We start from the raw sequence: 114,175 nt of genomic DNA on the forward strand, positions 1-114,175 counted from the left end.
GGCCTGCTGCCCGTCGCCCGCCTCACCGACGACGGAGTAGCCCTCCTCCTCCAGCATCTCCTTGAGGTCGAGGCGGATGAGGGCCTCGTCCTCGGCGATGACGACGCGGGTCGTCAGCGGCGGGACGTGCGACTTGTCGTCGTCGACGGCGTCTACGGGCTGGGGCGACTCGGGGGTGGTCACGGGGCTCCTTGTTTCAGGGCAGGCGCTGCTGCGAAGCAGCCTACCTACCTGCTGCTGCCTTCTGTCACCAGGTACACTGCTGATCGGTCACCACGCCGGGTTGGCGCAATTGGTTGACGCGGAGGTCTCAAACACCTCTGTCCGAAAGGACATGTGGGTTCGAATCCCATACCCGGCACATCCTGCGGAGCGGATGTTCACTTTCGCGTGAACATCCGCTTTTTGCTGCTCGGAGTCGCTCCTCTCCACCAAGAGTGGGCGAATGAACGTACACAGCACAGGAGTGCGCCAGAAGTCACACGCACCGTCCTGCCACCGGTGCGACGCCACGGCACTCGACGAGCCCGCCTATGCCTATCTGCTCGGTGTCTACCTGGGCGACGGCCACATCAGCCAGCACTCGGCCCACCGGGCACCCAACCTCATGATCACGCTGGACGACGCCTGGCCCGGCATCCAGAACGAAGCGGAGGAAGCGTTACGCAGGACCTTCCCGGACAACGCCACCTGCCGGGTCCGCAGGACCGGCTGCCACAACATCAAGGTGTACTCGAAGCACCTCGTCTGCTACTTCCCGCAGCACGGTCCGGGCAGAAAGCACGAGCGCGCGATCGTCCTGGAGCCCTGGCAGCAGAAGATCGTCGACGCCCATCCCTGGCAGCTCGTCCGAGGTCTCATCCACTCCGACGGCTGTCGGCTCACCAACTGGACGACCCGCGTGGTCGGCGGTGAACGCAAGCGCTACGAATATCCCCGCTACTGGTTCACCAACGTCTCCGACGACATCCGCCGCCTCTACACCGACACCCTCGACGCGCTCGGCATCACCTGGACGCACTGCACGCGCGCGGGCAAGCCCTACAACATCTCCGTAGCCCGACGGGCATCCGTAACCCTCATGGATGCGCACGTCGGGCCGAAATACTGAGCCGCCCTACTTCGGGCTGTCGTCCTCACCGATGTGGTGCACGCGGACCAGGTTCGTCGAGCCCGCGACGCCGGGCGGGGAGCCGGCCGTGATCACGACCACGTCGCCCTTCGCGCAGCGGCCGATGCGCAGGAGCTGTTCGTCGACCTGGGCGACCATCGCGTCCGTGGAGTCGACCTTCGGGCCGAGGAAGGTCTCGACGCCCCAGGTGAGGTTGAGCTGGGCGCGGGTCGCTTCGTCGGGGGTGAAGGCGAGGAGCGGGATGGGTGAGCGGTAGCGGGAGAGGCGCTTGACGGTGTCGCCGCTCTGGGTGAAGGCGACGAGGAACTTCGCGCCGAGGAAGTCGCCCATCTCGGCGGCGGCCCTCGCGACGGCTCCGCCCTGGGTGCGGGGCTTGTTGCGTTCGGTGAGGGGCGGGAGGCCCTTGGCGAGGAGGTCTTCCTCGGCGGCCTCGACGATGCGGGACATGGTGCGCACGGTCTCGATGGGGTACTTGCCGACGCTGGTCTCGCCGGAGAGCATCACCGCGTCGGTGCCGTCGATGATCGCGTTGGCGACGTCGGAGGCTTCGGCGCGGGTGGGGCGGGAGTTGTCGATCATCGAGTCGAGCATCTGGGTGGCGACGATGACCGGTTTGGCGTTGCGCTTGGCGAGTTTGATGGCGCGCTTCTGGACGATCGGGACCTGTTCCAGGGGCATTTCGACGCCGAGGTCGCCGCGGGCGACCATGATGCCGTCGAAGGCGGCGACGATGTCGTCGATGTTGTCGACGGCCTGGGGTTTCTCGACCTTGGCGATGACGGGGAGGCGGCCGCCTTCTTCGTCCATGATGCGGTGGACGTCGTCGATGTCGCGTCCGGTGCGGACGAAGGAGAGGGCGATGATGTCGGCGCCGGTGCGCAGGGCCCAGCGGAGGTCGTCGATGTCCTTCTCGGAGAGGGCGGGGACGGAGACGGCGACGCCGGGGAGGTTGAGTCCCTTGTTGTCGGAGACCATGCCGCCTTCGATGACGGTGGTGTGGACGCGGGGTCCGTCGACGCCGGTGACTTCGAGGGTGACGCGGCCGTCGTCGACGAGGATGCGTTCGCCGGTGGTGACGTCGGCGGCGAGTCCGTCGTAGGTGGTGCCGCAGATGTCGCCGGTGCCCTGGCCTTCGAGGGGTTCGACGGTGATGGTGAAGGTGTCGCCGCGTTCAAGGAGTACGGGGCCTTCGCGGAAGCGTCCGAGGCGGATCTTCGGGCCTTGAAGGTCGGCGAGGATGCCGACGCTGCGGCCGACTTCCTCGGACGCCTTGCGCACGTGGTGGTAGCGCTCTTCGTGTTCGGCGTAGCTGCCGTGGCTGAGGTTGAAGCGGGCGATGTCCATTCCCGCTTCGACCAGGGCCTTGATCTGGTCGTACGAGTCGGTGGCGGGTCCCAGGGTACAAACGATTTTCGCTCGGCGCATAGGTCGAGCCTAAACCTTACCTACGGGTAGGTATTTGGCTCCGTATGACACCTCAACAACCTTTGAGTGAAGGGTTATTGACAAGTGTTGAATTGTGCGGCGGCCCGCTCTGATGAGCGTTTATCCGAGGTTCGGGGGGATGAGGGTGAAGGCCGCTTCGACCTGGGCGTCGACGTTCTGGCGTACGGGTTCGAGGTCGATGGGGGCCGCGTCGGCTGCGCTTTCCGCGCGGGCCGATCGGAAGGCTCCGGCGCCGCCGTAGGTCGCGGTGGCGAAGGTGGCTCCGCCGACGCTTCCGGTGTCGCTGAGTTCGAGGAGGGCGCCGATGCGGGTGTCCAGGGCTTCGGCGTACTCGCGGGCGCGCTGGAGGGCTTCCTGGACGGCTTGGCGGCGGGCGGCGGCGTGGTGGGGGGAGGTGGGGCGCAGGGCCCACCAGGGGCCGTCGACGCGGATGAGTTCCTGGTCGGCGAGGCGGGCGACGAGTTCGCCGAGGACGGTGAAGTCGCTGAGGGCGGCGGTGAGTTGGATGCTGCCGTGGTAGGCGCGGATGCGTTCGCCGCGGCCGTGGCGGGCGAGTTCGGGGCGGATGGTGATGGTGCCGGTTTCGAGTTTTTCGACGGCGTCGCCGTAGCCCTTGATGAGGTCGAGGGTGGCGGTGTTGCGGCGGGTGAGGTCGTCGAGGGTGGTGCGGCGGTCGGTGTTGCGGGCGGTGAGGGTGACGGCGATGCGGGCGATCTCGGGGTCGACTTCGAGGTGGGCTTCGCCGCGGACGGTGACGCGGGGGGCGGTGGGGGTGCCGTGGGAGGGGTGGGGTGCGGGGGTGGCGGTTTCGGTCATGTGTTCACTGTGGCACGGCGGGTGGCGCCTCGGGGTGTGTGTCGGGTGGTCATCAGATCGAAACCTGCGCGGGGTGTTGCGGGTGTGGGGTGCTGGGCCAGAATCTACGCGCGTTGCCGTACTGAACGAGGAGTGAAGAGATGCCGTTGAACCGTAGGACGTTTCTGGGCCGTTCGGCCGCCGCGGGCGCGGGTGTGGCGATGGCGGGCGGTGCGGTCGTCGGCTCGGCCGGTGCGGCGCAGGCCACGGGGCAGGGCCACGGGCATGGCCATGGACGGCCTGCGAAGCGGTACTCGTTCACGGTGATGGGCACGACGGACCTGCACGGGAACGTCTTCAACTGGGACTACTTCACGGACAAGGAGTACGACGACTCCGCCCACAACGACGTGGGTCTGGCGAAGATCTCGACGCTGGTGGATCAGGTGCGCCGGGAGAAGGGGCGCCGGAACACGCTGCTGATCGACGCGGGTGACACGATCCAGGGCACGCAGTTGTCGTACTACTACGCGAAGGTCGATCCGATCACGGCGCGGCGCGGTCCGGTGCATCCGATGGCGCGGGCGATGAACGCGATCGGTTACGACGCGGCGGCGCTCGGGAACCACGAGTTCAATTACGGCATTCCGGTGCTGCGGAAATTCGAGGAGCAGTGCGATTTCCCGCTGCTGGGGGCGAATGCGCTGGATGCGAAGACGTTGCGGCCGGCGTTCGCCCCGTATGTCATCAAGCGGATGCACACGCCGTGCGGGCGTGATGTGCGGGTGGCGGTGCTGGGGCTGACGAATCCTGGTATCGCGATCTGGGACAAGGCGAATGTGGGCGGGAAGATGGTGTTCCCGGGTCTGGAGGAGCAGGCGGCGAAGTGGGTGCCGAAGCTGCGGTCGATGGGTGCGGACGTGGTGATCGTCTCCGCGCATTCGGGTTCGTCGGGGACGTCGTCGTGGGGTGATCAGTTGCCGTACGTGGAGAACGCGGCGGCTCTGGTGGCGGAGCAGGTGCCGGGGATCGACGCGATTCTGGTGGGTCACGCGCATGTGGAGATCGCCGAGCACTTCGTGACGAACAAGGAGACCGGCAAGCAGGTGGTGCTGTCGGAGCCGGCGAAGTGGGGGCAGCGGCTGACGCTGTTCGACTTCGACCTGGTGTGGGAGAAGGGCCGCTGGTCGGTGGAGAAGGCCGGTTCGCGGGTGCTGAACTCCAACACGGTGCCGGAGGACCCGGAGGTGACGTCGCTGCTGCGCCGTGAGCACCGCAAGGTGGTGGAGTACGTCAACCAGGTGATCGGTACGTCGGTGGTGGCGATGTCGACGGCGGACGCGCCGTGGAAGGACGAGCCGATCATCGATCTGATCAACCAGGTGCAGACGGAGACGGTGAAGGCGGCGCTGGCGGGCGGGGAGTTCGCGGCGCTGCCGGTGCTGTCGCAGGCGTCGTGTTTCTCGCGTACGGCGGGGATTCCGGCCGGTGAGGTGACGATCAAGGACGCGGCGGGGCTGTATCCGTTCGAGAACACGCTGGAGGCGCGGCTGATCACGGGCGCCCAGTTGAAGGACTACCTGGAGTATTCGGCGCGGTATTACGTGCGGACGGCTGCGGGTGGTCCGGTGGACACGGCGAAGCTGACGAACGCGGACGGGATTCCGGACTACAACTACGACGCGGTGTCGGGTGTGACGTACGACGTCGACATCGCGCAGCCGGCGGGTTCGCGGATCGTGGGGTTGTCGTTCGAGGGGAAGGCGATCGATCCGGCGGCGCGGTTCGTCTTCGCGGTGAACAACTACCGGGCGAGCGGTGGGGGGAACTTCCCGCATGTGCCGGGTGCGCAGCAGTTGTGGGCGAATTCGGACGAGATCCGGAACACGATCATCGGGTGGGTGCGGGAGAAGGGTTCGGTGGACCCGGCGGCGTTCGCTTCGGTGGGGTGGCGGCTGACGCGTGGGGGGACGCCGGTCTTCCCGTAGCGCTGGTGGGTTCGTTCGGCCCGGGTCTCCCTGTGTGGGGGCCCGGGCCGTTCGCTGTCTCGGGGCCCTAGATGTGTAGTCCCGGGACGTTGGTGACACGCGTGCTGGGTTCTTGATATGGGTGAGGGCCTCCGGGTTCGGTGTGGATTGCGACATCTCCACCGAGATCAGGAGGCCCTCGTGGTCCACCGTAATGCCCCGCTGACCGAGACCGGGAGACTCCGCCTGGCCCGCTGCGTCGTCGAGGACGGATGGCCCGTACGGCGGGCGGCCGAGCGTTTCCAGGTCAGCCACACCACCGCCGCCCGCTGGGCGAGCCGCTACCGGCAGCTCGGCGTCACCGGAATGAGCGACCGCTCCAGCCGCCCGCACCACCAGCCCCGCAGGACCACGGTCACCGTCGAGGAACAGGTACTCCGGCTGCGACGCGAGCACCGGATCGGGCCGCTACGACTGGCCGCCCGATGCAACATCGCCGCCTCGACCGCCCACCGCATCCTGGTCCGGCACGGCCTGCCGCCACTGGCCGCCCTGGACCGGGCCACCGGCGAGCCCGTCCGCCGCTACGAACGCGCCCGACCCGGCGAACTGGTCCACATCGACGTCAAGAAGCTCGGCCGGATCCCCGACGGCGGCGGCCACAGGACTCTCGGCCGGGCCGACGGCCACCGCAGCCGGACCAACGGCGCCGGCTGGGCCTACCTGCACACCGCCCTCGACGACCACACCCGCATCGCCTATACCGAGGACCTGCCCGACGAGACCGCCCCGACCTGCGCAGGCTTCCTCGTCCGGGCCACGGCCCACTTCGCGTCCCTGGGCATCCGGATCGAACGGGTCCTGACCGACAACGCCTGGGCCTACAGCAAGAACACCTGGCGAAACACCTGCCGCGACCTGGACATCAGCCCCCGCTGGACCAGGCCCTGGCGACCCCAGACCAACGGCAAGGTCGAACGCTTCCACCGCACCCTGCTCGACGAATGGGCCTACCAGAAGCCCTACACCTCAGACCACGAACGCAGGGAAGCGTTCACCCACTGGCTGCACTGGTACAACTACCACCGACCCCACACCGGCATCGGCGGCCAAACACCCGCCAGCCGCGGCACCAACCTCTCCGAACAGCACACCTAGAGGGTCTGGCTCAGGGGTACGAGTGCGGGGCTCTGGGCGGGGATGGCCGGGGGGTGGGGGGTGAGGCCGAAGGTGGTGAAGGCGGTGCGTTCGGGGAGGGGGTAGGGGTTGGCGCCGGTGAGGTTGTTGAGGATGGTGGCGCTGCGCCAGGCGGCGAGGCCGAGGTCGGGGGCGCCGACTCCGTGGGTGTGGCGTTCGGCGTTCTGTACGTAGACGTGGCCGGTGACGGTGGGGTCGAGGACGAGTCGGTACTGGTCGTCGATGCGGGGGCGGTGCGAGGCGTCGCGGCGGAGGTAGGGGTCGAGGCCGCCGAGGACGGCGTCGAGGGGGCGTTCGCGGTAGCCGGTGGCGAGGATGACGGCGTCGGTGGTGAGGCGGGAGCGGGTGCCTTGCTGGGTGTGTTCGAGGTGGAGTTCGACGCGGGTGTTGGCGAGGCGTCCGGCGGTGCGGACGTGGACGCCGGGGGTGAGGGTGGCGTCGGGCCAGCCGCCGTGGAGGGTGCGGCGGTAGAGCTCGTCGTGGATGGCGGCGATGGTGTCGGCGTCGATGCCTTTGTGGAGCTGCCATTGGCGGGGGACGAGTTCGTCGCGGGCGGATTCGGGGAGCGCGTGGAAGTAGCGGCTGTAGTCGGGGGTGAAGTGCTCCAGGCCGAGCTTCGAATATTCCATGGGGGCGAAGGCCTGGGTGCGGGCGAGCCAGTGGATCTTCTCGGCGCCTTCGGGGCGGGCGCGCAGGAGGTCGAGGAAGATCTCGGCGCCGGACTGGCCGGAGCCGATGACGGTGATGTGGTCGGCGGTGAGGAGCCGTTCGCGGTGGCGGAGGTAGTCGGCGGAGTGGAGTACGGGGACGGCTTCGGCTTCGGCGAGGGGTTTGAGGGGTTCGGGGACGAAGGGTTCGGTGCCGATGCCGAGGGCGATGTGGCGGGTGTAGGCGCGGCCGAGTGCTTCGGCTTCGCCGTCGCGGTCGAGTTGGGTGAAGTCGACTTCGAAGAGGGCGCGGTCGGTGTTCCAGCGGACGGCGTCGACCTGGTGGCCGAAGTGGAGGCCGGGGAGTTGTTCGGTGACCCAGCGGCAGTAGGCGTCGTATTCGGCTCGTTGGATGTGGAAGCGCTCGGCGAAGTAGAAGGGGAAGAGGCGGTCGCGGGTGCGGAGGTAGTTGAGGAAGGTCCAGGGGCTGGTGGGGTCGGCGAGGGTGACGAGGTCGGCGAGGAAGGGGACTTGGAGGCTGGCGCCGTCGAGGAGGAGGCCGGGGTGCCAGTGGAAGGCGGGGCGTTGTTCGTAGAAGGTCGCGGCGAGGGGGCGGGGGTCGCCGGGGGTGGCGGGGATGGTGTGGGCGAGGGCGGCGAGGGAGAGGTTGAAGGGGCCGATGCCGATGCCGACGAGGTCGTGTGGCTGGTCGGGTTCGTGGGCGGGCCGGGCGGTCATCGCGGGGTGTCGCCTTCCGTGGGGTGGGGGGTGGGGTGGGTGGTGGCGGGGGTGGGAGTCGGTGCGGTCTCCGGGGCCTTGGGTGCGGGTGGGCCGGTGCGGAGGTGGGCCTGTGAGCCGGTGAGGGGGGCGGCCGGGGGGCCGGTGAGGAGGTCGGTCGTGGTGCCGGTGACCAGGTCCAGGAGGGTCTGGAGGTCCTGGGGTGTGGTGTGGGGGTTGAGGAGGGTCGCCTTGAGCCAGAGGCGGCCTTCGGCGTGGGCGCGGCCGAGGACGGCGTGGCCGCGTTGGAGGAGGGTGCGGCGGACGGTGGCGACGGTGTGGTCGTCGGCGCCGGTGGGGCGGAAGAGGACGGTGCTGATGGTGGGGCGGTCGTAGAGGTCGAGGGCGGGGGTTTGGGTGATGAGGTCGGCGAGGTGGTGGGCGGTGGCGATGGTGCGGTCGATGAGGTCGGCGAGTCCGCTGCGGCCGAGGGCCTGGAGGGTGACGGCGATCTTGAGGGCGTCGGGGCGGCGGGTGGTGCGCAGGGAGCGGCCGAGGAGGTCGGGGAGGCCGGCTTCGGTGTCGTCGTCGGCGTTGAGGTAGGGGGCGTGGTGGTGGAGGGGGGTGAGGTGGTGGTGTTCGGGTACGGCGAGGAGGCCGGCGGATGCGGGCTGCCAGCCGAGTTTGTGGAGGTCGAGGGTGACGCTGTGGGCGCGGTCGAGGCCGTGGAGGAGGGGGCGGTGGGTGGGGCTGAGGAGGAGTGGTCCTCCGTAGGCGGCGTCGATGTGGAGTTCGGCGTCGTGGGTGGCGCAGAGGCCGGCGATGGCGTCGAGGGGGTCGATCTCGCCGGTGTCGGTGGTGCCGGCGGTGGCGACGACGAGGAGGGGGCGGTGGAGTTCGGTGAGGGCGTCGTCGAGGGCGGCGAGGTCGAGGGTGCCGGTGGGGGCGGGTACGACGACGGGTTCGGGGAGTCCGAGGAGCCAGGCGGCGCGGGCGATGCTGTGGTGGGCGTTGGCGCCGCAGACGGTCTGGACGGGGCCGTGGCGTTCGCGGGCGAGGAGCAGGGCGAGTTGGTTGGCTTCGGTGCCGCCGGTGGTGATGACGGCGTCGGGTGAGGGGGCGTGGGGGTAGATCTCGGTGGCGAGTGCGCTGGTGAGGTCGGCTTCGAGGGCGGAGGCGGCGGGGGCCTGGTCCCAGGAGTCCATGGAGGGGTTGAGGGCGCTGGCGGCGAGGTCGGCGGCGGCTGCCAGGGCGAGGGGCGGGGTGTGCAGGTGGGCGGCGCAGTGGGGGTGGGCGGGGTCGGCGGCGCCTTGGGCGAGGGCGGTGACGAGGGCGCGGAGGGCGTGGTGGGGGCCGGTGCCGTGGTCGGGGATGAGGGGGTGGGTGGCGGTGCGGGTGCGGGGGGTGACGGTGTCGGGTCCGCCGGCGGGGAGGGGGCCGCCGCGGAGGGCCGCGCCGTCGTGGAGTGCGGCGAGGACGGTGTCGAGGAGGGGGCGCAGCGCGGCGGGGCCTGCGGTGCCTCCGGCGAGGGGCGGGGTGGGCATGGGTGGGGTGGTCCTTCGGGTGCGCGGGGGTGGACATGCCAGCTTGTCCGTGGTTCGGGTGGCGCGGCCGAAGAGCCCAACGATTCGAACTCGAAAGGGGTACTGGCGGCCGGAGCGGCCTGATGGGGGCGGGCGGGGGTGGTATGGGTGTGCGATTTCTGGACCGGCGTACGGGGGGCTGCCCTGTCTGCCTGATGAGTGAATTGCAGATTTATGCAATTCACTACATGCTGTACGGGTCGTTCCGCCCTGACAGGGAGCCAGCACGATGCTCACGCCGCCCGATCCGTTGCCGTACCGGCATGTGCTGACCCTGCCCACGACGGGGCGGGCCGTGCGCGTCGCCCGGGAGGCCACCGAGCAGGTGCTGGAGCAGTGGGGGGTGGCGGCGTGGGAGCCGTGCCGGGATGCGGCGCTGCTGATCCTCAGTGAGCTGGTGGCCAACAGCGTGCGCCATGCGGCGGCGCTCTCGCCTCAGGTGACGGTGGTGTTCGCGGGCGGCCCGGACACGTTCGCGTTCGGCGTGCACGACCGTCATCCGTACCGTCCGGCGCTGTTCGCATCGGCCGGGACAGCGCCGGGGCGGGGGCTGGCGACCGTGATGGAGCTGACCCATGGTCTGGGCGGCAGCGCGGTGGTGCGGGGCGATGCCGACGAAGGCGGCAAGAGCATCTGGGTCACTCTGCCGCTGCGGCGCGGCCTCCGGTGACCCTCGGGTGCACGCCCGGGGTGCGGAGGCGCGAGGATGACCCCATGGAGACGAGTTCAGGTCAGCAGTGGTGCGGCGGACTCCCGTCGTACGGAACGGGGTGCCGCAGGTGAGCACGCCGCTGTACCGGTTGAAGGCGGAGTTCTTCAAGACGCTGGGGCACCCGGTCCGGATCCGGGTGCTCGAACTGCTCAGTGAACGCGATCACGCGGTCTCGGAGATGCTGAACGAGGTGGGGGTCGAGGCCGCCCATCTCTCGCAGCAGTTGGCGGTGTTGCGCCGGGCCGGTCTGGTGACGGCCCGGCGGGAGGGGTCGGCCGTCCACTACTCGCTGGCCGATCCGGGGGTGGCGGAGCTGCTGCGGGTGGCGCGGACGATCCTGACCGGGGTGCTGGCGGGTCAGGCGGAGCTGCTGGCCGATCTGCGGTCGGCGAACGACGGCCCGGACGATGCTCGCCCGGGCCGTCAGGACACCCCGTAGAGGTCAGGAGAGGTCAGCCGGTGGCCGATGTGCGTACGGCGAGGGCGCGGCGGAGGTCGTCGAGCTGGTCGACGAGCTTGCGGCGCAGGGCGGGGATGAGCTGGGGGTCCTCCAGGGCCCGGGTGCCGGTGGCGAGGCTGCCGGCGTCGATGGCGTACGCGGGGAAGGCGTACCGCCCGGCGGCCTCGGCGATGGCGGGGCCCCGGCGGGCGGCGAGCGCGATGGCGTCCGGGTAGAAGCGGGGCACGTAGTCGCCGGTCAGCTCTTCCTGCCCGGGCTGCCAGAAGCCCTGGGCGGTGGCCGTGAAGAGGTAGTTGGACAGGGTGTCGTCGGTGAACAGGGCGTCCCAGGCGGCGGCCTTGGCCTCGGGGGTGGGCAGCGCGGCGCGGCAGCGGGCGGCGCCTTCGCGGCCGGTGGCGCTCGGGTCCGCCGCCAGTTCGGTGGCGATGGCGGCCTCGTCGGTGGCGCCGAGGACGGCGAGCCGGGTGAGGATGCGCCAGCGCAGCTCGGGGTCGAGCTCGGGTCCGCCGTGGACGGTGCCTTCGTCGAGCCAGGTCCGGAGTGTGTCGGGCTGGGTGGCGGCGTCGATGAAGTGGCGTACGGCGATGAGCCGGAGGCCGGGCTGTGAGCCGTCCTCGGTGCGGCGGATCAGGTCGCGGCAGAGGTCGGTGAGGGTGGCGCGGGCGGCGGGCAGGTCCTCGGGGACGGTGTAGCGGTCGACGACCTGGCCCGCGGCGAAGGACAGGACGCCCTGGACGAGCGCGAGATCCGTCTCGTACGGGAGGTGCGTGCGGGCGGCCGTGAGGTAGGTGGCCGGGGGGAGTTCGGCGTCGCGGACCATGTCGCGGGCGGTGTTCCACAGGACGGCCCGGGTGAGGGCGTCGGGGATGCCGGAGAGGCCGGCCAGGACGGTGTCCCAGGAGGCGGTGTCCAGGCGGATCTTGGCGTAGGTGAGGTCGCCGTCGTTGAGGACGACGAGGGCGGGGCGGCGGCCGGGGCGGACGACGGGCGTCCCGTCGCCGGGCACGTCGGTCTCGAAGCGGTCGCGCAGGGCGAGGTGGCCGGGGCCCGCCTGGGTGTTCAGGGCGTGGTCGTAGGCGCCGACGGTGATGCGGTGGGGGCGGGAGCCGTCGCGGGTGACGGTGAGGGCCCAGGACTGGCCGTTGCCGTTCGCCGGGGTTCCGGCCGGTTCGGTGGGCGCGGGGGTGCCGACCTCGGCGGTGAGGGTGTCGATGCCCGTGGTGCGCAGCCACTGTCCGGCCCACGCGTGGACGTCGCGCTCGGTGGCGGAGGCCAGGTTGTCGATGAAGTCGGCGAGGGTGGCGTTGCCGAACTTGTGCCGGGCGAAGTGGGTGTTGATCCCGGCCAGGAAGTCCTTCTCGCCGAGCCAGGCGACGAGTTGGCGAAGCGCGGAGGCGCCCTTGGCGTAGCTGATGCCGTCGAAGTTGAGGAGGGCGGACGCCGTGTCGGGGACGGCGTCGGGGTCGGGGGCGACGGGGTGGGTGGAGGGGCGCTGGTCGGCGTCGTAGCCCCAGCCCTTGCGGGCGACGCCGAAGTCGACCCAGGTGTCGGTGAACCGGGTGGCTTCGGTGAGGGTCTGGTAGCCCATGTACTCGGCGAAGGACTCGTTCAGCCAGATGTCGTCCCACCAGGTCAGGGTGACGAGGTCGCCGAACCACATGTGGGCCATCTCGTGGGCGATGACCATGGCGCGGGTCTGGCGCTCGGTGTCGGTGACGGCGGAGCGGTAGACGAACTCGTCGCGGAAGGTGACGAGTCCGGGGTTCTCCATGGCGCCGGCGTTGAACTCGGGGACGAAGGCCTGGTCGTAGGAGTCGAACGGGTAGGGCTCGTCGAACTTCTCGTGGTAGCGGTCGTAGCAGGCGCGGGTGATGTCGAGGATCTCGTCGGCGTCGGCGTCCAGGTACGGGGCGAGGGAGCGGCGGCAGTGGATGCCGAAGGGCAGTCCGGCGTGCTCGGTGGTGACCGAGTGCCAGGGTCCCGCGGCGATCGCGACGAGGTAGGTGGAGATGAGCGGGGTGGGGGCGATGGTCCAGCGCCCCTCCCCCGTGCGTTCGGCGACGCCGTTGCCGAGGACGGTCCAGCCTTCGGGGGCGGTGACGTCGATGGCGAAGACGGACTTGAGGTCGGGCTGGTCGAAGGCGGCGAAGACGCGCTGGACGTCCTCCATGAACAGCTGGGTGTAGAGGTAGGTCTCGCCGTCGGTGGGGTCGGTGAAGCGGTGCATGCCCTCGCCGGTGCGGGAGTAGTGCATGGCGGCGTCGATGCGCAGTTCGTGGGGGCCGGCGGTGAGTCCGGTGAGGGGGTAGCGGTTGCCGTCGAGGAGGGCGGGGTCCAGGGGCTGTCCGTCGAGACTGATCGAGCGCAGGGTGGCGGGCTTGACCTCGACGAAGGTGTCTCCGGCCGCGCGGGCGGTGAACCGGATGGCGGTGGCGGAGTCGAAGGTCTCCTCGCCGGTGGTGAGGTCGAGGGCGATCGTGTACCGCTCCACGTCGAGGATCTGGGCTCGGGTCTGCGCTTCGTCGCGCGTCAGTACGGACATGGCCCCATGCTGCCGTACGGGGGACGGCGGGCGCAGCGGGGTTCTCCCTGGGCGGACGGGCGGGCAGGTGGCGTGATCGTGCCGGGTGGATACCCCCCGGGGGCTGTTGCCGCTTACCATCTCCTCGGCGCGGCACACCGAGTACCGAGGACGTCCCTCATGACGCTCACGCCTGCGCCCGAACCTGTCGTCCCGAGACCCGGGCCGGAGATCCGGCCCACCGCGGTCGGCCCCCGGTCGCCGGAGTCGCCGCACGGGCCTGATGCCGGTCCCGCTCCCCTGCTGCCGCGGGCCGTCTGCGAGGCGGCGCTGACCGGGCTGCTGCTGTTCCTGATCGTGACGGCCGTGCGGTGGCTCGTCGGGCCGGACCCGGGGGCGGCGGCCGCCCGTCCGGCGCTGCTGGGCGCGGTCGTCGGGACCCTGCTCGCCCTGTTCATGATGTCCCCGCCCGGCCGCTGCTCGGGCGGCCATCTGAACCCGGCCGTCACCCTCGCCCTGTGGCGGCTCCGGGCCTTCCCCGGCCGCGAGGTCGTGCCGTACGCCGTGGCCCAGCTGACCGGGTCGGTGTTCGGGGTGTGGTGCGCGGCGCTGGTGTGGGGCCCGGTCACCGCGCGCCCGCCGGTCCGCCACGCCTCGGTGCGGGCCGATCCGGCGTGGGGCGACACGGCGGTCCTGGCGGCCGAGGCGGGGATCCTGGCCGGGTCGACGCTGATGCTCGCCGTACTGCTCGCGTCGCCGGGTGGGCGCCGGGTGCTGCCGTACGCGGTGGGGCTGACGACGGCCCTGGTCATCGGGGTGCTCGGCCCGCTGAGCGGCGGATCGGCGAACCCGGCGCGGCAGTTCGGCCCGGCGCTGCTGGCCGGGGACACCGGGCGGCTGTGGGTGTACGTGCTCGGGCCCGCCGTGGGGGCATTGCTCGGCGCGTGGCTCGCGGGGCGCACGGGGCTGCGGCGACCGGCCCGGTAGCCGCTCAGGCGTTCCGCGCCTGGCCGTTCTCCGCCTGGCCGCTCTACATCTGGCCGTTGTTCGCCTGGCCGTTCTGTACCTGGCCGGTCTCCGCCTGGCCGTTCTCCGCTTCCTCGGCGATGCGCTCGTGGTGGCGGATCACCTCGGCGATGATGAAGTTCAGCAGCTTCTCGGCGAAGGCCGGGTCCAGGTTGGCGCTCTGTGCCAGTTCCCTGAGCCGGGCGATCTGGCGGGTCTCGCGGGCGGGATCGGCGGGCGGCAGCTTGTGGTCGGCCTTGAGGCGGCCGACCTGCTGGGTGGCCTTGAAACGTTCGGCCAGCATGTGGACGACGGCGGCGTCGATGTTGTCGATGCTCTCGCGCAGCCGGTTCAGCTCGGCCCGGACGGTCGCGTCGATCTCGCTCGTACTCATGGTCAGCGAGCTTAGACGGCCGCCCTCACGGCCCGATCGTCGGCGGGTCGTCGGGGTCGGGCACCCGGTCGCTCCAGCCGCCGGGCACGCTGCGGCCCTGCTGTTCGCGGAAGCGGACGGGGGCGGTGCCGACCCGGCGGGCGAAGAGCCGGGAGAAGTAGGCGGGGTCGTCGTAGCCGACGCGGCGGGCCACGGCGGCGACTGGAAGGTCGGTGGCGGCGAGGAGTTCCTTGGCCCGGCCGAGGCGGATGCCGAGCAGATAGTCCTTGGGGCTGCAGCCCGCGCCGCGCCGTACGGCGGTGCGCAGTTCGGCGGGGGTCATGCCGTGCCGGGAGGCGTGCTGGGCGACGGTGAGCGGCTGGTAGGCGTCGCGGGCGAGCGCCTGGAGCACCGGGTCGCCGTCGGGGCCGATGTCGGCGCGGGCGCGGCGCAGGGAGACGAGGAGTTCGTGGACGGCGGCCCCGGTCTCGACCTCCAGGAGGGGGTTGCCGCGGCGGGCGGCGCGCACGATGCGTCCGACGGCGGCGCGCGGGGCGGCGGTGTCGGCGAGCGGGACGAGGGGGCGTTCGGGCTCGATGTAGCCGAGTTCGGTGTACGTGGCGGTGGCGGGGCCGGTGAAGTCGACGAAGCTCTCGTCCCAGCCGGTGCCGGGGTCGGCGCCGTAGTGGTGGGGGGTGCCGGGGGTGAGCCAGATGAGGCTGGGGCCGGTGACGGGGGTGCGGCGGCCGTCGGGGCCCTTGAACCAGCCGGTGCCGGAGTTGACGATCACGGCGACGTGGTGGTCGAGGGTGCGGGGTCCGACGGTGGGCAGCGCCCCGTGCTGGAGGCCGACGCCGAGGCAGACGAGGCCCAGGCGGTGGTGGAGCGGGCTCGGGGTGAAGAAGCGCATCCAGGTGTGGTAGGTCACGGTCTTCCCCTCCCAGGTGGTCCACCGGTTCCGGATCCGGCGGGTCCCGGCCAGTCCGTTGCGTCCAATCAACAGCGATCTTTGTCCATGGACCCGGTGCGCGCCAGAGGTGACAGTGGTCGGACCAATCGACCCGGGGGCCGCCGGGCGGCCGAGCACAGGAGCGTAACTGCACCATGACCGACTTCACCGTGGGGGACGACGGCTTCCGGTCCGACGGGAAGCCCGTACGGCTGCTGTCGGGCGCCCTGCACTACTTCCGGGTGCACGAGGAGCAGTGGGAGCACCGGCTCGCGATGCTCGCCGCGATGGGCCTGAACTGCGTCGAGACGTACGTACCGTGGAATCTGCACGAGCCCCGGGAGGGCGAGGTACGGGACGTGGGGGCGCTCGGCCGGTTCCTGGACGCGGTGGAGCGGGCGGGGCTGTGGGCGATCGTGCGGCCGGGTCCGTACATCTGCGCCGAGTGGGAGAACGGCGGTCTCCCGGTGTGGGTGACGGGCCGGTTCGGGCGGCGGGTGCGGACCCGGGACGCGGAGTACCGGGCGGTGGTGGAGCGGTGGTTCCGGGAGCTGCTGCCGCAGGTGGTGCAACGGCAGGTGGTGCGGGGCGGTCCGGTGATCCTCGTCCAGGCGGAGAACGAGTACGGGAGTTTCGGCAGCGACGCGGTGTATCTGGAGTGGCTGGCGGGACTGTTGCGGGAGTGCGGGGTGACGGTCCCGCTGTTCACGTCGGACGGCCCGGAGGACCACATGCTGACCGGGGGTTCGGTGCCGGGGCTGCTCGCGACGGCGAACTTCGGTTCGGGGGCCCGGGAGGGCTTCGAGGTGCTGCGCCGGCATCAGCCGAAGGGCCCGTTGATGTGTATGGAGTTCTGGTGCGGCTGGTTCGACCACTGGGGGGCCGAACCGGTGCTGCGGGACGCGGAGGAGGCGGCGGGGGCGCTGCGGGAGATCCTGGAGTGCGGGGCGTCGGTGAACGTCTACATGGCGCACGGCGGGACGAACTTCGCGGGCTGGGCCGGGGCGAATCGCGGTGGCCCCCTGCAGGACGGGGAGTTCCAGCCGACGGTGACGTCGTACGACTACGACGCGCCGGTCGACGAGTACGGGCGGGCCACGGAGAAGTTCCACCTGTTCCGGAAGGTTCTCCGGGAGTACGCGGAGGGGCCGTTGCCCGAGCTGCCGCCGGAGCCGAAGGGTCTGGCGGTGCCGGTGCGGGCGGAGTTGACCGGGTGGACGGGGCTCGGGGACGTACTGGAGGCGCTGGGCGATCCGGAGACGGAGTCGGGGGTGCCGCCGGCCTTCGAGGAGCTGGGCGTGGACCGGGGTCTGGTGCGCTATCGGGTGGCGGTGCCGGGGCCGCGCCAGGCGTATCCGCTGGGCGCCTCGGGGCTGCGGGACCGGGCGGTGGTGTACGTGGACGGGGTGCGGGCCGGGGTGCTGACCGAGGAGTCCGGCACGCTGCCGGAGCCGGTGGCGGGGCCCGCGGAGGTCGAGCTGTGGGTGGAGTCGCTGGGCCGGGTCAACTACGGGCCGCGGCTCGGCGAGCCGAAGGGGATCACGGGCGGGGTGCTGCACGAGCGGCAGTATCTGCACGGGGTACGGGCCCGGGGGCTGCGGCTGGAGGCCTTCGAGGCGCCGGGCGCGGTGGCGGCGCTCCCGTTCGGACCGGTGGAGGCCGCCGTGGGAGCGGGTGACGCGGGGCGGACGGGGCTGTTCCGGGGGGAGTTCACGGTCGAGGGCGCAGCGGGTCTCGGCCACGCGGGGATCGAACTGCCGGGCTGGACGCGGGGGTTCGTCTGGGTGAACGGCTTCTGCCTGGGCCGGTACTGGTCGGCGGGCCCGCAGCGGATCCTGTACGTGCCGGGTCCGGTGCTCCGCGAGGGCGCCAACGAGGTGTGGGTGCTGGAGCTGGAGGACGCGGGCGGGCCGTGGGTGGAACTGGGTCCGGGGGTGCCCGTTCGAGCGGGCACCCCCGGGGTGGTTCAGCGATGATCACCGGGCTGACGTCCGACGACCGGGTGGCTCAGGTCTGAGCCGGTGGGCCGCTCCGCGTGGGGTCGGAGCCGCTCCGCGTGGTTCAGAGCGAGTCGGCGGCGGAGGCGATGTCGGCCGCGAAGTGCGAGACCTGGGTGTAGACGCCCGGGTAGTTCGGGCGGGCGCAGCCCTGGCCCCAGCTCACGATGCCGACCTGGACCCACTCGTCGGAGTCGTCCTTGCGGAACATCGGGCCACCGGAGTCGCCCTGGCAGCTGTCGACGCCGCCGGTGTCGAGGAGGCCGGCGCACAGCTCCTCGTCGGCGACGAGGTTGCTGTAGGCGCCCTGGCAGTCGGAGTCGGAGACGAACGGGACGTCGGCCTTGAGCAGGTGGCGCTGCTGGCTGCCGCCTTCCTTGTCGGCACCCCAGCCGGCGACGGTGAAGGTGCCCTCGTCGTAGGTGGCGTCGGTGGCGATCTTCAGGGTGGGCTGGTCGATCGGCTTGTCGAGCTTGATCAGCGCCCAGTCCTTGCCGGTGCCGTTGTAGCCCGGGGCCTGGAGGACCTTGGTGGAGTTGACCGTGATCGCGTCGGGCGACTCGAGGTCGGCGACGCCGCCGGTCACGGAGATCGAGGTGTTGTCGCCCGAACCGTCCACGCAGTGGGCGGCGGTGAGGACGATGTCCTGGGTGTAGAGCGAACCGCCGCAGCCCATGGAGAGCCGGACCATGAACGGGAATTCGCCCTGCTCGGCGCGTTCCCCGCCGACGATCGGCTGGGGGGCGGCGGAGGCCGGCTGGAGGCTGACGGTCGCGAGGGCGACGGCGGCTATGGCGACGGAACACCTTTTCAGCGCGCTCATAAGCTTCACAGATGCCTGCTTTCGTGGGGGGATTTCGTGTGGGGGGTTGCTGTGGGAGGTTGCCGTACCGCGTCGCCGTGCAGGAGTCCCTGTAGGGGGTGCTGACGTACGGGGCGTACCGGCACGGAAACTGAACTTGCCATGTACGCGACAAGAACTCTCCGATTATCGGTACCGAGTGACCGCTGACACAAGGTGCAGTTTTCGGCCAAGATCACCCGGCGGCTTTCCGGCCCCTCTCCCCGCCCGGCTCACCGTCTTTCCGGCCCCTCTCCCCCGCCCGGCATACAGTGGAGGTCCGTCGACCGTCGCGGATGGGGGATTCCGGCGTGACGAACAGTCCTCCGGGCGCACCCGTCGCCCACGGTTTCCCGCATCTGGACACGGTCCGCTCCGCGATCACGGCGCTCTACCGGCGGCTCTCGGCGGACGGCGTCCGCACCTACGCCACCAGCCTCGCGCCCGTCGACGCCGCGTTCGCGGACGAGGACGATCTGCATCTGGGAGCCCAGCGGGTGGCGCGCTCCCTGGTCCAGCACCTGCGCCTCCCCGACGCCCGGATGATCGTCGGCTTCCGTGCGATGGAGCACGCGGCGAGCGTGGAACTGACGGCGGGCCCCGAGTACTTCATCGAGCTGAACGACCGCTTCCGCACCCACCGCAGGGACATCGGCGCGGCCCTCGCGCACGAGATCACCCATGTGCTGCTGCACCGGCTCGGTCTGGAGTTCCCCGGCACCCGCGCCAACGAGATCCTGACCGACACGACGACGGCCTACCTCGGCACGGGCTGGCTGCTGCTGGACGCGTTCCGGGAGGACGCGACCTCCCGCCAGAAGCTCGGCTATCTGACCCCGGAGGAGTTCGGATACGTCCTGGCCAAGCGGGCGTTCGCCTTCGACGAGGACCCCTCCCCGTGGTTCACCAGCCCCCAGGCGTACACCGCGTACACGAAGGGGCGTCAGCGGGCGCTGGACGATCTGCGCCGACCGCCGCTGACCGCCGCCGGCTGGGCGGGCCGCCGCCGCTACGCCAAGGACCGGCGGTACGCCCAGGACCACCCCGGCACCGCCCCGGACCCGAGCGTCCCGTACGCCTTCGAGACCGGCACCGAAGGGCTGCGCGTCTCCTTCCCCTGCCCCATCTGCCACCAGCGCATCCGGCTCCCCGTCCGGGGCCGGGTCAGCGCACGCTGCGGGCTGTGCCGTACGCGCCTGGAGTGCGACACCTGACCTCGGGCGTTGTCCGTGTCCGGCCGTAGGGTCGAAGGATGACGAACGAGCCGATCAGGGACGAACCAAGCCTGTTCGACGCGCTGTACGAGGACGAGAACACGGTCGTACGGGCGCTGCGCGCGGGTGCGCGGGCCGAGGCGAGCGACGAGGAGGGCACGACCGCGCTCTACACGGCGGCGGTCCAGGACCGCCCCGAGATGGTCCGGCTGCTGCTCGCGGCCGGGGCCGACCCCGACCGGGCGAGCGGGCCCGAGGCCGGTGATCTGCCGCTGTGCGGGGCGGCGTGCGGCGGGCACACCGAGGTGGTGGAGGCGCTGCTCGCCGCCGGGGCCCGGCCGGATCTGCGCGAGGAGTTCGGCTTCACCGCACTGCGCTGGGCGGTCGGCCTGGGCCACGCCGCGACGGTCGAGACGCTGCTCGCCGGGGGCGCGGACCCGCTGCTGCCGGGCCTGCGGGGCGAGGCGATGCTGGTGCTGGCGGGGCAGCGCGGCTCGGTGCGTACGGTACGGGCGCTGCTCGCGCACGGCGCGGCGGCGGAGGGACAGGAATCCGCGGTCGCGGTCGCCCTGGCCGAGGCGCGGCGCATCGCCGGACTCGATCCGGAGCGGGAGCTGCTGCGACGACTGGAGGAGACGTACGGCTCCGGGCTGGACACGGTGGTGCTCCGCGAGCGGCGGGACGGCGAGGAGACCGTGGCGGTGGAGCTGCTCCGGGACGGGGTGCCTTCGGCGGGGGTGGACCAGCACACGGGGCACGCGGAGATCGTGGCGCTGCTGGAGGGGCGGGCCTGAGCGGGGCAGGAGCCCGGCTGCCGGGCGTGAGCCGGGCGGGCCCAGTGAGCCGGGCGGCCCCGGTGGGCCTGAGCCGGGAGAGGAGCCGGGCGGGCCCCGGTGGGCCTGAGCGGGGCGTGAGCCGGGCGCGGGCCGGACGTGAGCCGGGCGGGCTCCGGTGGGCGTGAGCCGGGCGGCCCCGGTGAGCCGGGCGGCCCCCTCCCTCACCGTCCGCGCGTCCACGCCTCCCGCGTCAGCTCGTATTCCACCTCGCCGTGTTCGGAGCCCTCGATGGCCTCCGGCCAGTCCTCGGTGTAGGCCCGCAGAAAGGTCAGCCCCGCCTTCTCCATCACGCGCCGGGACCCCGTGTTGACCGCCATGGTGTTGGCGGTGACCCGATGGACCCCGAGGTCCGTGAACCCCTTGTCGACCAGGGCCCGGGCGCCTTCGGTGGCGTACCCGTGGCCCCACGCGGCCCGGTTCAGCCGGTAGCCGAGCTCGACCACGGCGGGGTCGTGGTCGGCCAGCGGCCGGAGTTCGAACCAGCCGAGGAACGCCCCCGTGTCCTTCTCCCGTGCGATCCAGTAGCCGCGGGTTCCGGTGCACGCGTGGTCGTGGAGGAGCCTCGGCAGGGTCCGGTCCCGGATGTGCTCGGGGCTGGTGGGCCGGCCGCCGTTGATGTACCGCATGACGGCCGGGTCGTTGTCGAGGGCGAGCAGGTCGGGGGCATCGGCGGCCGTGGCGGGCCGCAGGACGAGCCGGTCGGTCTCCAGGAACGCCGGAGCGGCCTGCGGCGTGGTGGTGAGGCGGACGGTCAGGCCCTCCGGGCTCGACAGCCGTGCGGCGCCCCCGGGCACGGTGACCAGCTCACCGCCGAGCTCGCGGGCCCGGGCGGCGACGCGGTCCGGATCGCCCACGGCCACGGACACCTCCCAGTGCGGCGCGGCCCCGGGGGCGGCTTCCAGGAACGTGACCCGGGCGAGCGGGGCGCCGGTCATCCCGGTGTAGAAGTGCCGGGCCCGCTCGGGGTCCGCGCAGACCAGGACCATGTGGTGAGGGATCGCCACACCCTCGTCCGGAGGCGATACCGGCCACCCCGCGAACCCCCGCGGCCGCCAGAGGGAGACGGCCGCGCCCACGGGGTCGATCAGGGTGGCGATCCGGCCCTGGTCCCCCGCGTCGAAGGGCGGGAGGAGGACCCGTGCGCCGCTCTCCGCCGCCACGGCCGTGCGGTGGTCCACGTCGTCGACCGCCAGGTAGTAGGCGACATGGGCGGGCAGGCCGGGCGGGTAGACGGGCTGCGCAAGGTCGCTCAGGCCGCCGATCCGGTGGTCACCTGCCCAGAACACGACGGCCCGGCGCCAGTCCGCCTCGTCCACGGCGAAGTTCCAGCCCAGCACCGCGGAGAAGAAGGCGGCGGTGCCGGAGGGGTCGCGGGTCTTGAGGTCCATCCAGCAGAACTCGTTCAGGGGGCCGTGCCGCGTCATCGTGCGCTCCTCGGGTGTCCTGTGCTGGATACCGGGCGCCCGGACGTCCGCGCAAACGAGTTTCCCCCCGAAGCCCCTGAGACTGCGGCTGCGGAACCGCCTACGACGCCCCGTACACCTGCCCCGGTTTCTCCGCGTCCGCCAGCAGCCGGCGCACCGTCTCGCCCGCCTCGGCCGGGGATCTGCGCGCGCCCCGGTCGTCGGTGGGGCCGGGGCGCCACCCCTCCATGACGGTGATGCGGCCCGCCTCGGCCTCGAAGACGCGGCCCGTCACCCCGTCGCTCGCGGCGGAGCCGAGCCAGACGACGAGGGGCGAGACGTTGGCGGGGGCCATGGCGTCGAACTCCCCCTCCCCCGGGGCGGCCATCGCCTCGGCGAAGGTCTGCTCGGTCATCCGGGTCCGGGCGGCGGGGGCGAGGGCGTTGACGTGGACCCCGTACCGGCCCAGCTCGGCCGCCGCGACCAGGGTCAGGGCGACGATCGCGGCCTTGGCGGCCGCGTAGTTGCCCTGGCCGACGCTGCCGAGGAGTCCGGCGCCGGAGCTGGTGTTGATCACCCGGGCGACCGGTGTGCGGCCCGCTTTCGCCTCGGCGCGCCAGTGGGCGGCGGCGTGCTTGAGGGGCAGGAAGTGGCCCCTGAGGTGGACCCGTACGACCGCGTCCCAGTCGTCCTCGTCCAGGTTGACCAGCATCCGGTCGCGCAGGAAGCCCGCGTTGTTGACCAGGGTGTCGAGGCGGCCGAAGGCGTCCAGGGCGGTGGCGACGAGGGAGGCCGCGCCCTCTGCGGTGGCGATGTCGCCGCCGTGGACGACGGCTTCGCCGCCCGCCGCCACGATCTCCTCGACGACCCCGCGGGCAGGTCCGCCGGAGCGCTGACCCCCACTCCCGTCCGGACCGACACCGAGGTCGTTGACGACGACCCGGGCCCCTTCGGCGGCGAAGGCCAGCGCATGGGCCCGGCCGAGCCCGCGCCCGGCGCCGGTGACGGCGACGACCCGGTCCGCGCAGATTCCGGCGCGGTGTGCGGTGGGTGCGGTCATCTGATCTCCCGTGGAAGTGAGCCTGGTTGGCGGGCGGGGTGCCTGCTACCGTCCACCTAACAAATGTTTGGTGGAAAGGTAGCTGATCCTCCGATGACTGTCTCCACCTCCTCCCCCTCCGGGACCGACGGCGTCCGCGTCGTCACCGTCGACCATCCGCCCGTCAACGCGCTGCCCGTGCGGGGCTGGTACGACCTGGCCGATGCCGTGCGGGCGGCGGGCCGCGACCCGGAGGTGCGCTGCGTCGTCCTGGCCGCCGAGGGGCGCGGCTTCAACGCGGGCGTGGACATCAAGGAGTTGCAGCGCGACCCGGGGCACGCGTCCCTGATCGGCGCCAACCGGGGCTGCGCGGAGGCGTTCGCGGCGGTGTACGCGTGCGAGGTACCGGTCGTCGCGGCGGTGCGGGGGTTCTGCCTGGGCGGCGGCATCGGGCTCGTGGGGAACGCCGACGCGATCGTGGCGAGCGAGGACGCGGTCTTCGGCCTGCCGGAGTTGGACCGGGGCGCGCTGGGCGCCGCGACCCACCTCGCCCGGCTGGTCCCGCAGCATCTGATGCGCACGCTGTACTACACCTCGCGGACCGTCACGGCCGCCGAACTGCACGCTCACGGCTCGGTCTGGCAGGTGGTGCCGTCCACCGGACTCCAGGACGCGGCACTGGCGTTGGCGGCGGAGATCGCCGCCAAGGACGGCCATCTGCTGCGGCTGGCCAAGGCCGCGCTCAACGGCATCGACCCCGTCGACGTACAGCGCAGCTACCGCTTCGAGCAGGGGTTCACCTTCGAGGCGAACCTCGCCGGGACCGCCGCCCGGGTCCGCGACACCTTCGGCAAGGAGGCCTGATCCGTGACCACCGCCCCGTACGCGCGCGACAAGACGATGACACCCGAGGAGGTCGTCGACCGGCTGAGCAGCGGGATGACGGTCGGGATCGGCGGCTGGGGGTCGCGCCGCAAGCCGATGGCCCTGGTCAGGGCGCTGCTCCGGTCATCGGTCACCGATCTCACCGTGATCTCCTACGGCGGCCCGGACGTCGGTCTGCTCGCCGCGGCGGGGCGGATCCGTCGTCTGGTCACGCCGTTCGTGACGCTCGACTCCATCCCGCTGGAGCCGCACTACCGGGCGGCCCGGCAGCGCGGGGCGTTCGCGCTGACGGAGATCGACGAGGCGATGTTCATGTGGGGGCTGCACGCGGCGGCGAACCGGCTGCCGTTCCTGCCGGTGCGGGCCGGGCTCGGCTCGGACGTCATGCGGGTCAACCCGGATCTCCGGACGGTGACTTCACCGTACGAGGACGGGGAGGAGTTCGTCGCGATGCCCGCCCTGCGGATGGACGCGGCGCTGGTCCACCTCAACCGGGCGGACCGGCTCGGCAACGGGCAGTACCTGGGCCCCGACCCGTACTTCGACGATCTGTTCTGCGAGGCGGCGGACGCGGCGTACGTCTCCTGCGAACGCCTGGTGGAGACCCGTGAGTTGACGGAGGGCGCGGGGGCGCTGCCGACCCTTCTCGTGCAACGGCACTCCGTCACCGGGGTGGTGGAGACGCCCGGCGGGGCGCACTTCACGTCCTGCGTACCCGACCATCCGCGCGACGAGCCGTTCCAGAAGGCGTACGCGGCCGCGGCGGCGGACCCCGTGGCCTGGGCGGATTTCGCCGCGCGCTTCCTGCCGCCGGACGGCGACGAGAAGAGCTACCGGGAAGCCGTCCGCCTCTGGCACGAGGAGCAGAAATGAACGCGTCCGCCGTGGAGAGCGTCACCCGTGCCGAGTACTGCGTGATCGCCTGCGCGGAGGCCTGGCGGGGCGACGGGGAGATCCTGGCCAGTCCGATGGGCGCGGTGCCGGCGGTGGGGGCCCGGCTGGCCCGGCTGACCTTCGCCCCCGATCTGCTGCTCACGGACGGCGAGGCGACGCTCGTCGGCCCGGACGGCGAGCCGGAGGGCTGGCTCCCCTACCGCAGGCATCTGGCCCTGGTGACGGGCGGACGGCGGCACGTGATGATGGGCGCGAGCCAGATCGACCGCTTCGGCAACCAGAACATCTCCTGCATCGGCGCCTGGGAGCAGCCGGCGCGCCAGCTCCTCGGGGTGCGCGGCGCACCCGTCAACACCCTGAACAACCCTGTGAGTTACTGGATCCCCCGGCACTCTCCCCGGGTCTTCGTCGAACGCGTCGACATGATCTGCGGGGTCGGGCACGACAGCGCGCGGGCGGCAGGCCCGTCGGCCACCCGCTTCCACCGCATCCCCCGGGTCGTGAGCGATCTCGGGGTCTTCGACTTCGCGACGCCGGACCGTTCGATGCGGCTGGCCTCCCTCCACCCCGGCGTCACGGTCGACCGGGTCCGCGAGGCGACGGGCTTCGCGCTCACGGTTCCCGCCGACGTCCCGTACACCCGCGACCCCTCCCCCGCCGAACTCGCCCTGATCCGCGAGGTCATCGACCCGGCGCGCGCCCGGGACCGGGAGGTCAGGGCCTGATGCGCACCGCCCTGACCGACCTCGTCGGCGTCCGGCACCCGATCGTGCAGACCGGGATGGGCTGGGTGGCGGGCCCCCGCCTGGTCACCGCGACCGCACGGGCCGGGGCGCTCGGCATCCTGGCCTCGGCGACCATGACTCCGGAGCAACTGCGGTCCGCCGTAAGGGAGGTGAGGTCCCGGACCGAGGCGCCGTTCGGGGTGAACCTGCGGGCGGACGCGGGGGACGCCCGGGAGCGGGTGCGGATCATCGTCGAGGAGGGCGTCCGGGTGGCGTCGTTCGCGCTCGCCCCGTCGCGGGAGCTGATCGCGGAGCTGAAGGACGCGGGCGTTCTCGTCGTCCCGTCGGTGGGGGCCCGGCGGCACGCGGAGAAGGTCGCGGCCTGGGGTGCGGACGCGGTGATCGTGCAGGGCGGGGAGGGCGGCGGCCACACGGGGGACGTGGCGACGACGGTCCTGCTGCCGCAGGTGGTGGACGCGGTGGACATCCCGGTGGTCGCTGCGGGCGGCTTCCACGACGGGCGGGGGCTGGTGGCGGCGCTGGCGTACGGGGCGGCGGGGGTGGCGATGGGCACCCGTTTCCTCCTCACGTCGGACTCGACGGTCCCGGACGCGGTGAAGGCCCGCTATCTGGCGGCGACCGCGAAGGACATCACGCTGACGCGTGCGGTGGACGGGCTGCCGCACCGGATGCTCCGTACGGAGATGGTGGCGGAACTGGAGGGCGGGGCGGGCCGGCTGCGTGCCCTGTACGGGGCGGTGCGCCGGGCTTCCCGCTTCCGCCGGCTGTCCGGCCTGAGCTGGCCGGGCATGGTCCGGGACGGCCTCGCGATGCGGCACGGCAAGGAGCTGAGCTGGAGCCAGGTGCTGCTGGCGGCGAACACGCCGATGCTGCTGAGGGCGGCGATGGTGGAGGGCCGGACGGACCTCGGGATCATGGCCTCGGGCCAGGTGGCGGCCCTGATCGAGGACCTGCCGAGTGTGGCGGGGCTGGTGGAGCGGGTGATGGCGGACGCGGAGGGGGCTTGTGCGGCCCTGGATGCGATGTCGAGCCCGCCGCTTGAGGACCGGGCCGGCCCCTCAAGCCCGCCCGCCGCTTGAGGACCAGGCGCCCTATGAAGCCCGTCCCACACTTGAGGACCAGGCGCCCCATCAAGCCCCTCCGGCACTTGAGGACCAGGCCACCCCCCTCAAGCCCGGGCCCGGGCTTGAGGACGGCTCCGGCCACATCAAGCCCGTCCGGCGATTGGGGACGTCTTTTGCCCGAGGCCGAGGACCGGGGCACATCAAGCCCGTCCCGCGCTTGAGGACGTCTGTAGCCGAGCCGAGAACCGGGCGGCACATTCCAGCCCGTCCGGCGCTTGAGGACAAGCCCCGTCCCGGGGCTTTCGGGGCTCCTCCCCGGACCCCGGTCCTCAATCGCCGGACGGCTTGAAACGCCCCCGGTCCGCACCCCTCGGGCGGCCGGAAGTGTCCCGGTCCGCACCCCTCGGGCGGCCGGACGTATGCCCGTCCTCAACCGCCAAACGGCTTAAAGTGCGCGGGCGGCCGGATGCGGGCCTACGCCGCCCGGCGGCGCCGCGAAGGGGCGCCGGAGCGGGCAGGGGCGCCGGAGCGCGGCGCACCGCCCTGCGCGCCGGTAGCGGCACCGGCACCCGACCCCCGCCGCCCCCGCCCACGGCTCCCGGAGCGCACCGCTCCACCGCTGGAGCCGGAGCCGGACCGGGTCCGCTGCTTCGGCGGGGTCGGCTGCGGGACCTCGATCACGATCGCGACGCCCGACGGCTCACGGGCACCCGTGATCCGGCTCAGCTCCTCGTCGCTGGACGTGACCCGCGTGGTGCGCGGCGCGATGCCCGCGTCCTGCATCAGCCGGGTCATCTCGCGCTTCTCGTCGGGCAGCACCAGCGTGACGACGCTGCCGGACTCCCCGGCGCGGGCCGTGCGCCCACCCCGGTGGAGGTAGTCCTTGTGGTCGGTCGGCGGGTCCACGTTGACGACCAGGTCGAGGTCGTCGACGTGGATGCCGCGGGCCGCGACGTTCGTCGCGACGAGCGCGGTGACCTGACCGTTCTTGAACTGGTCCAGCGTCCGGTTGCGCTGCGGCTGGGAGCGCCCGCCGTGCAGCGCGGCCGCCCGGACACCGCTGGCGAGCAGCCGCTTGGCGAAGCGGTCGGCGGCGCGCTTGGTGTCGACGAACATGATCACGCGGCCGTCCCGGGCGGCGATCTTCGTGGCGACGGCCTTCTTGTCGGTCTCGTCCAGGACGTGGAGCACGTGGTGCTCCATCGTGGTGACCGCACCGGCGGACGGGTCGACGGAGTGCACGACCGGGTCGGTGAGGAACATCTTGACGAGCCGGTCGATGTTCTTGTCGAGGGTCGCGGAGAACAGCATGCGCTGGCCGTCCGCCTCGACCTGCTTGAGCAGGGCGACGACCTGCGGCATGAAGCCCATGTCGGCCATCTGGTCGGCCTCGTCGAGGACGGTGATGGCGACCTGGTCCAGGCGGCAGTCGCCGCGCTCGATGAGGTCCTTGAGCCGGCCGGGGGTGGCGACGAGCACTTCGGCGCCGCGCCGCAGGGTGGCGGACTGCTTGGTGATCGACATGCCGCCGACGACGGTGGCGAGCCGCAGGTTCACGGCGGTCGCGTACGGGGTCAGTGCGTCGGTGACCTGCTGGGCCAGCTCGCGGGTGGGGACGAGGACCATGGCGAGCGGGGCGCGCGGCTCGCTGCGGCGGCCGGCGGTGCGGGCCAGCATCGCCAGGCCGAAGGCGAGGGTCTTGCCGGAGCCGGTGCGGCCCCGGCCGAGGATGTCGCGGCCGGCCAGCGAGTTCGGCAGGGTCGCGCCCTGGATCGGGAACGGCTCGGTGACGCCCTGCGCGGCGAGGGTCTTCAGCAGCGCGGCGGGCATGTCCAGGTCGGCGAAGGCGTCGACGGACGGCAGCGCGGGGGTCACGGTCTCCGGCAGGGCGAACTCTGCGGGCGGCGCGACGGCGGGCTTGCGGCGGGCCGCGGGCTTGGAGCCGCCCTGGGTCCGGGAGCGGGGTGCGCCGCCCCGGCCGTTCGCGGGTGCCGGGGAGCCGGCGCCCTGGCCGCGGCCCCGGCCACGGGCCGGTCGGGAGCGGGGCGTGCGGTCCTGGCGTTCGGATCGCTCGGAGCGGTCGGAGCTGGTCATACGGAATTGCCCTCCTGGGGGATTCCTGGGCAACTGCCGAATGGGTTACTGCGATGTGCCGGCCCGGCCGTTCCCCGTGCGCCCCCAGGATGTGCGCACAGAACGGTTGGTTTGCTCGGACAGCACAAACCGGGGCCCGCACCTTCACGGTGCGGGCCCCGGTCAGCGAGGTACGCGTCCGACGATTAGGCCGGGACGATGTTCTCGGCCTGCGGGCCCTTCTGGCCCTGCGTGACGTCGAAGGAGACCTTCTGGCCCTCCTGCAGCTCACGGAAGCCGGAGGCGTTGATGTTGGAGTAGTGGGCGAAGACGTCGGCGCCGCCGCCGTCCTGCTCGATGAAGCCGAAGCCCTTTTCCGAGTTGAACCACTTCACGGTACCGGTGGCCATGTCATTCTCCTAAAACAGGTGCAGTGCCGGAAATCCGCACTTTACGAATTCCAAGTCGCCGCATTGAGCCCCATCCGGAGAAAGCCGGAAAACAATAAAGCGCCTGACGAAGCATTCCCGTCAGGCGCACATAATGTCTATGGGTACCAAAACTGCAACGCGGACCACCTTAGCACGCCCTCCCCCGCGGCGGTGGATCATGACACGCCGCCGCGGGTCGGGGCGGCGCTCAGAGCCGCTCGATGATCGTGACGTTGGCCTGTCCGCCGCCCTCGCACATGGTCTGGAGGCCGTAGCGGCCGCCGGTGCGTTCCAGCTCGTGGAGCAGGGTCGTCATCAGCCGGGCGCCGGTGGCGCCGAGCGGGTGGCCCAGGGCGATGGCCCCGCCGTTGACGTTGACCCGCCCGGGGTCGGCGCCGGTCTCTTTCAGCCAGGCGAGGACGACCGGGGCGAACGCCTCGTTGATCTCGACGAGGTCGATGGCGTCGAGGGTGAGGCCGGTCTTCTTCAGGGCGTGGGCGGTGGCGGGGATCGGGGCCGAGAGCATCCGGATGGGGTCCTCGCCCCGTACGGACAGGTGGTGGACGCGGGCCCGGGGGGTGAGGCCGTGTTCGGCGACGGCCCGTTCCGAGGCGATGAGCAGGGCGGCGGCCCCGTCGGAGACCTGGGAGGAGCAGGCCGCGGTGATGGTGCCGCCCTCGACGACGGGGCGGAGTCCGGCCATTTTCTCCAGGGTGGTGTCGCGGCGCGGCCCCTCGTCGGCGGTGACGTTCCCGTACGCGACGGTCTCGCGGGCGAAGCGGCCCTCGTCGAGGGCGCGGACGGCCCGCCGGTGGGAGGTGAGGGCGTACTCCTCCATGTCGCGGCGGCTGATGCCCCATTTCTCGGCGATGAGCTGGGCGCCGTGGAACTGGTTGACGGGCGCGTCACCGTAGCGGGCGCGCCAGCCCTCGCTGCCCGCGTACGGCCCCTGGGTGAGGCCGAGGGGTTCTGCGGCCCGGCGGGAGGCGAAGGCGATGGGGATCTGGGTCATGTTCTGGGTGCCGCCCGCGACGACGAGGTCCTGGGTGCCGGAGAGGACGCCCTGGGCGGCGAAGTGGAGGGCCTGCTGGGAGGAGCCGCACTGCCGGTCGACGGTGACGCCGGGGACCTCCTCGGGCAGTCCTGCGGCGAGCCATGCCGTACGGGCGATGTCGCCGGCCTGCGGTCCGACGGTGTCGAGGCAGCCGAAGACGACGTCCTCGACGGCCGCCGGGTCGACGCCCGAGCGGGCGATCAGTTCGCGCAGCACATGGGCGCCGAGGTCGGCGGGGTGGACGGCGCCGAGGCCTCCTCCGCGCCGTCCGACGGGGGTGCGTACCGCTTCGACGATGTAGGCCTCGGTCATGGCTGCTGCTCCTCGGGGCGCTCGGGGTTACGTACGCAGGGCGATGCCGTCCAGGACCATCGAGAGGTACTGGCGGGCGATCTCCTCGGGGCTGTGGTGTCCGCCGGGCCGGTACCAGGAGGCGGCGACCCAGACGGTGTCGCGGACGAAGCGGTAGGTGAGGCGGACGTCGAGGTCGTCGCGGAAGACGCCTTCGGTGACGCCGCGTTCCAGGGTGCCGAGCCAGGCCTTCTCGAACTTGGTCTGCGAGTCGGCGAGATAGGCGAAGCGCGGCTGGGTGGCGAGGTGCCTGGACTCCTTCTGGTAGATCGCGACGGCGGGGCGGTGCCGGTCGATCTCCCGGAAGGACTCGGTGACCAGGGCCTCGATGGTCGCGCGGGGGCCGAGGCCGGCCGCCAGGACCTCGTCGTAGCCCTGCCAGAGCTCGTCGAGGAAGGTGGAGAGGATCTCGTCGAGCATCGATTCCTTGGAATCGAAGTGGTAGTAGAGGCTGCCCGCGAGCATCCCGGCCTCGTCGGCGATGCGGCGCACGGTGGTGGCGTTGTAGCCCTGGGCGGCGAAGACCTCGGCGGCGGTGGCGAGCAGTTCCCGGCGTCGCTCCGGCGTGGGGGTCACCTGGGGCTTCTTCTTGGTAGACACCCGGCCATTGTCCGTCCACGGCCTGGGTGTTCACGCATGCTGGCTGCTGACCGGGACGACCTCGCCGGTCATGTACGAGGAGTAGCCGCTGGCGAGGAAGACGATGACGTTGGCGACCTCCCAGGGTTCGGCGTACCGGCCGAAGGCCTCCTTCCCGGTGAGTTCGGCGAGGAGTTCGGCGGAGGTGACCTTGGCGAGGTGGGGGTGCATGGCGAGGCTGGGGGCGACGGCGTTGACGCGTACGCCGTAGTCGGCGGCCTCGACGGCGGCGCAGCGGGTGAGGGCCATGACGCCGGCCTTGGCGGCGGCGTAGTGGGCCTGGCCGCGCTGGGCGCGCCAGCCGACGACGGAGGCGTTGTTGACGACGACGCCGCCCCGCCCGGCTGCCTTGAGGGAGCGGAGGGCGGCGCGGGTGCAGCGGAAGGTGCCGTTCAGGGTGACGTCGAGGATCTTCGTCCACTGGTCGTCGGTCATCTCGGTGAGTTCGGCGGTGCCGCCGAGTCCGGCGTTGTTGACGACGATGTCGAGGCCGCCGTGGGTGCGCTCTGCGTGGGCGAAGAGAGTGGCCACCTGGTTCTCGTCGGTGACGTCGCAGGTCAGGGCGGTGACGCGGTCGGGGCCGAACACGTCGGCGAGGGCGTGGGCGCTCTCCTTGAGCCTCCGGGCGTGGGCGTCGCTGACGAGGACGCGGGCGCCCTCCTCCAGGAAGCGGCGGGCGGTGGCGCCGCCGATCCCGGCTCCGGCGGCGGCGGTGACGACGGCGGTGCGGCCGGTCAGCAGTCCGTGTCCCGGCAGGTACGGCGGTGCGCTCATCGGCCCATCCCCCTGACGTCTCATGACTCCTCGACGGTCCGTGAGCCGTACGTTAACCTACCAAACACTTGTTAGGGAACGGCCTCACGGAAGGCGGACCCGATGGATCTGGAGCAGACAGCACGGACCGAGGCGCTGCGGACCGAGGCCCGGGCCTGGCTCCGGGAGCACGTACCGGACCGCCCGCTGCCCTCCCTGGAGGCCGAGGAGGGGTTCGCCGCGCACCGGGAGTGGGAGGCGCTGCTGCACTCCGGGCGCTGGTCGGCGGTCTCCTGGCCCGAGGAGTACGGCGGCCGGGGCGCGGATCTCTTCGGCTGGCTGGCGTTCGAGGAGGAGTACTGGGCGGCGGGCGCGCCGGGCCGGGTCTCGCAGAACGGGGTCAGCCTCCTCGCCCCTACCCTCCTCGCCCACGGCACGGCCGCCCAGCGGGCCCGGGTGCTGGGGCCGATGGCGAGCGGCGAGGTGATCTGGGCGCAGGCGTGGTCGGAGCCGGAGGCCGGGTCGGACCTGGCGGCGCTGCGGTCGCGGGCGGTGCGGACGGAGGGCGGCTGGCTGCTGTCGGGGCAGAAGACGTGGTCGTCCCGGGCCGCGTTCGCGGACCGGGCGTTCGGGATCTTCCGTACGGACCCGGGGGCCGCGAAACCGCACCAGGGGCTGACGTATCTGATGTTCGGGCTGCGGGACCCCGGGGTGACGGTCCGTCCGATCGGGCGGCTGGACGGGAAGCCGGCCTTCGCCGAGATCTTCCTCGACGAGGTCTTCGTACCGGACGAGGACGTCATCGGGGAGCCGGGGCAGGGCTGGCGCATCGCCATGTCGGCGACCGGCGACGAGCGGGGCCTCACGCTCCGCTCCCCCGGCCGTTTCCTGGCCGCCGCCGGCCGGCTGCGCGAGCTGTGGCGCCGGGCGGGCGACCCGGCGGACACGGCGTTGCGGAACCGGGTGGCGGACGCGGTGATCGGGGCACGGGCGTACCAGCTGTTCACGGCCGCCTCGGCGTCGCGGTTCGCGACGGGCGCGGCGCTCGGGCCGGAGTCCAGCCTGAACAAGGTGTTCTGGTCGCGTTACGACATCGCGCTGCACGAGACGGCGCTCGACCTGCTGGGCCCGGACGCCGAGGTGGCGGACACCGCGTGGGCGGAGGGGTACGTCTTCGCGCTCGCCGGGCCGGTCTACGCCGGGACGAACGAGATCCAGCGCGACATCATCGCCGAGCGGCTGCTCGGCCTGCCGAAGGGGCGGCGCTGATGCGTTTTCTGCTCACCGACGAGCAGCGGGAGTTCGGGCGGTCCCTGGACGCGCTGCTGAGGGCGGCGGACACCCCGGCGGCCCTGCGGGCGTGGGCGGCCGGGGACCACGGTCCGGGGCGGGCCCTGTGGGGGCGGCTCGCGGACGCGGGGGTGTTCGCGCTGGGGGTCCCGGAGGCGTACGGGGGTGTCGGGCCGCTGCCCGTGGAGGCGGCCGTCGCCTGCGTCGAGCTGGGTCGGCACGCGGTGCCGGGACCGGTGGCGGAGACCCTGGCGGCCGGGGTGCTGCTGGCCGGGGCGGGCGGGCCGGTGGCCGAGAAGTGGCTGCCGGCGATCGCGTCGGGCGCCGCGGTGGTGTCGCTGACCCTGGAGGGGTACGGGCCGTACGCCCCGGACGCGGACGCGGCGGACGCGGTGTTCACGGTGACCGGCGACGAACTGCGGCTCGCCCCGGGCCCCGGAGAGCTCTCGGCGTCGGCGGACCCGGCGCGCCGCCTGTTCCGTCCCGAGCCGGGCGGCGCCCCGGTCGCCAAGGGCCCGGCGATACGGGCAGTGGCACGGGCGGCGGGCGACACGGCCGCCTTCGCCACGGCGGCCCTGGCTCTCGGCTGCGGGGAGGAACTGCTGCGGGCGACCGTGGCGTACGTGAAGCAGCGCACCCAGTTCGGTGTGCCCGTCGGCTCCTTCCAGGCGGTCAAGCACCGCCTCGCGGACACCCTGATCGGCCTGGAGTTCGCGCGCCCGCTGCTGTACGGGGCGGCGGTGGAACTGGCCTCGGAGGTCTCCCGGCCCGGGGCAGGAACGGGATCGGCCGAGGGGTCGCCCGGGGCCGGGGCGGCGGTCGCGGCGGCGAAGGTGACGGCGGGCGAGGCGGGGTACGCGGCGGCCCTTACCGCCCTGCAACTGCACGGCGCGATCGGCTACACCGAGGAGCTGGACCTGGCGTGGTGGCTGCGCCGGGCCCGGCCGCTGCGGGACGCCTGGGGGACGCCGTCCGTGTGCCGGGCCCGGGTGCTGGCGGGGTGAACGGCCCTGCGGCCGGGTCCGCCCGGCCGCAGGGCACGTGGTCACGTCCGGCGCACGGTGCGCAGGTCCTGCCCCGGCCGCCACGACTGGATGACCAGCTCGTCGTTGTCGAGCCCGATACGGACCACCTCGGTCAGTTCCGCACGGAAGAGGTGGAAGGGCTCGGGCGGGGTGGCCTCCTCGATGAAGCGGGCGATCACCTCCGGGTCGGTGATCTCCACGGCCCGGCCGCTGACCCGGACATCGCCGTCGTTCATCTCGGCGTCCGGGCCCGGGTTGGCGTGGAGCGCGAAGCGCGGGTCGCGGCGCAGGTCCAGGGCCTTCAGCGAGTCCGGCATCATGCCGAGGAGCAGCTCACCGAAGCGGAAGTCGGCCTCCAGGCCGGTGACCCGGGGCGAGCCGTCCTTCCGCAGGGTGGCGAGGACATGGTGCTTGTAGAGGCGGAAGCGGCGCTGGACGGTGTCGGCGAAGTCGGGTTCGGCGGTGGCGAAGCCGCCCCAGGAGAGGGGTGCAGAAGACGTCATGGGCGCCATGGAACACCGGATACCCGACACCTACTGTCCGATTTCCCCGGCTCTTCGCGGACGCTCACCCGCCCGAGAAAGTGATCAGCACCGCCTGGCCCATCGTCCGCAGCACCCCGGGTGACTCCTCGGCCGCCAGCACCGCGTCGTAGCGATCCAGCCGGACACCGTCGCCCCCGCCGCCCTCCAGCTCCGCTCCGTCGTCGAGGGAGACGGCGAGCACCGTGCCGCCCTCCGGCGCCAGCAGGCGGACCGTGCCGCAGACGACGGCGGTCTCCGCCCGCGTACGGGCCCGGCGGTACATGACGTTGAGGTTGACGACCGGGCCGCCCAGCAGGAAGCCCTCGGTGGGCAGGTCGCCGGGGAAGCCGTGCGGCCACAGGGGCTCGTCCACGATGTGGTGCTCGCCGCCGACGACGAGGTCCATGCCCGCGCCCTCGACCACGGTGAGGATGCGGTCCACCCCGGGGAAGGCGGAGAACGGACCGTCGGCGGTGACGTCCGCGAGGCTGACGCGCCAGTCGAAGGCGTCGGCCCCCGTGCCCTCGGGGCCGGTGGCGATCTCCCGGGTGAGGCCGCCGCCGTTCTTCCAGGAGGTGGGGGCCAGCTCGGCGGCGCGCAGGATCCGTACGGTCAACGGACGATCCCCTGCTCACGGGCGGCGGCCAGCCAGAGAGGGAATTCTGCGACGAGCCGGTCGTACAGCTCGGAGTCCGGGACCTTCCGGGGGTCGAGGCCCGCGTGGAAGTACCCGGCGTTGTCGACGGGCCGCTTGGCGGGGACAGCGAGGTCGTCGAGCTTGCGCAGGAAGTCGAACTGGCTGCTGCGGGTGTTGCCGAAGCCGACGAACTGCCAGAACAGGGGCAGCTTCGCGGCCTTGCAGAGGTAGCGCTCGGCGGCGAGCTTGCTGGTGGGGCCCCCGTCCGTCTGGAAGACGACCAGAGCGGGTTCGATGGAGCCGCTGTCGAGGTAGTGGTCGATGACTGCGTCCATAGCGACGTGGTAGTTGGTTCTGCCCATGTGCCCGAGGTTCGCCACGACCTTGTCGATGATCCCGTGGTGCCTGCTCAGCCCGACCTCCGCGTGCCCGTCCACGTCGGTGGAGAAGAACACCACCGGAACGCGCCCGTCGTCGTCGAGGTGCGCCGACAGGCCCAGGACCCGATCGGCCAACGCCTGGACGCTGCCGTCCTTGTAGTACGGGTTCATCGAACCGGAGTAGTCGAGGACGAGGTAGACGGCCGCGCGGTGACCGTTCAGCCCGTGCTTCTCCAGCGAGACCCCGGCGCTCTTGTACAGGCTGACCAGGGCCGGAGCCGTCTCCTGGACCTTGGTCAGGCTGATGGCCGGGCCGCTCCTGCCCAGGGCCGTGTCCACACCGTGCATGACGGCTCCCCCCACTCGGCGTTCCGCGTTCCGCGGAGTGACGAGCCTAGGCCACCGCCGGGCCCCGGGCACACGGCCCGTCACCCCGGTTCGCTATCTTGATCGCCGCCGCCCCCACCGGCCCCGTTGCCCACCCCCAGTGAAGGAGCCGGCCATGGAGGCCGCCGCCACCACGTGTTACCGCCATCCGTCCACCGAGGCGTATGTCCGCTGCACCCGTTGCGACCGCTACATCTGCCCGGACTGCATGCGGGAGGCCTCCGTCGGCCACCAGTGCGTGGTGTGCGTGAAGGAGGGGCAGCGGTCGTCGCGGCAGCCCCGTACCGTCTTCGGCGGTGCGGTGTCCCGGGCGACGGCGCCGGTGGTGACGTACGTCCTGATCGCGCTCAACGTGCTGGCCTACCTCGGCGAGGTGGTCCGGCCGGAGATCGTGGACCGGTTCGCGGTGCTGGGGGCGGCGCTCACCGGGCCGGACGGTGAGCAGTACTACTACCGGGGCGATACCTTCCCGGGGTACGAGCTGACGGGCATCGCGGACGGCGAGTGGTACCGGCTGGTGACCGGGGCGTTCCTGCACCTGCCGCCGGACGCCTCGTTCGGGGTGATGCACCTGCTGTTCAACATGTTCGCGCTGTGGAACATCGGCCGGGCGGTGGAGGGGCAGCTCGGCCGGGCCCGCTATCTGGCGCTGTATCTGCTGTCGGCGGTGGGCGGTTCGGTGCTGGTGTACCTGCTGGCCCCGGACACCTCCACCGTCGGTGCCTCCGGTGCGGTCTTCGGCCTGGCCGCCGCGTACTGGGTCATCCACCGGCGGCTCGGCCATGACATGGCGGCCGTCAACCGGTTCATGGCCGGGTTCCTGATCTGGATGGTGCTCTCGGCGCTGTTCACCTCGTGGCAGGGGCACCTGGGCGGGCTGCTGACCGGGGCGCTGGTGACGTACGGGCTGGCCTACGCACCGGCGAGGCTGCGGACCGGGGCCCTCCAGCTCGCGGGCGGGGCGGTGCTGCTGGGGCTGTTCGCGGTGGCGGTGGTGGTGAGGACGTCGGCGCTGACGGGCTGACCATCCGGCTGAGGCGTCCGGGGCGGTTGAAGGAGCCGACCCCGGACGCGCCACGGCGCCCACTGAGTCCGGTCGGGGACAGGCGGGCGCCGCGTTCAGTTCCGTACGCCGTTGTACGGGACGTATCAAGGGGGTGCCCCCGGGCCGCGTGGCCCAGGGGGAACCCGGGTGGTGCTCAGACCAGCAGGGACCGGTCCGTCGGGCGGATGGGGGCCGGCAGGGCGCTGGTCCCGGTCAGGAAGCGGTCGACTCCGCGGGCGGCGGAGCGGCCCTCGGCGATCGCCCAGACGATCAGCGACTGGCCGCGGCCCGCGTCTCCGGCGACGTAGACGCCGTCGACGTTGGTCGCGTAGCTCTCGTCGCGGGCGACGTTGCCGCGCTGGTCGAGCTCCAGGCCGAACTGCTGGACCAGACCGTTGGACTGGTCGGTTCCGGTGAAGCCCATGGCGAGGGTGACGAGCTGCGCGGGGATGCGCCGCTCCGTGCCGGGCTTCTGCTCCAGCTTACCGTCCTTGAACTCCACCTCGATCAGGTGGAGGGCCTGGACGTTGCCGTCCTCGTCGCCCTCGAAGTGGGTGGTGGAGACGGAGTAGACCCGCTCGCCGCCCTCCTCGTGCGCGGAGGTGACCTTGTAGAGCATCGGGAAGGTCGGCCACGGCTGACCCGGATTCCGCTCCTCGCCCGGCTTCGGCATGATCTCCAGCTGGGTGACGGAGGCCGCGCCCTGGCGGTGGGCGGTGCCCACGCAGTCGGCACCGGTGTCGCCGCCGCCGATGACGACGACGTGCTTGCCCTCGGCGGTGATCGGGGGAACGGTGAGGTCGCCCTCCTGCACCTTGTTGGCGAGCGGCAGGTACTCCATGGCGAAGTGGACGCCGTTCAGCTCACGGCCGGGGACCGGCAGGTCGCGGGAGACGGTGGCACCGGCCGCGATGACGACCGCGTCGTAGCGGCGGCGGAGCTTGGCGGCGTCGATGTCCTGGCCGATCTCCACCCCCGTACGGAACTTGGTGCCCTCCAGGCGCATCTGCTCGATGCGGCGGTTGATGTGCGACTTCTCCATCTTGAACTCGGGGATGCCGTAGCGCAGCAGGCCCCCGATGCGGTCCGCGCGCTCGTAGACGACGACGGTGTGGCCGGCCCGGGTCAGCTGCTGGGCGGCGGCGAGTCCCGCCGGTCCCGAGCCGATGACCGCGACGGTCTTGCCGGAGAGGCGCTCGGGCGGCTGCGGGGTGACGTCGCCGCTGTCCCACGCCTTGTCGATGATGGAGACCTCGACGTTCTTGATGGTCACGGCGGGCTGGTTGATGCCGAGCACGCACGCCGACTCGCAGGGGGCCGGGCACAGCCGCCCGGTGAACTCCGGGAAGTTGTTCGTGGCGTGCAGCCGTTCGGAGGCGGCGGTCCAGTCCTCGCGGTAGGCGTAGTCGTTCCACTCGGGGATGAGGTTTCCGAGCGGACAGCCGTTGTGGCAGAACGGGATACCGCAGTCCATGCAGCGGCCGGCCTGCTTGCTGATGATCGGGAGCAGCGAGCCCGGAACGTAGACCTCGTTCCAGTCCTTGACGCGCTCTGCCACGGGGCGGGTCTGGGCGACCTCGCGTCCGGTGGTCAGGAAGCCCTTGGGGTCAGCCATGGGTCGCCGCCTCCATCATCTTCTCGGTGGTCTCCTGCTCGGAGAGACCGGCGAGCTCAGCGGCGTCCTTGGCGGCGAGCACTGCCTTGTACGTGGACGGGATGATCTTGCTGAAGCGGGTCACGGCGGTGTCCCACTCGGCAAGAAGCTTTTCTGCGACGGTGGAGCCGGTCTCCTCCTGGTGGCGGCGCACGACGTCGTGCAGCCACTGCCTGTCGGTGTCGTCCAGCTCCTCGACCGCGCCGAGGTTGCCGACGTTGACGTTGTCGCGGTTCAGGTCGATGACGTACGCGACACCGCCCGACATACCGGCGGCGAAGTTGCGGCCGGTCTCGCCGAGGACGACGGCATGGCCGCCGGTCATGTACTCGCAGCCGTGGTCGCCGACGCCTTCGGAGACGACGAGGGCCCCGGAGTTGCGGACGCAGAAGCGTTCGCCGGTGCGGCCGCGGAGGAAGATCTCGCCGCCGGTCGCGCCGTAGCCGATGGTGTTGCCGGCGATGGTGGAGTACTCGGCGAGGTGGTCGGCGCCCCGGTCCGGGCGGACGATGACGCGGCCGCCGGAGAGGCCCTTGCCGACGTAGTCGTTGGCGTCGCCCTCCAGGCGCAGGGTGATGCCGCGCGGAACGAACGCGCCGAAGGACTGGCCGGCCGAGCCGGTGAACGTGATGTCGATGGTGTCCTCGGGCAGGCCCGGGCCGCCGAACTTCTTGGTCACCTCGTGGCCGAGCATCGTGCCGACGGTCCGGTTGATGTTGCGGATCGCGACCTGGGCGCGGACCGGCCGGGCGGCCTCGGGGCTTGTCGCGCCCAGCGCGTCGGCGGCCAGCTTGATGAGCTGGTTGTCGAGCGCCTTCGTCAGACCGTGGTCCTGCTCGACGATGCGGTGGCGGACCGCGCCCTCGGGCAGCTCGGGGACGTAGAAGAGCGGAGCCAGGTCCAGGCCCTGCGCCTTCCAGTGGGAGACGGCCCGGTCGGTGTCGAGGAGTTCGGCGTGGCCGACGGCCTCCTCGATGGAGCGGAAGCCCAGCTCGGCGAGGAGTTCGCGGACCTCTTCGGCGATGAACTCGAAGAAGTTGACGACGTACTCGGCCTTGCCGGAGAACCGGTCGCGGAGCACCGGGTTCTGGGTGGCGATGCCGACCGGGCAGGTGTCCAGGTGGCAGACGCGCATCATGACGCAGCCGGAGACGACGAGCGGCGCGGTCGCGAAACCGAACTCCTCGGCGCCGAGCAGCGCGGCGATGACGACGTCGCGGCCGGTCTTGAGCTGGCCGTCGGTCTGCACGACGATGCGGTCGCGCAGGCCGTTGAGCAGCAGGGTCTGCTGGGTCTCGGCGAGGCCGAGCTCCCAGGGGCCGCCCGCGTGCTTGAGCGAGGTGAGCGGCGAGGCGCCCGTTCCGCCGTCGTGGCCGGAGATGAGGACGACGTCCGCGTGGGCCTTGGAGACACCGGCGGCGACCGTGCCGACGCCGACCTCGGAGACCAGCTTCACGTGGATGCGTGCCACGGGGTTGGCGTTCTTGAGGTCGTGGATCAGCTGCGCGAGGTCTTCGATGGAGTAGATGTCGTGATGCGGCGGCGGCGAGATGAGGCCGACGCCGGGCGTCGAGTGACGCGTCTTGGCGACCCACGGGTAGACCTTGTGGCCGGGCAGCTGGCCGCCCTCGCCGGGCTTGGCGCCCTGGGCCATCTTGATCTGGATGTCGTCCGCGTTGACCAGGTATTCGCTGGTCACACCGAAGCGGCCGGAGGCGACCTGCTTGATGGAGGAGCGGCGCTCCGGGTCGTACAGGCGGTCCGGGTCCTCGCCGCCCTCGCCGGTGTTGGACTTGCCGCCGAGCTGGTTCATCGCGATGGCGAGGGTCTCGTGGGCCTCGCGGGAGATGGAGCCGTACGACATGGCGCCGGTGGAGAAGCGCTTGACGATCTCGGAGGCGGGCTCGACCTCGTCGATGGAGATCGGGGCCCGGCCGGAGGTGAAGCCGAAGAGGCCGCGGAGCGTCATGAGGCGCTCGGACTGCTCGTTCACCCGGTCCGTGTACTGCTTGAAGATGTCGTAGCGCCGGTTGCGGGTGGCGTGCTGGAGGCGGAAGACCGTCTCCGGGTCGAACAGGTGCGGTTCACCCTCGCGCCGCCACTGGTACTCGCCGCCGATCTCCAGCGCGCGGTGGGAGGCCGCGATGCCGGAGGCGGGGTACGCCTTGGTGTGCCGGGCGGCGACCTCCTTGGCGATGACGTTCAGGCCGGCGCCGCCGATCTTGGTGGCGGTGCCGTTGAAGTACGTGGCGACGAACTCCTCGTCGAGGCCGACGGCCTCGAAGACCTGGGCTCCGCGGTAGGAGGCGACGGTGGAGATGCCCATCTTGGACATGACCTTCAGGACGCCCTTGCCGAGCGCGTAGATCAGGTTCCGGATGGCCTGCTCGGCCTCGATGTTCTCGATGAACGTCCCGGCGCGGACCAGGTCCTCGACGGACTCCATGGCGAGGTACGGGTTGACCGCGGCGGCGCCGTAGCCGATGAGCAGCGCGACGTGGTGGACCTCGCGGACGTCCCCGGCCTCCACCAGCAGGCCCACCTGGGTGCGCTGCTTGGTGCGGATGAGGTGGTGGTGGACGGCGGAGGTGAGCAGCAGCGAGGGGATCGGCGCGTGCTCGGCGTCGGAGTGCCGGTCGGAGAGGACGATGAGGCGGGCGCCGTCCTCTATGGCGGCGTCGACCTCGGTGCAGATCTGCTCCAGCCGCGCGGCGAGCGCGTCGCCGCCGCCGCTGACCCGGTAGAGACCGGAGAGGGTGGCGGCCCGCATGCCCGGCATGTCGCCGTCGGCGTTGATGTGTATCAGCTTGGCGAGCTCGTCGTTGTCGATCACCGGGAAGGGCAGCGTGACGCTGCGGGCCGCGGCGGCGGTCGGCTCCAGGATGTTGCCCTGGGGGCCGAGCGAGGAGCGCAGCGAGGTGACGAGCTCCTCGCGGATGGCGTCCAGCGGCGGGTTGGTGACCTGGGCGAAGAGCTGGGTGAAGTAGTCGAAGAGCAGCCGGGGGCGCTCGGAGAGCGCGGCGATCGGCGAGTCGGTGCCCATGGAGCCGAGCGGCTCACCGGCGGTGCGGGCCATCGGCGCGAGGATGACGCGCAGCTCTTCCTCGGTGTAGCCGAAGGTCTGCTGGCGGCGGGTGACCGAGGCGTGGGTGTGCACGATGTGCTCACGCTCGGGCAGGTCGCTCAGCTCGATCTCGCCGGTCTCCAGCCACTCCTGGTAGGGCTGCTCGGCGGCGAGGGACGCCTTGATCTCGTCGTCCTCGATGATGCGGTGCTCGGCGGTGTCGACGAGGAACATCCGGCCGGGCTGGAGGCGGCCCTTGCGGACGACCTTGGCCGGGTCGATGTCGAGGACGCCGACCTCGGAGGAGAGGACGACGAGGCCGTCGTCGGTGACCCAGTAGCGGCCGGGGCGCAGACCGTTGCGGTCGAGGACCGCGCCGACCTGGACGCCGTCGGTGAAGGTGACGCAGGCCGGGCCGTCCCAGGGCTCCATCATCGCGGAGTGGTACTGGTAGAAGGCGCGCCGGGCCGGGTCCATCGAGTCGTGGTTCTCCCACGCCTCGGGGACCATCATCAGCACGGCGTGCGGCAGCGAGCGGCCGCCGAGGTGGAGCAGCTCCAGGACCTCGTCGAAGGAGGCGGAGTCGGAGGCGTCCGGGGTGCAGACGGGGAAGATCCGGTCGAGCTGCGCCTGGCCGAAGAGGCTGGAGGCGAGCTGGGACTCGCGGGCCTTCATCCAGTTGCGGTTGCCCTTGACCGTGTTGATCTCGCCGTTGTGCGCGACGAAGCGGTACGGGTGGGCCAGCGGCCAGCTCGGGAAGGTGTTCGTGGAGAACCGGGAGTGGACCAGGGCGACCGTGGAGGCGAAGCGGCGGTCGGAGAGGTCCGGGAAGAACGGCTCCAGCTGGCCGGTGGTGAGCATGCCCTTGTAGACGAGGGTGCGGGCGGAGAGCGAGGGGAAGTACACCCCGGCCTCACGCTCGGCACGCTTGCGCAGGACGAACGCCTTGCGGTCCAGGACGATGCCGGTGGACTCGCCGTCGGCGACGAAGACCTGGCGGAAGGTGGGCATGGTGGCGCGGGCGCCGTTGCCGAGAAGTTCGGGGGTGACCGGGACGTCGCGCCAGCCGAGGACCTTCAGGCCCTCCTGGGTCGCGATCTTCTCGATCGTGCGGACGGCCTCGGTGGAGTCGTCGGCGGGGAGGAAGGCGATGCCCACGGCATACGAGCCGGCCTCGGGAAGCTCAAAGGGGGTCTCGGCGCGCAGGAAGGCGTCCGGGACCTGACAGAGAATGCCGGCGCCGTCGCCGGAGTCGGGCTCGGAGCCGGTGGCGCCGCGGTGTTCGAGGTTGCGCAGTACGGTCAGCGCCTGCTCGACCAGCTCATGGCTGGCCACACCGGTCAGAGTGGCCACGAACCCGACGCCACAGGCGTCGTGCTCGTTACGGGGGTCGTACATCCCCTGCTGGGCGGGGCGACCGTCCATGGGCGACCAGGCGTCGATACGCATCGGCTCTCCCGTCGTCGTCGTGGCATTTGCGGTGCCGAGGGACGACGTTGGCCCTCTGCGAAATTTCGTGCAGGTTACATGATGGGGCGCTTCTCAAGAAGCGGAAGGCTTGTTCCAGCATACGGACACCGTGGTGACCGGAAGTGACTGGGTGACCAGAGGTGACCGGTTGACCAGGAGGTGGGCCGCTGTCGGAACGATCGGCGCCCGGGGAGTCGCAGAGAGCAGGCGTCGTTGCCTGCGGTGCCTACGGCTCATGCCCGGCGGCACGGGAAACGAAACCACCGAGTAACGGCTACTTATGTGTAGCCCTGCATAGCGTCTCATTTTACGACTGTGGAGCCCATCACGCCCAGTGGGCGGCGCCAAGACGTACGTCACACGCGTTGCGGGGCGGTTGCGCCGTTCGGGCGGCCCGGTTACGCCGTTCACCGGGCCGTGTGCGGCGTGCGGGGGTCACCCCGCCGGGCCGCCAGCCCGCACGGATCACCCGACGGCGACGCCGAACAGGGTGCCGAGCCCGTACGTCATCGCGGCCGCCGCACCACCGAGGGCCAGCTGGCGCAGACCGCTGAACCACCAGCTGCGGGCCGTCACCCGGGCCACGACCGCGCCGCAGGCGAAGAGGCCGATGAGCGCGAGCAGCACGGCGGGCCACAGCGCGCTCGCGCCGAGGAGGTAGGGCAGGACGGGCAGCAGGGCGCCCAGCGCGAACGCGCCGAACGACGAGACGGCGGCCACCAGCGGCGAGGGCAGGTCGCCGGGGTCGATACCGAGCTCCTCGCGGGCGTGGATCTCCAGCGCCTGCTCCGGGTCGCGCGACAGCTGCCGGGCGACCTCGCGGGCCAGTGGGGCGTCCACACCCCGGGACTCGTAGAGCGCGGCCAGCTCGGCCATCTCGTCCTTGGGGTGCTTACGGAGTTCGCGGCGCTCGACGTCCAGCTCGGCCTCGACCAGTTCGCGCTGGGAGGCGACGGAGGTGTATTCGCCGGCCGCCATGGAGAAGGCCCCGGCGGCCAGACCCGCGAGCCCGGTGATCACGATGGTCTGCTGGGAGACGGCGCCGCCGGCGACACCGGTCATCAGGGCGAGATTGGAGACCAGGCCGTCCATCGCACCGAAGACGGCGGGACGCAGCCAGCCACCGTTGACATCCCGGTGGGTGTGGTTGTCCCGGTGCGCCTCGTGCAGAACGGCGTCCGTCTCGATGATGGCCACGACGTGCTTCTCCCCTACTGTGTACAACTTTCGATAAAGTCCAAGGTACGCCGTCCGGGGGTTCGCCGCCAGCAAGGAAAGGCTGCCCTACACCCGCTCTGACCTGCGAAGAAAGGCCAGCCTCAGCTTCCTCGGCCGTCATCCGCCTGGCTCCTTTCCCGGCGATTTCCGCCTCCCTTCGCGCTCCACGGGGGACAGATGCGGACAGGGCCCGGAAACGGACCCGGTCCGACTCGGGCTCGGACCCGCCGGAGATACGGAAGGGCGACGCGATGAACACGGCCATCGGCCATGACCGGGCCAGGGGCGCACTGCTGGGACTGGCGGTCGGGGACGCGCTCGGCGCCCCGGCGGAGAACCTGCGGCCCTCCGAGATCCGCCGCCGCTGGGGGCGGATCGAGGGGTTCGTGAGCGACGACCCGGCGGGCACCGACGACACGGAGTACGCGATCTTCTCCGGGCTGCTGCTGGCCCGGCACGGCTCCGCGCTCGACGTCACCCATGTGGAGCGGGCCTGGCACCACTGGATCGCCGATCTCGACGAGGGCCCGTTCCGGGGGGCCGGGTTCAGCGAGCGCGGCACGCTGGAGAACCTGCGCCGGGGCCTGGCGGCACCGATCTCGGCCCAGCACCGGCACGCCTGGAGCGACGGGCTCGCGATGCGGGCGGCGCCCTTCGGGGTGTTCGCGGCGGGCCGCCCGGCCGAGGCGGCCCGGCTGGTCGCGGTGGACGGCCGGGTCAGCCACGAGGGCGAGGGGATCTACGGAGGCCAGGCCGTGGCGGCCGGGGTCGCGGCGGCCATGGTCGGCTCGGGCCTCGCCTCGGTGATCGCGGCCGCGCTCTCGGTGGTCCCGATGGACTCCTGGACGGCCCGCTCGCTGCGCCGGGCGGTGACGGCGGCCCAGCGCCCCTACCCCGACCGCCTCACGATGGAACGGGCGGTGCGCTCGGCGGTGGTGATCGCCGGCTACCCGTGGACGGACCTCGCGCCGGAGGCGGTGGGCCTGGCCTTCGGGGCGTTCACGGCGGCGCGCGGGGACTTCCCGGCGGCGGTGCTGACGGCGGTCAACATGGGCCGGGACGCCGATACGACGGCGGCGGTGGCGGGGGCGCTGGCCGGGGCGCTGCACGGGGAGAGCGCCATCCCGCCGGACTGGGCGAGCGCGATCGGCCCGGTCCGGGGCAGCTGCCTGCCCTCGATGCGCGGCTACCACGTGCTGGACATCGCGGAGCTCCTGACCCCGGACGACCCGGAGGCGGGGGCGACGCGGGAGCGGGGCGGCGGCCGCGAACCTTCGGCCGTACGGGACATGGCGTCGGTGGCGGCGTCCTTCGAGCCGGGGCGGGAGGAGCGGCGATGACGACGACGGGCGAGACGACGGCAGGGCCCACCGGAAGCCCGGGGGTCACCCGACCGGGTACGGAAACCTCCCACTCCCCCGCCCCCTCCCGGCGTGCCCGGATCGAAGGGCTGTTGCTCGGGCTGGCCGCCGGGGACGCCGCCGGGTGGCCCGCCGCGCGGCATCGGGCGGCCCGGATGCCCGAGTGGACCCGGCGGCTCACCCGGGAGCTGGACACCTTCGCCGAGCAGAACGCCACCACCACGCTCCCCGTGCCCATCGCCCTCAACCAGCCGCCCGAGCCGCTGCGGCGCGGCCCGTCCGACGACGCCGAGTGGGCCGCGTTCGCCGCCCGTACGGTGCTCGCGGCAGCCGCCGACGAGGCGGACGGCCTCCCGCCCGGCCGCCGGATGCGGGACGCGGTCGACCGGGCCTGGAACGCGCTCGCCGCCACCGTCGCCGCCGCCAGCGCCCGGGCCCCCGAGGTCGAGGCGGCCGTCCTTCCGCTGCGGGCCCGGATCTCGGTACGGGCCGGGCTCGGCAACCTCGCCGCCGGGCTGCGGCCGCCCGCCACCGGGCACGACAACCCGCACTACTTCGACGACGCCGCCTGCGTCCGGGCGGCCGTGCTCGCCGTGGTCCACCCGGGCGATCCGGCGGAGGCCGCGGCGCTCGCGGAGTTCGACGCCCGGTACACCCAGGACGGCGACGGGGTGCACGGGGCCCGGGCCGTGGCCGCCGCGATCGCCGTGGCGCTGGCCGGGGCGGACGTCGACGCCGTGGTGAACGCCGCTCTCGACCGGCTCCCCGACGGCACCGAGATCGCCCGCAACGCCGTGCACGCGGTCCGCCTGGCCCGGGAGTTCGCGGACGAGCCGGCCGGGGCGTTCGCCCTGGTCCCGGTCCTGGAGCACCAGATCGTCGACCACGTCTACAGCTACGGGATCGCGGCGGCCGAGACCGTCCCCGTAGCCCTCGCCCTCACCACCGCCGCCCGGGGCGAGATCGCCCAGGCCATCCCGGCCGCCGCCTGCCTCTCCCGGGTCGCCGACTCCGCGCCCGCCCTGGCCGGGGCGCTGACCGGGGCGATCGGCTCGGTCACCGCCGTACCGGCGGGCTGGCGCGAGGCCTGCCGGACGCTCGCGGGCTGCGCGCTGCCCCGGCTCGCGGGCACCGACCTGATCGAACTCGCCGGGCTGCTGGCAGCCACGGAACCAGCCCTCCCGGGTGGACAATTCCGACATGACGCCCACAACGGCCACAGCTCCGGCCGCCTCGACCCCGCAGACCTCTCCCTCCGCCCCCGGACTCGATGACCGCTTCACCCGGGCCCTCGTCGGCGCGGCCGTCGGAGACGCGCTCGGCGGTCCGGTCGAGGGCTGGACCCCCGAGCAGATCTCCGAGCGCCACGGCGGCCGGGTGACCGGGATCGTCGGACCCTGGTACGGCGAGGACTGGCGCACCGCCCGCCCCATCGCGCCGTACCACAAGGGCGACGGCCACGTCACCGACGACACCTTGATGACCCACGCCCTGATCCGGGTCTACGAGCAGGTCCGCGACCACCTCGACGCGTACGCCGTCGCCGACCATCTGGTACCGGATCTGCTCTCGCCCCGCTGGATCCCGGAGCTGGAGGCCGAGGCGCTCCCCCTCCAGCGGATCTTCCTGGCCGAGAAGTGGATCGTGGCCCGGCTGCACTACGGGCACATGGACCCGCGCGAGGCCGGGGCGGGCAACATCGTCAACTGCGGTGCGGCGATGTACATGGCCCCGGTCGGCCTGGTCAACGCCGGGCACCCGGAGGCCGCTTACACCGAGGCGCTGGAGGTGGCGGCCCCGCACCAGTCCTCGTACGGGCGGGAGGCCGCCGGGGTCTTCGCGGCCGCCGTCGCCGCCGCCTGCCACCCGGACGCGACCCCCGCCACGGTGGTCGACGCCGCCCTCGCGCTCGCCAAGGACGGCACCCGCTCCGCGATCGAGGCGGTCTGCGAAGCCGCCCTGCAGCACGACGACTTCGAGTCCGCGCTCACCCCGCTGCGGGCGGCCGTGGAGCCCTTCGACACGGTCGGCCCCGACTACCGTTCCCCCGCACTCGGCGCCCGCCGCCCCTCCCGGCTGCACGCCATCGAGGAACTGCCCGTCGCCCTGGGGATGTTGCTGGTCGGGGGCGGCGACTACCGGCGTACAGTGCTGGGTTCGGTGAACTACGGCCGGGACTGCGACTCCATCGCCACGATGAGCGGGGCGATCGTGGGCGCGCTGGGCGGTGAGGTCCCGGCCGACTGGGCGGAGAGGGTGGCGGAGGCGAGCCGTCTGGATCTGCACACCCCGGCCCGGGCGCTGGCGCAGGTGGCCCGGGAAGTCTTCGCCCGCGACCTGGAGCGGCGCGCGGCCCACGAGGAGGCGTTCACCGCGCTGGCCGGTGAGAGGTGAGCGCCGCCCCGCCCCGGGACCCACGCGTCCGCCTCACCTGGGTGCAGCCCGAGGATCTGGTCGGGCACGAGCTGCGGCAGGCCGCGCAGGACGGCCGGGACGCCCGGGAGATCGAGGAGCGGTGGTACGCGGCCGGGGGCTCCCCCGCCCCGGACCGCGCGGGCACGTCCGAGCCGCCCGCACCGGCCCGGCTGCGGACGCTGGCCGGTGAGCTGCTGGATGAACTCGCCGCGCTGGATGCGCCGTTGGCCTCCGATGAGCCGACCGACCTGGACGCGATCGTGGCCGCCTGCCCGCACTGGCCGGGGCCGCCCGGGGCCGCGCTCGCCGTCGGAGACCGAACGCCCAGCCAGGACAGACAGCCCGCCGGCCGGGGCCGGACGCCCGCCGTCACCCCCTCCCCACTGCACGCCGCCTGGCTCGGCCGGGCGGCAGGCTGCCTGCTGGGCAAGCCGGTGGAGAAGCTGCCGCTGACCGGCATCCGCGCCCTGGCCCGCGCAGCCGGCAACTGGCCGCTCTCCACCTGGTTCACGGCCCGCGGCGTGCCCGCCGAGCTGCTCGCCGCCCACCCCTGGAACCGCCGCTCGGCCCCCACATCCCTCGCCGAGAACATCGACGGCATGCCGGAGGACGACGACCTCAACTACCCGCTGCTCACCCTGCTGTTGCTGCAGCGTCACGGGCGCTCCTTCACCACCGCCGACCTGGCCCGGCTCTGGCTGGACGAGCTTCCGGCCGGGCGCACCTTCACCGCCGAGCGCATCGCGTACGGCAACCTCCTGGCGGGCGTCGAACCCCCGGAGACCGCCCGCCGCCGCAACCCGTTCCGGGAGTGGATCGGCGCGCAGATCCGGGCCGACGTGCACGGCTGGACCCACCCCGGCGACCCGGCCGGGGCCGCCGCCCAGGCGCACCGGGACGCGGTCCTCACCCATACCGGCAACGGGGTGTACGGCGCGATGTTCACCGCCGCCGCGCTCGCCGTCGCGGCCGGGGGCGAGAGCGATGTGCACGGCTGCCTGGCGGCCGGTCTGCGGGTGGTGCCGCCGCATTCGCGGTACGCCCGCGCGGTCCGGCTCGGCATCGAAACCGCGCGCACGGAAGGGGAGTTCGACGTCGTCGTGGACCGGCTGCACGCCGTCTACGCCGACACCCACCACTGGGTGCACGTGCTGCCCAACGCCGCGCTGCTGGCCGCCGCCCTCACCCACGCCGACGGCGACTTCACCCGGTCGATCGGCAACGCGGTCTCCGGCGGCTGGGACACCGACTCCAACGGGGCCACCGCCGGATCGCTGGCCGGACTGCTGGCGGGCGGGCCGGACGCCCTGCCCCACCACTGGACCGCCCCCCTGAAGAACCGGCTCGCCACCTCCGTACCCGGCTTCGACCGGGCCGGTTTCGACACCCTCGCCGCACTGACCCACCAGGAGGCTCTGCGCCCATGACCCGCATCGCGGTGCTCGGCAGCACCAACATGGACCTCGTCGCCTACACGGCCCGCGCCCCCGGGCGCGGTGAGACCGTCACCGGACGGGAGTTCCGGACGATCCCCGGCGGCAAGGGCGCCAACCAGGCCGTCGCCGCCGCCCGCGCGGGGGGCGAGGTGATGATGATCGGCGCGGTCGGTGACGACGCGTACGGGGCGCAGCTGCGCGAGGGCCTCGAACACGCAGGCGTCGACACCGACCTCCTGCACACCGCCGAGGGCCCCAGCGGCACCGCGCACATCGTCGTCGACGACACCGGCTCCAACGCGATCGTGGTGGTCCCGGGGGCGAACGGCGTCGTCACCACGCTCGGCCCCGGGGAGATCGCGGCGATCGCCGCGTCCGAGATCCTCCTCATGCAGCTCGAACTCCCCCTGTCCGCCGTCGTCGAGGGCGCCCGCGCGGCCCGGGCCCAGGGCGTGCGGACCATCCTCACCCCCGCTCCCGTGCAGCCCCTGCCCGACGAACTCCTCGACCACATCGACCTGTTGGTGCCGAACGAGCACGAGGCCGCCGAGCTGTCCGGGCAGGACGAACCGCACGCCGCCGCCCAGATCCTGCTGCGCCGGGTGCCCGAGGTCATCGTCACGCTCGGCGCGAAGGGCTGTCTGTACGCCGCCCGGGGCGGCGAGCCGGTGCTCTTCGAGGCCCCTTCGGTGACCGCCGTCGACACCACCGGGGCCGGGGACACCTTCGTCGGGGCGCTGGCCGTGGCGCTCGGCGAGGGGCGGCCGGTGGCCGGGGCCGTGGCGTTCGCGTCCGCCGCCGCCGCGCTCTGCGTCCAGAAACCCGGCGCGTCCACCTCCATGCCCTACCGCAGCGAGATCGAGGCCGATGCCGTATGAGCACGACAGCGGGACCCCTGACCGGGCTGAAGGTCATCGACCTGGCCACCCTCTTCGCCGGCCCCCTCGCCGCCACCATGCTCGGGGACTTCGGCGCCGATGTGATCAAGGTCGAGCACCCCCGTAAGCCGGACCCCTCGCGCGGGCACGGGCCCGCCAAGGACGGGGTCGGCCTGTGGTGGAAGCTGCTCGGCCGCAACAAGCGCACCCTGACGCTCGACCTGTCGGCGCCCGGAGGCCGGGACGTGCTCCTGCAACTGGCTGCCGAGACCGACGTCATCGTCGAGAACTTCCGGCCCGGGACGCTGGAGCGATGGGGGCTCGGCCCCGAGGAGCTGCACGCCGTCAACCCGCGTCTTGTCCTGGCCCGGGTCACCGGCTTCGGCCAGTCGGGGCCGTACGCGCACCGACCCGGCTTCGGGACGCTGGCCGAGGCGATGAGCGGGTTCGCGGCGATCACCGGGGAGCCGGACGGGCCGCCGACGCTGCCGCCGTTCGGGCTCGCGGACTCCATCGCGGCGCTGGCGACGGCGTACGCGGTGATGGCGGCGCTCGCCGGGCGGGAGAAGACCGGCGAGGGGCAGGTGGTGGACCTGGCGATCATCGAGCCGATCCTGACCGTGCTGGGCCCGCAGCCGCTCTGGTACGACCAGCTCGGCTACGTCCAGCCGCGCACCGGCAACCGCTCCCGCAACAACGCCCCGCGCAACACCTACCGCACCGCCGACGGCCACTGGGTCGCGGTCTCCACCTCCGCCCAGTCCGTCGCGGAGCGGGTGATGCGCCTGGTGGGCCGGCCGGACCTGATCGACGAGCCCTGGTTCGGCGCGGGCACCACCCGGGCCGAGCACACCGAGGAGCTGGACGGGGCGGTCGGCCACTGGATCTCCCGGCACAGCCGCGAGGAGGTGCTGAACGGCTTCGAGAAGGCGGAGGCGGCGGTCGCGCCGATCCATGACGTACGGGAGGTGATGGAGGACCCGCAGTACCGGGCGCTGGGCACGATCGCCGAGGTCGACGACCCGGAGCTGGGGCCGCTGCGGATGCAGAACGTGCTCTTCCGGCTCTCGGAGACCCCCGGCGGTATCCGGTGGGCGGGCCGCCCGCACGGCGCGGACACCGAGGAGATCCTGGCCGGGCTCGGCCTCTCGGAGACCCGGATCGCGGCGCTGCGGGACCAGGGGGCGCTGTGACCGGCTGCGCCACGCCCTTCCCGCCGCTGCCGGAGGACCACCCGCAAAACGACCCGTGCCGGCCGCCGCTGACCTGGCTGTACGTGCCCGGGGACCGGCCGGAGGTGGTGGCAAAGGCGCTCGGCTCCGGGGCGGACGTGGTGATCGTCGACCTGGAGGACGCCGTCGCCCCGGACCGTAAGGAGTACGCGCGCTCCGCCACCGCCGAACTCCTCGGCGACCAGGTGACCGCCGCCCCCGACGCCGTACCGGTCCATGTCCGGGTGCACGGCGAGGACGACATCCGGGCGCTCGCGGGGCTGCCGGGCCTGGCGGCGTTCCGGCTGCCGAAGATCACCCATGCGGTCTCGGTGCACCATGTGGCGGCCGTGGCCCCCGGCGTACCGCTGTATCCGCTGCTGGAGTCGGCGCTCGCGATCGAGCACGCGTACTCGATCGCCTCGGCGCATCACGCGGTACGGGGCATCGCCCTGGGCGAGGCGGACCTCCGGGCCGATCTGGGCGTACGGGAGGACGCCGGTCTTGACTGGCCGCGCAGCCGGGTCGTGGTGGCGGCCCGGGCGGCGGCGCTGCCTCCGCCGGTGCAGTCGGTGTTCCCGGACGTCCAGGACCTGGACGGGCTGTGGGCCTCGTGCGGGCGGGGGCGGGCGCTCGGGATGCTGGGGCGGGCGGCGATCCATCCGCGCCAGCTGGAGGTGATCGAGCGGGCGTTCCGGCCGACGGCCGAGGAGATCGAGGCGGCCGAGCAGATCGTCGCGGCCTCGGCGGTGGAGGCGGGGGCGCTGGCGCTGCCGGACGGGCGGTTCGTGGACGCGGCGGTGGTGGCGTCCGCCCGCCGTACGATCGCGCTCGCCGGGCGGGCCTGAGACTGCGGGCCCGCCCGGCGAGGGGGAGGTGTGCGGGGAGGGCGCGGGGGGTCAGCCCTTCTCGGCCGCCGCTTCGGTGCTCTCGGCGGTACGGCCCTTGCCCGGCTCGTCCTTGCTGAGCGGGTCCTTCTGCGCGTCGGCGTCTGCGGCGTCCTTCGCGTCGGCGTCCGCCTTCGCTGAGCCGTCCTGGTCGGAGTCCTTCCCGGGAGTGGTGTCCCGGTCGGGCTCGACGATCTCCTCGCGGCCCGGACGCAGCTTCGCGGAGACCACGATGTAGACGACGGCGAGGACGAAGACGATGATCGCGGTCCACACGTTCAGGCGGAGACCCAGGATGTGGTGGGCCTCGTCGACGCGCATGTACTCGATCCAGGCACGACCGGCGCAGTAGGCGGCGACGTACAGCGCGAACGCCCGTCCGTGGCCGAGCGTGAAGCGGCGGTCGGCCCAGATGACCAGCAGCGCCACACCGATGCACCACAGCGACTCGTACAGGAAGGTCGGGTGGTAGGTCCCGGCGACCCGGTTCGCGCCCTCGCTGATCTCCACCGCCCAGGGGAGGTCGGTGGGCTTGCCGTACAGCTCCTGGTTGAACCAGTTGCCCCAGCGGCCGATGGCCTGCGCGAAGGCGATGCCCGGGGCCAGCGCGTCGGCCCAGGCGGGCAGCGGGATGCCCCGGCGGCGGCAGCCGATCCACGCGCCGACGGCACCGAAGGCGATGGCGCCCCAGATACCGAGGCCGCCCTCCCAGATCTTGAAGGCGTCGACCCAGTTCTCACCCTCGCTGAAATACAGCTGGTAGTCGGTGATCACGTGGTAGAGCCGTCCGCCGACGAGGCCGAAGGGCACCGCCCAGACGGCGATGTCGGCCACCGTGCCGGCTTTGCCGCCCCGGGCGATCCAGCGCTTGTTGCCGAACCAGACGGCGACGAAGACACCGATGATGATGCAGAACGCGTAGCCGCGGAGCGGGATCGGGCCGAGCTCGATCACGCCGGTCGACGGACTGGGAATGGAGGCAAGATTCATGGCGAGGTCGACGCTACCTTGCCGGGCGGTGGGTACGGCAAGCCACCCGGCAACGTCTGGGTAACAGGGACCGCGTCACGCGGGGCCGGACACCGCCGGGGGCTCCGGTCAGGAACCGGCGGCGGACGAGGGCGCGACCGGGGTGGAGGCCCCTTCGGCCGGGCCGGACGGGGCGGCGGAACCGTCGGCCGGGGCGGACGGTGTCGTGGACCCTTCGGCCGGGGCGGACGGTGTCGTGGACCCTTCGGCCGGGGAGGCGCTGCCCGGCTTCTTGCCCTTGTTGGCCTCGGCGACCCACTTCTTCAGGTTCTCCGGGGAGATCTGCTCGTCGCCCTTGCCCGGGAAGACGGACTCCCCGTTGAGCAGCACCGTCGGCGTGCCCTGGAAGCCGCCCTCGCGGAACGCCGTGTCGGACTTCTTCACCCAGCTGTCGTGCTCGCCGTCCTCCACACAGCTGCGGAAGCCCGGTGTGTCGAGCCCCTCGACCTCGCCGGCCAGCTCGATCAGCCGGCTGTTCTTCGCGAAGGCGTCGTCCGGCTCGGGAGGCTGGTTGCTGAAGAGGACGTCGTGGTACGGGGCGAACTTGCCGACGTCCTGGGCGCAGGCGGCGGCGTTGGCGGCGCGCAGCGATCCGGTGCCGCCGAGATTGCCGTCGATGATGGTGGCCAGGTGATACTCCACCCGGATCTGGCCGTCGTCGGCCAGCTCGGTGATCGTGTCCCGGAAGGCCGTCTCGAACTGGGCGCAGACCGGGCAGCGGAAGTCCTCCCAGATCGTGAGGGTGGACGGGGCGTCGGCCGCGCCGACCGGCAGGGTCAGGGCGGCCTCGCCGATCGCGCCGGACGGGGCGACCGCCGGTCCTGAGGCGGAGTCGCCGCCGTCGTCCTTGCCCGCGTTGGCCGCGATCAGGCCGACCACGGCGGCCAGGCCGAGCACCCCGACCACCGCCGAGGCGACGATCAGCGTCCGGCGGCGCTTCTCGCGCCCCTTCTCCCGCTCGCGCTGCTGGGCCAGGCGCTCGCGCGCGCTTCTGTTTCCCTCAGGGATCTTGTCGCTCACACCCGGGGAACGAACCGGGGAGGCACCTCCGCGCCTCCCCGGTCCACAATCCACCCATTCGGGTGGTTCACGGGCTCAGCGCTTTCGAACACCTTCGGCCAGTTCGCCCGCCAGGGAGCGGACGGCGGCGAGGCCGGCGGCCTCGTCGGGGGCGTCCAGCATCGCCTTGACGAAAGCCGAGCCGACGATCACGCCGTCGGCGAATCCGGCGACCTCGGCGGCCTGCGCCGCGTTGGAGACGCCGAGGCCGACGCAGACCGGCAGGTCGGTGGTGGCGCGGGTGCGTCCCACCAGGTCCTGGGCCTGGGCGCCGACGGAGGCGCGGGTTCCGGTGACGCCCATCAGGGACGCGGCGTAGACGAAGCCGCTGCCGGCCGCCGTGATGGTGGCGAGGCGGGCGTCCTGGCTGCTGGGGGCGACGACGAACACGGTGGCCAGGCCGTGCTTGTCGGCGTGCTCGCGCCACAGCGCGGACTCCTGGACCGGCAGGTCGGGCAGGATGCACCCGGCGCCGCCCGCCTCGGCCAGCTCGGCGGTGAAGCGCTCGACGCCGTAGCGGTCGATGGGGTTCCAGTACGTCATGACGAGGATCGGGACGCCGGTGGCCTCGTACGCCTCGCGGACCGTGCGCATCACGTCGGCGATCCGGACGCCGCCGCGCAGGGCGATGTCGTCGGCGGTCTGGATGACCGGCCCGTCCAGGACCGGGTCGCTGTGCGGGAGGCCGACCTCGACGACGTCCGCGCCGCCCGCGACGACGGCCTTGACCGCTTCGATGCCGCCGTCGACGGTCGGGAAGCCCGCCGGGAGGTAGGCGATGAGCGCCGCCCGGTCCGCGGCCTTCGCGGCGGCCAGGGTGGTGTTCAACAGCTCGATGTTGCCGCTCACTTGGCGTCCCCCTCGATCTCGGCGCGGTCGCTGTCGGCGTCCGCCTCGACGACGGCGTCGGTGTCGTAGAGCCCGAAGTAGCGGGCGGCGGTGTCCATGTCCTTGTCACCGCGGCCGGACAGGTTGACGAGGATCAGCCCGTCCCTGCCCAGCTCCTTGCCGAGGTCCAGGGCCCCGGCGAGCGCGTGGGCGCTCTCGATGGCCGGGATGATGCCCTCGGTGCGGGACAGCAGGCGCAGGGCCTGCATGGCCGCGTCGTCGGTGACCGCGCGGTACTCGCCGCGCCCGACGTCCTTGAGGTAGGAGTGCTCGGGGCCGATGCCCGGGTAGTCGAGCCCGGCCGAGATGGAGTACGGCTCGGTGATCTGACCCTCGTCGTCCTGGAGGACGTAGGAGCGCGAACCGTGCAGGATGCCCGGCTCCCCCGCGGTCAGGGTCGCCGCGTGCTCGCCGGTCTCCACGCCGTGCCCGGCGGGCTCGCAGCCGACCAGGCGGACGCCCTCGTCGGGGATGAAGGCGTGGAAGAGGCCGATGGCGTTGGAGCCGCCGCCGACACAGGCGACCGCCGCGTCGGGGAGGCGGCCCGCGCGCTCCAGGAGCTGGCGGCGGGCCTCGACGCCGATGACCCGGTGGAAGTCGCGGACCATCGCGGGGAAGGGGTGCGGGCCCGCGACCGTGCCGAAGAGGTAGTGCGTACGGTCCACGTTGGCGACCCAGTCGCGGAACGCCTCGTTGATGGCGTCCTTCAGGGTCCGCGAGCCGGACTTCACGGCGACGACCTCGGCGCCGAGCATACGCATCCGGGCCACGTTCAGGGCCTGGCGCTCGGTGTCGATCTCGCCCATGTAGATGGTGCACTCGAGGCCGAAGAGGGCGCAGGCGGTCGCGGTGGCGACGCCGTGCTGGCCGGCTCCGGTCTCGGCGATGACACGGGTCTTGCCCATGCGCTTGGTGAGGAGCGCCTGGCCCAGCACGTTGTTGATCTTGTGCGAGCCGGTGTGGTTGAGGTCCTCGCGCTTGAGGAAGATCCGGGCGCCGCCCGCGTGCTCGGCGAAGCGCGGGACCTCGGTCAGGGCGCTGGGGCGGCCGGTGTAGTTCACCATCAGCTCGTTGAGCTCGGCGGCGAACGCCGGGTCGGCCTTGGCCTTGTCGTACTCGACGGCGACCTCGTCCACGGCGGCGACGAGCGCCTCCGGGATGAACTTGCCGCCGTACGCGCCGAAATAGCCTTCGGCGCTGGGGATCAGACCCTCGGGGTCCGGAATGAAGAACTCGGACGTCATGCGACGTGCTCCTTGGCATGGCAACGGGTGGGTTCACCGTATGCGCGGAGCGGCGGGCGCCACCGGAACCGGCGTGCGGTCACGGTGACGCGGTCGTACGTACGGAGGTACTGCGGGTACTGCGGTACGTCGGCCGGGGCTCGCCTACTGCGCGGACCCCGGGCGCCATCGCATGCCGTTGACCTGACCGGGCTCGTCCCCGATGACGTACCGCACACGCCGTCCGTGCACACGCCGGGCGGGGGCACGGCAGCCACGAGGGCGGCAGCCGCGCGCCAGCGGGGCGTGCGGGTCCCGCGCCGGAGCCCCGGCCGGGGCGAGGCCCGGTCGGGTGCGGGGCACGGGACGTCCGGTCATGGTCGCTGTCGTCCCCGGGTCAGCCGCGGCCGTGGCGGAGCGCCGGGTGGGCGCCCGCGGCGACGAGGTCGGCGACGGCGGCGCGCGGGTCGCGGCCGGTGACCAGGGACTCGCCGACCAGGACGGCGTCGGCGCCGGCGTTGGCGTACGCGATCAGGTCGTGCGGGCCGCGGACGCCGGACTCGGCGACCTTGACGATGTGGTCGGGGATCTCGGGGGCGACCCGCTCGAAGGTGGAGCGGTCGACCTTGAGGTCCTTCAGGTTGCGCGCGTTGACACCGATGATCTTGGCTCCGGCGTCCACGGCGCGCTCCGCCTCCTCCTCGTCGTGCGCCTCGACGAGCGGGGTGAGCCCGATCGACTCGGCGCGCTCGATCAGGGAGACCAGGGCCTCCTGGTCGAGGGCGGCGACGATCAGCAGGGCGAGGTCGGCGCCGTAGGCGCGGGCCTCCCACAGCTGGTACGAGGTGACGATGAAGTCCTTGCGGAGGATCGGCGTGTCGACCTTGGCGCGGACGGCCTCCAGGTCGGCGAGCGAGCCGCCGAAGCGGCGCTCCTCGGTGAGGACCGAGATGACGGACGCGCCGCCGGCCTCGTAGTCCGCGGCGAGCGCGGCCGGGTCGGCGATGGCGGCCAGGGCCCCCTTGGAGGGCGACGAGCGCTTGACCTCGCAGATGACGGTGACGCCCTCGCCGCGCAGGGCGGCGACTCCGTCCTTGGCCTGGGGGGCGCGGGCGGCGCGCTCCTTCAGCTCGTCGAGGCTGACGCGCGCCTGTCGCTCCGCGAGGTCGGCGCGAACGCCGTCGATGATCTCGTCGAGCACACTCACGCGAGCGGCCCCCTTCCGGAACGGTGAATAGGGAACAGGATCAGCCGTACCGATGGTATCCGCAGGAGCGCCCAGGGCTCGCATCCGGCCACGCCGCGTCCCACTACCTGGGCATTTCAGGGGGCCAGCGCCGAGCCGAACGGCAGATTCCGGACGACGGTGAAGATCAGCAGGACGGCGCCCACGCCCCACCACCAGGCGGGTGCCAGGGCGATCCGCAGGGGCTTTCCGCGCCAGGCGCGGACCAGCCAGAGGACCCAGACGGCGGCGAAGAGGAAGTAGCCGGCCGTGGCGATCGCGTTGGCTGAGAAGGCCGCGCCGAGGTCGCCGGTGATGAAGGCGTGAGCGCTGCGGAGGCCGCCGCAGCCGGGGCAGAAGACGCCGGTCAGCTGGAGCAGCGGGCAGACGGGGTAGTGGCCGGGCTCGTTGGGGTCGACGGTGCCGACGTAGGCGAAGGCGCCGGTGACGGCGGCGAGGATGCCCAGGGGCGTGCCGAGCCTTTTCCAGCCTGTCCGGCGTTTGAGGACGGAACCGGGGCCGTGGGGTGCGGGCACCTGCTGGGCTCCTTCGCCCAAGGGCCCTGTGAGCTGCGGGCTCTCCCCGCCGAGGGTTCCGTCCTCAATCGCCGGACGGGCTGGAATGTCCGGGGTCCCCGTGGCAATGGTTCCGTCCTCAAACGCCGGACGGGCTGGAATGTCCGCCGGACGGGCTGGGGCGTCCGGCGTCGGGCAGACCGTCAGGGGCATGTTCCAGGGGCCGACGCCCTGGGGGTCGGGGTCCGGGGGCTGGGCTGCGGCGGGGGTAGGCGAGGCGTCCACCCGCCGATTGTCCCCCGACGACGCGAAAAGGCGCAGCCCCACCGGGGCTGCGCCTGTCTGCGTGTCGGTCGCCGGGACGGTCCGGCGGCCGGATCAGTGGGAGATCTGCGCCCGCCCGGCGCGCGCCCGGGCCTCGACCATCTCGGCCGACTCCTTCTGCGCGCCGAGACCGGCGGCCCGCATGGCGAGGCCCACGAGTCCGCCGGCGAAGATCACGGCGACGCCGACCCAGAAACCGAGCGGGTTGGCCGCGACCATGAAGACGCCTGCGACGCAGAAGCCGATCAACGTGATGATGGCACCGGTCCAGGCGGCCGGGGTGTGTCCGTGGCTCGTGCCCGCCATGAGTTGCTCCTCGTTGGTGTTGCGCTGTGGGTGACGCGGTAGATGGGCCGCCGCCCGGGGGACGGCTCGGTTCCATTGTCCCGTACGGGGCCGCCGGGGGTGAGCGTGGGGGTCACGCCTCGCGCGTCGGGTCCTCGCCTCGGTCCAGGGCCTTCCACAGGTCCTCGGGCCGGTCCGGGTCGGGGGCGGTGCGGGGCGCCTTGCCGGGGCGGGGGGTGCCGTCGCGCTCGTACTTTCCGGACATGGCGGGCCAGCGGCTGCCATAGCGCAGGGCGAGGAGCCCGGCGAGCAGGATCAGCAGACCGCCGACGGCGGTGACGTAGGGCCAGGCGGTATGGCTGAGGGCGTGGATGGTGGCCGCCGCGTCACCGGTGGTCCTGGCCGCCTCCTCGTCGAGGGCCGTGCTGTCGGAGGCGCCGGCCCAGGCGCTGAGGGTGGCGCCGAGGCCGCTGAGGGCCAGCAGCGCGGCGACGATCCGGCGGCCCGCGCCGCGTACGGCGAAGACGGCGACGAGGGCGGCGAGCCCGACGATGGCGAGGGCGGCGGGGGCGCCCGTGACGTCCCGGCCGTCGGCGGTCAGCGGCAGCGCGCCGCCGCCGGTGGCCGCCTGGCCCTCGGCCCAGGTCTGCCCGGAGGCGAGGAGGACGACGGTCGCGCCCACCGCGCCCAGGAGCAGACCGGCCGCGAGGGAGCGGCGACTCCCCGCGGAGTCGGGCGCGGCGCCGGACGCGGAGTCGGCGGTGCGGGCACGGGGCTGGGGTACGGGAACAGCACTCACGCCCTCCACTATCCCCTACCGCCCCGACGCCCGCGGAGCCGGTCGGCCGTCAGCGGTTCAGCGGGCGTTCAGCGGCCGTGGAGCCGGTTGGCCGTATGGACGGCGCGGAGCACGGCCGCCGCCTTGTTGCGGCATTCGGTGTCCTCGGCGACCGGGTCGGAGTCGGCGACGACCCCCGCTCCGGCCTGGACGTACGCGGTGCCGTCGCGGAGGAGGGCGGTCCGGATGGCGATGGCGGTGTCGGAGTCCCCGGCGAAGTCGAGGTAGCCGACGCAGCCCCCGTACAGTCCGCGGCGGCTCGGCTCCAGCTCCTCGATGATCTGCATGGCGCGGGGCTTGGGCGCGCCGGAGAGGGTGCCCGCGGGGAAGCAGGCGGTGAGGACGTCGAAGGCGGTGCGGTCCTCGGTGACGCGGCCGGTGACGGTGGAGACGATGTGCATCACGTGGGAGTAGCGCTCGATGGACATGAAGTCGACGACCTCGACGCTGCCCGGTTCGCAGACCCGGCCCAGGTCGTTGCGGCCGAGGTCGACGAGCATCAGGTGCTCGGCGCGCTCCTTGGGGTCGGCGAGCAGTTCCTCGGCGAGCGCCTGGTCCTCCTGCGGGGTGGTGCCGCGGTGCCGGGTCCCGGCGATCGGGTGGACCATGGCCCGGCCGTCCTCGACCTTGACGAGGGCCTCGGGGCTGGAGCCGACGACGTCGAACCCGTCGAAGCGGAAGAGGTACATGTACGGGGACGGGTTGGTGGCCCGCAGGACCCGGTAGACGTCCAGGGCGCTCGCGGTGCAGGGCGTCTCGAAGCGCTGGGAGGGGACGACCTGGAAGGCCTCGCCCGCCCGGATGCGCTCCTTGATGTCGTCCACGGCGTCCTGGTAGGCCTCGCCGCCCCAGAGCGCGGTGTACGGGGGCAGCTCGGACGGGGGCAGGACGGCGGGGGCGTTCTCGACCGGGCGGCGAAGGTCGCGCTCCATCGCGTCGAGGCGGGCGACGGCGTCCGCGTGGGCCTCGTCGACGCCGGTGGCGAGGTCGTTGTGGTTGATCGCGTTGGCGATCAGCAGGACGGTGCCGTTCTGGTGGTCGAGGACGGCGAGGTCCGAGGTGAGGAGCATGGTCAGCTCGGGCAGCTTCAGGTCGTCACCGCCGTGCTCGCCGATCTTCTCCAGGCGGCGCACGATGTCGTAGCCGAGGTAGCCGACCATGCCTCCGGTGAACGGCGGGAGGCCCTCGTCCACGACCAGGTCGCGCGGGGTGTGCAGGGTCTCGACGGTGGCCCGCAGCGCGTCCAGCGGGTCGCCTGCCACGGGGACGCCGACGGGCGGGGTGCCCAGCCAGTGGGCTTCGCCGTCGCGGGTGGTGAGGGTGGCGTCGCTGCGGACGCCGATGAAGGAGTAGCGCGACCAGGTGCGGCCGTTCTCGGCGGACTCCAGCAGGAAGGTGCCGGGGCGCTCGGCGGCGAGCTTGCGGTACAGGCCGACCGGGGTGTCGCCGTCCGCGAGGAGGCGGCGGCTGACGGGGACGACGCGCCGGTCGACGGCCAGTTTGCGGAAGGTGTCGAGATCCATGGCCGGACCTTAGCTGTCGAGGAGGAGGACGTCGGCGTCGAAGCAGGTGCGGTCGCCCGTGTGGCAGGCGGCGCCGGTCTGGTCGACCTTGACGAGGACGGTGTCGGCGTCGCAGTCCAGGGCGACGGACTTCACCCGCTGGATGTGGCCCGAGGTGTCGCCCTTGACCCAGTACTCCTGGCGGCTGCGCGACCAGTAGGTGGCACGGCCCGTGGTGAGCGTGCGGTGCAGCGCCTCCTCGTCCATCCAGCCGAGCATCAGCACCTCGCCGGTGTCGTACTGTTGGGCAACGGCCGGGACCAGACCGTCGGCGCCGCGCTTGAGGCGGGCGGCGATGGCGGGGTCGAGGCTGCTGGCGGGCGGCGTGGGGCCGGGCGTGCTGGTCATGGGCCCATTGTGCCGCGTCGGCGGGGGCTTTCCGGGCGGACGTCCACTGGGCGGACCACGGGTGACGGTCGTACGCTGGCGGGCATGTCGACCCATGCGAAGCGTGAACGTCTTCTGCTCGCCGATCTGTTGGAAGCGGCCGGCCCCGAGGCCCTGACCCTGTGCGACGGCTGGAAGACCCGCGACCTGGCCGCCCATGTGGTGGTCCGCGAACGCCGCGCCGACGCGGCGGGCGGGCTGCTGGTGAGTGCGCTGAAGGCCCGGCTGGAGCGGGTGCAGGCGGAGTTCGCGGCGAAGCCGTACGAGGAACTGATCCAGCTGATCCGTACCGGCCCGCCCCGGTTCTCCCCGATGGCCCTGAAGCAGATCGACGAGGCGGCCAACACGGTCGAGTTCTTCGTCCACGCGGAGGATGTGCGGCGGGCCCAGCCCGACTGGTCGCGCCGCGAGCTGAACCCGGTCTTCGCCGATGTGCTCTGGTCGAACGTGGAGAAGACCGCCCGGCTGGTGGGCCGCCGCTCCCCCGTCGGCCTGGTGCTGCGCCGCCCGGACGGCCGCACGGCGGTGGCCCACAAGGGCACCCCGGTGGTGACGGTGACCGGCGAGCCGGCCGAGCTGCTGCTGTTCGCGTACGGGCGGCAGAGCGCGGCGGACGTGCAGGTGGAGGGCGACCAGGCGGCGGTGGAGCGGGTACGGAAGGCCGAACTGGGGATGTGACGCGGGGCGCGTGACGAGGCCGGGCGTCCGGCGGGCTTCCGGCCGGGGGTGGCGGCCCCGGTCGGGCGGTCGCCGGGTCAGCGGGGCAGTTCGGCGCGGCGGAGTGCGGTGAGGGCGAGGCCCATCGCGCCGCCGGACGCGCACACGGCCGCGCTCACCGCGTACACCGGTCCGGTCCCCCAGAGTGCGATGGCCGCCCCGGTGACGGGATAGCTCAGCGGGATCAGCGCGTAGGTGGAGAACGTCGACACGGACGTGACCCGGCCCAGGTACGCCGGGTCGGCGGCGGTCTGGACGAGGGCTCCGCACAGCGCGCCGGCCAGACCGGCCGTGAGCCCGACGAACGCGGCGACCGCGGCGGCGAGGGCGACCGTGGGGACCTGGGCCAGGGCGGCGATGCCGACGGCACCGACGAGCGCCGTCAGGCTCATCACGAGTCCGGCGCGGGGCACTCGGCCCCGGACGGCGAGCAGCAGGGCGGACCCGGCTGCCCCGCCGGCGAATCCGGCGACGATCCAGCCCATGCCGGAGGCGCCCCAGCCGCGCTGCTCGGAGAGCAGGATCAGCCCGAGGTTGAGCGGTCCGACGAAGCCGAGCTCGCTGAGGGCGATGACGAGCATGAGCGGGCCGAGGAGGTGGTGGCGGCGGATGTACCGGAGCCCGCCGACGAGGTCGTGCCAGGCGTTGGGGGCCTTCGCGGCGGCCGCTGCGCCACCGGAGGTCTCCGGCTCGGCCAGGGGGCTGATCCGCAGGCTCAGGAGCAGCGGCAGGGAGAGGGCGAAGAGCACACCGGCGGCGGCGAAGGCGAGTGAGGGGCCGCCGGTCGCCACCGCGACCCCGCCCGTCGGCGCGCCGATGATCGAGGAGCCGCGCGCGGCCAGTGCGCGCAGGCCCTGGATCCGGGCGAGCTGCCCGGGGGTGCTGATCCGGGGCGGCAGCGCCCCGACGGCGGGCAGGAACAGGGCGTCGACCGCGCCGAAGAGCAGGGCGACGACCAGCAGGACGCCCACGGTGGGCGCGGTGAGAACCAGGATCGCGGCGAGGGCAAGAACCAGGACGGCGCGGGCGGCGTCGCTGCCGATGACGACGCGGCGGGGCCCGAGCCGGTCGGCGAGCACTCCCCCGCCGAGCATGAGGAGCGCCCGGGGTATCGACCCTGCGGCGAGGACGAGGCCGGTGCCGGAGGCGCTGCCGGTACGGGCGGCGGCCCAGGCGAGGGCCATGAAGTAGACGCTGTCGCCGATCATCGACGCGGTGTACGCGCCGAGCCAGCGCAGGACGTTCGGGTCGCGGTGCGCGGGGCGTTCGGCGGCCTCCACAGCGATGGCGGTCACGGGTGCGGCCTTTCCGGGAGAGCCGGGTGGGTTCACGGGCGGAAGGGGAAGCCGTACGTGTGCAGGGCGACGCTCTCCCGGCCCTCCGTGTCGCCCGCGTCGTCGCGGGCGCGGCCCGCTTCCTCGTATCGGTCGATCAGCGCGCCCATCTCCCGGCTGAGGGCGGCCAGTTCGGCGGCGGTGAGCCTGAGGAGGTTCTCCGAGCTCCAGGAGGCGCTGCGCCACTCCGCGTCCCAGGTGTGCCGTGCGCTCTGGTGGGCGCGGTAGAGCTCGACGTGCTGGTCGAAGGACATCCGGCTGGCGGCGGCGTAGACGGCCGCCCTGTCCGGTGCGTCGTCGAAGTCCGCATCGTTGTAGGTCAGCCCTCGGGAGGACGGCTGCCACCAGCGTTCCCGGCCGTCGGTGCCCTGCCCCTCGGCCGGTTCGATCAGTCCGTGGTCGGCGAGCTTGCGCAGGTGGTAGCTGACGAGGGAGACCGCCTCGTCGACCTGGTCGGCGAGCTGGGAGGCGGTGGCGGTGCGCTTGATGTGCAGGGCGCGGTAGAGCTTCAGGCGCAGGGGGTGGCCGATCGCCTTGAGGGTGTCGAGCTCGGAGATGCGGCGTCGTTCGTCACTGGGCATGACACGACCGTAGATGCGCAGGAAAAGTTGCGCAAGAATAATTGCGCAATGTCTGTTGCGGAGTTTTCGGGCGTCAGAAGGTGACGGACAGGCGGGGGCTTCAGGTGCCGGGCAACCGTCGTGCGGGCCGGGTCCTCAGGTGCCCCGCAGCCGCCGCGCCGCCAGTGCGAGCGAGACCTCGACCGCGTCCCGGGGGCGGGTGAGGCAGCGGCCGGTGAGCTGTTCGAAGCGGCGGAGTCGGTTGAGGACGGTGTTGCGGTGGCAGTAGAGCCGGGCGCCCGCCCGCTGCGCCGAGCCGTCCGCGTCCAGCCAGGCGGTGAGGGTCTCCACGATGACATCGCGGTCGGCGGGGTCCAGCCGGTCCAGCGGGCCCAGCACCCGGTCGGCGAGGGCTCCGGCGAGCGCCGGGGAGGACACGACCAGGGCGTCCGGGAGGTGCTCGTCGAGCAGGACGGTCCCCCCGGTGGCCGGACAGGCGCGCAGCGCGGTCTCCGCCAGCCGCCGGGCGTCGCCGAGGGCGGCCAGTCCCTCGACGGCGGAGCCGATCCCGGCCCGGGTCCCGGCCGGCACGTCCAGCGCGGCGGCCAGTTCGCTCAGCTCGCCGGGCGGGCCCGTCAGCGGCAGGATCGCGAACTCGGCGTCCGGGCCCGGGTGCCAGAGCGCAGCGGCTCCCGGATGGGCGGCGGGCAGCACCACCGGCGTACGGGCCACGGCCCCCGGCCCGTGCCGGGCGACTGCCGCGTCGGCGGGCCCTGACCCGCGCCCGTCACTCCCCGCCCCGTCCGCGACACCGGCTCCCGGCCCGCCCGGGCCGACCGCCACCGCGAGCACCGCGTACCGCCCCTGCTCCGGCAGTCCCAGCATCTCCGCCGCCTCGGCCAGGTCCGCGATCCGGGCGGTCCCGTCGAGCAGGGCGGCGACCATCAGCCGCTGGCGGTTCTCGCGGCGCCAGGACAGCCGCCGCTCGGCCTGCCGGTAGGCGTCCGCGACGACCCCGCAGTGCTCGTCGACGAAGTTCCACACATCGGCGGCGACATGGACGAGCAGCCGGATGTCGTCGGGGTCGCGCCGGGCGGTCTCGTCCACAAGGTCCTGCCAGACCATCGCGCCGCCCATCCGGAAGGCGTGCAGGACGGCGTCGAGCGGGACGCCCTGCTCGGCGCGGATCTCGCCGATCCAGCGGGAGGTGCGATGGGCCGACTCCCGGAACTCGCGGGGCTGGATCAGGGAGCCGACGTTGTGCCGCAGCGAGTGGTGGACCTCCTGCCAGACCTCGGCCCGGTCGGAGTCGATCGCCGCCCGGTAGGCGGGCTCCTGGGCGTACAGGGCCTCGACGAGCCGGTCGGTGAGGGCGGGCAGCGAGGCGACGAGGACCCGGGCGGCCCGGTGCAGCGCCTCGACGGACTCGCGGTCGGCCAGGGACCGGAAGCGGTGCGGCAACGGCGGTACCGGGGAGGGGCCGTGCAGCGCCCCGTTCCGCGAACGTACGACCTGTGGCATGGCGGCCTCCACCGGGAATCGGCCGGCCGCGCGAGCGGCGGGCCCGGCGCACCGGCCCGGGCGGGGCGCGAGCGCGGCGAGACGATCCTGACGCCCGCAGAATGACATACCGCCCAGTCGGTACCTAGGGGTCTGCGCGGAACTCGTCATCACGGTCTCGCAACCCCCGGGAGCGTGCGGCCCGGTGCCGTCGGAGGCACCGGGCCGCACGGTCAGCGGACCGGGTGCCCCGCGTCCCGCAGCGCGCCCTTGACCTCGGAGATCCGCAGGTCGCCGAAGTGGAAGACGGACGCGGCGAGCACCGCGTCGGCGCCCGCCTCGATCGCCGGGGCGAAGTCGGCGAGCCGGCCCGCGCCGCCGGAGGCGATGACGGGCACGGTGACGTGCTTGCGGACCGCCTCGATCATCTCGGTGTCGTAGCCGTCCTTGGTGCCGTCGGCGTCCATCGAGTTGAGCAGGATCTCGCCCGCGCCCAGCTCGGCGGCCCGGTGGGCCCACTCGACGGCGTCGATGCCGGTACCCTTGCGCCCGCCGTGCGTGGTGACCTCGAACGTGCCCTCCGGAGTGCGGCGGGCGTCGACCGAGAGCACCAGGACCTGGCGTCCGAAGCGTTCGGCGATCTCGCGGATGAGGTCGGGGCGGGCGATGGCGGCGGTGTTGACGCCGACCTTGTCCGCCCCGGCGCGCAGCAGCTTGTCGACGTCCTCCGGGGTGCGGACGCCGCCGCCGACGGTGAGCGGGATGAAGACCTGCTCGGCGGTGCGGCGGACCACGTCGTACGTCGTCTCGCGGTCGCCGCTGGAGGCGGTGATGTCGAGGAAGGTCAGCTCGTCGGCGCCCTCGGCGTCGTACAGCTTGGCCATCTCGACGGGGTCGCCCGCGTCGCGCAGGTTCTGGAAGTTGACACCCTTGACGACCCGGCCGTTGTCGACGTCGAGGCAGGGGATGACCCGTACGGCGAGCGTCACTTCGCGCCTCCTCGGTAGGCCTCGACCTCGACCTCGACGACCAGGCTCGGGTCCACGAGACCGGACACGATGATCATCGAGGCGGCGGGGCGTACGGCGTCGAACAGCTCCTTGTGGGCGCGGCCGACCTCGTCCACGTCCCGGGCGTGCGTGAGGTACATCCGGGTGCGGACGACGTCCTCGCGTCCCAGACCCACCTGCTCCAGCGCCGCGAACGCGACGTCGAAGGAGGTGACGGCCTGCTCGTACGGGGAGCCCGCGGCGATCTGGCCGTTGACCACGGAGGTGCAGCCGGCCACCAGGACGAGCCCGTTGGGGAGTTCGACCGCCCGGGAGTAGCCGAACTTCTCCTCCCAGGGGGCGCCGGTGGAGATCCGGCGTACAGCGGAAGCGGAATCGGTCACGCGGCGACCGCCTTGAGCGCCTCTTCCAGCGTGAACGCCTTGGCGTACAGCGCCTTGCCGACGATCGCGCCCTCGACGCCTTCGGGGACGAGGAGGGAGATCGCGCGGAGGTCGTCCAGGGACGAGACGCCGCCGGAGGCGACGACGGGGCGGTCGGTGACGGCGCAGACGTCGCGCAGGAGGCCCAGGTTGGGGCCTTCCAGGGTGCCGTCCTTGGCGATGTCGGTGACGACGTAGCGGGCGCAGCCCTCGGCGTCGAGGCGGGCGAGGGTCTCGTAGAGGTCGCCGCCGTCGCGGGTCCAGCCGCGGCCGCGCAGGGTGGTGCCGCGGACGTCGAGGCCGACGGCGATCTTGTCGCCGTGCTCGGCGATGACCTTGGCGACCCACTCGGGGGTCTCCAGGGCGGCGGTGCCGAGGTTGACGCGGCGGCAGCCGGTGGCGAGCGCGGCCTCCAGCGAGGCGTCGTCGCGGATGCCGCCGGACAGCTCGACCTTGATGTCCATGGCCCCGGCGACCTCGGCGATCAGGGCGCGGTTGTCGCCGGTGCCGAAGGCGGCGTCCAGGTCGACGAGGTGCAGCCACTCGGCGCCGGCGGACTGCCAGGCGAGGGCGGCCTCCAGCGGGGAGCCGTAGGAGGTCTCGGAGCCGGACTCGCCGTGGACGAGGCGGACGGCCTGGCCGTCGCGGACGTCGACGGCGGGGAGCAGTTCAAGCTTCGGCATTACAGCGTCTCGATCCAGTTGGTCAGCAGCTGGGCGCCGGCATCGCCGGACTTCTCGGGGTGGAACTGGGTGGCCCACAGCGCGCCGTTCTCCACGGCGGCCACGAACCGTTCGCCGTGCGTGGACCAGGTGACCTTGGGCGCACGGATCTTGGCGTTGGTGACTTCGAGGGTCCAGTCGTGCGCCGCGTAGGAGTGCACGAAGTAGTACCGGGCCTCGGGGTCAAGTCCGGCGAAGAGCCGGGAGTCCTCGGGGGCGTCCACGGTGTTCCAGCCCATGTGCGGGACGACGTCGGCCTTCAGGGGGCCGACCGTGCCGGGCCATTCGTCCAGGCCCTCGGTCTCCACGCCGTGCTCGATGCCGCGCTCGAAGAGGATCTGCATGCCGACGCAGATGCCCATGACGGGGCGGCCGCCGGAGAGCCTGCGGCCGACGATCCAGTCGCCGCGGGCCCGCTTCAGCCCGTCCATGCAGGCGGAGAACGCGCCGACGCCGGGGACGAGCAGCCCGTCGGCGTTCATCGCGCGGTCGAAGTCGCGGGTGATCTCGACGTCGGCGCCGACGCGGGCGAGGGCCCGCTCGGCGGACCGGACGTTGCCGAAGCCGTAGTCGAAGACGACGACCTTTTTCGAGTCAGTCACAGGGTGCTCCTCAGTCCCACAGGCCCTGGATCCGCAGGATGCCCGCCACCAGGCACATCACGGAGCCGATCGACAGCAGCACGATGACGCCCTTGGGCATCCCCTGCTTGGCGAAGGAGTAGACGCCGCCGGCCAGGAAGAGGCCGACGACGATCAGGATGGTGTTGAGGCCGGTCACAGGGCGCCCTTCGTGGAGGGCAGGATGCCGGCGGCGCGCGGGTCGTGCTCGGAGGCGTAGCGCAGGGCGCGCGCGAGCGCCTTGAACTGGCACTCGACGATGTGGTGCGCGTTGCGCCCGTACGGGACGTGGATGTGCAGGGCGATCTGCGCCTGGGCGACGAAGGACTCGAAGATGTGGCGGGTCATCGTCGTGTCGTAGGTCCCGATCATCGGGGCCATGTTCTCCGGCTCGGTGTGCACCAGGTAGGGGCGGCCGGAGAGGTCGACGGTGACCTGGGCGAGCGACTCGTCCAGCGGGACGGTGCAGTTGCCGAAGCGGTAGATGCCGACCTTGTCACCGAGGGCCTGCTTGAAGGCGGCGCCGAGCGCGAGCGCGGTGTCCTCGATGGTGTGGTGGGTGTCGATGTGCAGGTCGCCCTCGGTCTTGACCGTGAGGTCGAAGAGGCCGTGGCGGCCGAGCTGGTCGAGCATGTGGTCGTAGAAGCCGACCCCGGTGGCGACATCGACCTTTCCGGTGCCGTCGAGGTTGATCTCGACGAGCACGGACGTTTCCTTCGTGGTGCGTTCCACGCGGCCTACGCGGGGGCTCATGCGTCGTGCTCCTTCTTGAGTTCGCGTACCGCATCGAGGAACGCGTCGTTCTCTGCCGGGGTGCCCGCGGTGACCCGCAGCCAGCCCGGTACGCCGTTGTCCCGGACCAGGACGCCCTTGTCGAGGATCCGCTGCCAGACGGCGTGGCTGTCGTCGAAGCGGCCGAACTGGACGAAGTTGGCGTCCGAGTCGGTGACCTCGTAGCCGGTGGCGCGCAGCTCGGCCACCAGCCGGTCGCGCTCGCTCTTGAGCTGCGCGACGTACCCCAGCAGCGTATCGGTGTGCTCCAGGGCGGCGAGCGCGGTGGCCTGGGTGACGGAGGAGAGGTGGTACGGGAGCCGGACCAGCTGGACGGCGTCGACCACGGCCGGGTCGGCGGCGAGGTAGCCCAGGCGCAGCCCTGCCGCGCCGAACGCCTTGGACATGGTCCGGGAGACGATCAGGTTGCGGCGGCCCTCGATCAGCGGGAGCAGCGAGGGCTGGTGGCTGAACTCGCCGTACGCCTCGTCGACGACGACGATCGAGGGTCCTGCGGCCTGGGCGGCGTCGTACAGGGCGAGGACGGTGTCGGCCTCGACGGCGGTGCCGGTGGGGTTGTTGGGCGAGGTGATGAAGACGACCTCGGGCCGGTGCCCGGCGATGGCGGCGCGGGCGGCGTCCACGTCGATGGTGAAGTCTTCGTTGCGCGGCCCGGAGATCCAGCCGGTGCCGGTGCCCCGGGAGATCAGGGCGTGCATCGAGTACGAGGGTTCGAAGCCGATCGCGGTGCGGCCGGGCCCGCCGAAGGTCTGCAGGAGCTGCTGGAGGACCTCGTTGGAGCCGTTGGCGGCCCAGACGTGGGCCGCGGTCACCTCGTGCCCGGCGGTGCGCGTCAGGTAGCGGGCCAGCTCGGTGCGGAGCTCGACGGCGTCCCGGTCGGGGTAGCGGTTGAGGCCGCGGGCGGCCTCGCGGACCCGCTCGGCGATCCGCTCGACCAGGGCTTCGGGGAGCGGGTAGGGGTTCTCGTTGGTGTTGAGGCGTACGGGGACGTCCAGCTGGGGCGCTCCGTACGGGGACTGGCCGCGCAGTTCGTCGCGGATGGGGAGCTCGTCCCAGGGGTTACGGGAGGTGGTGCTGCCGTTCGTCACTGCTGCGGGACCTTCCAGCCGAACCTTGCCTTGAGGGCGGCGCCGTGGGCGGGGAGGTCCTCCGCCTCGGCGAGGGTCACCACATGGTGGGTGACCTCGGCGAGCGCGTCGCGGGTGTAGTCGACGATGTGGATGCCGCGCAGGAAGGACTGCACGGAGAGGCCCGAGGAGTGGCAGGCGCAGCCGCCGGTGGGCAGGACGTGGTTGGAACCGGCGCAGTAGTCGCCGAGCGAGACCGGGGCCCAGGGGCCGACGAAGATCGCTCCGGCGTTGCGGACCCGGTCGGCGACGGCGGCGGCGTCGGCGGTCTGGATCTCCAGGTGCTCGGCGCCGTACGCGTCGACGACCTTGAGTCCGTCCTCGATCGAGGAGACCAGGACGATCGCGGACTGGCGGCCGGCGAGCGCGGGCTCGACGCGGTCGGTGATGTGCTTGGTGGCGGCGACCTGCGGGACCAGCTCCGCCTCGGTGGCGGCGGCCAGCTCCTCGGAGTCGGTGACCAGGACGGCGGCGGCCATCGGGTCGTGCTCGGCCTGGCTGATCAGGTCGGCGGCGACGTGCACCGGGTCGGCGGTGGCGTCGGCGAGGATCGCGATCTCGGTGGGCCCGGCCTCGGCGTCGATGCCGATGCGGCCCTTGAGGAGGCGCTTGGCGGCGGCGACGTAGATGTTGCCGGGGCCGGTGACCAGGTTGACCGGGGAGCAGTCCTCGGTGCCGTACGCGAACATCGCGACGGCCTGGGCGCCCCCGGCCGCGTACACCTCGTCGACGCCGAGCAGGGCGCAGGCGGCGAGGATCGTGGGGTGCGGGAGGCCGCCGAAGTCCTTCTGCGGCGGGGAGGCGACGGCGACGCCCTCGACGCCCGCCTCCTGGGCCGGGACGACGTTCATCACGACGGAAGAGGGGTAGACCGAGCGGCCGCCGGGGACGTAGAGCCCGACGCGCGCGACGGGGATCCACTTCTCGGTGACGGTGCCGCCCGGGACGACCTGGGTGGTGTGCGTGGTGCGGCGCTGCTCGCGGTGGACGAGGCGGGCGCGGCGGATCGACTCCTCCAGCGCGGCGCGGACGGCCGGGTCCAGCTCCTGGAGAGCCTTCGTCAGGACCTCGGCGGGCACCCGTACCGACTCGATCCGGACACCGTCGAGCTTCTCTCCCCAGTCGATCACTGCCGCGGAGCCACGATGGCGTACGTCCTCGCAGATGGGCCGCACCGTCTCCAGGGCGGCTTCCACGTCGAACTCGGCACGGGGCAGCAGGTCGCGCAGGGCTCCACCCTCGGGGAGGGCGTCGCCGCGCAGGTCGATTCGAGAGATCACACGGCAATTCTCTCAGACCGTCCGGGACGGCCGGTCGCGCGTATCACTGGCTGATACCGGTCGTCCGCACCACTGACTCCTACGTGTCTCGGCCATGTCCGGCCGTCACTGCTGACCGCTGGCTTTCACGGCGTCACACAGGGGCATAACGGCTCTACGGCATGTGTGCCCACCACGAGGGCATGGCGGCAGCGCCAGAGCATGTGTGCACGGAGGGAGCGGCCGTGACCGAGCCGCACGAAGGCGACATCCCGGACGGCCTCAGCGCAGCGGAGCTGGGCATGTGGCAGTCCTTCCGCAACGGGACCACCTACGACTTACGCAGTTACGACACGACCCGCAACGACCCGTTCGCCCCGCAGACGTGGGGGCCCGAGCGGAGCGTCGGCGCGCGCACGGTGGCGCGGCTGCTGCTGGACGGCCCGCCCGCCCGGCCCGGCCGGGTGGCGGCGCTGAAGCTCCGGGGGGTGCGGATCACCGGGAAGCTGGATCTGGCGGGCGGCCGGGTCTCTCCGTACGTGGAGCTGACCGGCTGCCGTTTCGAGCAGGAGGTGGTGCTCCCGGAGTGCCATTTCACGACGCTGCGGCTGGTGGGCTGCGCGCTGCCCCGGCTGGAGGCCGCGCGCCTGCAGACCGAGGGCGATCTGCATCTGCCGCGCTGCCGGATCGACCGGGGCATCCGGCTGACCGACGCCCAGATCGGCACGGATCTGCTGATCAACCAGCTCAGTGTGGGCCCGGACCGGCACGGACGGGCCATCGTCGGGGACGGCATGGCGGTCGCGCAGGACCTCCAGGCCGAGATGATCGAGACGCTGGGCGAGCTGAGCCTGCGGGGCACGAAGGTGGGCGGTTCGCTGAGCCTGCGCGGCAGCCGGCTGCGCGCCGCGGAGGACCGGCGCGCGCTGAACGCCCCGCAGCTGACGGTGGAGCGCACGCTCTACATGACCGAGGCGTGGGTGAGCGTCGACACGGGGAACCAGGGCACCACTCCCCCGTACGGCGTGGTCTACGCCCCGACCCCGGCGCGCGGCACCCGCTCGCAGGTCTTCGAGAGCAGGGGCGGGGTGCGGCTGGACGACGGGCGGTTCGGGGACGCGGTGGACCTGCACAAGGCCCGGTTCACGATGACCCGGCAGGAGGAGCTGTCGCTGCGCCGGATCGTCACGCCGGAGCTGCGGTTCAACGCGGAGCGCCCGGAGGAGGGGCGGGTCGTGCTGAACGGCGCGAAGGTGGTGACCCTGATCGACCTGTCGACGAGCTGGCCGGGCCCCGGGGGTCTGGCGATGGGCGGTTTCGTCTACGAGAACCTCGTCCCCTACGGCCACTTCCCGCTCTCCCGGCGGCTGGAGTGGGTGCAGGCCGCGACCCCGGAGTACGTCCCCGAGCCGTACGAGCGCCTCGCCACGGTGATGCGCAGCTGCGGGGAGGACGCGGACGCGCGCGAGGTGCTGCTCGCCAAGCAGCGCCGCCGCCGCGAGACGCTGCCGCCCGCAGCGAAGGCCTGGGGGTACCTCCAGGACTGGACGGTGGCGTACGGCTACCGGCCGGGCCGGGCGGCGGTGTGGATGGCGGTGCTGTGGGCGGCGGGGACGGTGGCGTTCGCCCAGCACGCCCCGCCCTCGATGAAGCGCGAGGAGCATCCGCAGTGGAACCCCGCCCTGTACGCGCTGGATCTGCTGGTCCCGGTGATCAACCTCGGGCAGGACGGCTACTGGCGGATGGAGGGCGCCTGGCAGTGGGCCGCGGCCGGTCTGGTGCTGGTGGGATGGGTTCTGGCCACCACGGTGGCGGCGGGGGCCTCCCGGATGCTGCGCAGGGGCTGACCCCGGCGGGCGGGGCAGAGGGGGGCGGATGCCGTACGGGGACTGCTCCGGGAGCCGTAACCGCACGATCGGGGGCTGTCGCTCCCCCGGCCTCGGCCGCCCTCGCACCCGGTGGCCACCGGGACGGAAGAGGCCCCCGGGTGGATCCAATCAAGCCAATGGCGGGCATTTCCTTTGCCCTTTCTTGACCAGGCTCGATACAACCCATTCACTCGGCACAGAAGCTTCACAGCACGCCTCTGGCGCGGCCCTCACCAGCGCTTTTCAATGGTCTGCACCATGGCTTTCCTTCGCGCTCTCATCGGTACCGCGCGCATGATCCGGCACAGCCCTCCGCTGTCCGCCGGACTGTCCGCGGATGACGCGGTGCTGCTCGACGCCCCGGACGAGCGGCTCTCTCCCGCGCTGGTCGCCGCTGCCCTGGGCGACCACGAACCGGCCGCCAAGCTGCTCGCCACCACCCGGGACTCCGCCGACTGGGAGAACCGGGACCGCTACCTCGGCCATCTCGTCGCGTTCGCCCGCAGCCGGGACGGCTGGCTCGTCGACTGGCTGGCCGCCGCGCCCCGCGACCCGGACGCGCTGCTGGTCAAGGCGGAGCTGTCGGTCCGCCGGGCCTGGGAGTCGCCCGCCCGCGCGGAACGGCTCCGCGAGGTCGGCCCGCTGATCACCGCGGCCGCCGACGCGGACCCGCGCGACCCCGTGCCCTGGCGCCTGGCCCTGGACCACGCGCGCGGCACCCACGCCACGCACACCGCCTTCGAGTCGCTGTGGGAGCAGGCCGTACGGCGCTCCGCGCACCACTACGGCTGCCATGTGGCGGCGCTGCGCTATCTCTCGGCCGCCTGGTACGGCTCGCACCGCGAATGCTTCGACTTCGCCGAGCAGGCCGCGGCGGACGCGCTGCCCGACTCCCTGGTGCAGGCCCTGCCGGTCCGGGCGGCGTTCGCGCTGCTCCTGGACACCCAGGCGGCGGGCCGGACCACCTCCGTGCTGGAGGAGCGGATCGACGCGGCGGCCGATCTGGCGATCAGGCTCTCCGCCGCCTACCGGCCCGGCGATCCCTGGCCGGCCGAGGTCCGCAACCTCCTCGCGTACGTCCTGCTCGCCCGGGGCCGCTGGGCGGAGGCGCTGCACCAGTTCAACCTGATCGGGCTGCACGCGACGTCGTTCCCGTGGTCGTCGGTGTCCGAGGACGCGCTCGGCCGGTTCCTGGACGCGCGGGACGGCGCACGCCTCCAGGTGGCCTCCCTGACCCCGCTGCGCGACCGGGCCGGTCACGGCCGCCCCAGGGGCCATTACGCTTGAGCGTTGTGACCACCGCCCGCCTTCCCCTTTTCCCGCTCAACGCGGTGCTGTTCCCCGGCCTGGTGCTGCCGCTCAACGTCTTCGAAGAGCGATATCGCGCCATGATGCGGGAGCTGCTGAAGAGCGACGAGGACGAACCTCGCCGCTTCGTCGTGGTGGCGATCCGCGACGGCCGCGAGATCGCCCCGACAGCCACCGGCATGCCGGACACGGTCGCGTCGGCCCCGCCCGCCGAGCGCGCCCCGGCGGACGGCTTCGGCCCCGATCCGATCCAGACCTTCCACCGGGTCGGCTGTGTCGCCGACGCGGCCACGATCCGCGAGCGCGCCGACGGCAGCTTCGAGGTCCTGGCCACCGGCACCACCCGGGTCAGGCTGCTGTCCGTCGAGGCGGACGGCCCGTATCTGACCGCCGAGGTCGAGGACCTGGCCGAGGAACCGCCCGCCGGGGACGAGACCGACGAGGCCGGAGCCCTCGCGGAGGGCGTTCTGCGGGCCTTCCGCTCCTACCAGAAGCGCCTGGCCGGGGCGAGCGAACGCTCGCTGGCGACCGGCGCGGACCTCCCCGACGACCCGTCCGTGATCTCCTACCTGGTCGCGGCGGCGACGGTCCTGGACGTCCCCACCAAGCAGCGCCTGCTCCAGGCCCCGGACACCGCGACCCGGCTGCGTGAGGAGCTGACGCTGCTGCGCAAGGAGACGGCGGTCATCCGGCACCTGCCCTCGCTGCCCGCGACGGACCTGACGCGGGCCCCCACCCACCCCAACTGACGAGGACCGGCCCCGGTGGCGAAGAAGTCCAAAAAGCACCAGCCGGGCGGCACCCCCGCCACGGTCGCCCTGACCGCGGCGGGCACCGCGTTCACGGTCCACGCCTACGACCACGACCCGGCGTCCCCGTCCTACGGCGAGGAGGCCGCCGAGGCCCTGGGCGTCTCCCCCGACCGGGTCTTCAAGACCCTGGTCGCGGACGTGGACGGCGCCCTGACGGTCGCGGTGGTCCCGGTGGCCGGCTCCCTGGACCTCAAGGCCCTGGCAGCCGCGGTGGGCGGCAAACGCGCCACGATGGCGGACCCGGCGGCGGCGGAACGCACGACGGGCTATGTCCGGGGCGGCATCTCCCCACTGGGCCAGCGCAAGCGCCTGCGCACGGTGCTGGACGCGTCGGCACGGACGCACGCCACGATCTGCGTCTCGGCGGGGCGCCGGGGCCTGGAGGTGGAGCTGTCGGCGACGGACCTGGCGGAGCTGACGGGAGCGACGTTCGCGGAGATCGCGCGGTCGTAGTCCAGCCCCTCCGGCGCTTGAGGAGCGGGGTCCGGGGCGGAGCCCCGAAATCCAGCCCGTCCGGCGCTTGAGGACACCGGGGCCCAGGGCAGCGCCCCGGTTCCGGGAAGAGTGGGGTCTCCCCTGCTCGAACGAAGCTGAGAGCTTGGGGATGGGTAGGGGAACAGGCCCGCCGCAGGCGCCCCTACGCCGCCCCACCCCCACCTGCGGGCGACGACGGCGACGACCCGGACCCCGGCCCCGCCAGGGGCCCCTGCACGGGCCCCTGGTAATACGACCAGTCCGGCTCCACATCCCGCGGCCCGAACGCCGCCGTCAGCAGCAGATGGATCCCCATCGCCGCGAACGGCCACGCCAGCACCGCCACCCACACCGTGTGCAGCTCCAGCGGGGCGTCGAACGTCACGCCCTGCCCCGCCTCCCGGGCCCGCCCCACCACGTCGGAGGACGGCCCCAGCCAGATACCGACCCGCCACGCGATCAGCGAGGCCAGCAGCGCGCCCAGCGCCAGGCCGACGACCACGAGGACGCCCCCGCGGCGCAGCCGCCAGAAGACGAGGGCCGCCGAGAGCACGCCGAAGCCGATGGCCAGCAGGACGAACGTGCCGTCCGCGCCGATCGCCTCCTCGCCCTCGCTGTTCTTGAGGAAGACCGCCGTGTCGTCGGAGACCAGCGGAACGCGCGGCGCGAGCCACAGCCACAGCAGCCCGAGGGCGATGCCCGAGACCGCGACGAGGACGGCGACGACAGCGGCCTGACGGAGCTCCGTGGCCGTGTCCGGGTCGTCCGGCGCACCCGGGGAGGGCGCGAGGTGGGAGCCCGGGGGCGGGGCCTGCCAGGGATCGTGGGGGCCGGGCTGGTGAGGCGGCGTCAGAGGTGCGGTCACCGTGCCATCGTGCCAGGCCACCCTGTGAGGCGCCTCACCGGATACCGCACCCGTGCCCGCAGGACCCGGGGCGCTACCGTACGGCGGCCCGCCGGTACGCCCACGTCGCCACGGCCAGCGAGAGCACCCCCACCGCCGCGCAGATCGCGAGGAAGAAGGCGATGATCCACCAGTCCGGGCGGGCGTCGAAGGACCGGGCCAGCGCCTCGACCCCGTACGTCGAGGGCAGCAGGTCGCGCGCCCACCCCACCGGCTGCGGCAGCCGCTCGGCCGGCAGCACCCCGAGGAGCAGGGCGGCGGACATCCCCAGCTGGCCCAGCAGGGTCGCCAGCTCCGGGCGCGGTGCGAGCAGCCCGAGGGCCGCGCCGAGCCCGGCCAGGGCGGCGCCGGAGAGCGGGATGACGGCGACCAGGACCCACAGGTGCGTCATCGGCAGCTGGAACAGCACACTCCCGGTGATCGCGGTGACGACTGTGCCGGGCACGGTGAACGAGGCGTACGCGGCGGCCGCCCCGAGCACCACCGCGGCGGGCGGCACGGGCAGCGTGGCGTAGTGGTCGAGCCCGCCGCTCGCCCGCAGCTGCCCGAAGTACTGGGCGAGCAGGTTGAGCGCGACGAACGCAACGACCAGGACGCTGGATCCCGCGACCACGGCGCGGGCCTCCGCGCCCCCGTCCACGACGCCCCGCATCAGGATCATGATCCCGACGGACTGGAAGGTCGCCACGAAGAGCAGCGGAATCCGGGCGACGCGCGCCCGGGAGAGCTGCGCGCGGTAGACGGCGGCCAGCGAGGGCAGCAGCCGGGCGCGCGGGGCGAGAGGCGCCGCGACGGTACAGGCGGGGCCGGTGTCGGAGGAGCCGGGCGCGGGCCGGGTACGCGTCGCCGCGGTCCTGGCCGGAATGATGCTCGTCACCTGAGGCCGCTCCCCTTCGACACATCCACCACGTCAAACACGCCCAGCACGTTCGGCACGCCCAGCACGTTCGGCACGTTCGGTCCGGGGAACTCGCCCCACCCGCCGAATACGTCCTCCGCGCCCGGCGCGTTCACGTCCCCCACGGCACGTACGGCTCTCACGCCTTCACCAGCCCCTCGGTCGCATCGCCGGCGTCTCCCCCGAGCGCGAGGTAGACATCTTCCAGGCTGGGGGTGGCCAGGGTGAAATCGTCGAGCGCGGCGAAGGCCTCGCCGCCTGTCACCGCGGCGACCGCGGCCCGTGCCTCGTCCGGCCCGAGCCGCAGCACCCAGCGCCGTCCGGACTCCTGGGCGGACGGCCGCAGCGCCGCCACCTCGGGGACGTCCAGCGGGGCCCGTTCGCGCCAGACGAGCTCGACGCGGACCTCCCCGGCGACCCGTTCCTTGAGCCCGGCGGGGGTGTCGCAGGCGATGACCCGGCCGCGTTCGAGGACGGCGACCCGGTCGAGGACGGTCTCGGCCTCGATGACGTTGTGGGTGACCAGCAGGACCGTGGCCCCGCGCTCCGCCCGGCGGCGGTCCACGGCGGCCCAGACGGCACGGCGGGCGACCGGGTCCATACCGGTGGTCGGTTCGTCGAGGACCAGGACGGGCCGGTCGCCGACCAGGGTGGCGGCGAAGCAGGCGAGCCGGCGCTGACCGCCGGAGAGCTTCTTCAGGGGCCGCCCGGCGATCGCGGTGAGGCCCAGCTCCTCCAGGACGGCGTCGCGCTCGGCGCGGGCCTCCTGGAGCGAGAGGCCGCGCAGCCGGCCGGTGGTCTCGGCGGCGAGGGAGACGGTCAGTTCGTCGAGGGCGGTGGACTCCTGCCCGAGATAGCCGATCAGCCGTGAGGCCAGCTCGGGGTGGCGTACGAGGTCGTGGCCCAGCACCTCGACACTGCCGGAGTCGGGCCGCATCAGCCCGGTGAGCTGGCGGACCAGGGTCGACTTGCCGGCGCCGTTGGGGCCGAGCAGTCCGAAGATCTCGCCGCGCTCGACGTCCAGGCGGATGCCGTCCGTGGCGCGGACCTCGGGGCTCGCGGGTGCGCCCCGGCGGCCCCGGGTCGCGGGGTAGGTCTTGACCAGATCGCGCACCGCGCACACGGTGCCGGTGTCCCGCTGCGCCTGTGCTGTGCCCGTACTCACGAGGTATGAGGGTACGGGGTCACATGCCCCGGTTCGCGCCCGGGGCCGCCCCGCGTCGCCGCCCGTGAGGACGCTACTCGCCCGCCGGTACGTGCTCGGCGGCGGCCCGTACGTCGATCTCCCGCCAGAAACCGGCCCGGATCGCGTAGCGGTCGTGCTCGTCGATCTGGTCGTCCTTGTGGGCGAGCAGTCCGAAGCGGGCCGCGTACCGCAGGAGTTCGCCGTCGATCCGGTGCGGGATGCGCGGGTACATGGTGGAGAGCTTCTGCAGGTGGACGCTTTCCGGGAGGCGCTCCATCCAGCGGCGGGCGAAGACCTGGCCCACTTCGAAGGGGTCGCCGCCGACGGTGGTGATGTCCTCCTCGCGGTCGGCCCAGCGCTGTTCGGCGCTGGTGACCTGGGCGAGGGTCGGCAGGGACGCGGTCTCGGCGGGCTCGCCGAGGGGGCCGCCGCGCTCCACCCACCCTTTGTCGGAGGACCAGCGCAGCGTGGCGCTCGCGGGCTGGGCCGGCTGCTGGCGGTCCGGGTGGGCGGCGTGGGCGCGCAGTGCGGCCAGGTCCTTGGGGGTCGGCACGCCTTTGTGGCCGGTCGTGGGCGTGCCGGTGGCGGCGGGTGCGCTCTCGGCCGGATCCGGGGTGCCCGACCGGGCCGCGGCGGCCTGGGCGGCCTCGGAGGCGCGTTCGGCGGAGGCGGCGAGGGCGGCCTCGGGCAGCGGTGCGGAGAGGATCGCGGCGATCTCGGGGCGGGTGGCGGGCTGCGGGGCGCAGGCGCCGCCGAGGTCCTTGGCGCGTACGGCCTTGGTGATCCAGGCCCGGTCGAGGACGCGTCGTTCGTCGGCCTCGGCGACGAGGTCCTCGGACTGGTTGTAGTCGCCGTCGGCGGCCTGGACGGCCCAGAGGTGGACGGCGACCCCGTGTTCCTTGGCGGACATCAGGCCGGGCAGCAGATCGCCGTCGCCGGTCACCAGGACCACGTCCGAGCAGGCCCGGTTCCTGGCCAGTTCGGTGAGCTCGGCGTGCATGGCGGCGTCGACGCCCTTCTGGGCCCAGCGTCCGTCGCTGCGGGTCAGGGCGCCGAGGCGTACGGTCACCCGGGGCATCACGCGGAGCCTGCGGTGCTCGGGCTGGGGCACCCGGTCGGGGGCGCCGTCGAACCAGTAGATGCGCAGCAGGGGCTGCTGGGTGTCGGCCTCGGCCCGCTCGCGCAGCCCCTGGATGAGGGCGGCGTGGTCGACGGTGATGCGGGAACGGGCGGGCTCTCCGGCCAGCAGGCTCGCGGCTGCGCCCAGCAAGTAGCCGGCGTCCACCAGGACGACGCAACGGTCCACGCGATCCACCCTCTTCCAGAACTCGGGAACGGTTCAGCGGCCCGTTCCTCGATGACCCGGTCCGCTTACCCAGGGTTTCCTTCGAGTCTGCCCGACCGCGCAGGGGTTAACGGCCGGAACTGGATCATCGGCGTGGCGGATCCGGAAAGGAAGCGGAAAAGGAAGGAAGAAGGTGCGCGGAATCGGGGGTCACCGCGAGAACCGCTACGGACGGTAATGATCCAACATGCGGTGTTTGCGGCGCTATGTGAGTCTGACAGCGGTCCTGGCCCCCCAGGATTCCCCACAGGAGGCATTCACCATGGCCAAGAACAAGAACCGCAAGCAGGGCAGCCAGCACGACCGCGCGTCCGCGTCGGAGCGTAGCGCGGAGCAGGCCAAGTCGACGGCGTTCGAGTCCCAGAACCAGCCGCAGGCGCAGGCCCAGGGCAGCCCGTCCGACGTGGCGCGCAAGCATCAGCGACGCTTCGGCCACAACTGACCCGTCGGCCGCTTGCGGTAGCGAGTTGTGACAGGCGTTGAAGACAGCGAGAGGGGCGCCCCGCCGATGCGGGGCGCCCCTCTCGTCATGTCGTGTCGTGCTCGGGCTCAGCCGGCCAGGCAGGCCGGGCCGAGCAGCACCTTCAGGTCGCCGAAGAGCGCCGAATCGGCCTTGACCCGGTGCCGGTCGAGCCGGAGCACGGTGGTCTTGCTCGGGCCCTGGAGCTTGATGCGCACCTCGGTGTCGCCCCGGTGGTGGCTGAGCACCTCGCCGAGCCGGGTGACCATGGGCGGGGTGATCTTCACGGTGGGGATGGTGAGGATGACCGGCGCGTTGGTGCCGGCGTTGGAGATGTCCGGGACCTGCATCTCCATGGCGACGAGCCGGGGCACGTCCTCACGCTTGTCGAGGCGTCCCTTGACGAAGACGACGGTGTCCTCGACGAGCTGGGTGGAGACCAGCTGGTAGGTGGCGGGGAAGAACATGCACTCGATGGAGCCCGCCAGGTCCTCCACGGTGGCGATGGCCCAGGCGTTGCCCTGCTTGGTCATCTTGCGCTGGAGGCCGGAGATGATGCCGCCGACGGTGACGATGGCGCCGTCCCCGTAGTCCCCGCCCATGAGCTGGGAGATCGAGGAGTCGGCCTTGTCGGACAGCACGTGCTCCAGTCCGAACAGCGGGTGGTCGGAGACGTACAGGCCGAGCATCTCCCGCTCCTGGGCGAGCAGATAGGCCTTCTCCCACTCGACGTCGGAGAACTCCACGTCGAGCCCGAAGCCCGGCTCGCCGCTCTCCTCCTCGCCGCCGCCGAAGAGGTCGAACTGCCCCTCGGCCTCCTTGCGCTTGACCTGCACCACGTTGTCGATCATCGGCTCGTGGTGGGCGACGAGGCCCTTGCGGGTGTGGCCCATCTCGTCGAAGGCACCGGCCTTGATGAGCGATTCCACGGTGCGCTTGTTGCAGACGACCGCCTCGACCTTGTCCAGGAAGTCGGGGAAGGAGCTGTACTTCCCCTTCGCCTTGCGGGACCGGATGATCGAGTCGACGACGTTCTGGCCGACGTTGCGGATGGCGGTCAGGCCGAAGAGGATCACGTCGTCGCCCTGGGCGGCGAAGTTGGACAGCGACTCGTTGACGTTCGGCGGGAGCACCTTGATGCGCATGCGGCGGCACTCGTTGAGGTAGACCGCGGACTTGTCCTTGTCGTCCTTGACCGAGGTCAGCAGGGCGGCCATGTACTCGGCGGGGTAGTTCGCCTTGAGGTAGGCGGTCCAGTAGGTGACCAGGCCGTACGCCGAGGAGTGCGCCTTGTTGAACGCGTATCCGGCGAACGGCACCAGGACGTCCCAGAGCGACTTGATCGCCGCGTCGGAGAACCCCTTCTCCTTGGCGCCCTTCTCGAAGAGGACGAAGTTCTTCGCCAGCTCCTCGGGCTTCTTCTTACCCATCACACGGCGCAGGATGTCGGCCTCGCCCAGTGAGTACCCGGCGACGATCTGGGCGGCCTTCTGGACCTGCTCCTGGTAGACGATCAGGCCGTAGGTGAGGCCGAGGACCTCCTTGAGGGGCTCCTCCAGCTCCGGGTGGATCGGGGTGATCTCCTGGCGGCCGTTCTTGCGCTCCGCGTAGTTCGTGTGCGAGTTCATCCCCATCGGGCCCGGCCGGTAGAGGGCCGAGACGGCGGAGATGTCCTCGAAGTTGTCGGGCTGCATCTGGCGGAGCAGGGAGCGCATGGGCCCGCCGTCGAACTGGAAGACGCCGAGCGTGTCACCGCGGCAGAGCAGTTCATACGTCTTGGGGTCGTCCAGCGGCAGGGAGAGCATCTCCAGGTCGATGCCCTTGTTGGACTTCACCATCTTGATGGCGTCGTCCATGATCGTCAGGTTGCGCAGGCCGAGGAAGTCCATCTTCAGCAGGCCGAGCGACTCGCACTGCGGGTAGTCCCACTGCGTGATGGTGACGCCGTCGGTGTGCCGGACCCAGACGGGTGCGTGGTCGACGATCGGCTCGCTGGACATGATGACGCCGGCGGCGTGCACGCCCATCTGCCGGACCAGGCCCTCGACGCCCTTGGCGGTGTCGATGACCTTCTTGACGTCCGGCTCGTTCTCGTACATCCCCCGGATCTCGCCCGCCTCGCTGTAGCGCGGGTGCTTGGGGTCAGTGATGCCGTTGAGGTCGATGCCCTTGCCGAGGACGTCGGCGGGCATGGCCTTGGTGAGCCGGTCGCCCATCGCGTACGGGTAGCCCAGCACACGGGCGGAGTCCTTGATGGCGTTCTTCGCCTTGATCTTGCCGTACGTGCCGATCATGGCGACCTTGTCGGCGCCGTACTTCTCGGTGACGTACCGGATCACCTCGACGCGCCTGCGCTCGTCGAAGTCGATGTCGACATCGGGCATGGAGACGCGCTCGGGATTGAGGAACCGCTCGAAGATCAGCCCGTGCTCGATCGGGTCGAGGTCGGTGATGCCCATGGCGTACGCCACGATCGAACCGGCCGCGGAGCCACGGCCGGGGCCGACCGCGATGCCGTTGTTCTTGGCCCACATGATGAAGTCGGCGACGACCAGGAAGTACCCCGGGAACCCCATCTGGATGATGATGTCCATCTCGTACTCGACCTGCTTCTGCCGGTCGTCGGGGACCCCGTTCGGGAAGCGGCGGGCCATGCCGACCCGGACCTCCTCCTGGAACCAGGTGATCTCCGTGAAGCCCTCGGGGATCTCGAACTTCGGCATGAGGTTCTTCGCCTCGAACATGCCGGTGGTGTCGATCTGCTGGGCGACCAGGAGGGTGTTGGCGCACCCCTCCTGCCAGGCGTCGGAGGAGTCGACGGCGTACATCTCGTCCGTCGTCTTCAGGTAGTAGCCGGTGCCGTCGAAGCGGAAGCGGTCGGGGTCCGAGAGGTTCTTGCCGGTCTGGATGCAGAGCAGGGCGTCGTGGGCGGTCGCCTCGTGGGCGTACGTGTAGTGGGAGTCGTTGGTGACGAGCGGCGGGATGTTCAGCTTCTTGCCGATCTCCAGCAGCCCGTCGCGGACCCGGCGCTCGATCTCGATGCCGTGGTCCATCAGCTCCAGGAAGTACTTGCCCTCGCCGAAGATGTCCTTGTAGTCGGAGGCCGCCTGCACCGCCTCGTCGAACTGGCCGAGCCGCAGCCGGGTCTGCACCTCGCCCGAGGGGCAGCCGGTGGAGGCGATGAGCCCCTCGGACCACTGGGAGATGGTCTCCTTGTCCATCCGGGGCCACTTCTGGAGCCAGCCCTCGGCGTACGCGTCGGAGGAGAGCCGGAAGAGGTTGTGCAGCCCCGTCTTGTTGGACGCCCAGATGGTCTTGTGGGTGTAACCACCGGAACCGGACACGTCGTCGCGCTTCTGGTGCGGCTGTCCCCACTGCACCTTGCGCTTGTGCTTGCGCGACTCGGGGGCGACGTACGCCTCGATGCCGATGATCGGGGTGACGTCCGCCTTCTTCGCCGAGTGGAAGAAGTCGTAGGCCCCGTGGAGGTTGCCGTGGTCGGTCATCGCGATGTGCGTCATGCCCATCTCGTTGGCCGCCTCGAACATGTCCTTGAGCCGCGCCGCACCGTCCAGCAGCGAGTACTGGGTATGAACGTGCAGGTGCGTGAAGGGCGGCTTGGTCACGGCGTCGGGCCTCCGGGAAGTCGGGCGATGACGGACGGGGGGACAGCGTGGAAGTCTACGACGTGACGGAGTCGAACGACGGGCACTCCCGGCTTCCGCCGAGCGTTGGAGAGGGCGGGACGAGTGTCCGTTTTGTCATGCACTCGGTCACGTCGATCCACAGTTCCACCCCATACGTCAGCTACCGCAGGAGGCAGTAAGAAATGTCGGAAACGCAGACCGGCGCAGCGCAGCGCGGGGAGCAGATTCTCGCCGTTTTCGACACCGCCTTCGGGGAGCTGCTGGCCGCCGATCCGGCGGCCTTCCGGGTCAAGTTCCGCAAGATGGCGGGCTCGGCCTTCGCCTTCTACCGCGGCACGGCCTGCCTGTTCTACAGCGACCTGGAGAGGGAGCGGCACGGCGGCCCGTTCCTGGACGAGCGCACGGGCCGGGTGTGGATCCACGGCGATCTGCACGCGGAGAACTTCGGCACCTACATGGACGCCAACGGCCGCCTCGTCTTCAACGTCAACGACTTCGACGAGGCGTACGTGGGCCCCTTCACCTGGGACCTGAAGCGGTTCGCCGCCTCCGTGGCGCTGATCGGTTACGCGAAGGCCCTCGCCGACGAGCAGATCTCCGAGCTCGTCCAGGTCTTCGCCACGTCCTACCGCGAGCGGATCCGCGCGCTGGCGACGGGCGCGAAGAACGACGAGGTGCCGCCGTTCACGCTGGACACCGCGGACGGCCCGCTGCTGGGCGCGCTGCGCGCCGCCCGCTCGCGCACCCGGTTCTCGCTGCTGGACTCGATGACGGTGATCCGGGACTTCGAGCGCCGGTTCGCGGACGGCGGCGGGTCGATCGACCTGGACGCCGCGACGCGCTACAAGGTGCTCGCCGCGTTCGACGGCTATCTGGAGACGCTGCCGGAGTCGAGCCTCACCCGCCCCGACTCCTACCGCGTCAAGGACGTGGTGGGCCGCCGGGGCATCGGCATCGGATCCGCCGGGCTGCCCTCGTACAACATCCTGCTGGAGGGCAACAGCGACGCCCTGGAGAACGATGTGGTGATCTACCTCAAGCAGGCGCAGACCCCGGCGGTCTCCCGGCACATCACGGACGCCGCCGTGCGGGAGTACTTCCAGCACGAGGGGCACCGCACGGTGATCTCGCAGCGGGCGCTCCAGGCACACGCGGACCCGTGGCTGGGCTGGACCGAGCTGGACGGGGCGGGCCAGCTGGTCGCCGAGGTCTCGCCGTACGCGGTCGACCTGGACTGGTCCGACATCGACGAGATGGACGAGATCGCCGCGGTCGTCGCGGATCTGGGCAGGGCGACGGCCACGATGCACGCGGCGGCGGACGACGAGAGCGGCCACTCGCTGGTGCCGTTCTCCACGGAGCGGGCGATCGACGCGGCCATCGCGGCAGACGAGGAGGGCTTCGCGCCGCTGCTGGTCGACTTCGCCCACAGCTACGGGGCGCGGGCCCGTGCGGACCACCAGATCTTCGTGGACCTCTTCCGCAACGGGAAGATCCCGGGCCTGTAAGGAGGGAGAGCCCCCGGGCGCCCCCGCAATCTTCGGCGTCCCGGGGACTCTCAGCCTCTTTTAAGGTCCGCTTACCTCCACGCATGACACACTTTCCGGCGATGGACATCTCAGGGACGCAGCTCAGGGTCGCGCGCGCGGCGGTCTTCACCGCGCTCGTCGTCACCCTGTCCACGGCGTCCCATGTGCTGCTCTCCGGGGTACCGCTGCCGCTGACCGCGGTCGGCCTGCCGGCCGCCGCCGTCTTCGCCGTGGCCTATGCGCTGGCCGGCCGGGAGCGCGGCTTCGGGGCGATCGCGGGGCTGCTGGTCCCGCTGGAGCTGGCCGCCGACACGCTCTTCACCACGGGCCAGAACCTCTGTTACGGGGCGGCCGGCGGCCCGGTCGCCGGCCCGCTGCGCGCGGTGGGCTTCGACGTCCTGTGCGGCGGCGGCGAGGTCGGCACGGGCGGGGCCCGGATCGCGGGCGTCGGCGCGGTGGGCACCCCGCTGGCCGATGTGGCCGGTGCGGGCGACCGCGCCGCGGCCCTCCTCGCCCAGCCCGGGCCCGCGGTGCCGTGGCTGCTGCTGGCCGCCCATGTGGCGGTCGGACTGCTCGCCGCGGCCTGGCTGCGGCGCGGCGAGGCCGCCCTGGCCGGGCTGCTGCGCGCGGCGGCCCTGCTGGCGTTCCGGCCGCTGCTGACCGCGGTCGCCGTGGTGCGCGCGGGGGTACGGGCCGCGGCCCGCCGCTCCCGGCCCGCCGGGCGCCCGCACCCGCCGCTGACCGCCCGTTTCCTCGTGCACTGTGTGGGACGCAGGGGCCCGCCGCTCGCGCTGTACGCCGCTGCCTGAGGGCACGGCGACGCGACGACGGCACCACCGCCCACTCCCCACACACGTACGGCACGGAGAACAGACATGAGCAACCGCAACAGCCAGGCGAACAAGGCAGCGGCCCGCGAGCGGCTGCGCGCCGAGCGCGAGCGCCAGGCGAAGAAGGACAAGTCCCGCAAGCAACTCGTCGTCGCGGGCTCGGTCGTCGCGGCCCTCGCCGTGATCGGCGGCATCGCTTACGGCGTGACGCAGCTGAACAAGCCCGACGCCTGGGAGGCGGCCGCCGACGCGAAGAACGTCACCGCGCCGAAGAACACCTCGGGCAAGGACGGCACCACCGTGGTCGTCGGCAAGCCGAGCGCGAAGAAGACCCTGGAGCTGTACGAGGACTCGCGCTGCCCGGTCTGCGCCACGTTCGAGCAGGGCGTCGGCGAGACCGTCTCGAAGGACGTCGAGGCCGGCAAGTACAAGGTCCAGTACGTCGGCGCGACCTTCATCGACAACACCGACAACGGCCAGGGCTCCAAGAACGCCCTGAGCGCGCTCGGTGCGGCGCTGGACGTGAGCCCCGAGGCCTTCCTGGAGTACAAGGCCGCGCTGTACTCGGCGAAGTTCCACCCCGAGGAGAGCGACGACAAGTTCGCCAAGGACAGCTACCTCATCGAGGTCGCCGACTCCGTGGAGGCGCTGAAGGGGAACAAGGACTTCCAGAAGAACGTCGAGGACGGCACGTACGACGCCTGGGCGATGAAGATGTCCAAGACCTTCGACAGCAGCGGGGTTCAGGGCACGCCGACGCTGAAGATGGACGACAAGAAGATCACGGCCGAGGGCAGCGAGAACGCCCCGATGACGGCCGCCGAGTTCACGAAGGCCATCGACAAGGCGCTCAAGGCGTAACGCCCCACAGCTCCGTGGAACCCGGCGTTCCCGGGCGGTCCGACCGCCCGGGAACGCCGGGTTCCGCGCGTTTCACCGGATGGCCCGGAGACGGACTACAGCGTGGCCAGGAAGCCGAGCGCGACCTTCCAGGTCTGCTCGGCGGCCGCCTGGTCGTAGTCGTGCCGATCGGGGTCGGTGAACAGGTGCCCGGCCCCGGGGTAGCGGTAGATCTCCACGTCCGCGCCGGTGCGCTGCATCTGGAGATACCAGCTGTTCAGCCAGTCGTGGGACTCGAAGGGGTCCGGGTCCGCGACGTGCAGCTGGACGGGAAGCTCGTCCACCGTGGCGTTCTCGGCGATGTCCGAGGTGCCGTGGAACAGCAGCAGCCCCCGGGCCTTCGCGTCCCCGAGCGCCAGGGTCTGCGCGGTCGCCGCGCCGAGGGAGAAGCCGGCGTAGACGAGCCCCTGGTCGGAGTAGGGCGCGGCGGCCAGCACGGCCCGCTTGAGCAGTTCGTCCTTGCCGACCTCGTCCTTGTAGGCCATGCCCTCTTCCACCGAGTCGAAGGTGTGCCCCTCGAACAGATCGGGCACGCGCACCTCATGGCCGGCGTCCTTGAGGCGCGCGGCCGCGGCGTGCACGGCGGGCGTGAGCCCGTACGTCGAGTGGAAAAGCATGATGTTCATGGGCCCCATGGTGCCAGTTCGCACCCCCTGAGGGCCGCTCAACGGCTGGGAGGACGAGGGAATGGAGAGCGTGCTGCGCCCGCTGATCGTCATCGGCGGATCCGTGGTGATCACCCTGCTGATCGGCTGGCTGGTCGACCTGCTGCTGCGGCGGGCCGACAGCCGGCACCACGAGACCCCGCTGTGGGGACTGCTGCGGCGCTGCCGGCCTCCCTTGCAGGTGGTCGTCATCACGGCGCTGCTGCGCGGCAGCTACCGCGCGACGAAGATCGACTGGGTGAGGGACCACCGGGCCGGAATCGGCCAGGTCCTGACCCTGGTGCTGATCGGCGCCTCGGCATGGCTCGTGGTGCGGATAGCGGCGACGGTCGTGGAGGCGAGCTACTCGCGCTACGCCACGGGCACCCGCGATCCCGCCCGGGTCCGCCGGGTCCGGACGCAGGTGACGCTGATCCAGCGGGTCGTCATGGCGGTCGTGACGGTGGTGGCGATCGCGGCGATGCTGCTGACATTCCCCCCGATGCGAGGGGTCGGTACGTCGATGCTGGCCTCGGCCGGTCTGCTCGGCATCGTCGCGGGCGTCGCCGCCCAGTCGACGCTGGGCAATCTCTTCGCCGGACTCCAGATCGCGTTCGGCGACATGGTGCGGATCGGCGACACCGTGGTGGTGGACGGCGAGTGGGGCACGATCGACGAGATCACCCTGACGTTCCTGGCGGTACGGACCTGGGACGAGCGGCGGATCACGATGCCGGTCTCGTACTTCACCAGCCAGCCGTTCGAGAACTGGTCGCGCGGCGGGGTGCAGATGACCGGCACGGTCTTCTTCCACCTCGACCACTCCGCCCCGGTCGCCGCGATGCGGGAGAAGCTGCGGGAGATCCTCGGTGACATCGCCGCCTGGGACGGCCGGGACTGGTCGCTGGCGGTCACGGACACGACGCCGTCCACGATCCAGGTGCGGGCCGTGGTCACGGCGAAGGACGCGGACGACATCTGGACGGTACGCTGCGCGGTGCGCGAGCAGCTGATCGGCTGGCTGCGCGACCACCATCCGTACGCGCTGCCGCGGATCGCCACCGCGCCCGCCGCACTGCCGCCGGGCGAGCAGTGGGCGGAGCTGACGGGAGCGAAGCTGGGCCGGGCGGGCCGCAACGGATCGGCGCCGCCCGCCGACCGGGACGACGCCAAGGCCCCGCGCACGGGCCGCGGCTGAGAACTTCCGCTCCCTGCGATTCACCGCAGGGAGCGGAAGTCCAGATACCGCAGCACCCGGTCCACGACCTCCGGGTCGGAGCCGGGTTCGCTGCGCGCGGAGAGCACCTCGTGGCGGGCGGCCGACATCATCTCGCGCTGGACCCGGCTGATCGCCTTGAAGCGTTTCGCGCGCTGGGCGTAGGCCTCGCGCCGCTCCTCGTCGATCATGTCGGGGCTGATCCGGGCGCCGATGTCGTACGCGGCGCGCTGGAGCCGCTCCACGACCTCCTCGGGGAACTCCTCGACCTCCTGGATCTCCTTGAGCCGGTACTTGGCGGCCTTGGCGGCCCGGATCGCGAGGTCCCGCTCCAGGGCCTCCTCGGCGGCGGTGTCGGCCCGGACCTTCAGCTTCCGCACCAGCCAGGGCAGGGTGAGCCCTTGGAAGACCAGGGTGGCCATGATCACGGCGAACGCGATGAAGATGATCTCCTCGCGGCCGGGGAAGGGCTGCCCGTCGTCGGTCTCCAGCGGGATCGCCAGCGCCAGGGCGACGGAGGCCACCCCGCGCATCCCGGCCCACCACATCACGACGGTCTCCCGCCAGCTGGTGGGGATCTCCTCGCTGACATCCCGACGGGTGTGCAGCCGCTTGGCCAGCCAGGTCGCGGGCAGCAGCCACAGCAGCCGTACGCCGACGACGACGGCGACGATCGCGAGCCCCCAGCCGACCATCTCCAGGGCGTGCCCGTCGGCCGTGCCGAACACGGTGTGCAGTTCCAGGCCGATCAGCCCGAAGGCGACACCGGTGACGAGGGTGTCGACGATGTCCCAGAAGGTACGTCCGGTGAGCCGGCCCAGCACGTCGTCGGCGTCGGCGGTGTGCTCGGCGAGGAAGAGCGCGACGGTCAGGACGGCCAGCACGCCGGAGCCCTCCAGCTCCTCCGCGAGGACGTAGGCGACGAAGGGCACCAGCAGGGTCAGGCCGACCTGGAGCGTGGCGTCCCCGAGCAGGTTCATCAGCTTGATGGTGAGCCAGCCGATCGCGAGGCCGACGGCGACCGCGACGACGGCGGAGAGGATCAGCAGCCCGAAGGCCTCGGGCAGCGAGAAGGTGCCGCTGACGGCGGCGGCGATGGCCACGTGGTAGAGCACGATGGCGGTCACGTCGTTGAAGAGCCCCTCGCCCTCCAGGATCGACACCAGCCGGCGCGGCAGGCCCACCGAGCCCGCGACGGCCGTCGCCGCGACCGGGTCGGGCGGGGCGACGAGCGCGCCGAGCGCGACGGCGGCGGCGATCGGCAGCCCCGGCACGATCGAGTTGGCGACGGCGGCGACGGCGGCCGTGGTGACGAAGACGAGGGCCACGGCCAGCAGGAAGATCGGGCGTTTGTTGGCGGCGAACTGCCGCCAGGAGGTGCGCTGGACGGTGGCGTAGAGCAGCGGCGGGAGCAGCGCGGGGAGGATGATCTCCGGCGGGATGTCGACGTTCGGGACGAACGGCGTGAACGCCATCGCGATGCCCGCGAGCGTCATCAGCACCGGCGCCGGCAGCCCCAGCCGGTCGCCGAGCGGCACCGTGACCACGGCTCCGAGCAGCAGCAGGAGCAGCAGGGCCATCTGTTCCACGAAAGGGGCCTTCCGGAGCGTGCGGGTCCGGCAGGTCAGGAGCGGCCGAACAGGGCTTCCACCCTGCCACGCGGGGTGCGCGTTTCCGCAGATACCCCCCGGGACCGGGCCGATCCCCCGGTTTCCGGCGCTCAGGCCGGGCGGATCTCCCGCCGCATGGCCCGGTGCGGCATGCCCGCGTCGGGGAACTCGGGGCCGTACGCGACATAGCCCAGCCGCTCGTAGAAGCCGAGGGCGTGGGTCTGGGCGTGCAGGTCGACGGCGGCGAGGCCGAGCGTGCGCGCCTCGTCCTCGATGGCCCGTACGAGGGCAGCGCCGACGCCGAGGCCGCGGGCCTCGCGGCTCACGGCGAGCCGGCCGAGCGAGCCGACGGTGAGGTCACCGCCGGTCTTCCCGGACGCGGCCGCGCCGTGCAGCAGCCGTCCGGTGCCGAGCGCGGTCCCGTCCGCGGCGACGGCCAGGACATGCACGGCGGTCGCGTCGTAGGCGTCGTACTCCAGCTCCTCGGGCACGTTCTGCTCGCCGACGAAGACATCCTTGCGGACCTGGAAGCAGGCCTGGAGGTCGCTCTCCTCGACGGCCCTGCGCGTGCTGTACGCGGTCGGGGCGCCGGTCACTGGCTCTCCGCGGAGATGGTGTCGAGGGCGTGCTGGAGGTCGGCCGGGTAGCCGCTGGAGAACTCCACCCAGCTCCCGTCGGCCGGGTGCTCGAAGCCCAGGCGGACGGCGTGCAGCCACTGCCGGGTCAGCCCCAGGCGCTTGGCCAGCGTCGGGTCGGCGCCGTAGGTGAGGTCGCCGACGCAGGGGTGGCGGTGGGCGGACATGTGGACCCGGATCTGGTGGGTGCGGCCGGTCTCCAGCTTGATGTCGAGGAGGCTGGCAGCGCGGTAGGCCTCGATCAGGTCGTAGTGGGTCACCGACGGCTTGCCCTCGGCGGTGACCGCCCACTTGTAGTCGTGGTTGGGGTGGCGGCCGATGGGGGCGTCGATGGTGCCGCTCATCGGGTCCGGGTGGCCCTGGACGAGGGCGTGGTACTTCTTGTCGACGACCCGGTCGCGGAACTGGGCCTTGAGCAGGGTGTAGGCGCGCTCGGACTTGGCGACGACCATCAGGCCGGAGGTGCCGACGTCGAGGCGGTGCACGATGCCCTGGCGCTCGGCGGCGCCGGACGTCGAGATCCGGTAGCCGGCGGCGGCGAGGCCGCCGATGACGGTGGTGCCGGTCCAGCCGGGGCTGGGGTGGGCGGCGACGCCGACCGGCTTCATGATGACGACGATGTCGTCGTCATCATGGACGATCTCCATGCCCTCGACGGGCTCGGCGACGATCTGGACGGGAGCGGGCGCCCCCGGCATCTCGACCTCCAGCCAGGCTCCGCCGTGGACCCGCTCGGACTTCCCGGCCACCGAGCCGTCCACCTGGACCTTCCCGGCGGCGGCCAGCTCTGCGGCCTTGGTGCGGGAGAAACCGAACATCCGGGAGATGGCGGCGTCGACGCGCTCGCCCTCCAGGCCGTCCGGTACGGGCAGGGTGCGGATCTCGGGGTGCGTACTCACCAGTCGAGTATGCCTTGCGCGACACGCTCCCCGTGCAGCCCGGTCAGTCCTTGTGGACGGTCCCGTCGGGGTCCAGGCCCTTGAAGGACAGGATCACGATGAGGATGCCGCCGCAGACGATGGCGGAGTCGGCGAGGTTGAAGACGGCGAAGTGCTTGGGGGCGATGAAGTCGACCACCGCGCCCTCGAACACGCCGGGTGCCCGGAAGAGCCGGTCGGTGAGGTTGCCGAGCGCACCGCCCAGGAGGAGACCCAGGGCGATGGCCCACGGCAGGCTGTAGAGCTTGCGGGCCAGCCGGACGATCACCACGATCACGCCGGCGGCGATGATGGTGAAGATCACGGTGAACGCCTCGCCGAACCCGAACGCGGCGCCCGCGTTCCGGATCGCCCGGAACTGCAGCCAGTCGCCGATGATGTCGATCGGCGGCTGATGCTCCAGCTTGGCGACCACGATCATCTTCGTGACCAGGTCGAGCAGATAGGCCACGACGGCCACGCTCAGGAGAACGAGGACCTTCCGCTTGCCCCGGCCCGCGTTGACGTCGGCGTCTGCGGCCGTGCTGCCGCCCTCGTCCGTGCCCTCGGCCTCGGGATTGTCCGGCGTACCGATGATGCGCTCCGCCTCTGCCACGTAAGTCCCTCAACCCTAGGTGCCTGCCTTCGGATGAGGGTACGACACACCTGTGCGGATCAGCCGCGCCGCTCCTGCTTCTGCTTGTCCTCGACGCACAGGGTGGCCCGGGGGAAGGCCTGCATGCGCGCCTTGCCGATCGGTTTGCCACAGATCTCGCAGAGCCCGTACGTCCCCGCCTCCAGCCGGGCGAGCGCCCGCTCGGTCTGCTCCAGCATCTCCTGGGCGTTGGCGGCCAGGGCCAGCTCGTGCTCGCGGGTGATGTTCTTGGTACCGGTGTCGGCCTCGTCGTCGCCCGCGCCGTCGCCGGAGTCCCGCATCAGCCCGGCGAGGGCCGCGCCGGACGTCTCCAGCTCCGTACGGAGCCGCAGGATCTCGCTGGTCAGCACGGTGCGGGCCTCGGTGACCTCCTCGGGCGTCCAGGGGTCCTCCCCGGGCCGGACGGCCAGCTCGTCCGGGGCGGCGGCACGGGCGGGCGGCACCGGGGCCGTGGCCTGTGCGCCTGCTGCGGGACGACTCGCGCTCTTCTTGGCTACCACCGTGGGGGCTCCCGTCTGCTCGGCGGCGCGGGCCGCCTCCGTGGCCGCCGGTGCGGCCTTCTTCGCGGTCTTCTTGGCGGTGCTCTTCTTGGCGGCGGGCTTGTCGCCGGCCGCCGCCTTCTTGGCCGCGGTCTTCTTGGCGGCGGCCTTCTTCACCGTCTTCTTCGCTGCCTTCTTCGCCACCATGGCCGCGGCCCCTTCACATATTGTGATCTTGCTCGCGAATCGTGCTGGGACGATAAATCGACTCCAGCCCCGCGGCAACGGGGCACGCCGCCCTCTCCCCTCCCCCGTGTCCGGTCGTGGCGCGCCTGCCTCCGTTGTTCCCAGCTCCCCGCCCGGTAATCCGGCCCCCGCGCCTCGCCGGGAAGTGCTCCTACCCCGTCCCGCCACTCGGGTCACGCCCACGCGCCCCCGGTAAACCGGTCGGCCGTCGCCCGTACGGGCCCGTACACTGGCCCCAGCGAGAGGCATCGACGGGACGAGTAGCGCCGTACGCAGCCAGCAGCGACCCGGGGACGGTGGGAGCCCGGGGGCGAGCGCGATGTGAAGATCACCCCTGAGCCGCCGGAAGAACGCCTTGGACACGTGGGTCACGCCCACGGACACCCAGGCCACTAGACCCGGCATCGCGACCCCAATGAGGGGGCCACGGGCTGCGCCCGGGGCCAAGGAGGGTGGTACCGCGGGAGCCGAGACGCTCTCGTCCCTCCGACGGAAGTGGAAGACATCCGTTGGAGGAAGCCGCACATGACATCGCCGCAGTACCGCCAGGTACCCGCCCAGGTCGACCTGCCCGCGCTGGAGCACGCCGTGCTCGACTTCTGGCGGGAGAACAAGGTCTTCGCCAAGAGCCTCGACCAGTCCGAGGGCCGCCCCGAGTGGGTCTTCTACGAGGGCCCGCCCACCGCCAACGGCATGCCGGGCGCCCACCACATCGAGGCCCGCGTCTTCAAGGACGTCTTCCCCCGCTTCCGCACCATGCAGGGCTACCACGTCGGCCGGAAGGCCGGCTGGGACTGTCACGGCCTGCCTGTCGAGCTCGCGGTGGAGAAGGAGCTGGGCTTCAACGGCAAGAAGGACATCGAGGCGTTCGGCATCGCCGAGTTCAACGCCAAGTGCCGTGACTCGGTGACCCGGCACACCGACGCGTTCGCCGAGCTGACGACCCGCATGGGCTACTGGGTCGACCTGGACGACGCCTACCGCACGATGGACCCGGAGTACGTGGACTCCGTGTGGTGGTCGCTCAAGGAGATCTTCACCAAGGACCTGCTGGTCCAGGACCACCGGGTCGCCCCCTGGTGCCCCCGCTGCGGCACGGGCCTCTCCGACCACGAGCTGGCCCAGGGGTACGAGACGGTCGTCGACCCGTCGGTCTTCGTCCGCTTCCCCCTGACCTCCGGCACGCTGGCCGGCGAGGCTGCGCTCCTGGTCTGGACGACCACGCCGTGGACGCTGGTCTCCAACACGGCGGTCGCCGCGCACCCCGGGGTCCGCTACGTCGTCGCGACGAACGGCGAGGAGAAGCTCGTCGTCGCCGAGCCGCTGGTGGAGAAGGCGCTGGGCGAGGGCTGGGAGGTGACCGGCCAGTCGTTCACCGGCGCGGAGATGGAGCGCTGGACGTACGAGCGCCCCTTCACCCTCGTCGACTTCCCGGCCGAGGCCCACTACGTGGTCAACGCCGAGTACGTCACCACCGAGGACGGTACGGGTCTGGTCCACCAGTCCCCCGCGTTCGGCGCCGACGACCTCCAGGTCTGCCGTGCGTACGGCCTCCCGGTGGTCAACCCGGTCCGCCCCGACGGCACATTCGAGGAAGACCTCCCCCTGGTCGGCGGCGTCTTCTTCAAGAAGGCCGACGAGACGCTCACCGCGGACCTGGACGCGCGCGGCAAGCTCTTCCGCCACGTCCCTTACGAGCACAGCTACCCACACTGCTGGCGCTGCCACACGGCGCTGCTCTACTACGCGCAGCCCTCCTGGTACATCAGGACGACGGCCATCAAGGACCGTCTTCTTGAAGAGAACGAGAAGACCAACTGGTTCCCGGACTCGGTCAAGAACGGCCGCTTCGGCGACTGGCTGAACAACAACGTCGACTGGGCGCTGTCCCGTAACCGCTACTGGGGCACGCCGCTGCCGATCTGGCGCTGCGAGGACGACCACCTGACGTGCGTGGGCTCGCGAGCCGAACTGACGGAGCTGACGGGCCGGGACCAGTCGTCCCTCGACCCCCACCGTCCGTTCATCGACGAGATCACCTTCACCTGCACGCACGAGAACTGCCAGCTGGAGGCGTACCGCGTCCCGGAGGTCATCGACGCCTGGTACGACTCGGGTTCGATGCCGTTCGCGCAGTGGGGCTACCCGTACAAGAACAAGGAGATCTTCGAGAGCCGCTACCCGGCGCAGTTCATCTCGGAGGCCATCGACCAGACCCGCGGCTGGTTCTACACGATGATGGCGGTCGGCACGCTGGTCTTCGACAAGTCGTCCTACGAGAACGTGGTCTGCCTGGGCCACATCCTCGCCGAGGACGGCCGCAAGATGTCCAAGCACCTGGGCAACATCCTCCAGCCGATCCCGCTGATGGACCAGCACGGGGCGGACGCGGTGCGGTGGTTCATGGCGGCGGGCGGCTCCCCCTGGGCAGCACGCCGGGTGGGCCACGGCACGATCCAGGAGGTCGTCCGCAAGACGCTCCTGACGTACTGGAACACGGTGGCTTTCCAGGCCCTGTACGCACGTACCTCGTCCTGGGCCCCGTCGGCGGCCGACCCGGCCCCGGCGGACCGCACGGTCCTGGACCGCTGGCTGCTGAGCGAACTCAACGCGCTGGTCGACCAGATGACCGTCGCGATGGAGAGCTACGACACCCAGCGCGCCGGCAAGCTGCTCTCGGCGTTCGTGGACGACCTCTCCAACTGGTACGTACGCCGCTCGCGCCGCCGCTTCTGGCAGGGCGACAAGGCGGCACTGCGCACGCTGCACGAGGTCGTCGAGACGGTGACCCGGCTGATGGCCCCGCTGGTCCCGTTCATCACGGAGCGGGTGTGGCAGGACCTGATCACGCCGGTCACACCGGACGCCCCGGAGTCGGTGCACCTGGCGTCCTGGCCCAAGGCGGAGGTTGCGGCGATCGACCCGACCCTCTCCTCCCAGATGGCGCTGGTGCGCCGCCTGGTGGAGCTGGGCCGCGCGACGCGCGCCGAGTCGGGCGTGAAGACGCGCCAGCCGCTGTCGCGCGCGCTGGTGGCGGCGACGGGCTTCGACTCGCTCTCCCCCGAGCTGCGGGCGCAGATCACGGAAGAGCTGAACGTCACATCCCTCGCCTCGCTCTCGGAGGTGGGCGGCTCGCTGGTCGACACGACGGCGAAGGCGAACTTCCGGGCGCTGGGCAAGCGGTTCGGCAAGGGCGTGCAGGCGGTGGCCAAGGCGGTCGCGAACGCGGACGCGGCAGCGCTCTCCCTGGCCCTGCGCGAAGGCACGGCGTCGGTGGAGGTGGAGGGCGAGCTGATCACCCTCACCCCCGACGAGGTGATCATCACGGAGACCCCGCGCGAGGGCTGGTCGGTCGCCTCGGACTCGGGCGCGACGGTGGCCCTGGACCTGGAGATCACTCCCGAGCTGCGCCGGGCGGGCCTGGCCCGTGACGCGATCCGCCTGATCCAGGAGGCCCGCAAGAACAGCGGCCTGGATGTGGCGGACCGCATCGCCGTCCGCTGGACGACGACGTCCCCGGCAACGGCGGAGGCCCTCACGGAGCACGCCCCCCTGATCTCCGAGGAGGTCCTGGCCGTGGACTACGCGGAGGGCGAGGCGGACGAGACGTACGGCACGCCGTTCGAGGACGAGGGCCTGGGGCTGACGTTCCGCCTGCGCAAGCGGTAGGGGTAGCCCGCACGAAGGGGAAGGGCCCGCCGGGAAGGATCCCGGCGGGCCCTTCCGCATCCCCGCTCAGGGGCTCCGCCTCCGAACCCCCGCGCCTCAATCGCCGGCGGGGCTCAGAAGATGTCCTCAAGCGCCGGACGGGCTGGATGTACCCTCCCGCACCCGAGAAGCCGAGGCCGGGCATTTTCAGCCCCTCCGGTGTTTGAGGAGCGGGGTCCGGGGCGGAGCCCCGAAACCCAGCCCGCCCGGCGCTTGAGGGCAAAGGGGCCCGGGCCCCCGCCCACGGCAAAGGGCCGGGCCCCGGGAAAACCCGGGGCCCGGCCCTCAGCCTGCCGACGGCTACGCGCTCAGCGAGCGCGCACCGCTCAGTTGTCGTCCTCGTCGATCAGGAACCCACGCATCGGTGAAGGAGCCTGCTGCATCGGCTGCGGCGCCTGCGGCCGCACCGGCGCCATCGGCTGCGTCATGGCCGGCGACATCTGCTGCTGGCCACCGTAGGACGGTCCGCTGCCCATCGACTGACCGCCGCCCATCTGCTGGCCGCCGTGGCCACCGTGGGTGGAGCCGCCCATGGAGTGCCCCATCGCACCCGCACCGGCCGGAGCCAGCGAGGGGGACGGCGGCAGCGAAGCGGCGGCCGGCGTCCGCGGCGGGGCGAGCGAGTCGTCCGCCTGGGTCTCCAGCTGGCGCAGCTGGCTCTCCAGGTAGGACTTCAGCCGCGTGCGGTACTCGCGCTCGAAGCCACGCAGGTCCTCGACCTTGCGCTCGAGCGTCGCGCGGGCCGACTCCAGCGAGCCCATCGCCACGCGGTGCTTCTCCTGCGCGTCCCGCTCCAGGGCGTCGGCCTTGGCACGCGCGTCGCGCTCCAGGCCCTCGGCGCGGCTGCGCGCCTCGCCGACGATCTTGTTGGCCTCGGAACGGGCCTCCGCGATCGCCTGGTCGGCGGTCTGCTGCGCGAGCGAGAGGACACGGGCGGCGCTGTCGCCACCGGGGCCCTGCCCCTGCTGCTGCATCTGCGGCGGCTGCATCTGCTGCATCTGCTGCTGGGGGTGCTGACCCATGGGGCCGCCCATCGGGCCACCCATGGGACCGCCCTGCATCGGGCCGGGGCCGTGCGGGCCCTGCGGACCGGGACCGTGGCCACCCTGGGGGCCGTGGCCGCTGGGACCTGCGGGCAGCTGCGGCGCGCCACCGGGCAGCTGGGGCGGACCCATCTGCGGGGGCTGCTGCTGCTGCGGCGGTCCAGATATGGCGGCGGGAACGGGCGCACCGGGGCGGTCCTGCTGCTCCGGGGGCTTGCGCATACCCTGCTGCTGTTGCTGCTGCTGGTTCTGCGCGGCGGCGCGCGTCGCAGCGGCCAGTTTGGCGCGCAGGTCCTCGTTCTCACGGAGCAGACGGGTCAGCTCCGATTCGACCTCGTCGAGAAAGGCATCGACCTCGTCCTCGTCATAGCCTTCTCGGAGGCGGACGGTCGTGAACTGCTTGTTCCGCACGTCCTCGGGGGTCAACGGCATCTCTTCTTCACCTCTACGTAGTCGTCGGCAGTCGGCAAGACCGTATCGCTCACAACCTGACCACAACGCTGATCAGGATGTAGACGATGATCATCAGAACGAAGAAGGACAGGTCGAGTGCCACGCCCCCGAGACGCAGCGGCGGGATGAACCGCCGCAGAAGCTTGAGCGGTGGATCGGTGACAGTGTAGGTGGCCTCAAGTACGACCACCATCGCCTTGCCGGGTTGCCATGAACGTGCGAACTGGAAGACATAGTCCATGACCAGCCGGAAGATCAGCACGATGAGGAAACACATCAGCGCGATATAGACCACATCCAGTGCGACGCCCATGTCTCGCGCTTCCCTCTCCCCTGGCTCTCGTCAGCTCCGGCCTCGCGGCCGGCACCGGCCTTGCGGCCGGGTCGTTCCCGGTGTCGTGTTCTCAGCTCTGGTTGAAGAATCCGCCCTCTGCGATGCGGGCCTTGTCCTCCGCCGTGACATCGACGTTAGCAGGCGACAACAGGAACACCTTCTGCGTCACGCGTTCAATGCTGCCATGGAGACCGAAGACGAGTCCCGCGGCAAAGTCGACAAGTCGCTTCGCGTCCGTATCGTCCATCTCCGTGAGATTCATGATCACCGGAGTGCCCTCACGGAAGTGTTCCCCGATGGTACGGGCCTCGTTGTAGGTCCTGGGGTGCAGCGTGGTGATGCGGTACGGCTCCCGCTCGGACACGACCTTGGGCATGATCACCGGTGCGTTCTTCTCCATGTTCGGGCGTTCAGGTGTGATGGATGCCACGGGTGCGATCCGGGCGGGTCGCACGCTTTCCGCGGGGAGCTGAACCGGCTCTCGCTGGGCGGGTGGTTGCACCACTCGTACCGGTTCGTCCCTTTCGCGCTCACGCTCGCGGTCGCGCTCCCGTTCCCGCTCCACCTGGTGCGGGGGCTGGTGCCGCCGCCGGTCGCGCTCGGGCTCCGGCTCAGGTTCGAATTCGTCATCGGGGTCGAACCCCGGACCGTCGTACCCATCGTCCTCCACGAGGCCGAGGTAGACCGCCATCTTGCGCATCGCGCCGGCCATGCTCCGAGTCCTCCGCTCTGTGGTGGATCGGCATTCGTCACCAAGTGCCAGCGATCCACTGTGGTCTGCCCGCTAGAAGTGGGAATGACCATATTTTCTGCTGTGGTCCGACTTGCTTCGCGACGTTACCCGAGCCGGGGTCGGACTCCGAGTACCGCCGTACCGACGCGTACATGTGTCGCTCCGGCCGCCACCGCGTCCTCCAGATCCCCGCTCATACCAGCGGAGACCATGTTCGCAGCCGGATGACCGGCGCGCAGGCGGGATGAGATTTCCATCAGCCGGTCGAACGCGGCCCGTTGCCGGCCGGCGTACTCCCCGGCCAGGGGTGCCACGGTCATCAGCCCGTCGAGCCGGAGCCCGGGGGCCGCGTCGACCGCGACCGCCAACTCCTCGACGCCGTCCGGCGCGACACCGCCGCGCTCACCGCGCTCACCGCTCTCCGCGTCCAGGGCGACCTGGATCAGACAGCCGAGTTCGCGATCCCCGCGCACCGCGGCGGCGGAGAGGGCGGTGACCAGCTTGGCGCGGTCCACCGACTGCACCACATCGGCATAACTGGTCACGGAGCGAACCTTGTTCGTCTGCAATTGTCCGACAAAGTGCCATGTCAGCGAAAGATCCGCACAAGCGGCGACCTTGGGGGCGGCGTCCTGGTCACGGTTCTCCGCGACATGGCGCACCCCGAGCTGATGCAGGATCCGCACATCGCTCGCGGGGTAGGTCTTGGTGACCACGATCAGGGTCACTTCCTCCCGCTTGCGCCCCGCGGCGGCACAGGCGGAGACGATCCTTTCCTCCACCTGCGCGAGATTCGCCGCGAGTTCTGCCTTACGGTCCGTCATGCCCTATCCGTCCAACCAGACATATCCGGCGAGCCGCCCGGTGGTGCGGTCGCGGCGGTACGAGAAGTGGTCGCCCGATTCCCGGGTGCAGTGCGGCGAGGAGTGCCGGTCCGTCACGCCGAGGGCGGCGAGCTGGGCGTGGACTCCGCCGGTGACGTCCACCGCCGGGGTTCCCCAGCTGGTCTCGGACCAGGTGCCGGGGACGGCCTCGGCGACCTCGGCCCGCATCGCGTCCGGCACTTCATAGCACCGTCCGCAGACGGCCGGTCCGGTGTGGGCGATGATCCGGGAGGGGTGTGCGCCGAGCGCGGCCATGGCCTCGACCGCCGCCGGAACGACTCCGGCGACCAGTCCCGGCCGCCCCGCGTGCGCCGCCCCGGCGACTCCGGCGACCGGGTCGGCGAGCAGGACGGGGGTGCAGTCTGCGGTGAGGACCGCGAGCGGCAGCCCGCGCCGGGCGGTCACCACCGCGTCCACGGCCGGAATCTCAGCGTCCGCACCCCAGGGTCCGTCCACCACCGCGACGTCCCGGCCGTGCACCTGGTTCATCCAGACGACGAGCGCCGGGTCGATACCGAGGTCGCGCGCGGCACGCTCCCGGTTCGCGCCGACGGCGGCGGGGTCGTCTCCGACCGCGCCGCCGAGGTTGAGTTCGCCGTACGGAGCGGCGCTCACTCCGCCCCACCGGTCGGTGAAGGCGAAGTGAGCGCTGCCCGTGACGGTTGCCGTCCGGTGCTGATCTATCACTTCAAGAAGTCCGGTACGTCCAGCTCTTCGGCCTGGGTGTCCTGGTAGGGACGGGCCGGCGGGACGTGCGGCGGAGAGACGGGCGGCAGCGCGCTCTCGCTCGAAGCCGACGTGGGGGCGGGCTCGGCCGGGGCCGGGCTCTCCTCGCGCGGGGGTACGGAACCGAGTCCGCCGGACGGGCGCGCGGCCTCGGGGGCGGACCGGGCCGGGGTGGCCGGCTCCTCGCGCTTGGTGCTGTTCGCACCGAGGACGTTCTCCCGGCGGGCCGGCGGCTGTCCGCCGTCGAAGCCCGCTGCGATCACGGTGACCCGGACCTCGTCGCCCAGGGCGTCGTCGATGACGGCGCCGAAGATGATGTTGGCCTCGGGGTGGGCCGCCTCGCTCACCAGCTGGGCGGCCTCGTTGATCTCGAAGAGACCGAGGTCGCTGCCGCCGGAGATGGAGAGCAGAACCCCGCGGGCGCCGTCGATGGAGGCTTCCAGGAGGGGCGAGGAGATCGCCATCTCCGCGGCCGCCACCGCGCGGTCGTCGCCGCGCGCCGAGCCGATGCCCATGAGCGCCGATCCGGCCTCGGACATGACCGACTTGACGTCGGCGAAGTCGAGGTTGATCAGGCCGGGGGTGGTGATGAGGTCGGTGATGCCCTGGACACCCGAGAGCAGCACCTGGTCGGCCGACTTGAACGCGTCGAGCACGCTGACCTGACGGTCCGAGATGGACAGCAGGCGGTCGTTGGGGATGACGATGAGGGTGTCGACCTCTTCGCGGAGCTCGGCGATGCCGTCCTCCGCCTGGTTCGCGCGTCGCCGGCCCTCGAAGGTGAACGGGCGGGTGACCACGCCGATCGTCAGGGCGCCCAGCGAGCGCGCGATGTTGGCGACGACGGGTGCGCCGCCGGTGCCGGTGCCGCCGCCTTCGCCGGCGGTGACGAAGACCATGTCGGCCCCCTTGAGGACCTCCTCGATCTCCTCACGGTGGTCCTCTGCCGCCTTACGACCGACGGCCGGGTTCGCCCCGGCGCCGAGGCCCCGGGTGAGTTCGCGGCCGACGTCGAGCTTGACGTCGGCGTCGCTCATCAACAGGGCCTGTGCGTCCGTGTTGATCGCGATGAACTCGACGCCCTTGAGGCCGACCTCGATCATTCGGTTGATGGCATTGACACCACCGCCGCCGACACCGATGACCTTGATGACTGCGAGGTAGTTCTGCGGTGCTGCCACGTCGAAGGCCTCTCGCCTCGAGTTACGTGTCGTCGCTCTGCGGTGGCCCCGCGGCGACGACTGATGTCGATGGGGACGGTCCGAACGCCGACCCAAACCCTAACGTTCAAGTTTAGGGTTACCAGTGTGTCTGCTTCCTGGACTCTTCCGAACAGGACACTAAGTCGACAAGTGGCGCACGTTCAACGAACACGCCGAACCTCCCGTTTTTCTTTTCACCCTATGTGATCACCCGTAGCGCTGACCAACCAGGGGGCTGGCCAGCACAAATGCCCGTCAACTGCCCGATACCGCCGGGGCGGTGGGAGCGGTTACGTCGAACTGTCCCGCTTTGGGCTCAGCCTTCATGAGCGCGGAGAGGATGAGCGCCTTCGCCGCGCCGTCCTCGCCGCTGCCCCAGATCACCTCGCGGTCCCGGGTGAGCCGCAAGGAGATCGCGTCGAACGAGGTGACCCGGACGACCTCGGTGTCCTTGGCGACGGCGGCGGGAAGGTCGCCGGTGACCCGGACCGCTTCCCGCAACAGACGGTCACCGCCGAAGCGGCGGAGGCTCGCGGACGGTTCGGGCTTCAGCTCCAACAGGGGCACGCCCTTCGGGGCCCGGTCCACGGTGGCAAAGCGCACGCCCTTGGCGTCCACTTCCACGAACTTCCCGCCCTTTTCGACCAGAAGCACCGGCTTCCGCTCCGTCACCTTAAGGCCGATTCCGTTCGGCCAGGACCGAACGACATCAACTCTGTCGATACGAGGCAACTTCTGGCGCAACCGGCGTTCCATCCCGTCGGTGTCCACGGAGACCAGCGGGGCGCCGACCGGCGTCGCGGCAACCGCTTCCACTTCTTCGCGGGTCAGGACCTCGACGCCGCTCGTGGTGACCTTCTCGACGCGGAGCCAGGAGGAGCCGTAGAGCGCCCAGATCACGAACGCGGTGAGCAGGGCGGCCGCGGCCCCGATCAGGATCAGCAGGGCACGGCGGCTGATCCGGGGCCCCTCGGGGCCGATGTGCGGCGGGCGGGCGGAGGTGTCCGCCCGTCCGGGTGCGCCGCGCTGGGCGGTCGTCGGTCCGGCCACGCTCGCTCCTTCGCCGGACCCGGGACGCCCGCCCCGGGTCCGCACCGCATCGCGCCGTACGCCTAGCGGCGCGCGGCAATCGCTTCGTACACCATGCCGACGAGCAGGTCGTCGGCGTCGCGCCGGCCGAACTCGGCGGCGGCGCGGGACATTTCGTACAGCCGGTGGGGGTCCGACAGCACCGGCAGGACGTTGGACTGCACCCACTCCGGGGTGAGCGCCGCGTCGTCCACCAGCAGGCCGCCGCCGGCGTTGACCACCGGCTGGGCGTTGAGCCGCTGTTCGCCGTTGCCGATGGGCAGCGGGACGTAGGCGGCGGGGAGCCCGACGGCGGAGAGTTCGGCGACGGTCATCGCGCCCGCGCGGCAGAGCATCATGTCGGCCGCGGCGTACGCGAGATCCATCCGGTCCACGTACGGTACCGGGATGTAGGGCGGCATCCCGGGCATGTTGTCGATTCGCGGCAATTCGTTCTTCGGGCCCACCACATGGAGGATCTGGATCCCCGAGCGCTGGAGCAGCGGCGCGACCCGCTGGACCACCTCGTTGAGGTGGCGTGCGCCCTGCGAGCCGCCGGAGACCAGCAGCGTGGGGAGGTTGGGGTCGAGGCCGAAGGCGGCGCGGGCCTCCGGACGGACCCGGGCCCGGTCCAGGGTGGCGATGGTGCGGCGCAGCGGGATGCCGATGTAGCGGGCGCCGCGCAGCTTGCTGTCCGGGGTGGAGACGGCGACCCCGTGGGCGTACCGCGAGCCGATCTTGTTGGCCAGGCCCGGGCGGGCGTTGGCCTCGTGGACGACGATCGGTACGCCGACGCGCTTGGCGGCCAGGTAGCCCGGCAGGGCGACATAGCCGCCGAAGCCGACCACGCAGTCCGCCTTCGTGCGCTCCAGGACCTGCTCGGCGGCCTTGATCGTGCCGCGCAGCCGGCCCGGGACGGTGATCAGTTCGGGCGTGGGCTTACGCGGCAGCGGGACGGCGGGGATGAGCGCCAGCTCGTACCCCCGCTCGGGTACGAGCCTGGTCTCCAGGCCGCGTTCCGTGCCGAGGGCCGTGATTCCCACGGTCGGGTCCTGCCTGCGCAGGGCGTCTGCGAGGGCAAGCGCGGGCTCGATGTGTCCGGCGGTCCCCCCGCCGGCGAGTACGACATGCACCGAAATTCACCGCTCTCCGGACGAACGCTTCTTGACGCGCCGTCTCATCGTCTTCCATCTCACCCCGGGCTTCCGCATGGCCAGGGCCGTCTTCGCCGCGGGGTCCTCCCGTGCGAAGGCGATCATCAGCCCGACCGCGAACATCGTCGGCAGCAGGGCCGATCCCCCGTAGGAGAACAGCGGGAGCGGGACCCCGGCGATCGGCAACAGGCCGAGCACCGCACCGATGTTGATCACGGCCTGGGCCGTGATCCACGTGGTCACGCCTCCCGCGGCATACCGTACGAAGGGGTCCTCCGTGCGTCCGGCCACGCGGATACCCGCATAGCCTAGAGCCGCGAAGAGGGCGAGCACGGACAGCGTCCCCGCCAGACCCAGTTCCTCACCGGTGATCGCGAAGATGAAGTCCGTGTGGGGTTCCGGGAGTTGGCCCCATTTTTCCACACTCGCACCCAGCCCGGAACCGAACCATCCGCCGGACGCCAGAGCATAGATTCCGTGGGCGGCCTGCCAGCAGCCGCCCTCCGGATCGGGTTCGCTGACGCCCATGCAGGCGAGCCGGGACATCCGGTTGGGGCTGGTCCTGATCAGCAGGAACGCGAGGACCGCGGCAAAGCCGAGGACCCCGGCGAAGAGGCGGGTGGGGGCGCCGGCCAGCCAGAGCAGACCGAACAGGATCGCCGTGAGAATGATCGCTGTTCCCATGTCGCCGCCGAGCATGATCAGTCCGAGCAGCATGAAGGCGACCGGGACGAGCGGCACGAGCATGTGCTTCCACTGCGTCAGCAACCGCTTGTCCTGCTTGCGGGCCAGCAGGTCCGCCCCCCACAGGATGAGGGCCAGCTTGCCGAACTCGCTGGGCTGCAGCTGGAACGGGCCGCCCAGGTAGAGCCAGTTCTGGTTGCCGTTGACCGACATCCCTATCCCCGGCACCTGGACCAGGACCATCAGGAAGACGGTGACCATCAGTATCGGGTAGGCGAGGCCCCGGTGGAGCTTCACCGGCATCCGGGCGGCGATCAGCATCAGCCCGCCCCCGATGACGGCGGCGAGGAACTGCTTGCCGAAGAAGTACGTCGCGGGCTTGCTGATGTCCAGCGCCTTGATCATCGAGGCGGAGTAGACCATCACCAGGCCCAGCACGGTGATCAGGAGGCTGGAGCCGAGGATCACGTAGTAGGCGGTCAGGGGCCGGTCCCAGGCCCGCCGCGCCCGCTCGTAGGCCCGGCGCGGTCCGCCGTCGCGCCCGGAGCGCGGGGTACGGGAGCCGGACCCGCCGCGTCCGGAGCCACGGGGTGTCTCGGGGCGCCGGGCGCCGGTGGCGAGCCGTCCGCGCAGGGCGAGCCCGGGAGGCAGGGGTACGCCTGCGGGGGCGGGCGCCGCGGTGAGGGGGCGGGGTACCGAGGCCCGTGCGCTCTCCCGCCGTACGGCGAATCTCTCGTCGGCCGGCATTGTCGCTGTCCCCTCCACTGCTCGTGCCCGGGGCCCGTGACCCCGGCCGCGGAGGCCCGGTCGGTCAGGCGCTCTCGTCGGCGCGTGCGCGGACCGCGTCCGCGAACGCCTCGCCCCGCTTGTTGTAGTTGGTGAACATGTCCATCGAGGCACAGGCCGGGGCCAGCAGTACCGTATCGCCCGGCCGGGCGAGCTCGGCGGCCCGCGCGACCGCTTCGGACATCGCCCCAGTGTCGGTCCGTTCGAGGTCGACCACCGGGACCTCCGGGGCGTGTCGCGTCAGGGCTTCGTGGATCAGGGCGCGGTCGGCGCCCATCAGCACGACGCCGCGCAGCCGCTTGGCCGCGCCGGTGACCAGCTCGTCGAAGGTGGCGCCCTTGGCGAGGCCGCCCGCGATCCAGACGATGGAGTCGTAGGCGGCCAGCGAGGCCTCGGTGGCGTGGGTGTTGGTGGCCTTGGAGTCGTCCACGTAGGCGACTTCGCCGATGTCCGCGACGTGTTCGATGCGGTGGGCGTCGGGCCGGAAGGCGCGCAGCCCGTCGCGTACGGCGGCCGGCTCGACGCCGAAGGCGCGGGCGAGGGCGGCGGCCGCGAGGGCGTTGGCGATGTTGTGCGGGGCGGGCGGGTTGACGTCGGAGACCTCGGCCAGTTCCTGCGCCTGCTTCTGGCGGTTGGCGACGAACGCCCGGTCGACGAGGATGCCGTCGACCACGCCGAGCTGGGAGGGGCCGGGGGCGCCGAGGGTGAAGCCGATGGCGCGGCAGCCCTCCTCGACGTCGGCCTCGCGGACCAGGTCCTCGGTGGCCGGGTCGGCGACGTTGTAGACGCAGGCCACGGTGTTGCCCTCGTAGACCCGGCCCTTGTCGGCGGCGTACGCCTCCATCGAGCCGTGCCAGTCGAGGTGGTCGGGGGCCAGGTTGAGGACGGCGGCGGAGTGGGCGCGCAGGGAGGGCGCCCAGTGCAGCTGGTAGCTGGAGAGTTCGACGGCGAGGACGTCGTACTCCGTCTCGCCGAGCACCGCGTCCAGCAGCGATACGCCGATGTTGCCGACGGCCGCGGTGCGCAGGCCCGCCGCCTCCAGGATGGAGGCCAGCATGCGTACGGTCGTGGTCTTGCCGTTGGTTCCGGTGACCGCGAGCCAGGGGGCGGCCTTCTTGCCGTTGTCGCCGCGCAGGCGCCAGGCCAGTTCGACGTCGCCCCAGACCGGGACGCCCGCCTCGGCGGCAGCCAGGAAGAGCGGCTTGTCCGGCTGCCAGCCGGGGGCGGTGACGACGAGTTCCGTGGACGGCGGCAGGGTCGCGCCGTCGCCGAGGCGCACGGTGATGCCGAGCGCCTCCAGTTCGGCCGCCTGCGCGCGGGCGCGTTCGTCGTCGCCGTCGTTGACGACGGTGACGAGCGCGCCGCGCTCGTGCAGGGCGCGGGCAGCGGGGATTCCGCTGACGCCGAGCCCGGCGACGGTGACGTGCTTGCCCTGCCAGTCCACGGTGCTCACTTCTTGGCTGCCCATCCCGCGTAGAAGAGGCCGAGTCCGACGATCACGCACATGCCCTGGATGATCCAGAAGCGGACCACGACAAGGACCTCGGACCACCCCTTGAGTTCGAAGTGGTGCTGGAGCGGCGCCATGCGGAACACGCGCTTGCCGGTCATCTTGAACGAACCGACCTGGATGACCACGGACATGGTGATCATCACGAAGAGGCCGCCGAGGATGGCGAGCAGGAACTCGGTGCGCGACAGGATCGCGAGGCCCGCGAGCGCGCCGCCGAGGGCGAGCGAGCCGGTGTCGCCCATGAAGATCTTGGCGGGCGAGGTGTTCCACCACAGGAAGCCGAAGCAGGCGCCCATCAGGGCTGCGGCGACGACGGCGAGGTCGAGCGGGTCGCGCACCTCGAAACAGGCGCTGGGGTTGGTCAGGTTGTCCGCGTTGGCGCAGGACTCCTGGAACTGCCAGAGGCCGATGAAGGTGTAGGCGCCGAAGACCATGACCGAGGCGCCGGTGGCCAGACCGTCGAGGCCGTCGGTGAGGTTCACGCCGTTGGACATGGCGAGGATCATGAACAGCGCCCAGACGCAGAACAGCACCGGGCCGATCGACCAGCCGAAGTCCTCGACGAACGAGAGCCGGGTGGAGGCCGGGGTGTATTCCATCGAGTTGGGGAACTGGAGCGAGAGCACCGCGAACGCGATGCCGACGATCAGCTGTCCGGCCATCTTCGCCTTGGCCCGCAGACCGAGCGAACGCTGCTTGACGATCTTGATGTAGTCGTCGAGGAAGCCGACGAGGCCCATGCCCGCCATGAGGAACAGCACGAGGACACCGGAGTAGCGGATGTCCTCACCCGTGATGATCTTCGCGAGCAGGTACGCGATGATCGTCGCCAGGATGAAGGCGATGCCGCCCATCGTGGGCGTGCCCTTCTTGCTGCCGTGGGTGCGCGGGCCGTCGTCCCGGATGAACTGCCCGTAGCCCTTGCGGGCCAGCAGCTTGATCAGCAGCGGGGTACCGACCAGGGTCAGGAAGAGCCCGATGGCCCCCGCGAAGAGGATCTGCCTCATCGGCCGGCGACCTCGCCCTCGGTCGAGTTCTCCAGCAGTGCCTGGGCGACCTTCTCCAGGCCGACCGACCGGGACGCCTTCACCAGCACGACGTCTCCCGGGCGCAGTTCACTGCGCAACAGGTCGACGGCCGCCTGTGCGTCGGACACGTGCACCGACTCCTCACCCCACGAACCCTCGTTATATGCGCCCAGTTGCAGCCAGGAGGCTTCTGTCCCCCCGACAGCGACGAGCTTGCTGACGTTGAGCCGGACGGCGAGCCGTCCGACCGCGTCGTGCTCGGCGAGCGACGCGTCACCGAGCTCGGCCATCTGGCCGAGCACCGCCCAGGTGCGTCCCCCGTCGGCCCCTCGGGCCTGGCCCATGGCGGCCAGCGCACGCAGTGCGGCTCTCATGGATTCGGGGTTCGCGTTGTAGGCGTCGTTGACAACCGTCACACCGTCCCCGCGCTCGGTGACCTCCATGCGCCAGCGGGAGAGGGTGCCCGCCTCCGAGAGCGCATCGGCGATCTCGGTCACGGACATGCCCAACTCATGGGCGACGGCGGCCGCGGCGAGCGCGTTCGACACGTGGTGCTCACCGTACAGGCGCATGGTCACGTCGCTGCACCCGGTGGGTGTGTGGAGCTCGAACGCGGGCCGCCCGTCGGGGGTCATCCGGACCTTCTCGCCCCGTACGTCCGCTTCGGGGGCTTCTCCGAAGAGCAGGACGCGGGCCTTGGTACGCGAGGCCATGGCGCGGACGAGCGGGTCGTCGGCGTTGAGCACGGCGCAGCCGTCCTCGGGCAGGCCCTCGACCATCTCGCCCTTGGCCTGGGCGATGGCCTCCCGGCTGCCGAACTCGCCGAGGTGCGCGGAGCCGACGTTGAGGACCAGGCCGATCCGGGGCGGGGTCAGCTCGGTGAGGTAGCGGATGTGGCCGATGCCGCGGGCACCCATCTCCAGGACCAGGTGCTCGGTCTCGGCGGTGGCGCTCAGGGCGGTGAGCGGCAGCCCGATCTCGTTGTTGAGGGAGCCGGGCGTCCAGACGGTCGGGCCGTGGCGCTGGAGGAGCTGCGCGATCAGGTCCTTGGTGGACGTCTTGCCCGCCGAGCCGGTGAGGGCGACGACGCTGGTGCCGAGGCGTTCCACGGCGGCCCGGGCGAGGGCTCCGAGCGCGCCGACGACATCGTCCACGACGATCGCCGGAACGCCGACGGGGCGGGCCGCCAGCACGGCTGCCGCGCCCGCCTCGACGGCGCGCTGGGCGTAGTCGTGGCCGTCGACCCGTTCGCCGGCGAACGCGGCGAACAGGCTGCCGGGCGCGACCTCGCGGGAGTCGATGACGACGGGTCCGGTCACGGTGACTGCCGGGTCCGGTATGTCGTGCGGCTGCCCGCCGACGATTTCGGCGATCTCGGCGAGGGAAAGGGTGATCACTTGGTCATCCCTGACTGTTGTTCTCGTGGTGAGGGGCACGGTCGGCGCCGGGGTGCGCCAGGGACCGCTCGATGGCTGCGTGCAGGACCTTGCGGTCGTCGAAGGCGCGGACCACTCCGTGGACGTCCTGGCCCTGCTCGTGGCCCTTGCCCGCCACCAGGACGGTGTCGCCCGGCTCGGCGCGGGCGACGGCGGCGGCGATGGCGGCGGCCCGGTCGGCGTCGACCAGCACGTCGCCGCGTTCGTGGACGGGGACCTCGGCGGCGCCGGAGAGCATCGCGGCGAGGATCGCGAGGGGGTCCTCGGAGCGGGGGTTGTCGGAGGTCAGGACGGCGGTGTCGGCGAGCCGGGCCGCGGCGGCGCCCATCGGGCCGCGTTTGGTGGTGTCGCGGTCGCCGCCGCAGCCGAGGACGATGTGCACCTTGCCCTCGGTGACCTTGCGCAGGGAGCGCAGGACGGACTCGACGGCGTCGGTCTTGTGCGCGTAGTCGACGACGGCGAGATAGGGCTGTCCGGCGTCCACCCTCTCCAGCCGGCCCGGGACCCCGGGGACGGCGGCGACCCCGTCGGCGGCGATCTGCGGGTCGACGCCCGCGACGGCCAGGGTGACGATCGCGGCGAGGGTGTTGGCGACGTTGAACGGGCCGGGCAGCGGGGCACGGGCGGTGATCCGCTCGCCCTTGGGGCCGACGGCGGTGAAGGTGCTGTCCTGCGGTCCGACCTCGACGTCCTCGGCGTGCCAGTCGGCGTCCGGGTGGCCCTCGGCGGAGAAGGTGGTGACGGGTACGCCGGACTCGGTGATGAGCCTGCGGCCGTACTCGTCGTCGAAGTTGACCACGCCCCGGTGGCTGCGCTCGGGGGTGAAGAGCTGGGCCTTGGCCTGGAAGTAGTCCTCCATGCCGGAGTGGAACTCCATGTGCTCCGGGCTGAGGTTGTTGAAGACGGCGACGTCGAAGACGCAGCCGTCGACCCGGCCGAGCACGAGGGCGTGGCTGGAGACCTCCATCGCGACGGCCTCGACGCCGCGTTCGCGCATGACGGCGAACAGGGCCTGGAGGTCGGTGGCTTCGGGGGTGGTGCGCTCGGACTTGATGCGCTCGTCGCCGATCCGCATCTCGACCGTGCCGATCAGCCCGGTGGGGCGTCCGGCGGCGCGCAGCCCGCCCTCGACGAGGTACGCGGTGGTGGTCTTGCCGGAGGTTCCGGTGATGCCGATCTGGAGCAGGCCGATGCCGGGCCGCCCGTAGATGTCGGCGGCCAGCTCGCCCATCACGGCCCGCGGGTTCTCGGCGACCAGGACCGGGAGGCCGGTCGCGGCGGCGCGTTCGGCGCCGGTGGGGTCGGTGAGGACGGCGACGGCACCCAGGCCCGCGGCCTGGGCCGCGAAGTCGGCGCCGTGCATACGGGCGCCGGGCAGGGCGGCGTACACGTCGCCGGGCCGCACGGCACGCGAGTCGTGCGTGATGCCGGTGACGTCACCGCTCCCGGCGGTCTCGACGCCGAGCCGGTCGGCCAGCTCGCCGAGAGGGGTGGGCCGGAGCCGGTCCGGTCGGGGCGCTCCCGGGTAGGTCACAGGCGCGTCCTTCTGAGAGGTTTGGGACTGATCAGCGTGGGGCACGGCGGTGAGCGTACCGGGCCGGTGCGGGCTCTCGCGAAGCGAGGGACCCTGGTTCCGGCGGTTCTCGTTCCGGTTCCCGGGGTCGGGGGTGATCGTTGTCACTGAGGGTTCCCTTGGAGGAGATGCTCGCGCATCCCCGTGTTCACTCGCCGGGTTTGAAGGACACCGGCAGCCGAGGGGGCTTGCTGCCGGACGGTGGGGTCTGGAGCGTCTTGAGCGCGAACTCCATGACCTGCTTGTAGATCGGGCCGCAGATCTGGCCGCCGAAGTAGCTGCCCTTGGTGGGGTTCTGGATCGCGCAGTAGACGGTGATCTGCGGGTTGTCGGCGGGGGCGAAGCCGGCGAAGGAGGCGGTGTAGCCCTTGTAGACGCCGCGGACGGGGTCGACCCGGTTGGCGGTGCCGGTCTTGCCCGCGACCCGGTAGCCGGGGATGGCGGCCTTGGTGCCGGTCCCCTCGGTGTCGTCGACGACGGACTCCAGCATGGTCGCCAGGGTCTTGGCGGTCTTCTCGCTGACCACCCGGTTCTCCTCGGGGGCCTCGGCCGGGGTGAAGCGGTCGTCGGATCCCTTGGTTCCGCGTACGAGCGTGGGGGCGACCCGTACGCCTCCGTTGGCGACCGTGGAGTAGACCGAGGCGGCCTGCACGGCGTTGATGGAGAGGCCCTGGCCGAAGGGGATCGTGAACTGCTGCGAGGTCGACCAGTCCTTCGGGTGGGCCAGCAGGCCGGGCGACTCGCCCGGGTAGCCGAGCCCGGTCTTCTGGCCGAGGCCGAACTTGCGCAGGTAGTCGTAGAGCACCTTGTTCGACTCGGCCTGGCTCTTGCCGAGCTGACCGGTCGCCAGGATGGTGCCGATGTTGCTGGACTTGGCGAGGACCCCGTTGAGCGTGAGGTACCAGGTGGGGTGGTCGACGTCGTCCTTGAAGAGGCGGTCGCCCCGGTGCAGCCGGTTGGGGACGGTGACATGGGTGCCGGGCGTGGCGGCCCCCTCCTCCAGCACGGCCGCGATCGACATGACCTTGCTGGTGGAGCCGGGCTCGTACACGTCCTGGAGGGCCGCGTTGCCGAGCTGGGCCGAGGTGGCCTCGGAGAGGTCGTTGGGGTCGTAGCCGGGTGAGTTGGCCATGGCCAGCAGCTCGCCGGTCTTCGTGTTCTGCACGATGACGTAGCCGCGGTCGGCCTTGGACTTCTCGACCTGGTCGCTGATGGCCTTCTGCGCGGCCCACTGGATGTCGCGGTCGATGGTCAGCTCGATGTCGGAACCGGGCACGGCCGGG

The 114,175-nt window shown here is 72.0% G+C and carries 104 protein-coding genes, 1 tRNA gene and 1 pseudogene (2 of these 106 only partly in view); 35 read left to right on the forward strand and 71 right to left on the reverse strand.

What is annotated here, in order from left to right; genetic code table 11:
- Window positions 1-183 carry the 5' end (the start) of an ANTAR domain-containing response regulator gene (locus WQO_RS07720; RefSeq protein WP_003969810.1) on the reverse strand. The gene continues 474 nt to the left of window position 1, outside the view, so only the first 183 of its 657 coding nucleotides appear in the window; its start codon is at window positions 181-183; its stop codon lies off the left edge, out of view.
- A 94-nt stretch (window positions 184-277) separates the two neighbouring features.
- Here WQO_RS07720 and WQO_RS07725 point away from each other — a divergent pair.
- A tRNA-Leu gene (locus WQO_RS07725) sits at window positions 278-361 on the forward strand.
- Window positions 362-445: 84 nt separating this feature from the next.
- Window positions 446-1,111 (forward strand): hypothetical protein, encoded by a 666-nt coding sequence (locus WQO_RS07730; RefSeq protein WP_058953909.1) that lies wholly within the window; start codon window positions 446-448, stop codon window positions 1,109-1,111.
- Between the two features lie 6 nt (window positions 1,112-1,117).
- Here the strand turns inward: WQO_RS07730 and pyk are convergent, their stop codons facing one another.
- Together pyk and WQO_RS07740 are read right to left on the reverse strand one after the other, a co-directional pair.
- Entirely contained in the window at window positions 1,118-2,557 is a 1,440-nt protein-coding gene (pyk, locus tag WQO_RS07735; RefSeq protein WP_010061190.1) for a pyruvate kinase, read from the reverse strand.
- A gap of 120 nt (window positions 2,558-2,677) precedes the next feature.
- The gene (locus WQO_RS07740) at window positions 2,678-3,394 is read right to left on the reverse strand and encodes an SIMPL domain-containing protein (RefSeq protein ID WP_010061189.1); all 717 of its coding nucleotides are present in this window, start codon (window positions 3,392-3,394) and stop codon (window positions 2,678-2,680) included.
- A 140-nt stretch (window positions 3,395-3,534) separates the two neighbouring features.
- Here WQO_RS07740 and WQO_RS07745 point away from each other — a divergent pair, with 140 nt between their 5' ends.
- Both WQO_RS07745 and WQO_RS07750 read left to right on the forward strand, forming a co-directional pair.
- Complete coding sequence (locus WQO_RS07745) at window positions 3,535-5,361, forward strand: bifunctional metallophosphatase/5'-nucleotidase (RefSeq protein ID WP_010061187.1); 1,827 nt, start codon at window positions 3,535-3,537, stop codon at window positions 5,359-5,361.
- 180 nt (window positions 5,362-5,541) lie between these two features.
- A complete protein-coding gene (locus WQO_RS07750; protein WP_058953910.1) occupies window positions 5,542-6,498 on the forward strand; it encodes an IS481 family transposase in 957 nt (318 codons plus the stop codon).
- Here the strand turns inward: WQO_RS07750 and WQO_RS07755 are convergent.
- Both WQO_RS07755 and WQO_RS07760 read right to left on the reverse strand, forming a co-directional pair.
- Window positions 6,495-7,922, reverse strand: a complete 1,428-nt coding sequence (locus WQO_RS07755; protein ID WP_010064470.1) for a lysine N(6)-hydroxylase/L-ornithine N(5)-oxygenase family protein — start codon at window positions 7,920-7,922, stop codon at window positions 6,495-6,497. The two genes, WQO_RS07750 and WQO_RS07755, sit on opposite strands and share 4 nt — an antisense overlap.
- Complete coding sequence (locus tag WQO_RS07760) at window positions 7,919-9,445, reverse strand: pyridoxal phosphate-dependent decarboxylase family protein (protein WP_010064471.1); 1,527 nt, start codon at window positions 9,443-9,445, stop codon at window positions 7,919-7,921. The genes WQO_RS07755 and WQO_RS07760 overlap by 4 nt, the downstream gene beginning before the upstream one ends.
- A gap of 268 nt (window positions 9,446-9,713) precedes the next feature.
- On the opposite strand from WQO_RS07760, the gene WQO_RS07765 reads away from it, so the two are divergent.
- Together WQO_RS07765 and WQO_RS07770 are read left to right on the forward strand one after the other, a co-directional pair.
- A complete protein-coding gene (locus WQO_RS07765; RefSeq protein WP_010064472.1) occupies window positions 9,714-10,154 on the forward strand; it encodes an ATP-binding protein in 441 nt (146 codons plus the stop codon).
- Between the two features lie 109 nt (window positions 10,155-10,263).
- Window positions 10,264-10,635, forward strand: a complete 372-nt coding sequence (locus WQO_RS07770; protein ID WP_029182737.1) for an ArsR/SmtB family transcription factor — start codon at window positions 10,264-10,266, stop codon at window positions 10,633-10,635.
- A 13-nt stretch (window positions 10,636-10,648) separates the two neighbouring features.
- On the opposite strand, the gene pepN is transcribed toward WQO_RS07770, so the two are convergent.
- Window positions 10,649-13,198 carry an aminopeptidase N gene (gene pepN / locus WQO_RS07775; RefSeq protein ID WP_010064475.1) on the reverse strand — a complete coding sequence of 850 codons (2,550 nt, stop codon included), beginning with the start codon at window positions 13,196-13,198 and terminating at the stop codon, window positions 10,649-10,651.
- A gap of 159 nt (window positions 13,199-13,357) precedes the next feature.
- On the opposite strand from pepN, the gene WQO_RS07780 reads away from it, so the two are divergent.
- A complete protein-coding gene (locus WQO_RS07780) occupies window positions 13,358-14,164 on the forward strand; it encodes an MIP/aquaporin family protein (protein ID WP_010064476.1) in 807 nt (268 codons plus the stop codon).
- A gap of 43 nt (window positions 14,165-14,207) precedes the next feature.
- On the opposite strand, the gene WQO_RS07785 is transcribed toward WQO_RS07780, so the two are convergent.
- Together WQO_RS07785 and WQO_RS07790 are read right to left on the reverse strand one after the other, a co-directional pair.
- Window positions 14,208-14,576, reverse strand: coding sequence for a chorismate mutase (locus tag WQO_RS07785; RefSeq protein WP_010064477.1), 369 nt, complete (start codon window positions 14,574-14,576; stop codon window positions 14,208-14,210).
- Between the two features lie 25 nt (window positions 14,577-14,601).
- On the reverse strand, window positions 14,602-15,465 hold the full coding sequence (locus WQO_RS07790; RefSeq protein ID WP_030805629.1) for an AraC family transcriptional regulator: 864 nt from the start codon (window positions 15,463-15,465) through the stop codon (window positions 14,602-14,604).
- Window positions 15,466-15,659: 194 nt separating this feature from the next.
- Between WQO_RS07790 and WQO_RS07795 the strand changes: the two genes are divergently transcribed.
- Window positions 15,660-17,480: a glycoside hydrolase family 35 protein gene (locus tag WQO_RS07795; protein ID WP_010064479.1), complete on the forward strand. Its 1,821-nt coding sequence runs from the start codon at window positions 15,660-15,662 to the stop codon at window positions 17,478-17,480.
- A gap of 85 nt (window positions 17,481-17,565) precedes the next feature.
- Here WQO_RS07795 and WQO_RS07800 read toward each other — a convergent pair whose 3' ends face one another.
- A complete protein-coding gene (locus tag WQO_RS07800; protein WP_010064480.1) occupies window positions 17,566-18,324 on the reverse strand; it encodes a S1 family peptidase in 759 nt (252 codons plus the stop codon).
- Window positions 18,325-18,638: 314 nt separating this feature from the next.
- On the opposite strand from WQO_RS07800, the gene WQO_RS07805 reads away from it, so the two are divergent.
- Together WQO_RS07805 and WQO_RS07810 are read left to right on the forward strand one after the other, a co-directional pair.
- Complete coding sequence (locus WQO_RS07805) at window positions 18,639-19,556, forward strand: RING finger protein (protein WP_010064481.1); 918 nt, start codon at window positions 18,639-18,641, stop codon at window positions 19,554-19,556.
- A gap of 38 nt (window positions 19,557-19,594) precedes the next feature.
- Entirely contained in the window at window positions 19,595-20,350 is a 756-nt protein-coding gene (locus WQO_RS07810) for an ankyrin repeat domain-containing protein (RefSeq protein WP_010064482.1), read from the forward strand.
- A 203-nt stretch (window positions 20,351-20,553) separates the two neighbouring features.
- Here the strand turns inward: WQO_RS07810 and WQO_RS36710 are convergent, their stop codons facing one another.
- From WQO_RS36710 to WQO_RS07825, 3 genes and pseudogenes are all read right to left on the reverse strand, one after another.
- Window positions 20,554-21,165: a GNAT family N-acetyltransferase gene (locus WQO_RS36710; protein WP_058954202.1), complete on the reverse strand. Its 612-nt coding sequence runs from the start codon at window positions 21,163-21,165 to the stop codon at window positions 20,554-20,556.
- 348 nt (window positions 21,166-21,513) lie between these two features.
- Window positions 21,514-21,816: pseudogene (locus tag WQO_RS36715) on the reverse strand (VOC family protein); the annotation flags it as partial.
- 100 nt (window positions 21,817-21,916) lie between these two features.
- A complete protein-coding gene (locus WQO_RS07825) occupies window positions 21,917-22,855 on the reverse strand; it encodes an SDR family oxidoreductase (protein WP_010064487.1) in 939 nt (312 codons plus the stop codon).
- Between the two features lie 93 nt (window positions 22,856-22,948).
- Between WQO_RS07825 and WQO_RS07830 the strand changes: the two genes are divergently transcribed.
- Genes WQO_RS07830 through WQO_RS07845 form a run of 4 tightly spaced genes read left to right on the forward strand, consistent with a single transcriptional unit; the run spans window position 22,949 to window position 26,438 of the window.
- A complete protein-coding gene (locus tag WQO_RS07830) occupies window positions 22,949-23,698 on the forward strand; it encodes an enoyl-CoA hydratase family protein (RefSeq protein WP_010064488.1) in 750 nt (249 codons plus the stop codon).
- Between the two features lie 3 nt (window positions 23,699-23,701).
- Window positions 23,702-24,592 (forward strand): CoA transferase subunit A, encoded by an 891-nt coding sequence (locus WQO_RS07835; RefSeq protein ID WP_010064489.1) that lies wholly within the window; start codon window positions 23,702-23,704, stop codon window positions 24,590-24,592.
- On the forward strand, window positions 24,589-25,338 hold the full coding sequence (locus WQO_RS07840; protein WP_010064490.1) for a CoA-transferase subunit beta: 750 nt from the start codon (window positions 24,589-24,591) through the stop codon (window positions 25,336-25,338). The genes WQO_RS07835 and WQO_RS07840 overlap by 4 nt, the downstream gene beginning before the upstream one ends.
- Window positions 25,338-26,438, forward strand: coding sequence for an NAD(P)H-dependent flavin oxidoreductase (locus tag WQO_RS07845; protein ID WP_010064491.1), 1,101 nt, complete (start codon window positions 25,338-25,340; stop codon window positions 26,436-26,438). Before WQO_RS07840 ends, WQO_RS07845 begins: the two co-directional genes overlap by 1 nt.
- 459 nt (window positions 26,439-26,897) lie before the next feature.
- On the opposite strand, the gene WQO_RS07850 is transcribed toward WQO_RS07845, so the two are convergent.
- From WQO_RS07850 to WQO_RS07870, 5 genes are all read right to left on the reverse strand, one after another.
- Window positions 26,898-28,517 (reverse strand): DEAD/DEAH box helicase, encoded by a 1,620-nt coding sequence (locus tag WQO_RS07850; RefSeq protein WP_010064493.1) that lies wholly within the window; start codon window positions 28,515-28,517, stop codon window positions 26,898-26,900.
- Window positions 28,518-28,702: 185 nt separating this feature from the next.
- The gene (locus WQO_RS07855; RefSeq protein WP_006123767.1) at window positions 28,703-28,906 is read right to left on the reverse strand and encodes a cold-shock protein; all 204 of its coding nucleotides are present in this window, start codon (window positions 28,904-28,906) and stop codon (window positions 28,703-28,705) included.
- 229 nt (window positions 28,907-29,135) lie between these two features.
- Window positions 29,136-30,293, reverse strand: a complete 1,158-nt coding sequence (locus WQO_RS07860) for an acetyl-CoA C-acetyltransferase (protein WP_010064495.1) — start codon at window positions 30,291-30,293, stop codon at window positions 29,136-29,138.
- A 27-nt stretch (window positions 30,294-30,320) separates the two neighbouring features.
- Window positions 30,321-30,932, reverse strand: coding sequence for a TetR/AcrR family transcriptional regulator (locus WQO_RS07865; RefSeq protein WP_073821463.1), 612 nt, complete (start codon window positions 30,930-30,932; stop codon window positions 30,321-30,323).
- A gap of 30 nt (window positions 30,933-30,962) precedes the next feature.
- Window positions 30,963-31,745, reverse strand: a complete 783-nt coding sequence (locus WQO_RS07870) for an SDR family oxidoreductase (RefSeq protein ID WP_010064497.1) — start codon at window positions 31,743-31,745, stop codon at window positions 30,963-30,965.
- 102 nt (window positions 31,746-31,847) lie between these two features.
- Between WQO_RS07870 and WQO_RS07875 the strand changes: the two genes are divergently transcribed.
- A complete protein-coding gene (locus WQO_RS07875) occupies window positions 31,848-32,993 on the forward strand; it encodes an acyl-CoA dehydrogenase family protein (protein WP_010064498.1) in 1,146 nt (381 codons plus the stop codon).
- Complete coding sequence (locus WQO_RS07880) at window positions 32,993-34,018, forward strand: acyl-CoA dehydrogenase family protein (protein ID WP_058953911.1); 1,026 nt, start codon at window positions 32,993-32,995, stop codon at window positions 34,016-34,018. The genes WQO_RS07875 and WQO_RS07880 overlap by 1 nt, the downstream gene beginning before the upstream one ends.
- A 41-nt stretch (window positions 34,019-34,059) precedes the next feature.
- Here the strand turns inward: WQO_RS07880 and WQO_RS07885 are convergent, their stop codons facing one another.
- Genes WQO_RS07885 through WQO_RS07895 form a run of 3 tightly spaced genes read right to left on the reverse strand, consistent with a single transcriptional unit; the run spans window position 34,060 to window position 35,928 of the window.
- On the reverse strand, window positions 34,060-34,551 hold the full coding sequence (locus WQO_RS07885) for a pyridoxamine 5'-phosphate oxidase family protein (RefSeq protein ID WP_010064501.1): 492 nt from the start codon (window positions 34,549-34,551) through the stop codon (window positions 34,060-34,062).
- Between the two features lie 55 nt (window positions 34,552-34,606).
- A complete protein-coding gene (locus tag WQO_RS07890; protein WP_010064503.1) occupies window positions 34,607-35,179 on the reverse strand; it encodes a HutD/Ves family protein in 573 nt (190 codons plus the stop codon).
- Entirely contained in the window at window positions 35,176-35,928 is a 753-nt protein-coding gene (locus tag WQO_RS07895) for a vWA domain-containing protein (RefSeq protein WP_010064504.1), read from the reverse strand. The genes WQO_RS07890 and WQO_RS07895 overlap by 4 nt, the downstream gene beginning before the upstream one ends.
- Window positions 35,929-36,082: 154 nt before the next feature.
- On the opposite strand from WQO_RS07895, the gene WQO_RS07900 reads away from it, so the two are divergent.
- Window positions 36,083-36,991: a rhomboid family intramembrane serine protease gene (locus tag WQO_RS07900; RefSeq protein WP_010064505.1), complete on the forward strand. Its 909-nt coding sequence runs from the start codon at window positions 36,083-36,085 to the stop codon at window positions 36,989-36,991.
- 175 nt (window positions 36,992-37,166) lie between these two features.
- Here WQO_RS07900 and WQO_RS07905 read toward each other — a convergent pair whose 3' ends face one another.
- The 3 genes from WQO_RS07905 to WQO_RS07915 all read right to left on the reverse strand — a co-directional run bounded on the left by WQO_RS07905 (window position 37,167) and on the right by WQO_RS07915 (window position 44,397).
- The gene (locus WQO_RS07905) at window positions 37,167-38,627 is read right to left on the reverse strand and encodes a glutamate synthase subunit beta (protein ID WP_010064506.1); all 1,461 of its coding nucleotides are present in this window, start codon (window positions 38,625-38,627) and stop codon (window positions 37,167-37,169) included.
- Window positions 38,620-43,179: a glutamate synthase large subunit gene (gene gltB / locus WQO_RS07910; protein ID WP_058953912.1), complete on the reverse strand. Its 4,560-nt coding sequence runs from the start codon at window positions 43,177-43,179 to the stop codon at window positions 38,620-38,622. The genes WQO_RS07905 and gltB overlap by 8 nt, the downstream gene beginning before the upstream one ends.
- Window positions 43,180-43,665: 486 nt before the next feature.
- A complete protein-coding gene (locus WQO_RS07915) occupies window positions 43,666-44,397 on the reverse strand; it encodes a VIT1/CCC1 transporter family protein (RefSeq protein ID WP_010064510.1) in 732 nt (243 codons plus the stop codon).
- Between the two features lie 272 nt (window positions 44,398-44,669).
- Between WQO_RS07915 and WQO_RS07920 the strand changes: the two genes are divergently transcribed.
- From WQO_RS07920 to WQO_RS07950, 7 genes are read left to right on the forward strand one after another with little or no spacing between them, the layout of a single operon-like run.
- Complete coding sequence (locus tag WQO_RS07920) at window positions 44,670-45,758, forward strand: ADP-ribosylglycohydrolase family protein (RefSeq protein WP_010064511.1); 1,089 nt, start codon at window positions 44,670-44,672, stop codon at window positions 45,756-45,758.
- Window positions 45,755-47,053 carry an ADP-ribosylglycohydrolase family protein gene (locus tag WQO_RS07925; protein WP_058953913.1) on the forward strand — a complete coding sequence of 433 codons (1,299 nt, stop codon included), beginning with the start codon at window positions 45,755-45,757 and terminating at the stop codon, window positions 47,051-47,053. The genes WQO_RS07920 and WQO_RS07925 overlap by 4 nt, the downstream gene beginning before the upstream one ends.
- Window positions 46,980-48,173: an ADP-ribosylglycohydrolase family protein gene (locus tag WQO_RS07930; protein ID WP_010064513.1), complete on the forward strand. Its 1,194-nt coding sequence runs from the start codon at window positions 46,980-46,982 to the stop codon at window positions 48,171-48,173. The genes WQO_RS07925 and WQO_RS07930 overlap by 74 nt, the downstream gene beginning before the upstream one ends.
- Window positions 48,170-49,621 carry an ADP-ribosylglycohydrolase family protein gene (locus WQO_RS07935; protein ID WP_010064514.1) on the forward strand — a complete coding sequence of 484 codons (1,452 nt, stop codon included), beginning with the start codon at window positions 48,170-48,172 and terminating at the stop codon, window positions 49,619-49,621. Before WQO_RS07930 ends, WQO_RS07935 begins: the two co-directional genes overlap by 4 nt.
- Window positions 49,618-50,508, forward strand: coding sequence for a ribokinase (gene rbsK / locus WQO_RS07940; protein ID WP_010064515.1), 891 nt, complete (start codon window positions 49,618-49,620; stop codon window positions 50,506-50,508). Before WQO_RS07935 ends, rbsK begins: the two co-directional genes overlap by 4 nt.
- Window positions 50,505-51,701, forward strand: a complete 1,197-nt coding sequence (locus WQO_RS07945) for a CaiB/BaiF CoA transferase family protein (RefSeq protein ID WP_010064516.1) — start codon at window positions 50,505-50,507, stop codon at window positions 51,699-51,701. Before rbsK ends, WQO_RS07945 begins: the two co-directional genes overlap by 4 nt.
- Window positions 51,698-52,567, forward strand: coding sequence for an HpcH/HpaI aldolase/citrate lyase family protein (locus WQO_RS07950; protein ID WP_010064518.1), 870 nt, complete (start codon window positions 51,698-51,700; stop codon window positions 52,565-52,567). The genes WQO_RS07945 and WQO_RS07950 overlap by 4 nt, the downstream gene beginning before the upstream one ends.
- A 51-nt stretch (window positions 52,568-52,618) precedes the next feature.
- On the opposite strand, the gene lgt is transcribed toward WQO_RS07950, so the two are convergent.
- The 11 genes from lgt to hisI all read right to left on the reverse strand — a co-directional run bounded on the left by lgt (window position 52,619) and on the right by hisI (window position 61,902).
- The gene (gene lgt, locus WQO_RS07955; protein WP_010064520.1) at window positions 52,619-53,596 is read right to left on the reverse strand and encodes a prolipoprotein diacylglyceryl transferase; all 978 of its coding nucleotides are present in this window, start codon (window positions 53,594-53,596) and stop codon (window positions 52,619-52,621) included.
- Between the two features lie 108 nt (window positions 53,597-53,704).
- Entirely contained in the window at window positions 53,705-54,655 is a 951-nt protein-coding gene (locus WQO_RS07960; protein WP_058953914.1) for a DsbA family protein, read from the reverse strand.
- A gap of 75 nt (window positions 54,656-54,730) precedes the next feature.
- Window positions 54,731-55,543: a tryptophan synthase subunit alpha gene (gene trpA, locus WQO_RS07965; RefSeq protein ID WP_010064522.1), complete on the reverse strand. Its 813-nt coding sequence runs from the start codon at window positions 55,541-55,543 to the stop codon at window positions 54,731-54,733.
- Window positions 55,540-56,826 carry a tryptophan synthase subunit beta gene (gene trpB / locus WQO_RS07970; RefSeq protein ID WP_010064523.1) on the reverse strand — a complete coding sequence of 429 codons (1,287 nt, stop codon included), beginning with the start codon at window positions 56,824-56,826 and terminating at the stop codon, window positions 55,540-55,542. The genes trpA and trpB overlap by 4 nt, the downstream gene beginning before the upstream one ends.
- Window positions 56,827-56,970: 144 nt before the next feature.
- Window positions 56,971-57,183 carry a tryptophan biosynthesis modulator TrpM gene (gene trpM, locus WQO_RS37265; RefSeq protein WP_073821455.1) on the reverse strand — a complete coding sequence of 71 codons (213 nt, stop codon included), beginning with the start codon at window positions 57,181-57,183 and terminating at the stop codon, window positions 56,971-56,973.
- 19 nt (window positions 57,184-57,202) lie between these two features.
- Complete coding sequence (trpC, locus tag WQO_RS07975) at window positions 57,203-58,012, reverse strand: indole-3-glycerol phosphate synthase TrpC (RefSeq protein ID WP_010064524.1); 810 nt, start codon at window positions 58,010-58,012, stop codon at window positions 57,203-57,205.
- 116 nt (window positions 58,013-58,128) lie between these two features.
- A complete protein-coding gene (locus WQO_RS36720; protein WP_010064525.1) occupies window positions 58,129-58,566 on the reverse strand; it encodes a DUF2752 domain-containing protein in 438 nt (145 codons plus the stop codon).
- 357 nt (window positions 58,567-58,923) lie between these two features.
- Window positions 58,924-59,175, reverse strand: coding sequence for an HGxxPAAW family protein (locus tag WQO_RS07985; protein WP_010064526.1), 252 nt, complete (start codon window positions 59,173-59,175; stop codon window positions 58,924-58,926).
- 112 nt (window positions 59,176-59,287) lie between these two features.
- Window positions 59,288-59,962: a TIGR02234 family membrane protein gene (locus tag WQO_RS07990; protein ID WP_010064527.1), complete on the reverse strand. Its 675-nt coding sequence runs from the start codon at window positions 59,960-59,962 to the stop codon at window positions 59,288-59,290.
- 59 nt (window positions 59,963-60,021) lie between these two features.
- The gene (locus WQO_RS07995) at window positions 60,022-61,515 is read right to left on the reverse strand and encodes an anthranilate synthase component I (protein ID WP_010064529.1); all 1,494 of its coding nucleotides are present in this window, start codon (window positions 61,513-61,515) and stop codon (window positions 60,022-60,024) included.
- A gap of 9 nt (window positions 61,516-61,524) precedes the next feature.
- Complete coding sequence (gene hisI / locus WQO_RS08000; RefSeq protein WP_010064530.1) at window positions 61,525-61,902, reverse strand: phosphoribosyl-AMP cyclohydrolase; 378 nt, start codon at window positions 61,900-61,902, stop codon at window positions 61,525-61,527.
- 84 nt (window positions 61,903-61,986) lie between these two features.
- On the opposite strand from hisI, the gene WQO_RS08005 reads away from it, so the two are divergent.
- Window positions 61,987-62,619: a TIGR03085 family metal-binding protein gene (locus tag WQO_RS08005; protein ID WP_010064531.1), complete on the forward strand. Its 633-nt coding sequence runs from the start codon at window positions 61,987-61,989 to the stop codon at window positions 62,617-62,619.
- 77 nt (window positions 62,620-62,696) lie between these two features.
- On the opposite strand, the gene WQO_RS08010 is transcribed toward WQO_RS08005, so the two are convergent.
- From WQO_RS08010 to hisD, 11 genes are all read right to left on the reverse strand, one after another.
- A complete protein-coding gene (locus tag WQO_RS08010; RefSeq protein ID WP_010064532.1) occupies window positions 62,697-63,953 on the reverse strand; it encodes an MFS transporter in 1,257 nt (418 codons plus the stop codon).
- Window positions 63,954-63,985: 32 nt separating this feature from the next.
- Window positions 63,986-64,573: an ArsR/SmtB family transcription factor gene (locus WQO_RS08015; protein WP_010064533.1), complete on the reverse strand. Its 588-nt coding sequence runs from the start codon at window positions 64,571-64,573 to the stop codon at window positions 63,986-63,988.
- Window positions 64,574-64,708: 135 nt separating this feature from the next.
- Window positions 64,709-66,073 carry a PucR family transcriptional regulator gene (locus WQO_RS08020; protein ID WP_010064534.1) on the reverse strand — a complete coding sequence of 455 codons (1,365 nt, stop codon included), beginning with the start codon at window positions 66,071-66,073 and terminating at the stop codon, window positions 64,709-64,711.
- 212 nt (window positions 66,074-66,285) lie between these two features.
- The gene (gene hisF, locus WQO_RS08025; RefSeq protein ID WP_006123807.1) at window positions 66,286-67,041 is read right to left on the reverse strand and encodes an imidazole glycerol phosphate synthase subunit HisF; all 756 of its coding nucleotides are present in this window, start codon (window positions 67,039-67,041) and stop codon (window positions 66,286-66,288) included.
- Window positions 67,038-67,445 (reverse strand): RidA family protein, encoded by a 408-nt coding sequence (locus WQO_RS08030; protein ID WP_010064535.1) that lies wholly within the window; start codon window positions 67,443-67,445, stop codon window positions 67,038-67,040. Before WQO_RS08030 ends, hisF begins: the two co-directional genes overlap by 4 nt.
- Entirely contained in the window at window positions 67,442-68,167 is a 726-nt protein-coding gene (priA, locus tag WQO_RS08035) for a bifunctional 1-(5-phosphoribosyl)-5-((5-phosphoribosylamino)methylideneamino)imidazole-4-carboxamide isomerase/phosphoribosylanthranilate isomerase PriA (RefSeq protein WP_010064537.1), read from the reverse strand. The genes WQO_RS08030 and priA overlap by 4 nt, the downstream gene beginning before the upstream one ends.
- The gene (hisH, locus tag WQO_RS08040; protein WP_010064538.1) at window positions 68,167-68,808 is read right to left on the reverse strand and encodes an imidazole glycerol phosphate synthase subunit HisH; all 642 of its coding nucleotides are present in this window, start codon (window positions 68,806-68,808) and stop codon (window positions 68,167-68,169) included. Before hisH ends, priA begins: the two co-directional genes overlap by 1 nt.
- A gap of 10 nt (window positions 68,809-68,818) precedes the next feature.
- On the reverse strand, window positions 68,819-68,986 hold the full coding sequence (locus WQO_RS36355) for a hypothetical protein (protein ID WP_003969742.1): 168 nt from the start codon (window positions 68,984-68,986) through the stop codon (window positions 68,819-68,821).
- Window positions 68,983-69,579, reverse strand: coding sequence for an imidazoleglycerol-phosphate dehydratase HisB (hisB, locus tag WQO_RS08050; protein WP_003969740.1), 597 nt, complete (start codon window positions 69,577-69,579; stop codon window positions 68,983-68,985). The genes WQO_RS36355 and hisB overlap by 4 nt, the downstream gene beginning before the upstream one ends.
- Window positions 69,576-70,706: a histidinol-phosphate transaminase gene (locus tag WQO_RS08055; protein ID WP_010064539.1), complete on the reverse strand. Its 1,131-nt coding sequence runs from the start codon at window positions 70,704-70,706 to the stop codon at window positions 69,576-69,578. Before WQO_RS08055 ends, hisB begins: the two co-directional genes overlap by 4 nt.
- Window positions 70,703-72,025 (reverse strand): histidinol dehydrogenase, encoded by a 1,323-nt coding sequence (gene hisD / locus WQO_RS08060; RefSeq protein WP_010064540.1) that lies wholly within the window; start codon window positions 72,023-72,025, stop codon window positions 70,703-70,705. Before hisD ends, WQO_RS08055 begins: the two co-directional genes overlap by 4 nt.
- Before the next feature lie 224 nt (window positions 72,026-72,249).
- On the opposite strand from hisD, the gene WQO_RS08065 reads away from it, so the two are divergent.
- The 4 genes from WQO_RS08065 (at window position 72,250) to ybaK (ending at window position 76,445) form a co-directional block, all read left to right on the forward strand.
- On the forward strand, window positions 72,250-73,851 hold the full coding sequence (locus WQO_RS08065; RefSeq protein WP_010064541.1) for a hypothetical protein: 1,602 nt from the start codon (window positions 72,250-72,252) through the stop codon (window positions 73,849-73,851).
- Between the two features lie 267 nt (window positions 73,852-74,118).
- Window positions 74,119-75,159: a hypothetical protein gene (locus WQO_RS08070; RefSeq protein WP_010064542.1), complete on the forward strand. Its 1,041-nt coding sequence runs from the start codon at window positions 74,119-74,121 to the stop codon at window positions 75,157-75,159.
- Window positions 75,160-75,164: 5 nt separating this feature from the next.
- A complete protein-coding gene (locus WQO_RS08075) occupies window positions 75,165-75,929 on the forward strand; it encodes an LON peptidase substrate-binding domain-containing protein (RefSeq protein ID WP_010064543.1) in 765 nt (254 codons plus the stop codon).
- Window positions 75,930-75,944: 15 nt separating this feature from the next.
- Entirely contained in the window at window positions 75,945-76,445 is a 501-nt protein-coding gene (gene ybaK, locus WQO_RS08080; protein WP_010064545.1) for a Cys-tRNA(Pro) deacylase, read from the forward strand.
- A gap of 184 nt (window positions 76,446-76,629) precedes the next feature.
- Here ybaK and WQO_RS08085 read toward each other — a convergent pair whose 3' ends face one another.
- From WQO_RS08085 to WQO_RS08100, 5 genes are all read right to left on the reverse strand, one after another.
- Entirely contained in the window at window positions 76,630-77,352 is a 723-nt protein-coding gene (locus WQO_RS08085; protein ID WP_010057929.1) for a hypothetical protein, read from the reverse strand.
- A gap of 52 nt (window positions 77,353-77,404) precedes the next feature.
- Window positions 77,405-78,247: an ABC transporter permease gene (locus tag WQO_RS08090; RefSeq protein WP_058953915.1), complete on the reverse strand. Its 843-nt coding sequence runs from the start codon at window positions 78,245-78,247 to the stop codon at window positions 77,405-77,407.
- Window positions 78,244-78,384, reverse strand: coding sequence for a hypothetical protein (locus tag WQO_RS36105; protein WP_158073226.1), 141 nt, complete (start codon window positions 78,382-78,384; stop codon window positions 78,244-78,246). Before WQO_RS36105 ends, WQO_RS08090 begins: the two co-directional genes overlap by 4 nt.
- Window positions 78,385-78,407: 23 nt before the next feature.
- On the reverse strand, window positions 78,408-79,391 hold the full coding sequence (locus WQO_RS08095; protein WP_010057926.1) for an ABC transporter ATP-binding protein: 984 nt from the start codon (window positions 79,389-79,391) through the stop codon (window positions 78,408-78,410).
- A 115-nt stretch (window positions 79,392-79,506) separates the two neighbouring features.
- Entirely contained in the window at window positions 79,507-80,769 is a 1,263-nt protein-coding gene (locus WQO_RS08100) for an NYN domain-containing protein (RefSeq protein WP_193407175.1), read from the reverse strand.
- A gap of 292 nt (window positions 80,770-81,061) precedes the next feature.
- On the opposite strand from WQO_RS08100, the gene WQO_RS08105 reads away from it, so the two are divergent.
- A complete protein-coding gene (locus tag WQO_RS08105; protein ID WP_010057923.1) occupies window positions 81,062-81,241 on the forward strand; it encodes a hypothetical protein in 180 nt (59 codons plus the stop codon).
- Window positions 81,242-81,348: 107 nt separating this feature from the next.
- On the opposite strand, the gene dnaE is transcribed toward WQO_RS08105, so the two are convergent.
- Window positions 81,349-84,885: a DNA polymerase III subunit alpha gene (gene dnaE / locus WQO_RS08110; protein ID WP_010057921.1), complete on the reverse strand. Its 3,537-nt coding sequence runs from the start codon at window positions 84,883-84,885 to the stop codon at window positions 81,349-81,351.
- Between the two features lie 203 nt (window positions 84,886-85,088).
- Here dnaE and WQO_RS08115 point away from each other — a divergent pair, with 203 nt between their 5' ends.
- The 3 genes from WQO_RS08115 to WQO_RS08125 all read left to right on the forward strand — a co-directional run bounded on the left by WQO_RS08115 (window position 85,089) and on the right by WQO_RS08125 (window position 88,126).
- Window positions 85,089-86,414, forward strand: a complete 1,326-nt coding sequence (locus tag WQO_RS08115) for a DUF2252 domain-containing protein (protein WP_010057920.1) — start codon at window positions 85,089-85,091, stop codon at window positions 86,412-86,414.
- 101 nt (window positions 86,415-86,515) lie between these two features.
- Window positions 86,516-87,244 carry a hypothetical protein gene (locus WQO_RS08120; protein WP_010057919.1) on the forward strand — a complete coding sequence of 243 codons (729 nt, stop codon included), beginning with the start codon at window positions 86,516-86,518 and terminating at the stop codon, window positions 87,242-87,244.
- Between the two features lie 66 nt (window positions 87,245-87,310).
- Window positions 87,311-88,126 carry a DsbA family protein gene (locus tag WQO_RS08125; protein WP_010057918.1) on the forward strand — a complete coding sequence of 272 codons (816 nt, stop codon included), beginning with the start codon at window positions 87,311-87,313 and terminating at the stop codon, window positions 88,124-88,126.
- A gap of 95 nt (window positions 88,127-88,221) precedes the next feature.
- Here the strand turns inward: WQO_RS08125 and WQO_RS08130 are convergent, their stop codons facing one another.
- A complete protein-coding gene (locus WQO_RS08130; RefSeq protein WP_029182034.1) occupies window positions 88,222-88,800 on the reverse strand; it encodes a dienelactone hydrolase family protein in 579 nt (192 codons plus the stop codon).
- Window positions 88,801-88,852: 52 nt separating this feature from the next.
- On the opposite strand from WQO_RS08130, the gene WQO_RS08135 reads away from it, so the two are divergent.
- Complete coding sequence (locus WQO_RS08135) at window positions 88,853-90,007, forward strand: mechanosensitive ion channel family protein (protein WP_010057916.1); 1,155 nt, start codon at window positions 88,853-88,855, stop codon at window positions 90,005-90,007.
- Window positions 90,008-90,027: 20 nt separating this feature from the next.
- Here the strand turns inward: WQO_RS08135 and WQO_RS08140 are convergent, their stop codons facing one another.
- The 5 genes from WQO_RS08140 to WQO_RS08160 form a co-directional block, all read right to left on the reverse strand.
- Window positions 90,028-91,614, reverse strand: coding sequence for a Na+/H+ antiporter (locus tag WQO_RS08140; protein ID WP_010057914.1), 1,587 nt, complete (start codon window positions 91,612-91,614; stop codon window positions 90,028-90,030).
- Window positions 91,615-91,745: 131 nt separating this feature from the next.
- Window positions 91,746-92,231, reverse strand: a complete 486-nt coding sequence (locus tag WQO_RS08145; protein ID WP_010057912.1) for a GNAT family N-acetyltransferase — start codon at window positions 92,229-92,231, stop codon at window positions 91,746-91,748.
- A complete protein-coding gene (locus WQO_RS08150) occupies window positions 92,228-93,169 on the reverse strand; it encodes an RluA family pseudouridine synthase (protein ID WP_010057911.1) in 942 nt (313 codons plus the stop codon). Before WQO_RS08150 ends, WQO_RS08145 begins: the two co-directional genes overlap by 4 nt.
- A gap of 43 nt (window positions 93,170-93,212) precedes the next feature.
- On the reverse strand, window positions 93,213-93,803 hold the full coding sequence (gene lspA / locus WQO_RS08155; RefSeq protein ID WP_010057909.1) for a signal peptidase II: 591 nt from the start codon (window positions 93,801-93,803) through the stop codon (window positions 93,213-93,215).
- 59 nt (window positions 93,804-93,862) lie between these two features.
- On the reverse strand, window positions 93,863-94,528 hold the full coding sequence (locus tag WQO_RS08160) for a TraR/DksA family transcriptional regulator (protein ID WP_010057908.1): 666 nt from the start codon (window positions 94,526-94,528) through the stop codon (window positions 93,863-93,865).
- Window positions 94,529-95,092: 564 nt separating this feature from the next.
- Between WQO_RS08160 and ileS the strand changes: the two genes are divergently transcribed.
- On the forward strand, window positions 95,093-98,236 hold the full coding sequence (gene ileS, locus WQO_RS08165) for an isoleucine--tRNA ligase (RefSeq protein WP_010057907.1): 3,144 nt from the start codon (window positions 95,093-95,095) through the stop codon (window positions 98,234-98,236).
- Between the two features lie 365 nt (window positions 98,237-98,601).
- Here ileS and WQO_RS08170 read toward each other — a convergent pair whose 3' ends face one another.
- The 14 genes from WQO_RS08170 to WQO_RS08235 all read right to left on the reverse strand — a co-directional run.
- Window positions 98,602-99,750: a DivIVA domain-containing protein gene (locus tag WQO_RS08170; RefSeq protein WP_029182033.1), complete on the reverse strand. Its 1,149-nt coding sequence runs from the start codon at window positions 99,748-99,750 to the stop codon at window positions 98,602-98,604.
- A 49-nt stretch (window positions 99,751-99,799) separates the two neighbouring features.
- Window positions 99,800-100,084 (reverse strand): YggT family protein, encoded by a 285-nt coding sequence (locus WQO_RS08175; protein WP_006123846.1) that lies wholly within the window; start codon window positions 100,082-100,084, stop codon window positions 99,800-99,802.
- 91 nt (window positions 100,085-100,175) lie between these two features.
- On the reverse strand, window positions 100,176-100,817 hold the full coding sequence (locus WQO_RS08180) for a cell division protein SepF (RefSeq protein ID WP_010057900.1): 642 nt from the start codon (window positions 100,815-100,817) through the stop codon (window positions 100,176-100,178).
- A gap of 125 nt (window positions 100,818-100,942) precedes the next feature.
- Window positions 100,943-101,662, reverse strand: a complete 720-nt coding sequence (locus tag WQO_RS08185; protein WP_010057899.1) for a YggS family pyridoxal phosphate-dependent enzyme — start codon at window positions 101,660-101,662, stop codon at window positions 100,943-100,945.
- A gap of 3 nt (window positions 101,663-101,665) precedes the next feature.
- On the reverse strand, window positions 101,666-102,409 hold the full coding sequence (gene pgeF / locus WQO_RS08190; RefSeq protein ID WP_073821437.1) for a peptidoglycan editing factor PgeF: 744 nt from the start codon (window positions 102,407-102,409) through the stop codon (window positions 101,666-101,668).
- Window positions 102,406-103,629 (reverse strand): cell division protein FtsZ, encoded by a 1,224-nt coding sequence (gene ftsZ / locus WQO_RS08195; RefSeq protein ID WP_010057897.1) that lies wholly within the window; start codon window positions 103,627-103,629, stop codon window positions 102,406-102,408. Before ftsZ ends, pgeF begins: the two co-directional genes overlap by 4 nt.
- A gap of 276 nt (window positions 103,630-103,905) precedes the next feature.
- A complete protein-coding gene (locus tag WQO_RS08200) occupies window positions 103,906-104,700 on the reverse strand; it encodes a cell division protein FtsQ/DivIB (protein WP_010057896.1) in 795 nt (264 codons plus the stop codon).
- Window positions 104,701-104,762: 62 nt separating this feature from the next.
- Window positions 104,763-105,851, reverse strand: a complete 1,089-nt coding sequence (gene murG, locus WQO_RS08205; RefSeq protein WP_010057894.1) for an undecaprenyldiphospho-muramoylpentapeptide beta-N-acetylglucosaminyltransferase — start codon at window positions 105,849-105,851, stop codon at window positions 104,763-104,765.
- A gap of 6 nt (window positions 105,852-105,857) precedes the next feature.
- Window positions 105,858-107,303: a putative lipid II flippase FtsW gene (gene ftsW / locus WQO_RS08210; RefSeq protein ID WP_010057892.1), complete on the reverse strand. Its 1,446-nt coding sequence runs from the start codon at window positions 107,301-107,303 to the stop codon at window positions 105,858-105,860.
- A 64-nt stretch (window positions 107,304-107,367) separates the two neighbouring features.
- A complete protein-coding gene (murD, locus tag WQO_RS08215; RefSeq protein ID WP_193407177.1) occupies window positions 107,368-108,810 on the reverse strand; it encodes a UDP-N-acetylmuramoyl-L-alanine--D-glutamate ligase in 1,443 nt (480 codons plus the stop codon).
- A complete protein-coding gene (mraY, locus tag WQO_RS08220; protein ID WP_010057888.1) occupies window positions 108,792-109,862 on the reverse strand; it encodes a phospho-N-acetylmuramoyl-pentapeptide-transferase in 1,071 nt (356 codons plus the stop codon). The genes murD and mraY overlap by 19 nt, the downstream gene beginning before the upstream one ends.
- Entirely contained in the window at window positions 109,859-111,280 is a 1,422-nt protein-coding gene (locus WQO_RS08225) for a UDP-N-acetylmuramoyl-tripeptide--D-alanyl-D-alanine ligase (protein WP_010057887.1), read from the reverse strand. Before WQO_RS08225 ends, mraY begins: the two co-directional genes overlap by 4 nt.
- Window positions 111,281-111,284: 4 nt before the next feature.
- Complete coding sequence (locus tag WQO_RS08230) at window positions 111,285-113,000, reverse strand: UDP-N-acetylmuramoyl-L-alanyl-D-glutamate--2,6-diaminopimelate ligase (RefSeq protein ID WP_073821433.1); 1,716 nt, start codon at window positions 112,998-113,000, stop codon at window positions 111,285-111,287.
- A gap of 40 nt (window positions 113,001-113,040) precedes the next feature.
- Window positions 113,041-114,175: the 3' portion of a peptidoglycan D,D-transpeptidase FtsI family protein gene (locus WQO_RS08235; protein ID WP_010057885.1), read on the reverse strand. The gene runs 854 nt beyond the window's last position; 1,135 of the gene's 1,989 nt are visible here — the last part of the coding sequence; the start codon falls outside the window, past its right edge — the gene reads right to left on this strand; it ends in the stop codon at window positions 113,041-113,043.

Source organism: Streptomyces globisporus C-1027, assembly GCF_000261345.2.
GTDB classification, from domain to species: Bacteria; Actinomycetota; Actinomycetes; order Streptomycetales; family Streptomycetaceae; genus Streptomyces; species Streptomyces pakalii.

Bases quoted from the DNA above. Each gene is read 5' to 3' on its own strand.
- WQO_RS07730 (WP_058953909.1), top strand. From the start codon at position 446: ATGAACGTACACAGCACAGGAGTGCGCCAGAAGTCACACGCACCGTCC.
- pyk (WP_010061190.1), bottom strand. From the start codon at position 2,557: ATGCGCCGAGCGAAAATCGTTTGTACCCTGGGACCCGCCACCGACTCG.
- WQO_RS07740 (WP_010061189.1), bottom strand. From the start codon at position 3,394: ATGACCGAAACCGCCACCCCCGCACCCCACCCCTCCCACGGCACCCCC.
- WQO_RS07745 (WP_010061187.1), top strand. From the start codon at position 3,535: ATGCCGTTGAACCGTAGGACGTTTCTGGGCCGTTCGGCCGCCGCGGGC.
- WQO_RS07755 (WP_010064470.1), bottom strand. From the start codon at position 7,922: ATGACCGCCCGGCCCGCCCACGAACCCGACCAGCCACACGACCTCGTC.
- WQO_RS07760 (WP_010064471.1), bottom strand. From the start codon at position 9,445: ATGCCCACCCCGCCCCTCGCCGGAGGCACCGCAGGCCCCGCCGCGCTG.
- WQO_RS07765 (WP_010064472.1), top strand. From the start codon at position 9,714: ATGCTCACGCCGCCCGATCCGTTGCCGTACCGGCATGTGCTGACCCTG.
- pepN (WP_010064475.1), bottom strand. From the start codon at position 13,198: ATGTCCGTACTGACGCGCGACGAAGCGCAGACCCGAGCCCAGATCCTC.
- WQO_RS07780 (WP_010064476.1), top strand. From the start codon at position 13,358: ATGACGCTCACGCCTGCGCCCGAACCTGTCGTCCCGAGACCCGGGCCG.
- WQO_RS07785 (WP_010064477.1), bottom strand. From the start codon at position 14,576: ATGAGTACGAGCGAGATCGACGCGACCGTCCGGGCCGAGCTGAACCGG.
- WQO_RS07790 (WP_030805629.1), bottom strand. From the start codon at position 15,465: ATGCGCTTCTTCACCCCGAGCCCGCTCCACCACCGCCTGGGCCTCGTC.
- WQO_RS07795 (WP_010064479.1), top strand. From the start codon at position 15,660: ATGACCGACTTCACCGTGGGGGACGACGGCTTCCGGTCCGACGGGAAG.
- WQO_RS07800 (WP_010064480.1), bottom strand. From the start codon at position 18,324: ATGAGCGCGCTGAAAAGGTGTTCCGTCGCCATAGCCGCCGTCGCCCTC.
- WQO_RS07805 (WP_010064481.1), top strand. From the start codon at position 18,639: ATGGGGGATTCCGGCGTGACGAACAGTCCTCCGGGCGCACCCGTCGCC.
- WQO_RS07810 (WP_010064482.1), top strand. From the start codon at position 19,595: ATGACGAACGAGCCGATCAGGGACGAACCAAGCCTGTTCGACGCGCTG.
- WQO_RS07825 (WP_010064487.1), bottom strand. From the start codon at position 22,855: ATGACCGCACCCACCGCACACCGCGCCGGAATCTGCGCGGACCGGGTC.
- WQO_RS07830 (WP_010064488.1), top strand. From the start codon at position 22,949: ATGACTGTCTCCACCTCCTCCCCCTCCGGGACCGACGGCGTCCGCGTC.
- WQO_RS07840 (WP_010064490.1), top strand. From the start codon at position 24,589: ATGAACGCGTCCGCCGTGGAGAGCGTCACCCGTGCCGAGTACTGCGTG.
- WQO_RS07845 (WP_010064491.1), top strand. From the start codon at position 25,338: ATGCGCACCGCCCTGACCGACCTCGTCGGCGTCCGGCACCCGATCGTG.
- WQO_RS07850 (WP_010064493.1), bottom strand. From the start codon at position 28,517: ATGACCAGCTCCGACCGCTCCGAGCGATCCGAACGCCAGGACCGCACG.
- WQO_RS07855 (WP_006123767.1), bottom strand. From the start codon at position 28,906: ATGGCCACCGGTACCGTGAAGTGGTTCAACTCGGAAAAGGGCTTCGGC.
- WQO_RS07860 (WP_010064495.1), bottom strand. From the start codon at position 30,293: ATGACCGAGGCCTACATCGTCGAAGCGGTACGCACCCCCGTCGGACGG.
- WQO_RS07870 (WP_010064497.1), bottom strand. From the start codon at position 31,745: ATGAGCGCACCGCCGTACCTGCCGGGACACGGACTGCTGACCGGCCGC.
- WQO_RS07875 (WP_010064498.1), top strand. From the start codon at position 31,848: ATGGATCTGGAGCAGACAGCACGGACCGAGGCGCTGCGGACCGAGGCC.
- WQO_RS07880 (WP_058953911.1), top strand. From the start codon at position 32,993: ATGCGTTTTCTGCTCACCGACGAGCAGCGGGAGTTCGGGCGGTCCCTG.
- WQO_RS07885 (WP_010064501.1), bottom strand. From the start codon at position 34,551: ATGGCGCCCATGACGTCTTCTGCACCCCTCTCCTGGGGCGGCTTCGCC.
- WQO_RS07895 (WP_010064504.1), bottom strand. From the start codon at position 35,928: ATGCACGGTGTGGACACGGCCCTGGGCAGGAGCGGCCCGGCCATCAGC.
- WQO_RS07900 (WP_010064505.1), top strand. From the start codon at position 36,083: ATGGAGGCCGCCGCCACCACGTGTTACCGCCATCCGTCCACCGAGGCG.
- WQO_RS07905 (WP_010064506.1), bottom strand. From the start codon at position 38,627: ATGGCTGACCCCAAGGGCTTCCTGACCACCGGACGCGAGGTCGCCCAG.
- gltB (WP_058953912.1), bottom strand. From the start codon at position 43,179: ATGCGTATCGACGCCTGGTCGCCCATGGACGGTCGCCCCGCCCAGCAG.
- WQO_RS07920 (WP_010064511.1), top strand. From the start codon at position 44,670: ATGAACACGGCCATCGGCCATGACCGGGCCAGGGGCGCACTGCTGGGA.
- WQO_RS07925 (WP_058953913.1), top strand. From the start codon at position 45,755: ATGACGACGACGGGCGAGACGACGGCAGGGCCCACCGGAAGCCCGGGG.
- WQO_RS07930 (WP_010064513.1), top strand. From the start codon at position 46,980: ATGACGCCCACAACGGCCACAGCTCCGGCCGCCTCGACCCCGCAGACC.
- rbsK (WP_010064515.1), top strand. From the start codon at position 49,618: ATGACCCGCATCGCGGTGCTCGGCAGCACCAACATGGACCTCGTCGCC.
- WQO_RS07945 (WP_010064516.1), top strand. From the start codon at position 50,505: ATGAGCACGACAGCGGGACCCCTGACCGGGCTGAAGGTCATCGACCTG.
- lgt (WP_010064520.1), bottom strand. From the start codon at position 53,596: ATGAATCTTGCCTCCATTCCCAGTCCGTCGACCGGCGTGATCGAGCTC.
- trpB (WP_010064523.1), bottom strand. From the start codon at position 56,826: ATGACGTCCGAGTTCTTCATTCCGGACCCCGAGGGTCTGATCCCCAGC.
- trpM (WP_073821455.1), bottom strand. From the start codon at position 57,183: ATGACCGGACGTCCCGTGCCCCGCACCCGACCGGGCCTCGCCCCGGCC.
- WQO_RS07985 (WP_010064526.1), bottom strand. From the start codon at position 59,175: ATGGCGGGCACGAGCCACGGACACACCCCGGCCGCCTGGACCGGTGCC.
- WQO_RS07995 (WP_010064529.1), bottom strand. From the start codon at position 61,515: ATGGATCTCGACACCTTCCGCAAACTGGCCGTCGACCGGCGCGTCGTC.
- hisI (WP_010064530.1), bottom strand. From the start codon at position 61,902: ATGACCAGCACGCCCGGCCCCACGCCGCCCGCCAGCAGCCTCGACCCC.
- WQO_RS08005 (WP_010064531.1), top strand. From the start codon at position 61,987: ATGTCGACCCATGCGAAGCGTGAACGTCTTCTGCTCGCCGATCTGTTG.
- WQO_RS08015 (WP_010064533.1), bottom strand. From the start codon at position 64,573: ATGCCCAGTGACGAACGACGCCGCATCTCCGAGCTCGACACCCTCAAG.
- WQO_RS08020 (WP_010064534.1), bottom strand. From the start codon at position 66,073: ATGCCACAGGTCGTACGTTCGCGGAACGGGGCGCTGCACGGCCCCTCC.
- priA (WP_010064537.1), bottom strand. From the start codon at position 68,167: ATGCCGAAGCTTGAACTGCTCCCCGCCGTCGACGTCCGCGACGGCCAG.
- hisB (WP_003969740.1), bottom strand. From the start codon at position 69,579: ATGAGCCCCCGCGTAGGCCGCGTGGAACGCACCACGAAGGAAACGTCC.
- WQO_RS08070 (WP_010064542.1), top strand. From the start codon at position 74,119: ATGGTCTGCACCATGGCTTTCCTTCGCGCTCTCATCGGTACCGCGCGC.
- WQO_RS08105 (WP_010057923.1), top strand. From the start codon at position 81,062: ATGGCCAAGAACAAGAACCGCAAGCAGGGCAGCCAGCACGACCGCGCG.
- WQO_RS08115 (WP_010057920.1), top strand. From the start codon at position 85,089: ATGTCGGAAACGCAGACCGGCGCAGCGCAGCGCGGGGAGCAGATTCTC.
- WQO_RS08120 (WP_010057919.1), top strand. From the start codon at position 86,516: ATGGACATCTCAGGGACGCAGCTCAGGGTCGCGCGCGCGGCGGTCTTC.
- WQO_RS08125 (WP_010057918.1), top strand. From the start codon at position 87,311: ATGAGCAACCGCAACAGCCAGGCGAACAAGGCAGCGGCCCGCGAGCGG.
- WQO_RS08130 (WP_029182034.1), bottom strand. From the start codon at position 88,800: ATGGGGCCCATGAACATCATGCTTTTCCACTCGACGTACGGGCTCACG.
- WQO_RS08135 (WP_010057916.1), top strand. From the start codon at position 88,853: ATGGAGAGCGTGCTGCGCCCGCTGATCGTCATCGGCGGATCCGTGGTG.
- WQO_RS08160 (WP_010057908.1), bottom strand. From the start codon at position 94,528: ATGGTGGCGAAGAAGGCAGCGAAGAAGACGGTGAAGAAGGCCGCCGCC.
- ileS (WP_010057907.1), top strand. From the start codon at position 95,093: ATGACATCGCCGCAGTACCGCCAGGTACCCGCCCAGGTCGACCTGCCC.
- WQO_RS08170 (WP_029182033.1), bottom strand. From the start codon at position 99,750: ATGCCGTTGACCCCCGAGGACGTGCGGAACAAGCAGTTCACGACCGTC.
- WQO_RS08175 (WP_006123846.1), bottom strand. From the start codon at position 100,084: ATGGGCGTCGCACTGGATGTGGTCTATATCGCGCTGATGTGTTTCCTC.
- WQO_RS08180 (WP_010057900.1), bottom strand. From the start codon at position 100,817: ATGGCCGGCGCGATGCGCAAGATGGCGGTCTACCTCGGCCTCGTGGAG.
- WQO_RS08185 (WP_010057899.1), bottom strand. From the start codon at position 101,662: ATGACGGACCGTAAGGCAGAACTCGCGGCGAATCTCGCGCAGGTGGAG.
- ftsW (WP_010057892.1), bottom strand. From the start codon at position 107,303: ATGCCGGCCGACGAGAGATTCGCCGTACGGCGGGAGAGCGCACGGGCC.
- murD (WP_193407177.1), bottom strand. From the start codon at position 108,810: ATGGGCAGCCAAGAAGTGAGCACCGTGGACTGGCAGGGCAAGCACGTC.
- mraY (WP_010057888.1), bottom strand. From the start codon at position 109,862: ATGAGGCAGATCCTCTTCGCGGGGGCCATCGGGCTCTTCCTGACCCTG.